The organism is Caballeronia sp. ATUFL_F1_KS4A, from assembly GCF_023630905.1.
GTDB lineage: Bacteria > Pseudomonadota > Gammaproteobacteria > Burkholderiales > Burkholderiaceae > Caballeronia > Caballeronia zhejiangensis.
The window spans coordinates 1-112333 of the sequence record NZ_JALQEB010000035.1 but is presented as its reverse complement, the minus strand read 5'-3'; the positions used below and the strand labels follow the sequence as shown (position 1 = coordinate 112333).

At 62.7% G+C, this 112333-nt stretch carries 109 protein-coding genes and 3 pseudogenes (1 of these 112 cut by a window edge); 64 read left to right on the top strand and 48 right to left on the bottom strand.

The genetic code is table 11. The annotated features are described in order from the left end of the window. The 4 genes in view from NCS03_RS23135 to napE are tightly spaced (at most 25 nt apart) and all read right to left on the bottom strand, a layout consistent with a single transcriptional unit that may run on beyond the window. On the bottom strand, positions 1 to 200 hold the beginning of the coding sequence (locus NCS03_RS23135) for a nitrate reductase cytochrome c-type subunit (RefSeq protein WP_008349053.1). Its footprint begins 283 nt before the window's first position; 200 of the gene's 483 nt are visible here — the first part of the coding sequence; the start codon lies at positions 198 to 200; the stop codon falls past the left edge of the window. A gap of 18 nt (positions 201 to 218) precedes the next feature. After that, positions 219 to 2702: a periplasmic nitrate reductase subunit alpha gene (napA, locus tag NCS03_RS23130; protein WP_008349051.1), complete on the bottom strand. Its 2484-nt coding sequence runs from the start codon at positions 2700 to 2702 to the stop codon at positions 219 to 221. Beyond that, positions 2674 to 3021 carry a chaperone NapD gene (locus NCS03_RS23125; RefSeq protein WP_008349049.1) on the bottom strand — a complete coding sequence of 116 codons (348 nt, stop codon included), beginning with the start codon at positions 3019 to 3021 and terminating at the stop codon, positions 2674 to 2676. Before NCS03_RS23125 ends, napA begins: the two co-directional genes overlap by 29 nt. A gap of 25 nt (positions 3022 to 3046) precedes the next feature. Next, positions 3047 to 3205 carry a periplasmic nitrate reductase, NapE protein gene (gene napE / locus NCS03_RS23120; protein WP_008349047.1) on the bottom strand — a complete coding sequence of 53 codons (159 nt, stop codon included), beginning with the start codon at positions 3203 to 3205 and terminating at the stop codon, positions 3047 to 3049. Between the two features lie 270 nt (positions 3206 to 3475). Here napE and NCS03_RS23115 point away from each other — a divergent pair, with 270 nt between their 5' ends. Further along, on the top strand, positions 3476 to 3961 hold the full coding sequence (locus NCS03_RS23115; protein WP_250529877.1) for a hypothetical protein: 486 nt from the start codon (positions 3476 to 3478) through the stop codon (positions 3959 to 3961). On the opposite strand, the gene NCS03_RS23110 is transcribed toward NCS03_RS23115, so the two are convergent. Next, complete coding sequence (locus NCS03_RS23110) at positions 3952 to 4272, bottom strand: hypothetical protein (protein WP_008349044.1); 321 nt, start codon at positions 4270 to 4272, stop codon at positions 3952 to 3954. The two genes, NCS03_RS23115 and NCS03_RS23110, sit on opposite strands and share 10 nt — an antisense overlap. Before the next feature lie 317 nt (positions 4273 to 4589). Between NCS03_RS23110 and NCS03_RS23105 the strand changes: the two genes are divergently transcribed. Continuing rightward, positions 4590 to 5648 (top strand): NAD(P)-dependent alcohol dehydrogenase, encoded by a 1059-nt coding sequence (locus NCS03_RS23105; protein ID WP_008349042.1) that lies wholly within the window; start codon positions 4590 to 4592, stop codon positions 5646 to 5648. 9 nt (positions 5649 to 5657) lie between these two features. On the opposite strand, the gene NCS03_RS23100 is transcribed toward NCS03_RS23105, so the two are convergent. Next, positions 5658 to 6554, bottom strand: coding sequence for a LysR family transcriptional regulator (locus NCS03_RS23100; protein WP_250529876.1), 897 nt, complete (start codon positions 6552 to 6554; stop codon positions 5658 to 5660). 100 nt (positions 6555 to 6654) lie between these two features. Between NCS03_RS23100 and NCS03_RS23095 the strand changes: the two genes are divergently transcribed. From NCS03_RS23095 to NCS03_RS23085, 3 genes are read left to right on the top strand one after another with little or no spacing between them, the layout of a single operon-like run. Beyond that, the gene (locus NCS03_RS23095) at positions 6655 to 7959 is read left to right on the top strand and encodes a CitMHS family transporter (protein WP_250529875.1); all 1305 of its coding nucleotides are present in this window, start codon (positions 6655 to 6657) and stop codon (positions 7957 to 7959) included. A 12-nt stretch (positions 7960 to 7971) separates the two neighbouring features. Beyond that, entirely contained in the window at positions 7972 to 9330 is a 1359-nt protein-coding gene (locus NCS03_RS23090) for an acyclic terpene utilization AtuA family protein (protein WP_250529874.1), read from the top strand. Continuing rightward, positions 9317 to 9643, top strand: a complete 327-nt coding sequence (locus NCS03_RS23085) for an AtuA-related protein (RefSeq protein WP_250436884.1) — start codon at positions 9317 to 9319, stop codon at positions 9641 to 9643. Before NCS03_RS23090 ends, NCS03_RS23085 begins: the two co-directional genes overlap by 14 nt. Here the strand turns inward: NCS03_RS23085 and NCS03_RS23080 are convergent. Next, a complete protein-coding gene (locus NCS03_RS23080; RefSeq protein ID WP_008349031.1) occupies positions 9636 to 9908 on the bottom strand; it encodes a hypothetical protein in 273 nt (90 codons plus the stop codon). The genes NCS03_RS23085 and NCS03_RS23080 overlap by 8 nt on opposite strands. A 156-nt stretch (positions 9909 to 10064) precedes the next feature. Here NCS03_RS23080 and NCS03_RS23075 point away from each other — a divergent pair, with 156 nt between their 5' ends. The 7 genes from NCS03_RS23075 to NCS03_RS23045 all read left to right on the top strand — a co-directional run bounded on the left by NCS03_RS23075 (position 10065) and on the right by NCS03_RS23045 (position 16699). Next, the gene (locus tag NCS03_RS23075; protein WP_250529873.1) at positions 10065 to 10697 is read left to right on the top strand and encodes a TetR/AcrR family transcriptional regulator; all 633 of its coding nucleotides are present in this window, start codon (positions 10065 to 10067) and stop codon (positions 10695 to 10697) included. 112 nt (positions 10698 to 10809) lie between these two features. Next, on the top strand, positions 10810 to 12147 hold the full coding sequence (locus tag NCS03_RS23070) for a glycosyltransferase family protein (protein ID WP_175982635.1): 1338 nt from the start codon (positions 10810 to 10812) through the stop codon (positions 12145 to 12147). 108 nt (positions 12148 to 12255) lie between these two features. Continuing rightward, positions 12256 to 13341, top strand: coding sequence for an alpha/beta fold hydrolase (locus tag NCS03_RS23065; protein WP_033536494.1), 1086 nt, complete (start codon positions 12256 to 12258; stop codon positions 13339 to 13341). Positions 13342 to 13563: 222 nt separating this feature from the next. Further along, positions 13564 to 14550 (top strand): hypothetical protein, encoded by a 987-nt coding sequence (locus NCS03_RS23060; RefSeq protein WP_250457603.1) that lies wholly within the window; start codon positions 13564 to 13566, stop codon positions 14548 to 14550. A gap of 229 nt (positions 14551 to 14779) precedes the next feature. Beyond that, the gene (locus tag NCS03_RS23055; protein WP_250441250.1) at positions 14780 to 15538 is read left to right on the top strand and encodes a flagellar brake protein; all 759 of its coding nucleotides are present in this window, start codon (positions 14780 to 14782) and stop codon (positions 15536 to 15538) included. A 64-nt stretch (positions 15539 to 15602) separates the two neighbouring features. Continuing rightward, positions 15603 to 15944: a hypothetical protein gene (locus tag NCS03_RS23050; protein WP_008349022.1), complete on the top strand. Its 342-nt coding sequence runs from the start codon at positions 15603 to 15605 to the stop codon at positions 15942 to 15944. An 89-nt stretch (positions 15945 to 16033) separates the two neighbouring features. Beyond that, entirely contained in the window at positions 16034 to 16699 is a 666-nt protein-coding gene (locus NCS03_RS23045) for a MarC family protein (RefSeq protein ID WP_250529872.1), read from the top strand. Positions 16700 to 16910: 211 nt separating this feature from the next. Here NCS03_RS23045 and NCS03_RS23040 read toward each other — a convergent pair whose 3' ends face one another. Next, positions 16911 to 17498, bottom strand: coding sequence for a histidine phosphatase family protein (locus NCS03_RS23040; RefSeq protein WP_033536518.1), 588 nt, complete (start codon positions 17496 to 17498; stop codon positions 16911 to 16913). Between the two features lie 100 nt (positions 17499 to 17598). Next, on the bottom strand, positions 17599 to 18516 hold the full coding sequence (gene nudC, locus NCS03_RS23035) for an NAD(+) diphosphatase (protein WP_175982631.1): 918 nt from the start codon (positions 18514 to 18516) through the stop codon (positions 17599 to 17601). 120 nt (positions 18517 to 18636) lie between these two features. On the opposite strand from nudC, the gene NCS03_RS23030 reads away from it, so the two are divergent. Genes NCS03_RS23030 through NCS03_RS23020 form a run of 3 tightly spaced genes read left to right on the top strand, consistent with a single transcriptional unit; the run spans position 18637 to position 20489 of the window. Continuing rightward, positions 18637 to 19341, top strand: coding sequence for a glutathione S-transferase family protein (locus tag NCS03_RS23030; RefSeq protein ID WP_175982630.1), 705 nt, complete (start codon positions 18637 to 18639; stop codon positions 19339 to 19341). A 34-nt stretch (positions 19342 to 19375) separates the two neighbouring features. Continuing rightward, positions 19376 to 19738, top strand: a complete 363-nt coding sequence (locus NCS03_RS23025) for a cupin domain-containing protein (RefSeq protein ID WP_250529871.1) — start codon at positions 19376 to 19378, stop codon at positions 19736 to 19738. Positions 19739 to 19742: 4 nt separating this feature from the next. Then, on the top strand, positions 19743 to 20489 hold the full coding sequence (locus NCS03_RS23020) for an SDR family NAD(P)-dependent oxidoreductase (protein WP_250436877.1): 747 nt from the start codon (positions 19743 to 19745) through the stop codon (positions 20487 to 20489). Here NCS03_RS23020 and NCS03_RS23015 read toward each other — a convergent pair. From NCS03_RS23015 to tauA, 5 genes are all read right to left on the bottom strand, one after another. Further along, the gene (locus NCS03_RS23015) at positions 20476 to 21462 is read right to left on the bottom strand and encodes a transglutaminase family protein (RefSeq protein ID WP_008349015.1); all 987 of its coding nucleotides are present in this window, start codon (positions 21460 to 21462) and stop codon (positions 20476 to 20478) included. The genes NCS03_RS23020 and NCS03_RS23015 overlap by 14 nt on opposite strands. Positions 21463 to 21535: 73 nt before the next feature. Further along, positions 21536 to 23224, bottom strand: coding sequence for an ATPase (locus NCS03_RS23010; protein WP_250529870.1), 1689 nt, complete (start codon positions 23222 to 23224; stop codon positions 21536 to 21538). 266 nt (positions 23225 to 23490) lie between these two features. Beyond that, a complete protein-coding gene (locus tag NCS03_RS23005; RefSeq protein ID WP_250436875.1) occupies positions 23491 to 24366 on the bottom strand; it encodes an ABC transporter permease subunit in 876 nt (291 codons plus the stop codon). Further along, the gene (locus NCS03_RS23000) at positions 24363 to 25142 is read right to left on the bottom strand and encodes a taurine ABC transporter ATP-binding protein (protein ID WP_250529869.1); all 780 of its coding nucleotides are present in this window, start codon (positions 25140 to 25142) and stop codon (positions 24363 to 24365) included. The genes NCS03_RS23005 and NCS03_RS23000 overlap by 4 nt, the downstream gene beginning before the upstream one ends. Beyond that, positions 25139 to 26104: a taurine ABC transporter substrate-binding protein gene (tauA, locus tag NCS03_RS22995; protein WP_502801541.1), complete on the bottom strand. Its 966-nt coding sequence runs from the start codon at positions 26102 to 26104 to the stop codon at positions 25139 to 25141. Before tauA ends, NCS03_RS23000 begins: the two co-directional genes overlap by 4 nt. 340 nt (positions 26105 to 26444) lie before the next feature. Between tauA and NCS03_RS22990 the strand changes: the two genes are divergently transcribed. Then, positions 26445 to 27500 (top strand): LLM class flavin-dependent oxidoreductase, encoded by a 1056-nt coding sequence (locus tag NCS03_RS22990; RefSeq protein WP_250529867.1) that lies wholly within the window; start codon positions 26445 to 26447, stop codon positions 27498 to 27500. A gap of 47 nt (positions 27501 to 27547) precedes the next feature. Here NCS03_RS22990 and NCS03_RS22985 read toward each other — a convergent pair whose 3' ends face one another. From NCS03_RS22985 to NCS03_RS22970, 4 genes are read right to left on the bottom strand one after another with little or no spacing between them, the layout of a single operon-like run. Next, positions 27548 to 28789: an acyl-CoA dehydrogenase family protein gene (locus tag NCS03_RS22985; protein WP_250529866.1), complete on the bottom strand. Its 1242-nt coding sequence runs from the start codon at positions 28787 to 28789 to the stop codon at positions 27548 to 27550. Positions 28790 to 28805: 16 nt separating this feature from the next. Further along, a complete protein-coding gene (locus NCS03_RS22980) occupies positions 28806 to 29810 on the bottom strand; it encodes an NrtA/SsuA/CpmA family ABC transporter substrate-binding protein (protein ID WP_033536495.1) in 1005 nt (334 codons plus the stop codon). Between the two features lie 30 nt (positions 29811 to 29840). Then, positions 29841 to 30557 carry an ABC transporter ATP-binding protein gene (locus tag NCS03_RS22975; RefSeq protein WP_008349001.1) on the bottom strand — a complete coding sequence of 239 codons (717 nt, stop codon included), beginning with the start codon at positions 30555 to 30557 and terminating at the stop codon, positions 29841 to 29843. Next, entirely contained in the window at positions 30554 to 31393 is an 840-nt protein-coding gene (locus NCS03_RS22970; protein WP_175982622.1) for an ABC transporter permease subunit, read from the bottom strand. The genes NCS03_RS22975 and NCS03_RS22970 overlap by 4 nt, the downstream gene beginning before the upstream one ends. 133 nt (positions 31394 to 31526) lie before the next feature. Between NCS03_RS22970 and NCS03_RS22965 the strand changes: the two genes are divergently transcribed. Both NCS03_RS22965 and NCS03_RS22960 read left to right on the top strand, forming a co-directional pair. Next, on the top strand, positions 31527 to 31805 hold the full coding sequence (locus NCS03_RS22965; protein WP_250529865.1) for a hypothetical protein: 279 nt from the start codon (positions 31527 to 31529) through the stop codon (positions 31803 to 31805). 77 nt (positions 31806 to 31882) lie between these two features. Next, positions 31883 to 32242: a hypothetical protein gene (locus tag NCS03_RS22960; protein ID WP_250529864.1), complete on the top strand. Its 360-nt coding sequence runs from the start codon at positions 31883 to 31885 to the stop codon at positions 32240 to 32242. Here NCS03_RS22960 and NCS03_RS22955 read toward each other — a convergent pair. Further along, positions 32217 to 32720, bottom strand: coding sequence for a response regulator (locus NCS03_RS22955; protein ID WP_250436869.1), 504 nt, complete (start codon positions 32718 to 32720; stop codon positions 32217 to 32219). The genes NCS03_RS22960 and NCS03_RS22955 overlap by 26 nt on opposite strands. A gap of 226 nt (positions 32721 to 32946) precedes the next feature. Here NCS03_RS22955 and NCS03_RS22950 point away from each other — a divergent pair, with 226 nt between their 5' ends. From NCS03_RS22950 to NCS03_RS22940, 3 genes are all read left to right on the top strand, one after another. Then, entirely contained in the window at positions 32947 to 33606 is a 660-nt protein-coding gene (locus NCS03_RS22950) for a glutathione S-transferase family protein (protein WP_008348990.1), read from the top strand. Between the two features lie 27 nt (positions 33607 to 33633). Further along, on the top strand, positions 33634 to 34350 hold the full coding sequence (locus NCS03_RS22945) for a DUF899 family protein (RefSeq protein ID WP_250529863.1): 717 nt from the start codon (positions 33634 to 33636) through the stop codon (positions 34348 to 34350). 92 nt (positions 34351 to 34442) lie between these two features. Next, positions 34443 to 35504: a phytoene/squalene synthase family protein gene (locus NCS03_RS22940; RefSeq protein ID WP_250529862.1), complete on the top strand. Its 1062-nt coding sequence runs from the start codon at positions 34443 to 34445 to the stop codon at positions 35502 to 35504. Here the strand turns inward: NCS03_RS22940 and NCS03_RS22935 are convergent. Then, complete coding sequence (locus tag NCS03_RS22935) at positions 35482 to 36330, bottom strand: LysR substrate-binding domain-containing protein (RefSeq protein WP_008348983.1); 849 nt, start codon at positions 36328 to 36330, stop codon at positions 35482 to 35484. The two genes, NCS03_RS22940 and NCS03_RS22935, sit on opposite strands and share 23 nt — an antisense overlap. A 104-nt stretch (positions 36331 to 36434) precedes the next feature. Between NCS03_RS22935 and NCS03_RS22930 the strand changes: the two genes are divergently transcribed. Beyond that, the gene (locus NCS03_RS22930; protein ID WP_008348981.1) at positions 36435 to 37304 is read left to right on the top strand and encodes an alpha/beta fold hydrolase; all 870 of its coding nucleotides are present in this window, start codon (positions 36435 to 36437) and stop codon (positions 37302 to 37304) included. A 12-nt stretch (positions 37305 to 37316) separates the two neighbouring features. Here NCS03_RS22930 and dacB read toward each other — a convergent pair whose 3' ends face one another. Further along, positions 37317 to 38969 carry a D-alanyl-D-alanine carboxypeptidase/D-alanyl-D-alanine endopeptidase gene (gene dacB / locus NCS03_RS22925; protein ID WP_250529861.1) on the bottom strand — a complete coding sequence of 551 codons (1653 nt, stop codon included), beginning with the start codon at positions 38967 to 38969 and terminating at the stop codon, positions 37317 to 37319. Positions 38970 to 39274: 305 nt separating this feature from the next. Here dacB and NCS03_RS22920 point away from each other — a divergent pair, with 305 nt between their 5' ends. Beyond that, complete coding sequence (locus tag NCS03_RS22920; RefSeq protein WP_250436863.1) at positions 39275 to 39673, top strand: hypothetical protein; 399 nt, start codon at positions 39275 to 39277, stop codon at positions 39671 to 39673. Positions 39674 to 39847: 174 nt separating this feature from the next. After that, positions 39848 to 40744: a fructose bisphosphate aldolase gene (locus NCS03_RS22915; RefSeq protein ID WP_250529860.1), complete on the top strand. Its 897-nt coding sequence runs from the start codon at positions 39848 to 39850 to the stop codon at positions 40742 to 40744. Positions 40745 to 40751: 7 nt separating this feature from the next. On the opposite strand, the gene NCS03_RS22910 is transcribed toward NCS03_RS22915, so the two are convergent. Then, positions 40752 to 41987 (bottom strand): NAD(P)/FAD-dependent oxidoreductase, encoded by a 1236-nt coding sequence (locus tag NCS03_RS22910; protein WP_250522054.1) that lies wholly within the window; start codon positions 41985 to 41987, stop codon positions 40752 to 40754. Between the two features lie 257 nt (positions 41988 to 42244). Between NCS03_RS22910 and NCS03_RS22905 the strand changes: the two genes are divergently transcribed. Next, on the top strand, positions 42245 to 42547 hold the full coding sequence (locus NCS03_RS22905; RefSeq protein WP_033536520.1) for a DUF4148 domain-containing protein: 303 nt from the start codon (positions 42245 to 42247) through the stop codon (positions 42545 to 42547). Between the two features lie 68 nt (positions 42548 to 42615). On the opposite strand, the gene NCS03_RS22900 is transcribed toward NCS03_RS22905, so the two are convergent. Continuing rightward, positions 42616 to 43557, bottom strand: coding sequence for a LysR family transcriptional regulator (locus NCS03_RS22900; protein WP_175982612.1), 942 nt, complete (start codon positions 43555 to 43557; stop codon positions 42616 to 42618). A gap of 112 nt (positions 43558 to 43669) precedes the next feature. Between NCS03_RS22900 and NCS03_RS22895 the strand changes: the two genes are divergently transcribed. From NCS03_RS22895 to NCS03_RS22885, 3 genes are all read left to right on the top strand, one after another. Then, a complete protein-coding gene (locus NCS03_RS22895; protein ID WP_008348966.1) occupies positions 43670 to 45181 on the top strand; it encodes a CoA-acylating methylmalonate-semialdehyde dehydrogenase in 1512 nt (503 codons plus the stop codon). Between the two features lie 166 nt (positions 45182 to 45347). Continuing rightward, complete coding sequence (locus tag NCS03_RS22890) at positions 45348 to 46262, top strand: LysR family transcriptional regulator (RefSeq protein ID WP_250529859.1); 915 nt, start codon at positions 45348 to 45350, stop codon at positions 46260 to 46262. Between the two features lie 25 nt (positions 46263 to 46287). Further along, positions 46288 to 47379 carry an NAD(P)H-dependent flavin oxidoreductase gene (locus NCS03_RS22885; RefSeq protein WP_250529858.1) on the top strand — a complete coding sequence of 364 codons (1092 nt, stop codon included), beginning with the start codon at positions 46288 to 46290 and terminating at the stop codon, positions 47377 to 47379. Positions 47380 to 47384: 5 nt separating this feature from the next. Here NCS03_RS22885 and NCS03_RS22880 read toward each other — a convergent pair whose 3' ends face one another. The 3 genes and pseudogenes from NCS03_RS22880 to NCS03_RS22870 form a co-directional block, all read right to left on the bottom strand. Beyond that, positions 47385 to 47864 (bottom strand): hypothetical protein, encoded by a 480-nt coding sequence (locus NCS03_RS22880; protein ID WP_250529857.1) that lies wholly within the window; start codon positions 47862 to 47864, stop codon positions 47385 to 47387. A 305-nt stretch (positions 47865 to 48169) separates the two neighbouring features. Then, a complete protein-coding gene (locus NCS03_RS22875) occupies positions 48170 to 49465 on the bottom strand; it encodes a TolC family outer membrane protein (RefSeq protein WP_081851866.1) in 1296 nt (431 codons plus the stop codon). Between the two features lie 38 nt (positions 49466 to 49503). After that, positions 49504 to 51024: pseudogene (locus NCS03_RS22870) on the bottom strand (peptidase domain-containing ABC transporter); the annotation flags it as partial. Here NCS03_RS22870 and NCS03_RS31365 point away from each other — a divergent pair. Further along, positions 50905 to 51348 (top strand): annotated as a pseudogene (locus NCS03_RS31365) (cysteine peptidase family C39 domain-containing protein); the annotation flags it as partial. The pseudogenes NCS03_RS22870 and NCS03_RS31365 sit on opposite strands and share 120 nt — an antisense overlap. A 279-nt stretch (positions 51349 to 51627) precedes the next feature. Here the strand turns inward: NCS03_RS31365 and NCS03_RS31285 are convergent. Then, positions 51628 to 52074 (bottom strand): fimbrial protein, encoded by a 447-nt coding sequence (locus tag NCS03_RS31285; RefSeq protein ID WP_502801540.1) that lies wholly within the window; start codon positions 52072 to 52074, stop codon positions 51628 to 51630. On the opposite strand from NCS03_RS31285, the pseudogene NCS03_RS22860 reads away from it, so the two are divergent. The 18 genes and pseudogenes from NCS03_RS22860 to NCS03_RS22775 form a co-directional block, all read left to right on the top strand. Then, positions 52068 to 52862, top strand: a pseudogene (locus tag NCS03_RS22860) (aldehyde dehydrogenase family protein); the annotation flags it as partial. The gene NCS03_RS31285 and the pseudogene NCS03_RS22860 overlap by 7 nt on opposite strands. Positions 52863 to 52936: 74 nt before the next feature. Further along, complete coding sequence (locus NCS03_RS22855; protein WP_284504423.1) at positions 52937 to 53872, top strand: ketopantoate reductase family protein; 936 nt, start codon at positions 52937 to 52939, stop codon at positions 53870 to 53872. A gap of 188 nt (positions 53873 to 54060) precedes the next feature. Then, positions 54061 to 55437, top strand: a complete 1377-nt coding sequence (locus NCS03_RS22850) for an MFS transporter (RefSeq protein WP_250457533.1) — start codon at positions 54061 to 54063, stop codon at positions 55435 to 55437. A gap of 157 nt (positions 55438 to 55594) precedes the next feature. Further along, complete coding sequence (locus NCS03_RS22845; RefSeq protein ID WP_250529855.1) at positions 55595 to 56740, top strand: alpha-hydroxy-acid oxidizing protein; 1146 nt, start codon at positions 55595 to 55597, stop codon at positions 56738 to 56740. Positions 56741 to 56994: 254 nt separating this feature from the next. Then, the gene (locus tag NCS03_RS22840; protein ID WP_175982598.1) at positions 56995 to 58014 is read left to right on the top strand and encodes a LacI family DNA-binding transcriptional regulator; all 1020 of its coding nucleotides are present in this window, start codon (positions 56995 to 56997) and stop codon (positions 58012 to 58014) included. Positions 58015 to 58128: 114 nt separating this feature from the next. Continuing rightward, positions 58129 to 59460, top strand: coding sequence for an ABC transporter substrate-binding protein (locus NCS03_RS22835; protein ID WP_250529854.1), 1332 nt, complete (start codon positions 58129 to 58131; stop codon positions 59458 to 59460). A gap of 72 nt (positions 59461 to 59532) precedes the next feature. Next, entirely contained in the window at positions 59533 to 60489 is a 957-nt protein-coding gene (locus NCS03_RS22830; protein WP_008348939.1) for a carbohydrate ABC transporter permease, read from the top strand. Next, positions 60486 to 61439, top strand: a complete 954-nt coding sequence (locus NCS03_RS22825; protein ID WP_008348938.1) for a carbohydrate ABC transporter permease — start codon at positions 60486 to 60488, stop codon at positions 61437 to 61439. The genes NCS03_RS22830 and NCS03_RS22825 overlap by 4 nt, the downstream gene beginning before the upstream one ends. After that, a complete protein-coding gene (locus NCS03_RS22820; protein ID WP_250529853.1) occupies positions 61436 to 61630 on the top strand; it encodes a hypothetical protein in 195 nt (64 codons plus the stop codon). Before NCS03_RS22825 ends, NCS03_RS22820 begins: the two co-directional genes overlap by 4 nt. Positions 61631 to 61633: 3 nt before the next feature. After that, complete coding sequence (locus NCS03_RS22815) at positions 61634 to 62749, top strand: ABC transporter ATP-binding protein (RefSeq protein WP_034472427.1); 1116 nt, start codon at positions 61634 to 61636, stop codon at positions 62747 to 62749. Continuing rightward, positions 62742 to 63761, top strand: coding sequence for an ABC transporter ATP-binding protein (locus NCS03_RS22810; protein ID WP_250436849.1), 1020 nt, complete (start codon positions 62742 to 62744; stop codon positions 63759 to 63761). Before NCS03_RS22815 ends, NCS03_RS22810 begins: the two co-directional genes overlap by 8 nt. Beyond that, positions 63758 to 64393, top strand: coding sequence for a dihydroxyacetone kinase subunit DhaL (gene dhaL / locus NCS03_RS22805; protein ID WP_250529852.1), 636 nt, complete (start codon positions 63758 to 63760; stop codon positions 64391 to 64393). Before NCS03_RS22810 ends, dhaL begins: the two co-directional genes overlap by 4 nt. Before the next feature lie 14 nt (positions 64394 to 64407). Continuing rightward, positions 64408 to 65397, top strand: a complete 990-nt coding sequence (dhaK, locus tag NCS03_RS22800) for a dihydroxyacetone kinase subunit DhaK (protein WP_175982594.1) — start codon at positions 64408 to 64410, stop codon at positions 65395 to 65397. A gap of 278 nt (positions 65398 to 65675) precedes the next feature. Then, complete coding sequence (locus NCS03_RS22795) at positions 65676 to 66977, top strand: gallate dioxygenase (RefSeq protein ID WP_008348615.1); 1302 nt, start codon at positions 65676 to 65678, stop codon at positions 66975 to 66977. 74 nt (positions 66978 to 67051) lie between these two features. Next, entirely contained in the window at positions 67052 to 68401 is a 1350-nt protein-coding gene (locus NCS03_RS22790; protein WP_250436846.1) for an MFS transporter, read from the top strand. Positions 68402 to 68416: 15 nt separating this feature from the next. Then, a complete protein-coding gene (locus NCS03_RS22785) occupies positions 68417 to 69442 on the top strand; it encodes an amidohydrolase family protein (RefSeq protein WP_250529851.1) in 1026 nt (341 codons plus the stop codon). Between the two features lies 1 nt (position 69443). Continuing rightward, positions 69444 to 70127: a 4-carboxy-4-hydroxy-2-oxoadipate aldolase/oxaloacetate decarboxylase gene (gene ligK, locus NCS03_RS22780; RefSeq protein ID WP_175982593.1), complete on the top strand. Its 684-nt coding sequence runs from the start codon at positions 69444 to 69446 to the stop codon at positions 70125 to 70127. A 5-nt stretch (positions 70128 to 70132) separates the two neighbouring features. After that, positions 70133 to 70819 carry a substrate-binding domain-containing protein gene (locus tag NCS03_RS22775; RefSeq protein ID WP_250529850.1) on the top strand — a complete coding sequence of 229 codons (687 nt, stop codon included), beginning with the start codon at positions 70133 to 70135 and terminating at the stop codon, positions 70817 to 70819. Positions 70820 to 70861: 42 nt separating this feature from the next. On the opposite strand, the gene NCS03_RS22770 is transcribed toward NCS03_RS22775, so the two are convergent. Next, complete coding sequence (locus tag NCS03_RS22770) at positions 70862 to 71962, bottom strand: NADH:flavin oxidoreductase/NADH oxidase (protein ID WP_250457528.1); 1101 nt, start codon at positions 71960 to 71962, stop codon at positions 70862 to 70864. Between the two features lie 94 nt (positions 71963 to 72056). Between NCS03_RS22770 and NCS03_RS22765 the strand changes: the two genes are divergently transcribed. After that, positions 72057 to 72968 (top strand): LysR family transcriptional regulator, encoded by a 912-nt coding sequence (locus NCS03_RS22765; protein ID WP_250457623.1) that lies wholly within the window; start codon positions 72057 to 72059, stop codon positions 72966 to 72968. Here NCS03_RS22765 and NCS03_RS22760 read toward each other — a convergent pair whose 3' ends face one another. From NCS03_RS22760 to NCS03_RS22740, 5 genes are read right to left on the bottom strand one after another with little or no spacing between them, the layout of a single operon-like run. After that, positions 72969 to 73889, bottom strand: a complete 921-nt coding sequence (locus tag NCS03_RS22760; protein WP_250529849.1) for a dihydrodipicolinate synthase family protein — start codon at positions 73887 to 73889, stop codon at positions 72969 to 72971. Between the two features lie 24 nt (positions 73890 to 73913). Then, on the bottom strand, positions 73914 to 74870 hold the full coding sequence (locus NCS03_RS22755) for an amidohydrolase family protein (RefSeq protein WP_250529848.1): 957 nt from the start codon (positions 74868 to 74870) through the stop codon (positions 73914 to 73916). 4 nt (positions 74871 to 74874) lie between these two features. Next, positions 74875 to 75876, bottom strand: a complete 1002-nt coding sequence (locus NCS03_RS22750) for a 4-hydroxythreonine-4-phosphate dehydrogenase PdxA (RefSeq protein ID WP_175981252.1) — start codon at positions 75874 to 75876, stop codon at positions 74875 to 74877. Between the two features lie 24 nt (positions 75877 to 75900). Beyond that, positions 75901 to 77199, bottom strand: coding sequence for an MFS transporter (locus NCS03_RS22745; RefSeq protein ID WP_175981250.1), 1299 nt, complete (start codon positions 77197 to 77199; stop codon positions 75901 to 75903). A 46-nt stretch (positions 77200 to 77245) separates the two neighbouring features. After that, positions 77246 to 78421 carry an L-rhamnonate dehydratase gene (locus tag NCS03_RS22740; RefSeq protein ID WP_250441107.1) on the bottom strand — a complete coding sequence of 392 codons (1176 nt, stop codon included), beginning with the start codon at positions 78419 to 78421 and terminating at the stop codon, positions 77246 to 77248. 153 nt (positions 78422 to 78574) lie between these two features. On the opposite strand from NCS03_RS22740, the gene NCS03_RS22735 reads away from it, so the two are divergent. Continuing rightward, on the top strand, positions 78575 to 79498 hold the full coding sequence (locus NCS03_RS22735; protein WP_008348596.1) for a LysR family transcriptional regulator: 924 nt from the start codon (positions 78575 to 78577) through the stop codon (positions 79496 to 79498). Positions 79499 to 79552: 54 nt separating this feature from the next. Here the strand turns inward: NCS03_RS22735 and NCS03_RS22730 are convergent, their stop codons facing one another. The 5 genes from NCS03_RS22730 to NCS03_RS22710 all read right to left on the bottom strand — a co-directional run bounded on the left by NCS03_RS22730 (position 79553) and on the right by NCS03_RS22710 (position 84837). Beyond that, complete coding sequence (locus tag NCS03_RS22730; protein WP_175981245.1) at positions 79553 to 80122, bottom strand: PAAR domain-containing protein; 570 nt, start codon at positions 80120 to 80122, stop codon at positions 79553 to 79555. Between the two features lie 3 nt (positions 80123 to 80125). Then, a complete protein-coding gene (locus NCS03_RS22725; protein ID WP_175981243.1) occupies positions 80126 to 80506 on the bottom strand; it encodes a DUF7079 family protein in 381 nt (126 codons plus the stop codon). Further along, on the bottom strand, positions 80491 to 81297 hold the full coding sequence (locus NCS03_RS22720; RefSeq protein ID WP_250529847.1) for a hypothetical protein: 807 nt from the start codon (positions 81295 to 81297) through the stop codon (positions 80491 to 80493). The genes NCS03_RS22725 and NCS03_RS22720 overlap by 16 nt, the downstream gene beginning before the upstream one ends. 455 nt (positions 81298 to 81752) lie before the next feature. Then, positions 81753 to 83048: an MFS transporter gene (locus NCS03_RS22715; protein ID WP_250503357.1), complete on the bottom strand. Its 1296-nt coding sequence runs from the start codon at positions 83046 to 83048 to the stop codon at positions 81753 to 81755. A 232-nt stretch (positions 83049 to 83280) separates the two neighbouring features. After that, entirely contained in the window at positions 83281 to 84837 is a 1557-nt protein-coding gene (locus NCS03_RS22710; protein ID WP_284504422.1) for a methyl-accepting chemotaxis protein, read from the bottom strand. A gap of 287 nt (positions 84838 to 85124) precedes the next feature. On the opposite strand from NCS03_RS22710, the gene NCS03_RS22705 reads away from it, so the two are divergent. Continuing rightward, on the top strand, positions 85125 to 86123 hold the full coding sequence (locus NCS03_RS22705; protein WP_250529846.1) for an FUSC family protein: 999 nt from the start codon (positions 85125 to 85127) through the stop codon (positions 86121 to 86123). Here the strand turns inward: NCS03_RS22705 and NCS03_RS22700 are convergent. Next, positions 86065 to 86376 (bottom strand): hypothetical protein, encoded by a 312-nt coding sequence (locus NCS03_RS22700; protein ID WP_250529845.1) that lies wholly within the window; start codon positions 86374 to 86376, stop codon positions 86065 to 86067. The genes NCS03_RS22705 and NCS03_RS22700 overlap by 59 nt on opposite strands. Positions 86377 to 86466: 90 nt before the next feature. Between NCS03_RS22700 and NCS03_RS22695 the strand changes: the two genes are divergently transcribed. The 5 genes from NCS03_RS22695 to NCS03_RS22675 all read left to right on the top strand — a co-directional run bounded on the left by NCS03_RS22695 (position 86467) and on the right by NCS03_RS22675 (position 93712). After that, positions 86467 to 87687, top strand: coding sequence for a helix-turn-helix domain-containing protein (locus NCS03_RS22695; RefSeq protein WP_250529844.1), 1221 nt, complete (start codon positions 86467 to 86469; stop codon positions 87685 to 87687). A gap of 36 nt (positions 87688 to 87723) precedes the next feature. Continuing rightward, positions 87724 to 88362: a Vgb family protein gene (locus NCS03_RS22690; RefSeq protein ID WP_250529843.1), complete on the top strand. Its 639-nt coding sequence runs from the start codon at positions 87724 to 87726 to the stop codon at positions 88360 to 88362. A 97-nt stretch (positions 88363 to 88459) separates the two neighbouring features. Further along, positions 88460 to 90580 carry an ATP-binding protein gene (locus NCS03_RS22685; RefSeq protein WP_250529842.1) on the top strand — a complete coding sequence of 707 codons (2121 nt, stop codon included), beginning with the start codon at positions 88460 to 88462 and terminating at the stop codon, positions 90578 to 90580. 76 nt (positions 90581 to 90656) lie between these two features. Next, positions 90657 to 92936, top strand: coding sequence for a putative bifunctional diguanylate cyclase/phosphodiesterase (locus NCS03_RS22680; RefSeq protein WP_250529841.1), 2280 nt, complete (start codon positions 90657 to 90659; stop codon positions 92934 to 92936). Between the two features lie 152 nt (positions 92937 to 93088). Continuing rightward, positions 93089 to 93712, top strand: a complete 624-nt coding sequence (locus tag NCS03_RS22675; RefSeq protein WP_250529840.1) for a hypothetical protein — start codon at positions 93089 to 93091, stop codon at positions 93710 to 93712. Positions 93713 to 93717: 5 nt separating this feature from the next. Here NCS03_RS22675 and NCS03_RS22670 read toward each other — a convergent pair whose 3' ends face one another. Both NCS03_RS22670 and NCS03_RS22665 read right to left on the bottom strand, forming a co-directional pair. Next, positions 93718 to 93975, bottom strand: coding sequence for a hypothetical protein (locus tag NCS03_RS22670; RefSeq protein ID WP_250529839.1), 258 nt, complete (start codon positions 93973 to 93975; stop codon positions 93718 to 93720). Between the two features lie 50 nt (positions 93976 to 94025). Beyond that, complete coding sequence (locus tag NCS03_RS22665) at positions 94026 to 94985, bottom strand: LysR family transcriptional regulator (protein ID WP_250529838.1); 960 nt, start codon at positions 94983 to 94985, stop codon at positions 94026 to 94028. A 135-nt stretch (positions 94986 to 95120) separates the two neighbouring features. On the opposite strand from NCS03_RS22665, the gene NCS03_RS22660 reads away from it, so the two are divergent. From NCS03_RS22660 to NCS03_RS22650, 3 genes are read left to right on the top strand one after another with little or no spacing between them, the layout of a single operon-like run. After that, positions 95121 to 96446, top strand: coding sequence for an MFS transporter (locus tag NCS03_RS22660; protein ID WP_008348574.1), 1326 nt, complete (start codon positions 95121 to 95123; stop codon positions 96444 to 96446). A 31-nt stretch (positions 96447 to 96477) separates the two neighbouring features. After that, entirely contained in the window at positions 96478 to 97983 is a 1506-nt protein-coding gene (locus NCS03_RS22655; RefSeq protein WP_250529837.1) for a M81 family metallopeptidase, read from the top strand. Between the two features lie 39 nt (positions 97984 to 98022). Further along, the gene (locus NCS03_RS22650; protein ID WP_034472629.1) at positions 98023 to 99051 is read left to right on the top strand and encodes an alpha/beta fold hydrolase; all 1029 of its coding nucleotides are present in this window, start codon (positions 98023 to 98025) and stop codon (positions 99049 to 99051) included. Positions 99052 to 99071: 20 nt separating this feature from the next. Here NCS03_RS22650 and cadR read toward each other — a convergent pair whose 3' ends face one another. After that, positions 99072 to 99503 carry a Cd(II)/Pb(II)-responsive transcriptional regulator gene (gene cadR, locus NCS03_RS22645; protein ID WP_008348568.1) on the bottom strand — a complete coding sequence of 144 codons (432 nt, stop codon included), beginning with the start codon at positions 99501 to 99503 and terminating at the stop codon, positions 99072 to 99074. Positions 99504 to 99705: 202 nt separating this feature from the next. Between cadR and NCS03_RS22640 the strand changes: the two genes are divergently transcribed. From NCS03_RS22640 to NCS03_RS22625, 4 genes are all read left to right on the top strand, one after another. After that, positions 99706 to 101769, top strand: coding sequence for a heavy metal translocating P-type ATPase (locus tag NCS03_RS22640; RefSeq protein ID WP_250529836.1), 2064 nt, complete (start codon positions 99706 to 99708; stop codon positions 101767 to 101769). 27 nt (positions 101770 to 101796) lie between these two features. After that, positions 101797 to 102147, top strand: a complete 351-nt coding sequence (locus NCS03_RS22635) for a double zinc ribbon domain-containing protein (RefSeq protein ID WP_250529835.1) — start codon at positions 101797 to 101799, stop codon at positions 102145 to 102147. Then, positions 102075 to 102692, top strand: coding sequence for a hypothetical protein (locus NCS03_RS22630; RefSeq protein WP_250529834.1), 618 nt, complete (start codon positions 102075 to 102077; stop codon positions 102690 to 102692). The genes NCS03_RS22635 and NCS03_RS22630 overlap by 73 nt, the downstream gene beginning before the upstream one ends. Positions 102693 to 102780: 88 nt before the next feature. Continuing rightward, positions 102781 to 104760, top strand: a complete 1980-nt coding sequence (locus NCS03_RS22625; RefSeq protein ID WP_250529833.1) for a PhoX family protein — start codon at positions 102781 to 102783, stop codon at positions 104758 to 104760. Positions 104761 to 104837: 77 nt separating this feature from the next. On the opposite strand, the gene NCS03_RS22620 is transcribed toward NCS03_RS22625, so the two are convergent. The 6 genes from NCS03_RS22620 to NCS03_RS22595 all read right to left on the bottom strand — a co-directional run bounded on the left by NCS03_RS22620 (position 104838) and on the right by NCS03_RS22595 (position 110933). Then, complete coding sequence (locus tag NCS03_RS22620) at positions 104838 to 105020, bottom strand: hypothetical protein (protein WP_008348560.1); 183 nt, start codon at positions 105018 to 105020, stop codon at positions 104838 to 104840. A gap of 201 nt (positions 105021 to 105221) precedes the next feature. Continuing rightward, on the bottom strand, positions 105222 to 105782 hold the full coding sequence (locus NCS03_RS22615) for a PAS and helix-turn-helix domain-containing protein (RefSeq protein WP_008348559.1): 561 nt from the start codon (positions 105780 to 105782) through the stop codon (positions 105222 to 105224). A gap of 75 nt (positions 105783 to 105857) precedes the next feature. Beyond that, on the bottom strand, positions 105858 to 106829 hold the full coding sequence (locus tag NCS03_RS22610) for a dipeptidase (protein WP_250529832.1): 972 nt from the start codon (positions 106827 to 106829) through the stop codon (positions 105858 to 105860). 13 nt (positions 106830 to 106842) lie between these two features. Continuing rightward, entirely contained in the window at positions 106843 to 108204 is a 1362-nt protein-coding gene (locus tag NCS03_RS22605) for an MFS transporter (protein WP_008348555.1), read from the bottom strand. A gap of 154 nt (positions 108205 to 108358) precedes the next feature. Then, entirely contained in the window at positions 108359 to 109234 is an 876-nt protein-coding gene (locus tag NCS03_RS22600) for a glycine betaine ABC transporter substrate-binding protein (protein WP_175981212.1), read from the bottom strand. Between the two features lie 214 nt (positions 109235 to 109448). Beyond that, on the bottom strand, positions 109449 to 110933 hold the full coding sequence (locus NCS03_RS22595; protein WP_175981210.1) for an MmgE/PrpD family protein: 1485 nt from the start codon (positions 110931 to 110933) through the stop codon (positions 109449 to 109451). Between the two features lie 164 nt (positions 110934 to 111097). Between NCS03_RS22595 and NCS03_RS22590 the strand changes: the two genes are divergently transcribed. Together NCS03_RS22590 and NCS03_RS22585 are read left to right on the top strand one after the other, a co-directional pair. Next, positions 111098 to 111544: an SRPBCC family protein gene (locus NCS03_RS22590; RefSeq protein WP_250529831.1), complete on the top strand. Its 447-nt coding sequence runs from the start codon at positions 111098 to 111100 to the stop codon at positions 111542 to 111544. Positions 111545 to 111625: 81 nt separating this feature from the next. Next, a complete protein-coding gene (locus tag NCS03_RS22585; RefSeq protein ID WP_250529830.1) occupies positions 111626 to 111958 on the top strand; it encodes a DUF2322 family protein in 333 nt (110 codons plus the stop codon). Positions 111959 to 112333: the final 375 nt, after the last annotated feature.

The window sequence follows — 112333 nt, the reverse complement described above, 5'->3', positions numbered from 1 at the left end:
GGCTGCTGTGCGTAGTTGAGTCCGCGTATCACGTCCTTGTTTTCGGTCGGCGCGATGAGCGGGGCTTTCGGTTCCTCATCGAGCGGTGCCGTGCCGCGCAGCGAATCGTGGAACGGCAGACTGGGCACCGTGGGCTGCGCGATCGCGAGCACGGCCAGCGCAAGAAGCGATGCAATGACGATGGCTGTCAACGTACGCATGGCGTCGGCTCCCGGACCCTAGACCCGCACGATCTTGACCGCGCACTTCTTGTAGTCGGTCTGAAACGAGATCGGATCGGTGGCGTCGAGCGTCACCTTGTTGATGAGCTGGCTCGAATCGAACCACGGCACGAAGACGAGCCCGCGCGGCGGCTTGTCGCGGCCGCGCGTCTCGACGCGCGTACGCATCTCGCCGCGCCGCGATATCACGCGCACCTCGACGCCGCGTCGCAGGCCAAGCGCTTTCGCGTCGTCGGGATGCATGAAGCACACCGCGTTCGGAAACGCGCGATACAGCTCGGGCACGCGGCGCGTCATCGATCCCGAATGCCAGTGCTCCAACACGCGGCCCGTCGCGAGCCAGAACGGATAGTCCTTGTCCGGCGATTCGGCGGGCGGCTCGTAAGGCAGCGCGTAGATCACCGCGCGGCCGTCCGGATTGCCGTAGAACTGCCAGTCGGCGCCGGCCTTCACATACGGATCGGAGCCCTCCTTGTAACGCCAGCGCGTTTCCTTGCCATCGACGACCGGCCAGCGGATGCCGCGCGCCTGGTGATACATGTCGAACGGCGCGAGATCGTGGCCGTGGCCGCGTCCGAAGCTCGCGTATTCCTCGAACAATCCTTTCTGGATATAGAAGCCGAACGCCGCAGCCTCGTTGTTGCGATATTTCGGATCGACTTGCGAAGCGGGAAACTTGTCGACCTGGCCGTTGCGATACAGGATGTCGTAGAGCGTCTTGCCCTTGTATTCGGGCTTTTTCGCGAGCAGTTCGGCGGGCCAGACTTCCTCGACCTTGAAGCGCTTGGAGAATTCCACGATCTGCCAGAGATCCGAATGCGCGCCGCCTGGCGCCTGTACGAGCTGATGCCAGAACTGCGTGCGCCGTTCCGCGTTGCCGTAGGCGCCTTCCTTCTCGACCCACATCGCGGATGGCAGGATCAGATCGGCGGCGACGGCCGTGACCGTCGGATACACATCCGACACGACGACGAAATTCGAATCCTTGCGATACCCCGGCAGCGCTTCGTTGTTGATATTCGCGGCAGCCTGCATGTTGTTGTTGACCATCACCCAATAAGCGTTGATCTTGCCGTCCTTGAGCATGCGGTTTTGCAGCACGGCATGAAAGCCCGGCTTGTCGGGGATGGTGCCCGCGGGCAGCTTCCAGATATGCTCCGCTTCCTCGCGATGCTTCGGGTTGGTCACGACCATATCGGCGGGCAGCCGATGCGAAAACGTGCCGACTTCGCGCGCCGTGCCGCACGCGGACGGCTGGCCCGTCAGCGAGAACGGGCTGTTGCCCGGCGTCGATATCTTTCCCGTCAGCAGATGCAGGTTGTAGACCATGTTGTTGGCCCAGGTTCCGCGCGTGTGCTGATTGAAGCCCATCGTCCAGAAGGACACGACTTTCGTCTTCGGGTCCGCGTACAACTGCGCGAGCTGGTCGAGCTTGTTCTTCGGCACGCCGGAAATTTTCGTCACGTAGGCAGCGTCGTAGCGCGAGACGAACTGCGCGAATTCGTCGAAGGTGATCGGCTGCGAGCCGTTCGGATCGCCCGCGTTCTTCGCCGCCTTTTGCAGCGGATGGTCGGGCCGCAGCCCGTAACCGATGTCCGCGTTGCCCTTCTTGAAGTTCGTGTGCTTGTCGACGAAATCGCGGTTCACCTTGCCGTTCTTGATGATGTAGTTCGCGATGTAATTCATGATCGCGAGATCGGATTGCGGCGTGAAGACGATGGTTTGATCGGCGAGATCGAACGAACGATGCTCGAACGTCGACAGCGTGACGACGCGCACGTCCTGATTCGAAAGCCGCCGCGCCGTCACGCGCGACCACAGCACCGGATGCATCTCGGCCATATTGGAGCCCCACAGCACGAAGGCGTCGGTGGCTTCGATGTCGTCGTAGCAGCCCATCGGCTCGTCCATGCCGAAGGTCCGCATGAAGCCCGTCACGGCCGATGCCATGCAATGCCGCGCGTTCGGATCGATATTGTTGCTGCGAAATCCCGCCTTCATCAGCTTGACGCCTGCGTAGCCTTCCCAGACGGTCCATTGCCCCGAACCGAACATGCCGACGGCCGTCGGCCCTTTCTCCTTCAGCACGCGCTTGAACTGCTCGGCCATCACGTTGAACGCGACATCCCACGACACAGGCAGGAATTCGCCGTTCTTGTCGTATTTGCCGTCTTTCATCCGCATGAGCGGCGTCGTCAGACGGTCCTGGCCGTACATGATCTTCGAGAGGAAGTAGCCCTTCACGCAGTTGAGTCCGCGGTTGACTTCCGCCTGCGGGTCGGCCTGTGTCGCGACGACCTGATTGCCCTTCACGCCGACGAGCACGCCGCATCCCGTTCCGCAGAAGCGGCAGGGCGCTTTCGACCAGGCGATGTCGTCGCTCTGCGCGACGGCGTGCATGTCGGGCAGCGTGATGCCCGCGGATGCGGCCGCCGTGGTGGCGGCCGTCTGCTTAATGAACGCGCGACGAGTCAGTTTCATCGTCGATGTCCTCGGTGAGCGGATCGGCGGCTTCGTGATGCTGATAGACGAGCGCGGTGCTGATGACATCGGGAATGGATTGCACCGCCTGCAATTGTTCGGCGACGCAAGCCGAGCGATCGCTTTCGAGCGTGAGAACGATCTTGCCGTCGGCGCTCGATCCGTGAACTTGCGCGCCAGGCAAAGCCGCGAGCGCGCGCGTAATTCGTTGCAGCGCTTCTATACGGCCGAATACAACGACGCCGGCTATGTGAAACTCGCAAGACTCGTCGGTCTTGTCGGCGTAACGATCGTTGATATCGACGGGTTTGAGCTCCATTTAATTCAAATAGTCGCGACGCTCGTTAATGATGTGGCGGTCCGCCGATCAGCATCTGATAGAACCAGACCGCGAATCCGTAAGTGGCGATGATCATGACCGTGAGCACGGGAACCATGACGACGGTCAGAAACAGAAAGCTGCGCAACTCTTCGGATTTGCGTATTTCGTCTTTCTCATCCATGGGGCGCGTCAGATCTCGGTTGGCGAAGTGGAGTGGCCAGCGCGAAAGATGGATCCATTGTTGGTTTAAGAAATGCATCTTTTCAAGTTGAAAATCGCACGGCGTCGAGGGCGGGTTTTGCAACTGTCGATAAATTTCCATCGCGCCAAATGTGGCGCAATTCGAATTAATCGCCGTGCATCGTTTCGCGCGCTCGAACGAATCGCAATGACGTTAATGCTCCTTTTCACGCGCGCGATATGGCTTTCATCTTGTTCTGAATGTCGCTTCATGCGCGGCTTTCTAGAATCCGGTCACTTCTTCGATTACGGACATCCACGCATCATGCCGATCAAGCTCGAATTCGCCACGCCCGAAGGCCGCATCTCGCTTTCAATCGACGATGCCCAGTTCATGGCTTACGACGCCGGTGAACTCGCAATGCATTCGACGCGCGATTTCGTCGAACGCATGGAATCGATGGGGCTCGGCGAACTCGCGCAAACCTATGCGCGTCTTCAGGCACAGACCGAAGTCTCGGTGATGGAACTGCGCGAAGCGCGCGAAGACGCCGAAGCGTGGCTCGGGAAGAAAGAAGAAAGCAGCGTGATCGCGGAACAGATCATGCCGCGGGTCGAAGCGCTGCGTGAAACGATTGCGCGCACGCAGGCCGACTTTCGCGAGAACATCGAGCGGCTGGCGGCGCTCTCCGCAGCGTGCGATTGCGCGCTGCATCAGGTTCCGGGCTATCAGCCGCCCGCGCGCAGTCAGAGATGATCCGCTAAAGATTCGGATCGCGAATCGAATACGCGTTGCGCGCTGGAAGTCTCGCCCCGATACGCCTTCATGCCGAAGCGCTGCAGGATAAAGCTCTCGACGACGAGACGCATATCCGCTTCCAGCGGCCGCGTGCCCCAGCGGCTGTTTCCCGCCACCGACGCCACCGTGAACCACGATTGCGGCGGAAACAATTCGACGCGCAGCATGCCGCGCTCGAAGATCCTGAGTCGCCCCGTATCGATATGAAACTCGGCGCTGACCGCGCCGCCCGGCATGCCGATGCTGGCCGTAATGGCTTTCGCTTTCATCGTTCTGGTCTCTCGAAATGCTTCCGCCGCTAGGTCGATCCTCACGGCGCCGATTGTCAAATTCTCCGGCGACGCGCCTGGCGCGCGGTCGTTTCGGCAGATAATCCCCGATAGGCATACAGTACTGACGTTGCGCGTCTCCGCCTAACTACCGGCGCGATCGGCAAGTCGCTCGCAACGCGTGGCGGAGCATGATGGCGAACGTTCGCTGCCGCACACAAAGACCATCCAGCACGTCTGATTCAATAGCCGCGCTTCTCCGGCAGGAGCAAGCGCCGGTCCTGTTCACAGATGCAAATCAAAGAGGGAAGCAAACCATGCTGAAAGCGTATTCCTATGCAGCATCCGCAGCCGACAAGCCGCTCGGTCCGCTCGAAATTCAACGCCGCGATGTCGGTCCGAACGATGTCCGCATCGACATTCTGTTCTGCGGCGTCTGTCATTCCGACCTGCATATGGCGCGCAACGAATGGGGCGGCACGAACTATCCGGTCGTGCCGGGCCATGAGATCGTCGGTCGCGTCGCGGCAGTCGGTTCCGACGTGTCGAAGTTCAAGGTCGGGCAACTGGCGGGCGTCGGCTGCATGGTCGATTCATGCCGCGTCTGCAATGCGTGCAAGGAAGGACTCGAACAATATTGCGAGAGCCCGGAAAGCTTTACGCAAACCTACAACTCGCCGGATAAGAAGTCGGGCGGCGTGACCTTCGGCGGCTATTCGACGAACATCGTCGTCGACGAGGCGTTCGTGCTGAGCATCCCCGAGAACCTCGAACTCGCGGCCGTTGCACCGTTGCTGTGCGCGGGCATCACCACGTACTCGCCGCTGCGCCACTGGAACGTGCAGAAGGGGCACAAGGTGGGCATCGTCGGTCTCGGCGGTCTCGGTCACATGGGCGTGAAGATCGCCGCCGCAATGGGCGCGCATGTCGTGCTCTTCACCACGTCGCCGGGCAAGATCGAGGATGCGAAGCGTCTGGGCGCGCATGAAGTCGTCGTGTCGAAAGATCCGGATCAGATGGCCGCGCACGCGAACAGCTTCGATTTCATCTTGAACACGGTCGCCGCGTCGCACGATCTCGATCAGTTCATGTCGCTGCTCAAGCGTGACGGCACCATGACGCTCGTCGGCGCGCCGGAGCATCCGCATCCGTCGCCTTCGGTGATGAACATGATCTTCAAGCGCCGCTCGCTCGCGGGCTCGCTGATCGGCGGCATCGCGGAAACGCAGGAAATGCTCGATTTCTGCGGCAAGCACGGCATCACGTCCGACATCGAGATGATTCGCATGGACGAAGTCAACAAGGCTTACGAGCGCATGTTGAAGAGCGACGTGAAGTATCGCTTCGTGATCGACATGGCGACGATGGAAAAGTAAGCCTGTGTATCAGCGGGGCGATGTCATCGCCTCGCGCATGCTTTCGACGAAGCGTTCCGTCACTGCCGGCAGCGTCCTGCCGCGCTTCTTCACGATGGCGATCGGCCGCACGAACGCCGGATGGTCGATCGGTTTCGCGACGAGCCCCGGTTCCGCGCGCACCTCGCGCGCGGTTTCCGGCAAAATCGTCACGCCGAGGCCGCCGCGCACCATCGCGACGGCGGTCATCATGTAAGTCGGCTCGCACGCTATCTCGAGCGTTTCGCGCGTCTCGCTGAGCGCGGCGTCGACGACCGCGCGCACGCTCGTGCCTGGCGCGGTGAGCACGAGCGGCGAACGCGCGAGATCGTCGAGCGAGATGCGGCGTTTCTTCGCGAGCGCATGCGCCTTCGGACACACCGCGACGAGCCGGTCCACGCCCGCATGCAGCACTTCAAGCAACGGATCGGCCACATCGCCGCCGGTCAGCCCGATATCGGCTTCCTCGCTGCGCACGAGCGCATTCACGGTGCTCGCCACGACGTCGCGAATCTGAAATGCGACGCCCGGCACCTCGCGCTTCATGCCGATGATCAACTCAGGCAACACGCTCGCCGCGAACGTCGGCAGGCACGCGATGCGGATCGTGCCGCTTTCGCCGATGCCCATCGCGCGGGCATCGCGCAGCACGTTCTCCATGTCGCGCAACGACTTGCGCAGGAGCGGCAGCAGTTCCCGTCCGGTCGGCGTCAGCGCGACGTTGCGGCTGTTGCGGTCGAAAAGCCGCGCGCCGACGGCTTCCTCCAGGCGGCGTATCTGCACGGTCAGCGCGGGTTGCGACAAATGCAGGCGTTCGGCGGCGCGCGTGAAACTGCCCGCCTCGGCCACGGCGACGAGCGCGCGGATATCGCGAAGATTCAGATCCATTTTGGTCCGTGATAGCTGCGATCAAATCATTTCAATTGTGTAATCGCCGCTCCGAACTTACTCTGGACCGCACCAAAAGACAATATTCGGAGACACGTTCATGCTGCCGATGCTCGGCCTCGCCACCATCGTCGTCCTGCTCGGGGCGATCCTTTCCAAACGGATGTCGCCGCTCGTCGCGCTCATCATCGTGCCGATTGTGGCGTCGCTGATCGGCGGCTTCGGGCTTTCGACGAGCAAGTTCGTCATCGACGGATTGAAGAGCCTCGCGCCGGTCGTCGGTATGTTCGTGTTCGCGATCCTTTACTTCGGCACGATCACGGACGCGGGCACGCTCGATCCGATCATCGATCGCATCCTGCGCGCGGTCGGCACGAAACCGACGCGCATCGTGATGGGCACGACGCTGCTCGCGCTGCTGATTCATCTGGACGGCTCGGGCGCCGTCTGCTTTCTCGTCACGATTCCCGCGATGCTGCCGCTCTACGATCGCCTGAACATGGACAAGCGCGTGCTCGCCGCGGCCGTTTCGATGGCGGCGGGCATCAACTTTCTGCCGTGGACCGGGCCGATGATCCGCGCATCGGCGTCGCTGCATCTGCCGATTTCATCGCTGTTCAATCCGCTGATTCCGGTGCAGGCCGTCGGGCTCGTGTTCGTGTTCGGCATGGCGTGGTGGCTCGGCCGCCGCGAGGAAAAGCGTCTCGGCTATTCGAGCGCGAACGGCGCGATTCCGCTTCCGAAGCGCGAACTGACGCCCGAAGAACAGTCGCTGCGCCGCCCGAAGAATTTCTGGTTCAACATCGTGCTGACGGTCGTCGTGCTCGGCACGATGGTCGCGATGGGCGAAAAGATTCCGCCCGCCATCATGTTCATGGTCGGGCTGTGCATTGCGCTGATGGTGAATTATCCGAACGTCGACATGCAGCGAAAGCGCATCGACGCGCACGCTCGCGCCGCGTTGATGATGGCCGGCATTCTGCTCGCGGCCGGCGTGTTCACCGGCATCATGCAGGGCAGCGGCATGTTGAAGGCGATGGCGCAGGCGGCGGTCGGTTTCGTGCCGCCCGCTTTTGCCGGCCACATTCCGGTCGTGCTCGGCCTGCTGTCGATGCCGCTCTCGATGCTCTTCGATCCCGATTCGTTCTATTTCGGCGTGTTGCCGGTGATCGCCGAAGTGGCGTCGCAACTCGGCGTGCCGGCGGTGCATGTCGGCCAGGCGGCGCTCCTCGGTCAGATGACGACCGGCTTTCCCGTGAGCCCGCTCACGCCCGCGACGTTTCTCGTCGTCGGCTTGTGCGGCATCGATCTCGCGGATCATCAGAAGTTCACGTTCCCGCTACTGTTCGGCGCGTCGGTCGTCATGACGATCGCGTGCGTCGTGCTGGGCGTGTTCCCGCTGTAAAGGAAAAGCACCATGAAAGACACCATCAGAATCGGCGCGGGCGCGGGTTATTCGGGCGATCGCATCGAGCCTGCCGTCGAACTCGCGGAGCACGGCGCGCTCGACTATCTCGTGTTCGAATGCCTTGCCGAACGCACGATCGCGATCGCGCAGCAGTCGCGCCGCAACGATCCCGAACTCGGTTACGACCCGTTGCTCGAAACGCGCATGCGCGCCGTGCTGCCCGTCGCGGCGAAAAATGGCGTGCGGATCATCTCGAACATGGGCGCGGCGAATCCGCGTGCGGCGGCGAAGAAGACCGCGAGGATCGCGCGCGAACTCGGCCTTGACGGATTGAAAATCGCAGCCGTCACCGGCGACGACGTGCTCGATGTCGTTTTGCGTTCGCGTCTGCGCTTCGAGGAATCCGGCGACGATGTGAGCGCGTACGCGGACCGCATCGTGTCGGCGAATGCGTATCTCGGTGCGGCGCCGATCGTCGCTGCGCTCGCGGCGGGCGCGGACATCGTGCTGACCGGCCGCGTTGCGGATCCGTCGCTATTCACCGCGCCGCTCATCCACGAATTCGGCTGGAAGATGGACGACTGGACGACGCTCGGACAGGCGACCGTCGTCGGTCATTTGCTCGAATGCGCGGGTCAGGTGACGGGCGGTTATTTCGCCGACCCCGGTTACAAGGACGTGAACGATCTCGCGCGTCTCGGCTTCCCGATCGGCGAAGTGAGCGCGGATGGTTCTGTCATCGTGACGAAGGTGCCGCACGCAGGCGGCTGCGTGACCGAAGCGACGTGCAAGGAACAACTGCTCTACGAGATTCACGATCCGGCGCGTTATTTTCAGCCGGACGTCGTCGCGGATTTCACGCAAGTTCGCGTCGCGCAGGAAGCGCGCGACCGCGTGCGCGTGACCGGCGGACGCGGCCACGCGCGCACGGATACGCTGAAGACATCGGTCGCTTATGTCGATGGCTATATCGGCGAAGGTCAGATTTCCTACGGCGGTCCGGGCGCGGTCGCACGCGCGCGGCTCGCGCTCGATATCGCGCGCGAACGGCTGTCGATCATGTGCATCGATACGAGCGAACTGCGCTTCGACCTCATCGGCGTCAATTCGCTTTACGGCGACGCGCTTGCAGCGAACGCCGAAGAGCCGTATGAAGTGCGCGTGCGCGTTGCGGGACGCACGTCGAGCGCGAAGGAGGCGGCGCGCATCGGCAACGAGATCGAAACGCTCTATACCAACGGCCCGGCGGGCGGCGGCGGCGTGACGAAGGCGACGCGGGAAGTCATCGCGGTGCAGTCCGTGCTGCTCGCGCGCGAACACGTGAAGCCCGTTTTCGAATTCGTGGAGGCAAGCGATGAAACTGCGTGAACTGGCGCACGGCCGCACCGGCGACAAAGGCAACACGTCGAACGTGTCGGTGATCTGCTTCGACGCGAAGCACTACGCGCATCTGCGCGCGCAACTGACGCCCGAGCGCGTGAAAGCGCATCTCGCCGATGTCGTGAAGGGCGATGTCGTGCGTTACGAACTGCCGCTCTTGCACGCGTTCAATTTCGTTTTGCGCGATGCGCTCGGCGGCGGCGTCACGCGTTCGCTCGCGCTCGACGCGCACGGCAAGTCGATGAGCTCGGCTTTGCTCGATATCGAAATCGATGCGGTTTCCAGCCCAACGCCTATCTGACCGATACCGTGTCGATCTTGCGCGCGGAATCCGCGGGCAACACCGACGTCAACACGTTCGCCGGCACATGCTGCGCCTCTTCCTGCGAGACCGCGCCGACGAACTTCCAGCCCGACGGCATTTTCACGAACGTGAAGCCGGTGGGTTGATCGACGAACACCGAATACGGCGCAGGCGATGCAGCCGTTTCCGTGGCTTGCGCAAACGACACCAGCGGGCTTGCCAGCAGCAAAGCGGCTGCGAGGGCGGACAAAGTCGATTTCATGGCGACACTCCTGAGATGGTTCCGATGTTTATGTGACGATCGATACAGATATTTAAGCATCGGCGTGCGACAGCGTCCAGTTATTTTGTTACGATCGACACATAATTCAGAATTTCGATGGACGCACTAATCGCCGGCATCGAAAAGGAGTGAGACATGTCGTCGGAAATGCACGAGACGCAGCACAGGGCGCGCGGCCGGCCGCGCGCATTCGACCGCGAAGCGGCGTTGCGAAACGCGATGGAAGTGTTCTGGGCGAAAGGCTACGACACCTGTTCGATGGCCGATCTCGTCGAAGCAATGGGCATCAATTCGCCGAGCCTCTATGCCGCTTTCGGCAGCAAGGAAGATCTGTATCGGGAGGCGGTCGAGCTGTACACGGAAGCCGAAGGCGGCGCGGCGCTCAGGCAATTGCAGGCGCACGAATCCGTGCGCGACGGCCTGCGCGCGATGTTCCGCGCGAGCGTCGAATTGTTCACCGGCAGGAAGACTCCGCGTGGCTGCATGATCTTTCTGGGCGCGATGTCCGTCGGCGGCGAGCACACGCAATTGCGCGCCGAGATGCAGAAGCGCCGGCGCAAGGTCGCGTCGATCGTCGCGGCGCGGCTCGCGCAGGGCGTCGAAAATGGCGAGCTCGACGCGCGCACCGATGTTCAGGCGCTCGCCGCGCTGTGCATGACATTGTTCGCGGGTCTGTCGATTCAGGCGCAGGACGGCGTGCGGCGTGCGGCGCTTTTCGCGGCGGTCGATCAGTTCATCGCGACGCTGCCGCTGCGCGCGAAGCGCTGAGCGAAACGTTCGCAGCCGTCACATTCGACGACGAAACAAAGTGTCCTTGCGCTTGCCCGCGCGCCGATGACGGGACCAAAATCCTCGACACCCGGCATTTTGGAGCATCGCCATGACGACTCACGTCATCAGTTTTTTTGCCGACGACACCGCGCGCGCGTCGTTCGAAAATCATCGCCGCTATTGCGCGCGTCTTGCTTATCCGCACGAGTATGTCGATACGGCCGCGATCGGCTGGGCACATCTGCGAATGCTGTTGAAGTATCAGGTGTTGTTGCGCAAGCTGCGCGCGTGTGCCGAGGGCGATCTCGTGTTGCTGATCACGCAGGATTGCCTGCTGTTACGCGACATTCCGTGCGAGACCCTCATGCGCGGGGAAAACCGCGATTGGATCGTCTCGTATCGTGACGATGACCCCGGCGACGTCATGGCGGCGTTTCAGCTTTGGCGCAACACGGCGGCCGCGCGCGAGCAGGTTCAACGCATCTGCGAGGGCGCCAGGTTCGGCAGGGCGCTCGCGAGCGAAGCGCAGTTGCTGAGTGCGCTGGGACCTCGGCCGTTCACTGAGGCGATCGAAGGCCATCATCCCGTTGTGCTCGCGGCGCTGAACGTGTCGCCGATATGGGCGGAATGGCCCGCGTTCTCTCTTGCGCTCGCCGATATGCCCGATGCGCCGAAGAATCAGCCGGTCTTCGCCGACTTGCGCGATCTGTTCGCGGAGCACATCAACGAGTGTCAGGCGCGCGGCCTGCCGTATCTCGCCTTGCCGCAGCCGGAAGCCGATGAAACACGCTACGAAGCGTCGAACCGAAGCGCGTCCATCGCGCTCGCGATGCTTCATACGCCGAATATCCGCGAATACGGCGCGATCGCCGAGCGCAACGTGCGCCGCTATTGCGAGCGTCACGGCTACGCGCTGCATCTCTATCGCGACGTGCCGGCCGAAGCGGGCGCGGGCGCGAGCGGCAACTGGATCAAGCCCTGGGTGTTGCTGCGCCATTTGCCGGAACACGAATGGGTCTTCTGGATCGATGCCGACGTGCTCGTCGCCGATCAGAGCCGGCGGCTCGAACCGCTATGCGAGAAGCGGGATCGCGTGCTCGCGACGGACGTAAGCTGGCAGTTCAACTCGGGCATCATGGGTTTTCGCAACACGCCGCAAAATCTCGACGTGCTGACGGAAATCGAGCAGAGCATCGGCGCGATCGCGGATAAATCGTCGACCTATGCGAGCGGCGGCGACCAGGACGTGTTCATCAAGGTGCTCGCACGGCATGGCCTTGCCGACTCGCGCCATCTGCTCGATTGCGCGACCATCAACACGCCGTATCAGCTTCAGTCGCGCGACAGCTTCATGGTGCATTACATGCATATGTGGCCGTCGCTGCGCGCGCTCATCATGCATCACGGCGACCTGACGAGCCAGATGCGCGGCGCGCGCCGTCCCTGACTGTCTATTCCTTGACTTTCCAAAGCTTTACGCGCAAGCATGAGCGATCGCGCGAGCCGCCGCGCGTGCATCGATTTTTTAGGTAGTCCCTACTTACACATCGTTCCGATGATGCCGCGCCCGTCCACGCCTCGGCAGCATATCCGCCTTTGCACGGCGAGCGACGGCGTGCGCATCGCGTACGCGACGTGCGGCTCCGGCCCGCCGCTCATCAAGGCGGCGAACTGGCTCAGTCATCTGGAGCTCGATTTCACGAGCCCGGTCTGGAACCATCTGATGCTCGAACTGTGCGGCCGTCACACGCTGATTCGCTACGATCAGCGCGGCTGCGGTCTCTCCGATCGCGACGTCGGCGAAATTTCCTTCGACGCCTGGCTGCGCGATCTCGAAACCGTCGCCGATGCGAGCGGCCTCGAACGCTTTCCGCTGCTGGGAATTTCGCAGGGCGCGTCGATTGCCATCGCGTATGCGGTCGCGCATCCGGAGCGGGTCACGCATCTCGTGCTGCATGGCGGCTACGCGCGCGGCCGTTTGAAACGCTCGTGCGATCCGGCGTTGCACGAGGAAGCCGAAATGCTCGTGAAGCTCGCCGAACTCGGTTGGGGCAAGCAGAATCCGGCGTTTCGCCAGTTCTTCACGACGCAGTTCATTCCCGGCGGCACGCCGGAGCAGCATCACTGGTTCAACGAACTCGAACGTCTGACGACCACGCCGCGCAACGCCGCGCGCATCATGCGCGTGTTCAACGAGATCGACGTGGTGGCGCTGCTGCCGCGCGTGCAATGTCCGACGCTCGTGCTGCACGCGAGCGGCGATGCGCGCGTGCCGTTCGACGAAAGCCGCCTGCTCGCCGGGCAAATTGCCGGCGCGCGATTCGTGCCGCTCGATAGCGAAAATCACATCACGCTCGAATCCGAGCCTGCGTGGCAACGCTGGCGCGAGGAAGTGCGGGGGTTTCTGCCGTCATCGAACGTGAGCGATCCGGCGTTCTCCGCGCTGACGCCGCGTGAGCGCGATATCGTCGAATTGCTCGCGGGCGGGCGCGACAACGCGCAGATCGCCGCGCGACTCGCGTTGAGCGAGAAGACCGTGCGCAATCACATCACCAGCATTTTCGCGAAGCTCGAAGTCGAAAACCGCGCGCAGGCCATCGTGCTCGCGCGCCGCGCGGGCTTCGACGCGCCCGCCGCCTGAGCGCTTCGGGACCTGCGTCCCCCTTCATTGCCGCCAAATGCCCGTGTCCCGGTGCGCAGCCGGGACATGCGCCTCATGTGCGAGAGCGGGCCGTTGCAGAGAATGATTCGCAGAACGGTGACGCGGCGCACGACCCTACGCAGACCTGTTCGACGCAGCGCGCGGATTGCAGGGCGCGCATTCATCAGAGTCATCGACGCAGAGTCGTTCCGGAGTTCGCACATGGAAGCCGTTCAGCACGAGTCTCAATCCAGGAAAATCACCCCGCAGCAACGTTATGCGAAGTGCATCGAAGTGTCCCGCCGCATCCGCTGGGACATCGATCGCGACGTATTGCGCGGCCGTCATTTCGATCCCGCGCACAAGTTCATGCCCGACGGACTATCCGAAGTGCATCGTCTGCCGTTCCTCGACGCGCGCGAGCGCCGTCTGATGTCGCAGGTTCAGGGCCGCACGTACGCCAACATGTTCGGCATGATCGAGCGTTTCGTCGGCGCGAAGATGCTCGAGGTCGGCCGCGATCATGCGCTCGGCGATCAGACCGCGCTCGAAGCGATCGTGCGGTTCACCGACGAAGAGCTGAAGCATCAGGAATTGTTTCGCCGCGTGGAAGCGCTCGCCGCGCAAACGCTGCCGCCGGGCTATCGCTTCATCGCGCAGGCCGACGAGGTTGCCGCGTTCGTGCTCGGCAAATCGACGTGGTCGATTCTCGCGCTGACGTGTTGCGTCGAAATCGTCACGCAGGTGCATTACCGGCAGAGCATGGAAAGCGACGCGAGCTTGTCGCCGCTATTCAAGGACATCTTCCTGTTCCACTGGAAGGAGGAGTCGCAGCACGCGATCATCGACGAACTCGAGTGGATGCGCGAAGACGCGCGGCTCGACGACGACGCGCGCGATGCCGCGATCGGCGATCTGATCGAGCTAGTCGCGGCCATCGACGGGATGATGCAGGCGCAAGCCGCCGCCGACGCGCATTACTTCGTATCGCAACTCGACCGCGCGCTTTCCGCCGACGAAGAGGCGCGCGTGCATGCGGGACTGGTCGATGCGTATCGGTGGCAGTACATCATCTCGGGCGTGGACGAACCGCGCTTCGGCGAAATCCTGATGAGCCTCATCAGCGAGGCGCAGGGCGAACGCATGGGCGCTGCGCTCGCGCCTATCCGACGCCGCGCGCTCCCAAGCGAACTCGATACGCTCGCGTGACGCGTGTCGCGTGTCGCATGAAGCGCGAGAAGGCCGGGTGTTCGCGCCCGGCCTTCTCATTTTTAGAACGTTATCCGTAAGACAAATGGTTTGCTGCTCTGCAAAACGCTGAATTGCCGTGAAAATCTAGTCGTTACCGATGTACTGAAGCCGTTTTTTTTCGGGCAACATAAGGCAAAGCAGGTAGTCGTCGCTCGCTGTCCCAAACTGATAACTAGATTGGACCATCATGCTCGCCGAACCGTTGCCGCAAACGACAGACATCGAAAAATTCGCGGAAGATCATGAGCGCTTCGCGCGACACACGCCATCCGAAATATCGATCGTTCTGCGAACGCTCGTGCAGCGGGGCGACATGCTCACCGTGACGAGCGGGCGCGGACAGATCGTTACGCAACTGCTGAAAACCGACGCGCGCGAAGCGTGCATCGTGTTCGACTGGGGCGGCGTCGAGGCGGACAATCGTGTGCTGCTTGAAGCGCGGCAGTTGTATTTCAAGGGTGCGCCGGACGGCGTGCGCGTCGAATTCACGACGCTCGCCGCGCGCGCCGTGACCCACGAAGGACGTCAGGCGTTCGAAGTGCCGTTCCCCGAGAAGCTCTATCAGTTCCAGCGTCGCGAATACTTCCGCGTGCCGACGCCGGTTCTCGAACCCTTCTACGCGAAAGGTGCATTCGCCGACGGCGAAGCGTTCCGCCACGAAGTGCACGACCTGTCGCTCGGTGGCATCGCGCTGCGCATGGACACGCCGCGTCTCGCGGAAACGGAGCGCGGCACCGTGTTCCGCGATGTCGTGCTTCATCTCGGTCCGGGCGCGGCCTTGCCCGTCGATCTCGAACTCGTGTCGCCGCGCTCCGTGACGACGCCGCGCGGCGATGTGCGTTACGTCGTCGGCTTTCGCTTCGTGCGGCTTTCGGCCGCCGCGGAGAACGTGCTGCAGCGGCTCATCACGCGCATGGAAGCGAAACGCCGCAGCCTGTCGGCCTGAAGGCGCGGAAAGGGCGCGCAACGCGTGGAGTAAAATGCGTGCCTCTTTCCACTCACGACGACGCATGTTGCGCAAGGCCTGGCGCGGAGAAGAACGCTTCTGGAAAGTCTGGTGGCTGTTGGGCGTGCCGATCCACCTCGCGTGGTGGTTCGTCTATCTCGACCTCTGGACGAGCGGCGTCACTCCCGAAACATTTCTGCTGATCACCGTCTGGTTCTGGCCCGGAATGCTCGGCGTATTCGCCGTGTGCTCGGCGCTGTATCTGCTGTGGTGCACGCTCGCGTGGCGCTGCGCGGGCAATGTCGATCGGCGCGTATGGACGATCGTCGCGCGCGTGCTGATCGGCGTCGGGATCGGCTCGTTTCTCACCGAATGCACGCTGATTCTCACCGCACCGTTCGTCTGATCGGACCGTCATTGCGCGCACGCGCGCCGGCTTAGCGTGCACAATGTCCGGGCTTGCAGCACGCCAACGAACGACGGACAACGACGCGCATGCTCAACGAATTCGCCAAGACGGTCCTTGTGATCGTCGCCGGATTGTTCCCGATCATCAATCCTCCCGCGACGGCGCTCGTCGTGCTGAGCATGCTGCCGCATATCGGCGACGCCGATCGCGCCGAGCTCGCGCGGCGCATCTGCATCAACAGTTTCGTGATCTTGCTGGCGTCGCTTTTGATCGGCGCTTATGTGCTGACGTTTTTCGGGATCTCGATTCCGGTGTTGCGCGTGGCGGGCGGTTTCGTCGTCGCGATGGCGGGCTGGAGCCTGCTTCAGACGCCCGATGACGACGACGGCGCCGAACCCGCGCCCACGCCGCGCGGCGGCGCGTCGCTGCGTGCGAAGGCGTTCTATCCGCTGACGCTGCCGATCACCGTCGGGCCGGGTGCGATCGCGGTCGCCATCGCGCTCGGCACGGGCTTGCCGCGTCATGGGCTGCAGCCGGTGCATCTCGCCGGCGTGGGCGTCGGGCTTGTCGTTCTGTGCGCGAGCATCTATGTGTGCGTGCGATTCGCGGGGCATTTGGAGCGCCTGCTTGGCGCCGTCGGAACGCAGATTGCCATGCGCCTTTTCGCGTTCATCATCTTTTGTATCGGCGTGCAAATTCTCTGGCTCGGTTTGTCGGAACTGATCGCATCGGTTCAGCTCAACGTCAAGTAGAGCGGGAGACGGGGTTTTGATGGCGGATCGCAGGAACTTCGCAGGCACCGTTGGTATTGGCTTTTTGCTGATGATGGTTTTTATGGTTCTTCGCCGGATCCCGTGTTGGTGTCGGTCTATTGGCGTTGCCCCTGTCCTAATGCACCGACACGAAAACGGGATCCGGCGAAAAAAAAGGCCGACACGATCACGGGACCTATCGCAAAAAACATCAAAAAGGCAAGAGATTCCACTTAACAATAGCGCGGACGTCGCGCTCAAACCCGAGCACACTCATCGCGGCGGTATCCATCGCGAGATGCGCCCCAAGAGCCGGCGATCCCGTCGCCCACTGCGCCCCGAACACGCGCGAAAAATGCGCGTGCGAAAAAAGTGCGATGTTCATCGCATTCGTCGCGAGCAGCTTGTCGATGAGCGCCTGCGCGCGCCTGCCGACATCCGCGAGATTTTCGCCCTCCGGAATCGGCGATGACCACACCGACCAGTCCGGCGCCTCTTCACGGATTTCCGGCGTGGTGCGGCCTTCGTAGATGCCGTAATTCCACTCGTGAAGCTCGGACTCCACCGTCGCGCGATCGCCCAGACCCGCGAGCCGGCAGGTTTCGATCGCGCGGCCCATCGGGCTCGTCAAAACTAAGTCGAAAGACTGCGACGCGAGCACCGGCGCGAGCGCCCGCGCCTGTCTGCGTCCCTCGTCGGTGAGCGGAATGTCGGTCGTGCCGGTGTGCTGGCCCGACTTGCTCCACTCGGTCTCACCATGCCGGATCAGCCAGATATGCATGCCGCCTTTCATGTTCATGTCGTTCACCCGATGTCTGATGAATGCTCTCGCCGCGCCCCGCGCAACACAGGTTCGGATTCTGCACCGATCGCCGGAGCCGCGCCGCGAAGCTGCCCACTCAGTCCACCTCGCGCGTCGCGAACGCCTTCAGCAGATGATGCGCGATCGCGAAGGGCTTCGGCGCGGAAAGTCCCTGTTCGTGCGTGCCGTCGAGCATCGCGCGGATCTCCTCGCGCGTGAACCAGCGCGCATCTTCGAGCTCGTTCCTGTCGATGGTGATATCGGTCGTGACGGCGCGCGCGAAGCATCCGATCATCAACGATGAAGGAAACGGCCACGGCTGCGACGCGAAATAGCGCACGTCCGTGCAGCGGATGCCCGCTTCCTCCAGCACTTCGCGATACACCGCGTGCTCGAAAGTCTCGCCCGGCTCGACGAAGCCCGCAAGCGACGAATACATCCCCGGCAGAAATTGCGGCTGACGCCCGAGCAGGCAGCGTTCGCCATCCGTGACGAGCATGATGACCACGGGGTCGACACGCGGAAAATGCTGCGCCTTGCAGTTCGGACAGATGCGCCGCCAGCCCGCGCCCGCCGAATCGGTCGGATGGCCGCAGTTCGCGCAGAAGCGATGCCGGCGATGCCAGTCGAGCATCGATCGCGCTTCGCCGAGCGCGCTGACGAGCGGCGGCGACACGAGACCCTGCATCGCGATGGGGCGCAGTTCGACCGCTTCGACATCGGCGAGGCTCGGCGTTTCTGCATCGAAGGAATGGGCGAACAGCGCGCGGCGGTCGGCGTCGCGGCCGAGAAGAACCGTCTGCGCGGGCGCGCCGAGCGCCGCGATTTCCTGCGCGACGAAAAGCGGATCGTGACCGTTCGCGCGCTTGAACAGCGGCACGTTGTTCACGAACAGCAGAAAGCGCGTGGCGGGATCGTCGCGCAGGCCGGCGACGTAGGTTTCATCGTCGCGCTTCTCCGATACGCGATCGAGCGGATCGAGTGTAAAACCGATGGCATGAGGCGGCGTGGGCATAGTATTTTTCGTGTGTGGCGGCGCGCGGAAGCGGCGCGACGCGTGACGGGAAGATGCAAGGCCAACCGGGAATCGTAACGAACTTGGCGCGTCCTTGCTGGAGGACGCACGGAGACGTCGATGATCACGCTCTATTCGTATCCTCAGTTGTTCGGCCTCGAAGACAACAATCCGTTCGGATTGAAGGTGTTCGCGTTCCTGAAGCTCGCGGCCCTGCCATTCGAGCATCGTCACGTGCTGGACACGAGCGCCGCGCCGCGCGGGCAGTTGCCGTATCTCGTCGACGGCGATGAAACCATCGGCGACAGCGATGCGATCATCGCGCATCTGAAGAGCAAGCACGCGATCGAACTGGACGACGCGCTGGGCGCCGCGCAGCGCGATCTCGATCTGCTGGTCCGCCGCACGCTCGACGATCTTTACTGGGTGATGTCGTACTCGCGCTGGCGCGACGACCGCTACTGGCCGCAGTTTCGCGATGCGCTCCTGACGCAGCATCCGGACATCGGCGCCGACGCGCTCGAAGGCGCGCGCAAATACAACTTCGAACGCTATCGATATCAGGGCATCGGCAGATACGAGCCGGACGCCGTGTATGCGCGCGGCATCGCGAGTCTCCAGGCAATAGCGAATCTGCTCGGCGACGGTCCGTTCATGTTCGGCGACGCGCCCGCGAGCATCGATGCCGCGCTGTACGGGTTCGTCGCGAACATCTGGTTCTACGACATCGATACGCCGCTCAAACGATTCGTCGCCACGCGCGGCAAGCTCGTCGAACATTGCGGCGCGGTGCGCGAACGCATGGGCCAGGGAGCGGTGGCGTGACATTTTCGAAGCGGATCGTCGACAAGGAGACGTCATGGACTGCGCTGAGATCTACACCGACGCCGACGGGCACTCGGCATTCAGGACCATTCGCGTGTTCGAAACCGTCGCCGTGCCGTTCAACGGCATTTCGGTGACGCTATCGCCGCCGCAGCCGTGCGAGAGCGTGCTGGTGCATGAGTTCGACGAAGGCTATTTTCTCGATCGTCATAATCCGCCGTCGCGGCAGTATGTCGTCGTCCTCGAAGGCGAGCTTGAAATCGCGGTGCAGGACGGGGACATCGCACGGCGCTTCGCGGAACGCTCGGTGTTCGTCGCAGGCGATCTGAAAGGCTCGGGGCATTCGACGCGCGCGCTTCGCTCGGGTCGCGCCCTCGTCATCAACCTGCAAGGATGAAACGATGCTGCTCGATAAAAAACTGGCGGTCGTGACCGGCGCAAGCTCGGGCATCGGGTTCGCCACCGCGCAACGGTTCGTGTCGGAGGGCGCCCGCGTCGTGATCAGCGGACGCAACCAAGAGAAGCTGCGTCAGGCCGCGCAAACGCTCGGCGAGAATGCGCTGTGCGTCGTGGCCGACGCCGCCAGTCCGGCCGACATGCAGCGTCTCTACAAAACCGCAGTCGAGCATTTTCAGCGCGAGATCGACGTTCTGGTCGCCAACGCCGGCATTTCCCGGCAGACGCCCGTGCGCGAAACCTCGCTGGAACAATTCACCGATGTCTTGCACATCAACGTCGGCGGCGTGTATGCGACGGTGCGCGAAGCGCTGCCTTCGCTCGCGCGGCCGGCATCGATCGTTCTCGTGGCATCGCTCGCGGCCAATCAGGGCACGAAAAATTTCTCCGCATATTGCGCGTCGAAGGCGGCTGTCGTTTCTCTGGCCAAAAGCTTCGCCGCCGAATTCGTCGAGCTCGGCATACGCGTCAACAGTATTTCGCCGGGCGTCGCGAACACGCCGATCTTCGACAGCTTGGGCATGTCGGAGACGCAATTGCTGGAGTGGGCGAAAGTCATCCCGATGAAGCGCCCGGCCGACCCCGCCGAGATCGCATCGGCGATCCTTTTCCTTGCGACGGATGCATCGCAATACATGACCGGCGCCGATCTAGCCGTCGATGGCGGCATGTCGGGGATCAGTCCGTTTTGATCGCCGCCGACGCCAACGGCTCGCTCGGCGGCTCGATGCGCCGCACGCTGACGCTGACGTCCATCCCGGCGAAGTCCTCCGCGGCGCCGAACCACGATCCGGACACCGGCGCCGCCTGTTCGGGCTTGCGCGTGTACGCGACGCGGATCAGATCGGTGCCGCCGACGAGCGAGTTCGTCGGATCGTAGGGCACCCAGCCCGCGCCCGGCAAAAAGACGTGCAGCCACGCGTGCGTCGCGCCCGCGCCGACGACGAGCGGCTCGTCGCGGCTCTCGATCTGTCGCGCGCCCTGCTGCAGCCCCGTGTTGCGGACGGCCGGCGCAGCGGGCGTGTCGAGCGCCTGATCGTACAAATACCCGGACACGAAGCGCGCGGCCAGTCCGAGTCCGCGCACGACTTCCATCATCAGCAGCGCGAAATCGCGACAGGTGCCGCTGCGCCGGTTCAGTGTCTCCGACGGACGCTGCGTGCCCATCGCGTCGCGCGACTGATACTGAAAGTCGCTGCGAATGGCGGCGTTGATGTTCCCCAGAATGTCGCGCGTGTGCGTGACGCCGCGCCGGGGCAGAAACTGCGCGACCCAGTCGCGCAGCATCGGCTGATCGTCGGGATACTGCGGCGGCAGGAAAGACGCCAGATCGAGCCGGTCCTCGTCGGCGTACTGAAACGGATAATTCTCGGCTTCGGGCGCGACCGGCAACTCCAGATTCCTGATGCCGAAATGCTCGATGACGAAACGCGCGCGCAGTTCGAGCGTGTCGGCGGGCACGCGCGGCTCGACGACCGCGACCGAATTGGAAAACACGTCGTGCATCCAGTACTGCGTGCTGTGCGGAGCGGCCGCGAGCGTCGCCGACAGCACGCGGATATCGTGCGCGGCGCGCGGCCGGAACATCACGCGATGCGGCGAGAATTCCACCGGCGTGTTGTAGCGATAGGTCGTGACGTGCTCGACTTCGAGAAAGACGGACATGTGCCACCTCCGGGCCAGCGCTGCACGATCGGGTCGACCCGACAATCATGCCACTGGCGCGCCGCCTTGAACATCAACGCGTCACGAGCACGAACGGAGCGACGCCGCCATACGCCGAACCGCTGCTGAACGATCGCAGGCCGAGATCGACGTCTCTGTATTTTCCGTCCGCGCGCTGCCTCAACTGATTGACGGACCAGACGCCGTCTTGCTCCAGAAGAATGGATTTCGTTTTCGGCTCGTACTGGAGATACGCCATCGACTTCGACGAACTCAGCGCGGTCGTCTTGCTTCTGCTCGTCACGTCGTAGAGGATGACCGAACTCGGGCTGTTGGCATTGTCATCGGCGAAGAGAATTTGCTGATTGTTGATCGCCGCGATGAACTTCGGATTCTTCTCCGGCAGATCGGTCAGCACGCGCGTGAAGCCGCTCTCCAGGTCCATCTCCGTGAGATTGCCCTGTGCGTTCGGCGACGCGAATCCGACGAAATACGCTTTCTTCGCATCCGGCGTGACGGTGAACTCATCGCGCGGCGCCGCCGGCGCCGAACCGGCCGGATAGCCGCCCCTGATGAAGCCGCTCGCCGTTTCGATGCGCAGCACCTCCAGCCTCGTTCCCCGCTCGTTCGCGAGCGCGAAGATGTGCTCGCTGTCATTGGCGGCCGTCGCGATCTTGATGACGCTGAATTCTTTCGGCAGCACGAGCTTTCTGACGAGCGTTCCCGAATCCGTATCGACGACGTCGATGATATTTTTGTTCCACAGATAGACCTGATTTCCGGTCAACGCGGGCTGAAAACCATAGCCGGTGAACGTCGTCAACATCGGACCGATGGGCGTGACGCGCACGACCTTGTTGCTCGCGGTGTCGATGGTGGCGAGATCGACGGACGTCGAATTTCGCTCCATCAGCACGTGCAGCCGCTTGCCGTCGGCGCTTGCGAACATCTGATCGACGCGCTGATAGTCGCCGCCCAGCGAAAGATCGATCGACGCCTTCACAGCGCGCGAAGGAAACTCGTAGGCGGTAATCCGCGCCGGCGCCTGCGCACGCGTCAGCGTGTACACCGTCTGAGTGGAAGGCGGCGGCCCATAGTATTTCTGCACCATGTCGATGTCGGTGGCGCTCAGCTTGCCGTCACCGTTCCATTCGGGATTGCAGTAATTCATGATCGAAGCGACATCCCACGCGCCGATCGTCGTGTCGCCGTTCGTGCCCTGCGCGGGCTCGTTGCAGGTCGAAGGCGTGTCGGGCCGGTTCTGCTCGTGCGCGAAGCCCAGCGCGTGACCGAATTCGTGCGCGGCGATGCGGCGTATGCAGTATTCTTCGCGTCCCTGGCAACTTTGACTCCAGTTCCTGAACGTGAAGTTGAGCGCCATTCCGCCGACCGCGTTGTTCAGCATCGCGCCGAGGCCGAAAGTATGCGGCCCGCTCTGCGCGCTGTCATCGACGCTGATTCGGATCCCGAAGTAATTGGGATCATTCGTGCATTGCTGCCAGCCTGTGAAACGCACGCCCGAATGCTGTTCCCAGGTCTCCTGAACTGCGAGGCGGCTCCAGTTTCGTGCCGACGCGAAGCGCGCGAAATCCGCGTTGTTCATGTCCCAGCACACGCCGATGGGAACGCGACTCCAGATGACGGTCGACAACGCGTAGCCCTTGGTCGTCGATTCGGTCTGTGAAGCCGGCTGTCCTGCGATGCTTTTCGTGCTCTGGCCTGAGACATCGGAGCCGGCGTCGCCGCCGCATGCACTGATCAATACTCCTGATGAAATAGCCAGGACCATCCCTCGTATCCTTCTCATTTTGTTCTCCATGTATAGAGACCACGTCAACGCATGGCGGAAGGAAATCTGTTCTCAGCGTGTCGCGCCGCTGAAATAGTTATAAGGATTGTTTCCGAGAGATTCTGCCTTTCAGCAGCAGTACGTCAATAATTAATTTTCCTTATTGCCGGATAGGGAACCCTTACTGGATCAGGAGTCCAGCCGATTCCAAGTTCGCCGCGACGCCAGGCCCTTGCGGCTCAGCGTCCTTTCCACGGCACGAGCCGCTGCTCCAGCGCGCGCATGCCGAAGTCGAAAATCCACGCGATCGCGCCGATCAGCACGATGCCCATCACCACCACGTCGGTGCGCAGAAAGCTCGACGCGTTGAGCACCATCTGACCCAGGCCGGCGGTCGCGGCGACCATTTCGGCGGCGACGAGCGTGGTCCAGCCGAAGCCCACGGCGATGCGCAGGCCCGTCAGTATTTCGGGCAGCGCGGCGGGCAGCACGACGAACCGCACGACTTGCCCGAAGTTCGCGCCGAGCGACCACGCGGCGTTCACCTGCTCGGCAGTCGCGCTCCTGACGCCGGCGCGCGCGGCCATCGCGATCGGCGCGAAGCAGGCGAGCCAGATGACGACGATCTTCGCGGTTTCATCGATACCAAAGTAGATGACGACGAGCGGTAGATACGCGAGCGGCGGCAGCGGCCGATAGAACTCGAGCGGCGGATCGAGCACGCCGCGCGCGATGCGGCTCACGCCCATCAGAATTCCGACCGGCACCGCCGTGACAACCGCGAGCGCGAACGCGCCGAACACGCGGATCACGCTCCACAAGAGATGCTCCGAGAGCGGCAATCCGCCCTGAAGCCGTCCGTGCAACGCGTCGATGAACGCCTGCCAGACCGCCTCGGGCGAAGGCAGAAAGAGCGGCGGCAGCCAGTGGAAATGCGTGGCCGCCCACCACAATGCCGCGAGCGTCGCGACGCACAGCGCGCTGGGCAGCGCGGTCGGCCCCGCGCCCGGCATCCCGCGATAGCGCGCGCGATGCTTCGTGCGGGTGACGCGTCGCGTGGCTGGCGATGCGCTTGGGGCGTTCGGCAGCGGGACATCGTGAGCGGGCCGGTTCACGCCGCCTCCGTCTCGGTGCGATGCAGGCGGCGCGTCAGCCGCTCCCGCCATTCGATGAACGCGGGCGACGATTTGACGGCGCGCGCATCGCGGCTGCGAACGTAGTCCCGCGAGAAGGGCAGTTCGTGCACCTCTTCGATGCGGCCCGGACCTGGCGTCATCAGCACGAGGCGCGTCGCCAGAAAGAGTGCCTCTTCCACGCTGTGCGTGATGAAGAACACCGTCTTTCCGGTGCGCGCCCAAACGTCGAGCACGAGTTCCTGCACGGTTTCGCGCGTGAGGGCGTCGAGCGCGCCCATCGGTTCGTCCATCAGCAATACTTCGGGATCGCTCGCGAGCGCGCGCGCAATTCCGACGCGCTGCTGCATCCCGCCCGACAGCGCGTAGACCTTCGCGTGTTCATGTTGCGCGAGGCCGACGAGCGCGAGCGTGCGACGCGCGATCTCGCGGCGCTCGTCGCGCTTCACGCCGCGAAAACGCAAGCCAAGCGCGACGTTGTCGATGACGTTCAGCCACGGCATCAGCGCATGCTTCTGGAACACGACGCCACGCTCGGCGCCGGGCCCGTCGATCGGTTCGCCATTCAGCGACGCTTCGCCTTCGATCGGCTCCAGGAAACCCGCGAGACAATTCAGCAGCGTGGTCTTGCCGCATCCCGATGCACCCAGCGCCACGACGAACTCGCCGCTGCCGATCTGCAAGTCGACGCCTTGCAACGCGGGCGTGCTCGCGCCTTCATACGTGACGCCGAGGTTGCGGATGGAAAGCGATGTCATTTCGCGGCCTGCTGCACGAAGCGCGGATCGACGCCCGTGGAGTAATCCGCGAGCACGTTCTGAATCGTGCCCTGCTGTTTGAGGAACTGAGCGGTTGCCGCGAGCGACTTTGCCGCCCCGGATTGCGCTCCGCCGCCGAGCCAGGTCGGCGACGCCTGCTCGCCCGCGCTCGGGAAGGCGTAGAGCGCGAGACTCGCGGGCACGTCGGCGGGATTCGCGCCGGATTCCTGCGCGACGGCCTGCACCTGTTTCGACGCGGCGGTCCAGTCGGCTTTGTGATCGCGGTATTGCGCGTCGGTATCGGCGAGCACTTTGACGAAACCGTTCAGGAACGCCGAATTGTCCTGCGCGAACTTGCGCGACGCGACGAAGCCGTCGAAGGTCGCCTTGCCCGATTCCTTCGCCACTTCGCCCGACGTGATCAGCACTTTGCCGTTCTGCTTGGCTTTGGCGAGCACCGGGTCCCAGATATACGTCGCGTCGATATTGCCGCGTTCCCACGCCGCCGCGACCTCCGGCGGACGCAGATTGACGATCTTCACCGTCGACGGATCGACGCCTGCCTGCTGCAAGGCGACGAGCGCATGAAAATGCGACGTCGACACATACGGCACGCCGAGCGTCTTGCCTTTCAGATCCGCGAGCTTGCTTACGCCCGAGCCGTTGCGCGCGACGAGCGCCTCGGCGTCGTTGATGTTGTCGAGAATCCAGAACAGCGAAAGGTCGACGCCTTGCGACAAGCCCGCCGCGATCGGGCTGGAGCCGGCTTCGCCCAACTGAATGGAGCCCGATGCGAGCGCGCGAATGACATCCGCGCCGCTGCCGAGCTTGCGATACGTGACCTTGTATCCGGTGGCTTTCTCGACGGCGCCGCTCGCCTGCGCATAACGCCAGGGCACGACCATGTCCTGATAGCCGATGACCACTTCGCGCGTTTCGGCGTTTGCGTGAAGGGGCGCCATAGCAGCGAGAACGATGGATGCGATGCCGGCGATCAGCGCGCGGCGATGGATCGAAGGTTTCATGGAACGGACGAAATGATGTGGTGAAGCCTTCGACTATAGGCACTTTGCGTGCCGCGGCTACGAAGCAATCGTGCGTAGCAAATGACGCGGCGCATGCTTCGCATATTCGCCGTGCGCCGTCATAGGGTTATCGGAAGAACTGCGCTCAGGAAGACAGTTTCCCGAGTCTTCAAATGCCAAATGGATAATTCCTTATCGATAGAAATTGGATCGCCGCGGGCGGGCCCGGCGTTAGCATGAGCATCCTCTCCAACCTGTCCTTCGGTTCATTCAAGCGATGTCCAATCTTCCCCGCTTCGGCGTCTGGGCGCTCGTGCATGGCAGTCGCGCGGCGTTGCAGGATCCCGCCGAGCCCTACGATGCCTCGTGGGCGCGCAACAAGGCGCTCGTGCTAGAGGCCGAGCGCCTCGGTTACGACTCCGTGCTCGTCGCCCAGCACACGATCAATCCGCACGATCCTTCGCTCGATCAGCTCGAAGCGTGGACGGCATCGGCGGCATTGGCTGCGCTTACGTCGCGCATCGAGATCATCGCTGCGATCAAGCCTTATCTCTATCATCCGGTCGTGCTCGCGAAGATGGCGCAGCAGATCGAGCACATCAGCGGCGGACGCTTCGCGATCAACCTCGTCAATGCGTGGAATCGTCCGGAGCTGGAGCGCGCGGGCATCGGCTTCGCGGAGCATGACGAGCGCTATGCGTACGGACGCGAGTGGATCTCGGTCGTCGATGCGTTGCTGCGCGGAGAAGCCGTGAAGCATCGCGGCGACAACTTCCGGATCGACGACTATCAGTTACGGCCCGCCGATCCGTTTCGCGCGCGTCCGCGCATCTATGTCGGCGGCGAGTCGGAGCCGGCGCGCTCGCTCGTCGCGGCGCATGGCGATGTGTGGTTCATCAACGGCCAGCCGCACGACGACGTTGCGGCCCTGATCGCCGATGTCTCCGCCCGCGCGCGCCCGGCGGGGCACGAGCCTTTGCGCTTCGGCCTGTCGGCGCTCGTGATCGCGCGCGAGACGCAGGACGAAGCGCAGGCTCATCTCGAACATCTGTTCGCGCTGGCGGAACTCGACAAGCCGCTGCGCGAACGGCAAAAGGCCAATACCGATCCGAACGCGGTGATGCACCAAACCTTCGCGCGATCGGCGCGCGTCGGGTCGAACGGCGGCACGGCCGCGGACCTCGTCGGCGATTACGACACGGTCGCGCGGCGCATCGTCGACTTTCATCGCGCGGGCATCGAACTCTTCATGCTGCAATTCCAGCCCTTCGAGGCCGACATGGCCCGCTTCGCGCACGAAGTCGTGCCGCGCGTGCGACGTCTGCTCGACTAAGAAAGCGCGCCGTCCCGTCCGCCTTCGACAAGGGACGGCGCGCGCGATCAGAAGAACGCGCCCATGGGCGGCAATTGCCCGGTCAGCAGGTTCTGTCCGAGAAAGCGTTCCTTGTAGACGCGCGGATTGTGCGACGCGATCACCTTGATGTTGCGCCAGTGCCGGTCCAGCGCGCCGACGCGCGACACGACGGAGCCCGAGCCGAGATCGATCAGCCAACTTGCGATCTGCGGGGCGAGATCGTCGATCACGACCTTGGCTTCCGATGCCGCGAGCGTGGCCGCGAGCGTCGCCTCGTATTCGTCGCGTGTGCCGTGTCGGTCCCATGCGCGCTGCAACGCGCCGGCCGCGCGATCCGCGATCGCTTCGACGCTCGCCGCATACGCGCGGATACGGCCGAGCAGCGATTGCAGCACGGGTTCATCGACGGGATGCGCGGCTTCACCGTGATAGAAGTTGCGTCCCCGCGCGCGCAGCACGTCGACGGCGTCCAGCGCCACGCGCCGCACGATGCCCGCGATGCAGTTGGTGAGATAAACCTGATGAAACGTGAAGCCCCAGGGCGCGGCTTCATCGGACTTCGGCGGATCGGGCGGATAAAGCTGCGCGGCTGGAACCGTCACATCGCGAAACCGCGCCGTTCCCGAACCTGTGAGGCGCTGGCCGAAGCCTTGCCAGTCATCGTCGTCGTCGACGCCCGCGCCGCGTTCCAGCACGTACTGCACGGTGCGGCCCGCGCGGCTTTCCACGGCGAGGCCGGTGAACGCGTCGTTATACAGATTGCCCGTCGCGTAGATCTTGTCGCCGGAGCCGACGTACACGTCGCGCGACGCATCCCATTCGAGCCGACTGAGGACTTTGGTCGGGCGCGCGCCGGCGGCGACCACATCGCTGTCGACGAAGCTCAGGCCGATGGTCTTCTTCTGCGCGGTCAGCTCCAGCACGCGCGTATGGAACGGTTGCTCGCGTCTCCGGAGCGCGGCTTCCACTTGCCACAGATGATTGCGAAACGCGTGGGCGATGTTCGAATCCGCCGCGGCGAGATCGCGTGCGACGATGAAAAGCCCGTTCAGCGAAACGCCGCTTCCGCCTGCATCGACGGGAAGACGCAGCGCGCCGAAGCCGAGCGCCTTGAGCTTTGCAATCTCTTCGTGCGGCAGCCGGTGCCCGCGTTCGCGCTCGGCGGCAGTCGCGGCGATGTCACCGATGATCTCCGAAAAGCCGAGCGCGGCGGACAGCGGGGAGACGAGCGTCGGTCCGGCGCTCGTCGGATAGTTGACGTCAGACATTCGTGCGCTCCTCGATTCACACCTTGATGCTGTAATCCGCGACCTTGATGCGCGAGTTGATGATCTTGCGCTCGGCCAGCCAGTCGGCGGCGCGCTGAAATTGCGCGATGAAAGCGGCATCGTCGGGCTCGTGAAACTGATTGACGCGCTTGAGGCTTGCGAGATAGTCGCGCACCTGATCCGGATATTTGCCCTCGCGCTGCACGAGCAATTCGGCTTCGGCGGAATGCGCCGACTGCCACGCGCCTTCGACGTAATACGCATCGATCACCGCGCGGATCAGCTCGGAATTCTCCTCGGTGAACTTGCGGCGCGTGACGAGCGAGCTGTAATCAATCAGAAAATCCAGATCGCGGCCTTCGTTGAAGATGTCTTTCGCGTCGTTCGAGAAGCGCGAGATGTCGACGCCGGGCGACCACATCGACCAAGCGTCGACTTTGCCTTGCGCGAAGGCGGGCGCCGCGTCGGGCGGATTCAGATAGACGAACTGGACCTTGTCGCGATCGACGCGATGCTTCTCCAGCGCGGCGATCAACAGGAATTCGCCAAGCCCCGACCGGTTGACGGCGACCTTGCGGCCCGCGAGATCGGCGACGGATTCGATGCCGCTCGACTTCTTCGCGATGATGGCCGTCGAGCGCGGCGAATAGATGTCGAACGCGGTGAAGACGATCGGCGAGCCGGCGAGCATCGCGGCGAGTGCGGGAGTCGTCGATCCCCAGAATCCGAAGTCGGCGCTGCCGCCGACCACGGCCTGTATCGAAGGCGCATGGTTCGGGAAAGGGCCGACCCATTCGACCTTGATGCCTTTCGCGGCGAGCGTCTTCTCGAACACGCCGCGCTGCTTCGCGATGTCGGGCAGGCTGCCGTAACCCCAGCCGATGCGGACCGTATCGGTGTTGCGCGTCAGCTTGCGCGGCTCGGCCGCGCGTGCCGGGAACAATCCGCCGGTCGCGGCGCCGGCCAGGAGGCCTCCCGCCGCGCGCAGCAACCGGCGGCGGCTCAGCGATGAGTCGTTCATGCTCGTCCTTCTTGTCTTATGGAAAAGTGATCAGTGAGACCGGACGCCGAGTTCCGCGAGCAGGGCGGGGCGCAGTGCCTGCGGCGCGTGTTCGCCGGGTTCGAATGACGCGGCGATGCGTCCGGCGCGCATGACGAGAATCCTGTCGGCGAGCGTGAGCGCTTCGTCGACGTCATGCGTGACGATCAGCACGCCTGGCCGATGCAGCGCGACGAGTTCCTTGACGAGACCGTGCATGCGGATGCGCGTGAGCGCATCGAGCGCGGCGAACGGCTCGTCGAGCAGCAGCAGCGCGGGATCGTGGATGAGCGCCCGCGCCAGCGCCACGCGCTGCGCCTGACCGCCCGACAGATTGCGCGGCCAGTCGTCCTCGCGGCCGGCGAGTCCGACTTCGGCCAGCGCGCGCGCCGCGCCCGTCCGGCCGATCGTATTCTCGTAGCCGAGCGCGACGTTCTGCCATAACGTCGACCAGGGCAGCAGGCGATGCTCCTGAAACACGACGGACGGACGTTCCGGCGCGCGGATCGACCCGGCGTCGGGGGAATCGAGCCCCGCGAGCGCGCGTAGCAGCGTTGTCTTGCCGCATCCGCTTTCGCCGAGCAGCGCGACGAATTCGCCTTTGCGAATATCGAGGTCCAGTGCATCGATGACGACGCGGCTGCCATAGCGTCTTTGCAGTCCGCGCACGGACACCGCCAGCGCCGGCGAACCGACGCGCGCGTCGCGGCGCGTAACGATGGCCGTCATGTGCGCGCCCCTTTCGCGTAGTTCGCGTGCCACGAGAGATAGCGGGCTTCGAGCAGGCGCACGAGCGCATCCGCGACGACGCCGATGATCGCGTAGATGATGATGGTGAGCAGAATGACGTTGGTGTTCAGGAATTCGCGGGCGTCCATCGCGAGGAACCCGATGCCTTTCGTCGTGGCCAGCGTCTCGGCGATGACGAGCGCGAGCCACGCGTGGGCGAGCGCGTAACGCACGCCGGTGAGGATCGACGGCATCGCGCCGGGAAGGATGATTCGTCGCACGATCGCCGTTCGGTTCAGGCCGATCACGCGGGCGAGTTCCATCAGTTTCGAATCGATCTGGCGAATGCCGAGCATCGTGTTGATGTAGATCGGGAAGAGCACCGCGAGCGCGACCAGAAAGATCTTGGCGACTTCGCCGACGCCGAACCAGACGATGACGAGCGGCAGCATCGCCAGGAAAGGAATGGCGCGCACCATCTGGATCGAGCGGTCGAGGAGCGCTTGCGCGAGCGGCGAGAATCCGACGGCGATGCCGAGCGCGAGCCCGATCGTTCCGCCGATGACGAAGCCTCCCGCGGCGCGCAGCAGCGACACGCCCAGGTGCACGAAGAGTTCGCCGTTTTGCGCCATGTGGACGGCCGTTTCGAAGACGCTGCTCGGTGCCGGGAGGACCTGCGGCGCGATCAGTCCGAGGCGCGCCGCGATTTCCCATAGCAGCACCACGATTGCGGGGATGGTCCAGGAGAGCCATCGGTAGAGCACGTCTTTGGAAATCAGCGCGCGAGACGCGTGTCCCGAGCGATAGGTGTCGCGCGTGGATGTCAGGTCAGCCATCTTGTCGGCTCGTCGTGAATTCGAGCCTGTAATTAGAAAGCTTCGGAATGCACGCAACAAACGTTTTATTGTGCTTTGCTTTTCACGCTTCACCGCGTTAGGGCATACGCATTGCTTCCTACGAGAGACGCGCTTGCAAACCTCTTTCGCTTATGCCCGCCGCATGAATCAATATGACCTCGTCAGCGCCATTCAATGTCTCCAACAAGAGCTCGACACGTCGCTTTTGAGCGATAAACAGTGCGCGGTTCGGATTTACACGCTGATTAAACAGATCGAAGCCGCCTCGATAATGGACGATCGCCTGAAACACGATCTGATGATGGTCGAATCTCTTCTGATATTGAAACGGCGGCAGCAAGCACTCGATCGGCTCAAGAGCGCGGTGGTAGCCACGTATCTGCGCGCATGATCGGAATTGTCTAGTGGTCCGTGGCGGGGGGAGGCGTCTACAGTGTGGCTTCCCACAACGTCCGATGGAGAGTGACCATGGAATCCAGAATGAACGTCTCGGTCAATGACCACGGTCATGCAGTCATCACGTATTCGATGCCGCTGAGCGACTACTGCGCTCAACGAGCAAGAACGCTGCGCGCAATGGTGCAAGTCGTCAGCCATGCAAAAGAAACCGAGGACAGCGCCGCGCTCGTCAAGCCGCTCATGGAACTGATCCGCATGCACGTCGACGAAATCGAGCCGCTATTCAAGTCGCTCGATCAGCGCGCATACGAAAAGGGATTCGAAGACGGGCGAGACGTCGGATTCCCGAAGAGCAAGAATCCGCGCGAAATCGCCAAAGTACCGGCGGATAACGTCGCCGCAGTCAGACCCGCACGGTCAACTGCGTGACGCTCATGCTTTCGCCGCAATAGTCGGGCGCGGCATCGGAAGAAACGGCGGCGTCGCGATAAGCGGCGATGCGCGCCGAGACGATCCCTGTCGCGCCGGAAAGCACGCGCTCGCATACGCGTTCGAACTCGCCCGCGCCCTCGCGCATGCTCACGAGGCCCGCCGCGCCTGCGCGCTGCGTCTCGGCGAGCGCGTGGGCGTTGGTTCCGTCGGTGAAAACGACGACCGGCGTATCCGGACACGCCGCGCGCATCTCCCGCAAAAACGCGAAGTCGTCAGCCGGCGAGCCTTCCATGCCGCAACTCAGCACGATTACGTCGTAGCTCGTCGTCTTCAGCCTCGCGAGCAATTTATCGGCGTTCCTGACGCACGCCGACACCCGAAACCGGTCACTCGACTCGAACCAGCTTTGCAGCCCATATAAAACGACGGGGCGATCGTCGGCAAAGACGATCTCGATTTTGCTTTTGCGCTTCATTCTTTTAGACCGGCCTCGACGGACAATGCACACGATGTCCGGGTTGGAATTTCTTCGAGCGCGCACGTTAGCAAATCGGCAGCGTTCACGCTGCGGCGCACAACAAAATTTCTCGATTCATGGTCGATCCGTAGCGCTGCCGTTCGTCGTGGAAGTAGCCGGCGCTGCAAATGTCGCGATCGCTGCGCCGCGTCCGCAATCCGCTCGACTATCTGGAGACAGCCCGATGAGCCTGCAACTCTATGCACATCCGTTTTCGTCTTACTGTCAGAAAGTTCTGGTGGCGCTGTACGAGAACGGCACGCCGTTCGAATGGCGCGCGCTGACACCGGAAACGCCGCATTCGATGGCCGAACTCGCCGAAATCTGGCCGATGAAGCGCTTTCCCGTGCTCGTCGACGACGGCAGCCCGGTGATCGAATCGACGGTCATCATCGAATATCTCGGGCTGTATCACGCCGGCCCGGTGCGCCTCGTTCCCGACGATCCGCGCGCCGCGCTCGAAACGCGCTGGATGGATCGCTTCTTCGACAACTACGTGTCCACGCCGCAGCAGAAGATCGTTTTCGACGCGATGCGCGATCCGCACGAGCGCGACGCGCGCGGCGTCGCCGATGCCCGCGCCATGCTCGACACGTCGTACGCGTTTCTCGATCGCAAGATGTCCGCGCGCGAATGGGCGGCGGGCGACGCGTTCAGCCTCGCGGATTGCGGCGCCGCGCCGTTCCTGTTCTATGCGGACTGGTGTCATCGCATCGCGGAGCGGTATTCGAACGTGATCGCGTATCGCAAGCGGCTGCTCGCGCGGCCGTCGTTCGCGCGCGCCGTCGACGAAGCGCGGCCTTACCGGTCGCTGTTTCCGCTCGGCGCGCCGGACCGCGACTGAATCGCCCATTCTGAAAGGAGATCGGATATGAGCACGACCACGAACTACATTCCCGCCGATGAACTCGCGCAGCGCGCGACGATGAGATTTCCCAACGAAAGCGCCGAATATCGCCGGGCGCGCACCGCGTTGCTGGCCGAGGAAATCGACTTGCGCCGGCATATCGAGCGCGTCGCGCAGATGCGTCGCGCGTTGCCGCCCGGCGGCGAAGTGACGGGCGATTATCGATTCGACGGCGAGCGTGGCGCGGTTGATTTCGCCGGGCTCTTCGGCGACAAGGACACGCTCGTCACGTATAGCTACATGTTCGGGCCGCAGCGCAAGCGGCCGTGTCCGATGTGCACGTCGCTCTTGTCGGCGTGGGACGGCGAGGCGCGCGATATCGAGCAGCGCGTGGCGCTCGCGGTGATCGCGCGTTCGCCGCTCGCGAAACTCGTCGCGTTCAAGAAGGAGCGCGGCTGGCGCGACCTGCGGCTTTTCTCCGATACGAACGGCAATTTCAGCCGCGACTATCACGCGATATCGAAGGAAGGCGGCGACGATCCCGCGCTCAACGTCTTCACGCGGCGTGACGGCGTGATCCGTCATTTCTGGAGCGGCGAGATGGATTTTTCGACCGCCGATCCGAACGAGGATCCGCGCGGCGCGCCCGATCTGATGCCGCTCTGGACCGTGCTCGACATGACGCCCGAGGGACGCGGGACGAACTGGTATCCGAAGCTGGATTACGGGCCGCGTGACTGAGCCGGTCGCTGCCGGAGGAAATCGACGAGGACGGATACAATGCCGCGGCGCGCTTTCCAACGCGCTTCCGGCCGAGTCATCCGATCCAAGTCATGAACAATTCGCCCCGGGCCTTCCTGCTGGGCCCGCTTCTCAAGAGCGTGTCGCGGTCGTTTTATCTCACGCTGCGCATTTTGCCGGCGGGCATGCGCGACCCCATCGGGCTCGCGTATCTGCTTGCGCGCGCCGCCGATACGATCGCGGATACATCGCTGATTTCGCCGCAGCGTCGGCTGGAATTGCTGCTCTCGCTGCGCGCGCAAATCAACGGTGCGCCCGACGACGGCGCGCTCGAGCGCATCGCGGGTGAGGTCGCGGGGCAGCAGGCGCAGCCGGACGAACGCGCGCTGCTCGAATCGCTCGATGCGGCGCTCGCGATCCTGCCGCAATTGAACGCCGACGACCGGGCCGCCGTGCGCGACATCGTCACGACGCTTTCCACCGGCATGGAGTTCGATCTGCGCACGTTTCCCGACGAAACATCGGGCGAGATCGTCGCGTTGCGGGAGTTCGGCGAACTGGATCGCTATACGTATCTCGTCGCGGGTTGCGTCGGCGAATTCTGGACGAAGATGACGTACGCGCATATGCCCGGCACGCTGAAAGCCGCGCCCGACACGATGCTCGCGCTCGGCGTGCGCTTCGGCAAGGCGCTGCAGATGACCAACGTGCTGCGCGACTGCGCGAAGGATTTGCGCATCGGCCGATGCTATCTGCCCGAATCGATGCTCGCGCGGCATGGCCTCACGCCGCAAGATGTGTTGCGGCCCGAAACGTCGGCGCGCGCGCGGCCCGTGCTTTTCGAATTGCTGCGCACGTCGCTCGCGCTGTTTGAAGACGCCGTCGATTACACGCTCGCGATTCCGGCGAGCGCGATCCGTCTGCGTCTCGCGTGTCTCTGGCCGATCATGATCGGCCTCGATACGCTCGTCCTGCTCGCGCGCAACGAAGCGTGGCTCGATCCGCAGAAGGTCTCGAAAGTGCGCCGCAACGACGTGTACCGGATCATGGCGGCATCGTTGCCGATGGTCGTATCGAACGGCATGTTGCGCGCGTGGACCGCGCGCCGCGTTCAGGCGATAGAAGCCGAAATCAGCGCCGCAACTCGGCCATGATGCGTTCGGCGAGAAAGTCGCACGGCGGCCGTTTCGACGCCGCGCTGCGCGCCAGAACCACTTCGAGCGTGCCAATATCGGGCAGGCCTTGCGCCGGCCCGAGCAGCGTGAAATGCGCCGGCACCGCGCATTTCGCGAGCGGCGTCACGGCGAGACCGGCTTCGGCCATCGTCAGCAGACCGAGCAGGCTCGGACTTTCATACGACGTGCGATAGCCGATGCGCGCGCGCTCCAGGCTGCGGATCGCGTTTTCGCGCGCGACGCTGCCCGGCAAAAACACGGCGATGGGCAAGGGCCGCTCCTTCCAGATCTCGGTGCCGGGCGCGGCGGCCCAGACCATCGGCTCGTGGCGGAGAAATTCGCCCGACAAACCCTTCACGCGCGTCGCGCAGACAAGATCGACCGAGCCGTCTTTCACCATCGGCGCGAGCGCGACGCTCGGCAGGCCGACCACCTGAATCTCGACTTTCGGATACGTCGCCGAGAATTTCTTGAGGATCGGCGGAAAAAGCGACGACGCGTAATCGTCCGGCACGCCGATCACCACGCGTCCCGTCACGTCCGGCCGCACGACCGCCGCCCATGCCTCGTCGCGCAGCGCGATCATGCGCCGCGCGTAGGTGAGGAGCACTTCGCCGTCCTGCGTCGGCACCACGCTGCGCGGCTTGCGCACGAACAGCGCCTTGCCCAGCGCGGTTTCCAGCGTCTTGATCTGCATGCTGACCGCCGACTGCGAGCGATGCACGAGCTCCGCCGCGCGGCTGATGTTGCCGGTATCCGCGACGGCGATGATCATCGAAAGGACGTCCAGATCGAGCGCTTTCATGGTGAGCGACCGGTTGCTATCAGAAATTCTGAACGATTCTATCAAAATTATGCGTTTTTCTTTTGCTTCGCCGCGGCGCATAGTCGCATCCAAGGAGCTAACTCATGAACGCGCGAACCGATCTCTCCGTCCTCACTGCCGTGCAAGGTCTGCCTGAACCGTCGTTTGCCACGACGAAATCGGGCATTTCCGTGCCGTATATCGAGTGCGGCGAGGGCGAGCCGCTCGTTCTCGTGCATGGCTCGCTGTGCGATTACCGCTACTGGGACGCGCAGATTCTGCCGCTCGCGAAGCATTTTCGCGTGATCGCGCCGAGCCTGTCGCATTACTGGCCCGCCGTCGATGCTTTCGTGCAAGGCGAATTCGGCTGGGAAGCGCATGTCGCGGAAATGGCGGAGTTCATCGAGGCGCTCGATCTCGCGCCCGTGCATCTCGTCGGGCATTCGCGCGGCGGCTGCGTCGCGTTTCATCTGGCGCGCGAGTATCCACGGCTCGTGAAGACGCTCACGCTCGCCGATCCGGGCGGTCCGCTGCAAACCTCGCCGCAGGCCACGCCCGCCACGCTGCCGCCCGCGACCAACGCGCTGCGCACGCGCGTGGCCGAGCTGATCGAACAGGGCGAATTCGACCGCGGCCTCGAAATGTTCGTGGATTCGGTCAGCATGCCGGGCTTTTGGAAGAAGAGCACGGAGAGCTTCCGTCGCATGGCGCTGGATAACGCGCTCACGCTGCCGAAGCAATTCCGCGATCCGCTGCCCGCATACACGCGCGAAGCGGCGCGCGACATCAAGTGCCGCACGCTGCTGATCGACGGCGAGAAAAGCCCGCGCATGTTCCGCAACAACGTCGAGAAGCTCGAAGAGTGGATCGAGTTCGCGGAGCGTCAGACGATCGCGCGCGCATCGCACGGCATGAACGTCGCGAGTCCCGGCGCGTTCAATCGCGCGGTGCTGGCGTTCGCCGGCGCATGGTGAGCCGAAAGCGGCTCACTGCAGCTTCCAGATGTTCGCCGCGATCGTGCCTTCGTCGTTGAACACGTTGATGATGTCGGGCACGTCGCTGATCGGCACCTTGTTCACGATCAGCGCGAACGCGAGCCTTCGTCCGCTTTTCGCGTCGATATAACCCGCGAGCGCCTGACCTTTGAGCGTGGTCGTCGCGGTGCCGTCGGGGTTTTCGGTGCCGGTCACGTACGTTCCCGTCTTCGCGTAGACCTTGCCTTTCGCGCCCGCGAGCGTCGGATCGGCTTCGAAGTCGGTCGTGCTCGCGAGCGAGCCGTCGACGCCGAGAAAAGGCATCGAATCCAGATACGCCGGGAACGCCGGACGGCCGTTCATCGCGCGCAACATCGCGATGACCGCGACCGGCGTCGCCGTCGTTTCGCCGCCGCCGCTGCCGTCGATGAAATGCGTCTGGCTCATCGGCACGTTGAACGGCGCGGCGGATAGCTTCGCGTTCTCCGCCGCGAGCGCCGACTGAAGCGTGGTCGAACCGTTGTTCGCGACGCCGAAGAGCATGAGGCTCGTGTCCGCGCCGATGTTGTAGCTGACCTTCAGAATCCACTTCGAATATTCGCTGTACGGCTGCGATGTGAGCTGCGCGACGCGCGTATCGGCGGAATATGAATTCTTCGCGGGCAGAAGTTGCGTCGGGTTGTTTTCGACAGCCGGCGCCGTGACCCTCACGCCGGCGCGCGCGAGCGCCTCGATGAGCACCGTGCGCGCATAGTTCTGCGGCGCGGTGATGCGGAACGTGCGGATGACCGGGAAATTCGGCACGATCGGCGGCACGTAATTCGCCGGAATCGAACCGCCGATCGTGCCGGTGCAGGCAAGCGAGCCGAAGCAGGTCGGGTCCGTCGGCGTGACGGTGATTTTCGCCTCGGTGCCCGCCGCCGCTGTCATCAACGTGGATTGCACCGTGAACGCCGATGATTTCGGCCGATAGTCCACCGGCGTCGCCGAGCCGGCGCTGCCCTGCGAGATGATCGTATCGACGACATCGTCATTCACGAAGATCGACCGCAATTGAAATTCGCCGCGAAAGTCGAAGGGTTCGAAAAGCCGATCGTCGATGACGACTTCGCCGTTGACCTTCTTGATGCCCGCTGCCGCCACCTGCGCCGCGAGCGCGTCGTAGCCCGCGAGCGGATCGGGCGCGGTGATCTGCGCGTTGCCGAGATTGTTCGCTTCGTTGTGGTCGAAGTTGGTCCAGGCGAGCGTGCCGTCGGCGTTCGTGCGGCCGCCCATCGAGAGATCGCCGCTCGCGACGAGCACGAGATTGCCGTTGAGCGTGCCGGCCGCATCGACGGTTCCCGTGCGATACACCGGCGTCTGAAACTGATGCTGCGCGCCGTATTGATCGAGCGCCGCGCCGAGCGAAAACACCTTGCGCACCGACGCCACATACACCTGCGCGTTCGAATTCATGTCGTAGACGAGATCGCCCGAGTTCAGATCGACGACGCGCAATGCCCACGTCGCGCCCTGATACATGGGCTTTTTCATGATCTGCGTGATGGCGTCGGGGACGGACGTATCGGTGGAATCGGAGCCGCCGCAACCGGTTACGGACGTGACGAGCGCGCAGCCGAGAGCGAGAGCGGCCACGCGTGCCGGACTTCCTGAAAGCGGGTTCATGACGCGGCTCCGATAAAGGCACATCGCGCTCCGCACCGGAGCGAACATCCATACGTCGGGACTGCTTCACAGCGCAGACAGGACATGTCGGCGGCCGCCCATCATTTCGCAGCGAGGCGGGTGAGTGAATTAAATACCTTACACGAGCCTTGTCAAGCGAGGACTATCGCGAATCCAGTGCTTCAGGCAAGCGGTTTTTGTTTGAAATCGTGAATGCTTTTCGTCTGCTTGTTGTGACGCGACAACGGAAAAAAGTTTGGCGCGGGCTAACATCTTCGGCACCTCATCGCGAAGAAGAGGACACCTTGAGCACGGCCCACGACGATCTCGATGCATGGAAACGCCGGCGCACGCTCGAATTGGCGTACGAGCTGGCCGATAGCGGCCGCTACGAAGATTTCACCGATATCGCCTATGCGCTGCAATTCGAGCGCGGCATGGCGACCGCGCAAGCGCTGATCGACGACCCCGACATGCGCCGCGTGCTGAACCAGCGTTGCGGCGACGCGCGCGAAAAGCTCGCGCCTGTTCCGGAGCCCGTTCCCGAACCGGAGGCGATCGAAGCTGCATCGGAAGCATCGAACGATCATGCGCAACTGCCGCAAGCCGGCGACTTCACGCGCGCGCCATCGCTCTTCAAGCGCGCCCTCGGCATCGTCTGGCGATCCGGCAACGCGGGCGGCCTCAATTCCGCTCCTTCCTGAAGTTTTCTTGTCGCGGGCCGTGCGCCAGCGCACGACATCACCCCATTTGCGCGCAAATGGCGGATTTGCACGACTTGAGCGCCCGTCAAAACCTTTACACTTGCAGAAGCTGAACCATAAGCCCGGACTGTGCGCGCACAAGTCCGGTGTTTGAACTTCGAGGAGGAAATGTTCGTGGCTAACGAAAAGATGCTCGCGCAAATGGCTGAGAAGGATGGTTTCATCGCTGCTCTGGATCAGAGCGGCGGATCGACGCCCGGCGCGCTGCGGCAATACGGAATTCCGGACGACGCCTACAACGGCGACGCCGAAATGTTCAAGCTGATGCATGAAATGCGCGTGCGTATCATGACGGCGCCTTCGTTCACGGGCAAGAAGGTGATCGGCGCGATTCTGTTCGAGCGCACGATGGACGGCGAAGCGGAAGGCAAGCCCGTTCCCACGTTCCTGTGGGAAGACCGCGGCGTCGTGCCGTTCCTGAAGGTCGACAAGGGTCTCGAAGCCGAAGCCGACGGCGTGCAGATCATGAAGCCGATCCCCGGTCTCGACGATCTTCTGGCGCGCGCCGTGAAGCTCGGCATCTTCGGCACGAAGATGCGCTCGGTGATCCATCAAGCCGACGAAAAGGGCATCGCCGCCGTGGCGAAGCAGCAGTTCGAAGTGGGCGCGCAGATCATCAAGCACGGTCTCGTGCCGATTCTCGAACCCGAAGTCTCGATCAAGAGCCCGGACAAGAAAGGCGCGGAAAAGATTCTGCGCGACGAATTGCTGAAGGGCCTCGACGCGCTGCCGGAATCGAGCAACGTGATGATCAAGCTGACCATCCCCGACGAGGCGGATTTCTATCGTCCGCTGATCGAGCATCCGCGTGTCGTGCGTGTCGTCGCGCTGTCGGGCGGCTATACGCGCAGCGACGCGTGCAAGAAGCTCGCGCAGAACCACGGCATGATCGCGAGCTTCTCGCGCGCGCTCATCAACGAGCTGAAGAAGGACATGAGCGACAGCGAGTTCGACAAGACGCTCGAGCAGTCGATCGACGAGATCTACGAAGCGTCCGTGAAGAAGGTCTGACGCTTCGTTACTTGTTGGCGCGTTCGGTAGGCGGCGGCGTTTGCACGACGGGCGCCGCCGCCCGAAAAATGTCCTCGCGCGTGCCGCTTTTCGGCGGATAGATGCGCTCGCCGTTGATCGTGCGCTTCGTCGCCTTCGCCGTCTCTCCTTCCGAGACGAGCTTTCTGTCCCATCCTTCCGTATACACCGCGCCCCACGGCCCGAGATCGCAGATGGTCGTGTACCAGTCGATCGACAGCGGCAGCATCTCCAGCCCGAATAGATCGCAGACGGCGTTGTTGCCCGCGTAACGTCCCATCGGCCGGCCATGCTGGCACGACATCACCGATGGCCGCGTGCCGTCGATCAATATGCGCGCGCAATCGCCCGCCGCGAACACGCCCGGCACGCCTTCCGCGCGCAGAAACGTATCGACGGGCACGCGTCCGAGCGGGTCCAGCGTGACCGGCAATTGCGCCGCGAGCGCGTTCGCGTGCATGCCGCCGCACCAGACGACCGTCGCCGCTTCGATGCGCTCGCTCGCCGCGCCATCGTGGAGCGTGAGACCTTGGCCATCGACCGATTCGAGCGTCACGCCTGGCCGCATCTCGACTTCGAGCGTCTGCAACGCGCCTTCGATGACATGCTGCGCGCCGCCCATCGATTGCGCGATCCGCGCCGAACGATCCGCGAGCACGACGCGCACCTTGCCGCGATCCTTTTCCGCGACGATCTCGCGCAGGCGCGCGGGCAATTCCGCCGCCAACTCGATGCCCGTCAGTCCCGCGCCGACCACGACCGCCGTATAGCGGCCGGGCGTGTCGGGCAGCGCGGGCAAGGTCAGCAGATGCGCCTGCAGCTTGCACGCGCCCGCGTAGGTGTCGACATCGAATGAATAGCGATCGAGGCCCGGAATCGGCGGACGCACGAGCACGCTGCCTGCCGCGAGGATCATCCGGTCGTAGTCGAGCGTCTCCGATGCTCCGTCGCGTTCGATCGTCACACGGCGATTCGCGCTGTCGAGGCTCGTCGCCTTCGCCTGAATCAGGTGCACGCCCGCGGGCCCGAGCACGGTATCGAGTTGCACGAGCGTCGGGTCGAGCGGCTGTTCGTAGTTGCGCACCCGCACGCTATGAAAAGGCACCGGATTGACGATGGCGACTTCCGCTTCGTCGGCGTGCCCGAGTTCGTCCAGCTTGCGCGCCGCCGACAGCGCGCTCCACAGACCGGCGAAACCCGCGCCAATCACAAGGATTCGTTTCAAGGCCATTCCCCTGATTAAACGATCGTTCGTGCTATGCGTCGCGTAGAGCGGCGCTCCGTTCTTGGTTATAGGCGATTCGCAAGGCGTTGGTTCTCATCGCGCGTGCCCGTATTAGTCGGGTTTTCGCCAAAAGTGATTTCGCCGTTTAGGTATTTACCCTAGGGCGTGCGATACCTAAACTCTGTTCAACGGTCGCGCACGAAGCAAACAAGGCAGCGTGAGCGGCAACTCAAAACTTATGGATGGAGGAAAGCATCATGAACAAGTTCATCGGTATCGCAGCGGTCGCTCTTGCTTTTGCCGCGCCGGTCGCATCGTTCGCGCAGTCGAATCAGCCTTTGACGCGCGCCGAAGTCCGCGAGCAAATCGTGCAATTGGAAAAGGCCGGTTATAACCCGAACGTCATCAGCGATTCGAAGTATCCCGCCGACGTTCAAGCTGCCGAAGCGCGCGTCGCCGCGCAAAACGGATATGGCGGTGTGGCGGATGGTTCAGCGCAATCGGGCGCTCGCGTGAACGCGGTTCAAGCCGACGTTTTCCCGACGTTCGCGCATCACTGAGCAGCAAGCAGCAAGCTGCAAGCCGCATCACGAAACGCGCTGGTCTCGGACCGGCGCGTTTTTTCGTTCTAGAGCGGAAAGCCGCCTGCGAACGTCTCGCGCAAATATCCGATGAAAAGCGCGACCGCGCGTGGCACATGCGGCGCATAAGGCCGCACCACGAATAGCTGATCCGCGAACGCGCCGACCGGACGCCACTCCGGCAACAGCACGACGAGCTTTCCCGCTTGCACGGCGGCCTGCGCGGTGAAATCCGGCAAGAGCGCGATGCCGAGATCGTCGAGCGCTGCATCGCGCAGCACTTCGCTGTTGTTCGCCGCGAAAGGACCGCTCACCGCGAGCGTATGAGGCCCGGTCGAAGTCTTGCGCCCGCCTTTCCTTTCGAACGACCAGATGCTCGATGCCTGCGGCCGCGGATAGACGAGGCAATCGTGCGTGACGAGATCGTTGGGCGTCGCCGGCGTGCCGCGCCGCTTCAGATAGGCGCGTGTCGCGACGATCACCGAACGGGTATCGCACAGCTTCCACGCGACGTGCGTATCCGGCACCTGCGCGCTGTGCCGCAGCGCGAGATCGAAGCCTTCGGTCGCGATCGAACTCAACCGGTCCGATGCCTCCAGTTGCACCCGCACATCGGGGTGCGCGTGCAGAAATCCGGCCATGCGCGGCACGAGCTGCTGCCGCGAAAAGGCCATCGGCGCGGTTACGCGGATGAGCCCGCGCGCGACGCCCGCCATCTCCTTGACGCTCATGAAGCTCGATGCGATGCGCTCGTACTGCTCGCGCGTATCGTCGACGAGCCTGCGGCCCGCTTCGGTGAAACGCACGCTGCGCGTCGTGCGCGTGACGAGCGGCACGCCCGCCGCGCGCTCCAGTTCGGCGATGCGCTGGCTCATCGCCGCTTTCGATACGTTCAGCCGCGCGGCGGCGGCCGTGTAGCTGCCTTGTTCCGCAAGCACGGTGAGCCAGTGCAAATGCGTCCACAGACCTTCGATCTTTTGCTCGTCCATCAACCGATTGTTTGCCAATATAAACAATGAGTTCAATCATAGCGTCTTTGCAAGGGGCGCATCGCTTCCTACACTGTGTCAATTGCCAAACCAGTCCGTGAGAGGAGACAGCATGCAAGCGTTCAACGACACCGCCGACGTCGTTCATTACATTCACGGCGAGCGCACGCATGGCTCGGCCACGCGCACGCAGCCGGTGTTCAATCCCGCGACGGGCGAGCGTCCGCGCAAGCTCGTGCTCGGTGAAGCCGCCGATGTCGATGCAGCCGTCGCGAGCGCGAAAGCCGCGTTCCCGGCCTGGCGCGACACGCCGCCGATCCGCCGCGCGCGCGTCATGCTGAAGTTCCTCGAACTGATGAACAAGCATCGCGACGAACTCGCCGCGATCATCACCGCCGAGCACGGCAAGGTGTTCTCGGATGCGCAGGGTGAAGTGTCGCGCGGCATCGACGTGATCGAATTCGCATGCGGCATTCCGCAACTGCTGAAGGGCGACTACACCGAACAGGTCTCGACGGGCATGGACAACTGGACGACGCGCCAGCCGCTCGGCATCGTCGCGGGCATCACGCCGTTCAACTTTCCGTGCATGGTGCCGTGCTGGATGTTCCCGGTCGCGATCGCGGCGGGCAACGCGTTCATTCTGAAGCCGAGCGAGCGCGATCCGTCGGCGTCGCTGTTCATGGCCGATCTGCTCAAGGAAGCCGGTTTGCCCGATGGCATCTTCAACGTCGTGCAGGGCGACAAGGTCGTCGTCGATGCGCTGCTCGCGCATCCGCAAGTGAAGGCGATCAGCTTCGTCGGCTCCACGCCGATCGCGAACTACATCTACGAGACCGGCGCGAAGCACGGCAAGCGCGTGCAGGCGCTCGGCGGCGCGAAGAATCACATGGTCGTGATGCCCGATGCGAACATCGATCAGGCCGTGGATGCGTTGATCGGCGCGGGCTACGGCTCGGCCGGCGAGCGCTGCATGGCGATCTCGGTCGCGGTGCTCGTGGGCGATGTCGCCGACAAGATCGTGCCGCGTCTCGCAGAGCGCGCGCAGCAACTCAAGATCAAGAACGGCATGGAAGACGATGCGGAAATGGGCCCGATCGTCACGCGCCAGGCACTCGAACGCATCGAAGGTTATATCGCGCTGGGCGTGGAAGAAGGCGCGAAACTCGTCGTCGATGGCCGCGGCTTCAAGGTGCCGGGCCACGAAGACGGCTTCTTCACGGGCGGCACGCTGTTCGATCATGTCACGCCGGACATGCGCATCTACAAGGAAGAGATCTTCGGTCCGGTACTCGCGTGCGTGCGCGTGAAAGACTTCAGCGAAGCGGTCGATCTCGTCAACGAGCACGAATTCGGCAACGGCGTCGCGTGCTATACGAGCGATGGTCATATCGCGCGCGAATTCGGCCGTCGCATCGAAGTGGGCATGGTCGGCATCAACGTGCCGATTCCGGTGCCGATGGCGTGGCACGGATTCGGCGGCTGGAAGCGCAGCCTTTTCGGCGACATGCACGCGTATGGCGAAGAAGGCGTGCGCTTCTACACGAAGCAGAAGTCGATCATGCAGCGCTGGCCCGAGAGCACGGAGAAGGGCGCGGAATTCGTGATGCCGACCGCGAAGTAATCGATCGTTACGCGTGCAACTAATCGCCCGTTTTTTCCGTGTGGAAGAAGCGGGCGTTCGTTTTTGTGCCCCGGCGCGCCGATCCGTATGAAACGCCGTCGGTTGACCGTTCATGTGCAAGCGGCGAAGATGCAGCAAAAACGACAGCGACGCGAAGCCAATCGACATGCAGCGGCAATTCGACGACCTTCTTCTCGGCAGCATCGAACTCTTCTGCCTTGCAGCCGAACTCGGCAGCTTCACGCTCGCGGCGACCGCTGCGAGCGTCACGCCGGCGGCCGTGAGCCGCTCGGTCGCGCGACTCGAAAAGCGCCTCGCCGTGCGGCTTTTCGTGCGTACGACGCGCCAGATTCGACTGACCGATGCAGGCCGTCGCTACTTCGAGCAATGTCGCGATGCGCTCAATCGTCTCGCGGAAGCGGAGCGCGAAGCCACCGGCCAGCAGACGACGCCGAAGGGCGTGTTGCGCATCAGCATGCCGACGCCTTACGGGCATTACCGCATGCTGCCGTTGCTTGCGGAGTTCAGAAAGCGTTATCCCGATGTCACGGTCGAAGCGCATCTGAGCAACCGCAACATCGACTTCGCCGATGAAGGTTTCGACCTCGCGATACGCGGACGCGCACCCCGCGATTCCGGTCTGATCGCGCGCAAGCTCGAAGATGCGGAGTTGGTCACGGTGGCGTCGCCGGCTTATCTGAAGCGCGCGGGCGTGCCGAAAACAATCGAAGATCTGCTCGCGCACGAATGCATCCAGTTCGAGATGCCAAGTACCGGACGGCCCGTGCCGTGGCTCTTCATGCAGAACGGCGAACTCGTGGAAATCACGACGCAAGGCGGCTACGGCACGTCCGGCGATGCGCTCGCGGGCATTCCGCTCGCGCGTCACGGCGCGGGTCTGTTCCAGATTTATCGCTTCACCGTCGAGGAAGAATTGCGCGCGGGCACGCTTGTCGAGGTGCTGCGCGATTACGGCGGATGCAGCAGGCCGTTCATCCTGCTGTATCCGCACGGCAGACATTTGTCGTCGCGCGTGCGGGCTTTTGTCGACTTCGTCGTCGAGAAGCTCGGCACGCGTTGAATCAACGTTCAGAGGATGCACATTCATGAGCAAGAACGCATTGACATCGCTACTCGGCATCGACGTGCCGATCATTCAGGCGCCGATGGCCGGCGTCAGCACGCCCGCGCTCGCGGCGGCCGTATCGAATGCGGGCGGGCTCGGCTCGCTCGGCGTCGGCGCGATGAACGCGGAAGGCGCGCGCAAGGTGATTCGCGAGACGCGCGAGCTGACGAGCAAGCCGTTCAACATCAACGTGTTCTGTCATGAGCCGGCCCGCGCCGACGCCGCTATCGAGCAGGCATGGACGAACTGGCTCGCGCCGGTGTTCGCGCAATACGGCGCGACGCCGCCCGCGAAGCTGAGCGAGATTTATACGAGCTTCGTCGTCGATGATGCCATGCTCCGGGTCTTCGTCGAAGAGAAGCCCGCGATCGTGAGTTTTCACTTCGGCTTGCCGTCGAAGGAATACATCGATGCGTTGCGCAACGCGGGCATCAAACTGATTGCGTCCGCAACTAATTTGCGTGAGGCGGAGCAGGTCGTCGCGGCGGGCATGGATGCGATCGTCGCGCAGGGCATCGAAGCGGGCGGACATCGCGGCATCTTCGATCCGCAAGCCGACGACGACAACCTCGGCACGTTCGCGCTGACGCGTCTTCTCGCCAGCAAGTTCGATGTGCCCGTGATCGCGGCGGGCGGCATCATGGACGGCGCGGGCATTGCGGCGGCGCTTGCGCTGGGCGCACAGGCCGCGCAATTGGGCACGGCGTTCGTGCCTTGCACGGAGACGTCGATCGATGCGGGCTACCGTCGCGCGATCTTGACCGATGCGGCCGAACGCACGACGTTCACATCGGCGATTTCGGGGCGCAAGGCGCGCGGCCTCGTCAACAAGTTCACCGAACTCGGGCGCGCCGAAGGAGCGCCTGCCATTCCCGCGTATCCGATTACCTACGATGCAGGCAAGGCATTGCACGCAGCGGCGAAAGCAAAGAGCGAATTCGGCTTCGGCGCGCAATGGGCAGGGCAAGCCGCCGCGCTCGCGCGCGAGTTGCCCGCCGCCGAATTGATGGCGCGGCTGCAAGACGAACTGCGGGAAAGCATCGCGGGATTGCAGCGATATGCATCGCGTTGAATGCGCTAGTTGTATTCGGTGACGACGGTCACGAGCGTCGTCGATTCGGCGCGCGCGTTTTCGGATCGCCGTATCAGAAGCGCGCCGCCTGCCGGGCCTACGTGATATGAGCGGCCCAGGGACGGCCCGACGCGCTGTCCCGCGCCGTCGATGAAATGCGAACTCACCGCAGCGGCACGATCGCCCACTACGACCAGCGAAACCTCCGCGCTCGGCGCATTGTGCGGTGGCGCGTAATAGGTGACAACGGCGGAGGAACGTACGCCTTTCACATCAGCGGAATCGTTCTGGAATCCACTGGTTCCGAGCATGGAAGCAGATCCGGAAACGATGTCAAACGGCGGCGCAACCAATGCACCTCTGAACGTGATCGTGCCGCCCGGAACGAGTGTCGCGAAAGCCGGCACGCAAAGCCCGGCAAGGGAACTCACGACGGCGCAGCGCAGCGCGTGCCGGGCAATAGTCAACCACTTCGCTTTTCTCATCTCGGCCCCTGTAATGAAACTTCTTGTGCTCGGGATTCCTTATCTGCGCGCTGCGGGAACATAATCAGCTTAAGAACATAATAAGACGTATCCTATTTTTGGAGCAAATCTTTTTTGAGATTTGATAGATGCCTGCGAGACGGCATGCAAATAACTCATGTCGATCCTTTTAGGCAACAAAAAACGCGCAATGGGAAATTCCCGATGCGCGTTTCAAGCGTATTAGAGCGAACTGCTCTGGCAAAGCCAGAAGGGTTATGCAAACGAACTCAAGGTATTCGGCACGTCAATGCACTCTTGCACAGTCAGCGTAAGGATGGTCCGTTGTCCGATGTTTTCGCGCAGCACAACAGCGTGTTTGCGTAGGAAATATCGTCGATGGTCAGGGACGCAACGTTCGCCTTCAATTGCAACGAGGAAACGATAACCTCGTATCGAGAACGCATGAGATCGCGGCGAACCGTAAAGTACGAGTCGAGCGCACGCAGAACGTCGACCTGCGTCCGGCTGCCGACTTTGAAGCCCGTTTCGGTTGCGGCCAATGCTTCCTTTGATGTCTGCAATAGCTGTTCGAGTGAGATACTCCGAACGCGCGCCTTTAGATATGCAGCGTAGTTTTCACGCGCATCCTTCTCGGCCGTGAAGGACGCGGATTCGATCGCGTCCTGCGCTTTGTCCTGCTGCGCCAGGCTTTGCTTCAATCGCGCCTGTATCTCTCCGCCGGAGAAGAGCGGCATCATCACTTGGAGCATGGCTGTGGTCGTGGTGGTCGGGCGCGCATAGCCCGACGCTGCGCCAGCCGGCGTGTAGGTGCCGGTAAGCGAGACGACCGGATAGTGCGCCGCACGCGCCTTTTTCGAATCCATCTTCGCGATTTCGAGGTCGAGCTGTTTCGATTGCACATCGTAGCCGCTCGAACTCGCCTGACCGGCCCAGACATCCGGATCTTCCGGCTCGATACGCGGCAGCTTCGTGCCCGCTGCAAGACCCGCAAGCGGCGAGAATGGCTTGCCGCTCATCTGCTGTAGAACGCGACGCTTCACCTCCATGTCCTGACGCGCGTCGGCGTTTTGAATCCGCGCCTGGGCGAGAGCGACATCGATATCGCGCTCGTCTATGACAGTCGCTTCGCCGGCGGCGCGCTTACGGCGCGTTTGCCTGTGCTGTTCATCGATGGCGGCGAGATATTCGCTCGTACGTTCGAGTTCGTCCTCCGCCGCGAGCGCATCGAAATAGGCGCGAACCGCCTTGAGCATCGCCGCTTGCTGCGCGGCCGCGAATTGCACCGCGCCTTGAGCGACGACCAGATCGGCCTGCTGATAGGTCGTCCATTTGGCCCAGTCGAAGAGGGGCTGCGCGGCCTGAAAAGTCCATCCGTTTTGCCAATAGCTCTGACGCGGAAAACCGTCCGTTTTGATTTCGTTATACGCACGGCCCCATCCTCCGCTTATCTGCGGCAGCAAGGCAGCTCGCGCAATGGGAATGGCCTGCTTCGACGCCTCATAGGCGGCGCGTGCCTGCGCGAGATCGGCATCCTGTGAGAGCGACGCATTCACCATATCGAGCAGATCGCTCGCGCATGTCTGATTAGCCAGCGTCATGCAGACCGCAACCAAGACTGCTGAGAATCCCGGCTTCTTCATGCGTCCACCAGCACCGGATCAGATGCTTGCACGACGTGTTCAGGCACGAGCCCGCCATTGGCGAATGCATAGCGCATGTCGAATGCCGATGCCAAAGCCATATCGTGGGTGATGACCACCACCGTTTGCTTCAGACTGCGAAGCAGTTGCGCAATGTGCTTCACAGATGCGGGATCAAGATTCGAAGTAGGCTCATCGAGCATCAGTATCTCGCGTTGTTGATAGAGCGCGCGCGCCAGCAAAAGACGTTGACGCTGCCCCGCAGAGATGTTGGCAATCGTGTCGCTGATGACGGTTCGCGTGCGCATCGGCAGACGCATGACATCGTCGAGAAGGCCCACGTCGGAAAGCAGCCTGTGTATGCGGTCGTCGTCGGGATTCGCCGCAAACAAGGTGATATTGTCGGCAATCGAGCCGTGAAGGATGATGTCGCCCTGGCGCATATGAGCCATGTGGCGCCGAATTTCATCGACGGCAAGATTCGGCCACGCGATTCCGTTGAGTTCGATATGCCCTTCCCGCAGCGGCTCGGCCGCCGATAAGAGCTTGAATACCGTGGACTTGCCGCTCCCCGAAGGACCGGTGATGACGATCTTGTCGCCTTTGCGAATCGAAAGATTGAGATCGGCCAGCACGGGTTTATCGGATACGCCGTAGCTGAACGTCACGTTGCGCATTTCGATACTCGAGAAATCGCGTATCTCCGTCGCCCGTTCGCTCGCGCTCAATGGCGTGTAAGTTTCGGTCTGTGCTTCGACGATGTCGTCGACCCGCGCGACCGGCACGCTCAACATGAAGTACTGAAACATCGCGTTGATGGCGTTGGCAAAACGCTCCGACATCAACGACTTGTAGATCAGGAACGAATAGAACACGCCGACCGAAACGACGCCGCCGAGCATGAGCCGTGCCGCCATGTATGTGATAACCACCGTGTCCGCGTAGTTGACGAGTTTGAGCAGGCTGTCGCGCGTGCAGTTCAATCGGCTCTTCGCGAGCGCTGCCACGGCATACGCCTTGAAGATCGTCATGTAGATCGACGTGCGTCGAGTCTCGCCCTGTGCAAGCTTGAGCAGCGACGCCGCGCGGATGGTCTCGATAAGCGCGTCATCGCAACGGGCCGACGTTTCCGTGACCAGCGCGTGATTGTCGCGCATCGCGGGATACATGCTCAACGCCAGCGCCACGTACGCGGCGAATACCACGAGTGCAATGAGCGTCAGTTGCCGGCTTTGGATCAGCATGAGTATGAGCGCGAGCGTTCCTACCGCCACGTCGATGCACAACGAGACGATGGAGCGCGTCGCGTAGCCGGTGATCTCGTCCTGCGCCTTCACGCGCGCGAATACATCGCCGACGTGCCGCTTCTCGAACCATGGCATCGGATTGCGCAGAAGATGCCCGATGAGTCCTTCCGTCGAGTTGATTTGGACCAGATTGAAGATCAATTCGGTGAGGTACTTCTGCACGTATTCGCTCAACGCGCCAAAAACGAAAATGCTTGCGAAGGTAAGGTGCGGGTCATTTACCAAAACGAAGTCGCGGAATGCGGCTATGCATGTCTCGCCATGGTGCTGTCGAATTTGGGACGCGCAACCGAAGTGCGCGAGCTGTCGGCACATAAGCCCATCTCGGCGAACGGCCTCACTCTGATGGATCTTTACGACGTTGCGGTCGAATTCGGCCTTTCCGTCGAGGCGTACCGTTTCGACCCTTCCGAACTTTCAGCGGTCAAGAAAGGTTCGATTCTGCATTTCGGCGGCGCGCATTTCGTCGTGTTCGAAAAGGCCGGACGCGGGTATGTGAATGTTATCGATCCGGCAACAGGCCGCCGGCGGGTATCGATGGATACCTTCCGCTCCGCCGTTTCAGGCTTTCTGCTGCAATTCTCGCCAACGCCGGAGATGCCGCGAATTCGCGCGAAGTCGCGTGTGCCGGCGGCAATGCGGCGCGTGAGGGCCGTGAATCCGCAGTTGCGTGCGCAGATCGGCAAGGTGCTGTTCGTCGCGCTCGGGAGCCAGTTCACGATTCTCGCCATGCCCTACTTCGGCAATCTCGTCCTGGATTATGTGGTCGCAGCGGATAACCGCAATCTGCTGAACGTGCTGGTCGTTATCGACTTATTGATAATCGATGCTGTACACGACAGACGAATTGGCCGCGCCGGCAGTCGTGGCGCCCGTTGCGTAGTATTCAGCCTGGTAGTACAGCGTCGCTGCGCCGCTCGAGATATCGGCCGCTTTGGAGTTCTGCAGATCGGTCGAAAAGCCGGCCTTGATCTGGGAACCGTCGCTGTTGTTGATTTGCAGCTTGACGTTTTGAGCGCCGCCTGGCGCGACGATAAGACGTCCATCGACCGGGTCGACGGTGGCGCCCGCCTCATAGAAGACCGAAGCCTTGCTGGTCGACGTTACCGGCGTGCATTTGGACAACGCGATATGGTAGGAAGTGGCGCCTGCCGTATCGCCCGATTTCGTCAAGGCATTCGTGGACAGCGTCGGAAGATTGACCGTAAAGTCTTTGGACGACGTGTCATTACCATTGATTTCACATGTCGAAGCCGTCAATCCGACGTGTCAATTTCACGGGCTCGACAAAGGTCGGGAAAATCATCGCGGAAAGCTGCGCACGGCATCTCAAACCGTCTGTTCTCGAACTGGGCGGAAAGGCCCCGCTGATCGTGCTCGACGACGCCGACATAGCGGCAGCGGTCGATGCTGCCGCTTTCGGCGCCTTCGCGAATTCAGGACAAATCTGCATGTCCACCGAGCGCATCATCGTCGATCGCGCGATCGCCGACGAGTTTGTTCTTCAGCTCGGTGAAAAGGTTAAGACGCTGCCGCTCGGCGACCCTCGAAAGGGGCCGGTCGTGTTGGGGTCAGTTGTCGATATGGCGACGGTACAACGATGCAACGCCTTGATCGATGACGCCTTGCACAAAGGCGCGACGATGGTCTGCGGGGGAAAAGCAGAGAACACGCTTATGCCTGCAACGCTCGTCGATAACGTTGGACCGAACATGCGGATCTACAACGAAGAGACGTTTGGCCCTGTCAAGGCAATCGTGCGCGTCGACGGCGAAGAAGAAGCGATCCGATGCGCTAACGATAACGAATACGGTCTCGCTGCGGCCGTGTTCAGTCGCGATGTCGCGCGCGCGATGCGGGTGGCGAGCCGCATCCAATCCGGGATTTGCCACGTCAACGGGCCAACCGTCCACGACGAAGCGCAGATGCCCTTTGGAGGCGTCAAAGGTAGTGGCTTTGGCCACTTCGGCGGACAGGCAGGCATTGCCGCTTTTACCGACTTGCGCTGGGTCACTGTGCAAACGTCGCCGCGACACTATCCGTTCTGAGTTACGTCCCTGTCACCCTCGTCAACTCGTTCGACAACTCAGGTAAGACCGCAGCCGCGGTCGACATGTCAACTATGGAAATCGCCGTACTCGGTGCAGGAGCGATGGGGTCGTTGTTCGGCGGCCGCCTGGCGGAAGCCGGTCACTCAGTCACGCTGATCGACATCAATCAACCGCATCTGGACGCTATCGGTGCGAAGGGCCTCCGCTTGGAGATGGATGACGATACTCGCGCAATCACGAACATCAACGCGATACGACCCGAAGCTACGGATAAACGGCCTGACTTGCTGTTGCTCTTCACGAAGTCGATGCACACGCGCGCGGCCTTGTCCGGCATCGAGCATCTGCTCGGCGAGACAACCGCCGTGCTCACGCTGCAAAACGGACTCGGGAACGTCGAAGCGATTCGAGACTTCGTGCCGCTCTCCAACGTGCTTGTTGGCGTTACCACGTGGCCAGCGGACCTTGTCGGTCCTGGCTCGGTGAGCAGTCACGGCGAAGGGAGAATTCGCATGATGAGCGCCGACGGTGAACGCACTTCCCAAGTCAATGCCGTCGCCGAGGCTCTGAATTCCGCCGGATTGAATTGTCAGATCGACGACAACGTCTGGGCAGCTATCTGGGAAAAGGTGGCGTTCAACGCTGCGCTCAACAGCATCTGTGCGGTCACTGGAACGACGGTGGACCAGCTTGGACTGCTGGAGGACAGCAAGAGCCTGGCACTGACCGTGGCCGCCGAGGTCATCGCAGTGGCGAACGCCAGCGGCGTTTCCGCGGATCTGAGCGTGTGCTCGACAAACATCGTTCATGCGATCGAACAGCACAAGGGGCACAAGCCGTCGATGCTGCAAGACGTTCTGGCCCGGCGAAAGACAGAGATCGAAGGCATCAACGGCGCAGTCGTTGAAGTGGCCCGCAGCATCAACGTGTCCGTTCCGCACACGGAGACATTGGCAAAGCTCGTCAGGCTTATCGACGCGCGAAACGCATCAGCCGTTGCGAAGTAGGCAGCCGCGGGCACGTCAACCGAGAACAACAAACGTCCGCGATCATGCATCAAAAGACGCGCCGATCAACCCGGCGCAGCGTACCCAGGAGACATCGCCATGAAGATATGTTTTGCCATGCTCCCGCGCGACGTCGCGGACCTTGTTGCAATCGACAGACCATCGAATGTGCGCGCGGAGGTCGAGCAATGAATCCGCAGACCTTCAGCGCTTCGAAGACTGCTGACATTGGCAGTCTTCTCGACGACGGCCCCTTTACGCTCATTCAGAAGTTCGTCGTTTGCCTGGCCGCACTGTCCATCATCATGGACGGCTTCGATGGCCAGCTCATCGGTTACGCCATTCCCACCATCATCAAAGAATGGGGCATAACGCGCAATGCGTTCGCGCCGGCCGTGGCGGCGGGTCTGGTTGGCATGGGCGTCGGGAGCGCGTGCGCTGGCTTGTTCGCCGACAGGTTTGGCCGGCGCTGGGCGCTCATCGGTAGCGTCGTGGTGTTCGGCGCGGCAACCTGCGCCATCGGGCTTGCGCAAGACATACCGATGATCGCCGCGCTTCGCTTTATCGCGGGCCTGGGCATCGGCGGAGCGCTTCCCAGTGCCACGACGATGACCGCAGAGTTCACCCCGGCACGTCGCCGCACGCTCGCCGTCACGTCTACCATCGTTTGCGTGCCGCTCGGGGGCATGCTTGCCGGGTTCTTCGCCGGTGCCGTCTTGCCGACCTTCGGTTGGCGTGGCTTGTTCTTCATCGGTGGCACGATCCCCTTGGCCCTTGGCATTCTGCTGTTTTTCGTGTTCCCGGAGTCTCCCCGCTTTCTCGCTCGCAAGGAACAGCGCTGGACCGAGTTGCGTGCGCTCCTTGCGAGAATGTCGCGGCCGATTAGTGCGCAGACGACTTTCGTCGACGCCGCCGAGCAAAGGCTCGAACAACGCGACGGCTTCGGGTCGCTCTTCGAGCCGGCTCAGCGACGTAACACGATTGCTATCTGGAGTGCGTTTTTCATGTGCCTGCTCGCGGTCTACGCCGCCTTTAGCTGGCTGCCGACCATGCTCGCATCCGAAGGTCTTCCCGTGGCACTTGCCGGTTCGGGCCTGACCGCATATAACCTCGGCGGCGTCTTCGGGGCACTCATCTGCGCCTTGGCCATCACGCGCTTTGGTTCGCGTTGGCCGCTCCTGGTGTGCTGCGCCGGAGGATGTGCGAGCGCCTTTTTTCTGCGAGGCGTTGATGTGGCGAGTCACACGAGCCTCTTGGTTATCGGTCTGGGCGTCCACGGTCTCTTCGTCAATGCAGTTCAGTCGACGATGTACGCCTTGTGTGCGTATGTCTATCCGACTCGCGTGAGAGCAACCGGCCTCGCTTCGGCGCTCGCGTTTGGACGACTCGGTGCGATCCTCAGCGCATTCGCTGGCGCCGTCGTCATCACCGTGGGCGGAGCGTCCCTCTATCTCGCGATGCTCGGGGTCGCCATGCTGTTGGTACTGATCTCGCTGTCGCAGGTCAGAAACCATATCCCGGCGCTTCGTCAGAAGCGGCTGGTCACGCAAGTCGTCACTGAGTAGCGCGAGGTCGGCGACTGGCATGAGCGGCGCTTTCTCGCTCCGTCTGCCAGTCGCAACTGCGGTTGGTCTTCCTCTGTCGTCGCTCGACGGCCCGTGACACACGCCAAGAAATTGCTTTCTTCCCCACGTTTCCAGTTCGGTCAAGCAAGACACAATCATGGCAAGAGCGTTTCCCCATATCTTCTCCGTCGGTGACTATCGTTCCGCGGCTCGGCGTCGGTTGCCGAGGATGGTATTCGACTATCTCGAAGGCGGGGCCGACGACGAGTCCGGCCTGACGCACAATCGTGCCGCCTTTGACAAGTGGGAATTGCGTCCCCGGCGTCTTGTCGATGTGAGCGAGCGTGTGCAGTCTACCGAGCTTCTGGGGAGACAAATGTCGTCGCCGCTCGTGATCGCGCCGACAGGTCTGAATAGTGCGTTCTGGCCCGACGGAGATCTTGCGCTTGCACGCGCTGCAAGCAAGGCTGGAATCCCGTTCGCACTCTCTACCGCGTCGAACATGTCGATCGAGGAGGTAGCAAGGGGAGCGGACGGAGACTTGTGGTTCCAGTTATACGTAGTACACCGGAATGTGGCGAAGAGCTTGGTCACGAGAGCGCGAGAGGCTCGTTATTCGACGTTGATCCTGACCACGGACGTCGCGGTAAATGGATTCCGGCAGCGCGATCTGCGAAACGGGTTTGCTATGCCATTCAAAGTCACTCCACGAGGCGCTCTCGATGGCATTTCGCATCCCCGTTGGCTGTGGTCCTACCTGACGAATGGTATGCCGCAGTTGAAGAACTTCGCGACCGATGACGCCTCTGATACCGCCTCCCAGGCTGCGGTGCTGCGGCGGGAAATGGACGCGAGCTTTAGCTGGGACGACCTCCGTCGCTTGCGCGACGACTGGCCCGGAAAGCTGCTCGTCAAGGGCGTCGTGACGGCTGAAGATGCCGCGCGATGCGTGGAAATCGGCGCCGACGGTGTCATAGTCTCGAATCATGGCGGACGACAGCTCGCGGATCTTCCTGCGCCGATCGACGCATTGCCGGGCATCTCCGATGCGACGCCGACCACCGATCTCATTCTGGACAGTGGCATCCGAAGAGGGGCCGATGTGGTGAAGGCGGTCGCATTGGGCGCGACGGCCGTGATGCTTGGGCGCGCCACTTTGTACGGGCTCTCCGCGAAAGGCGAGGCCGGTGTGTCCGATGTCATCGCGATGATCAAAGAGGAAATCGACCGGACCCTCGCCCTCATCGGGTCCAGTTCGATAATGGAAGTCAATCGGAGTTGTGTCGCTCGGCGGCCATTGTAGCGGAGGGGGGCAGCCATCGGTTCACCCTTTTCTTGACGTTATAAGGATGACTAATGACAGATCCGTTCTGATCGGCACACAGATGCGAATCCAACGCCGAGACAAGCGCCGACATTAAGCACATAGAGAAAAAATCCAACGGTGCATGCTGGCAAAAATGATGCATTTAACGCGTGAAAAAAGCTTGCATTCTCCGCGCAGAAAACTATCTTGAGTTCATAAAACGATTCTTCGCCTGGCACCGGAGGAGACCCATGCCAGCTACACGTATGATGATTGCGCGCCGCGCCGGGGTGAGCGTGGCAACGGTCGATCGTGTGCTGCGCGAAGACCAGGGGGTGCGCCCCGAAACGGCCGAACGTGTACATCTCGCGCTGGCCACGCTGCGCGACGAACGCGCAAGCCGCGGCAGGCCTGCGAAAACCACATCGTTCCGGGTCGCCTTCGTCTTACCGCAAATCAATTCCCGCTTTCTCGATCAAGTCGAACGCGATATCGCGCTGTCCGCCAGCTTCTTTCGCGAGCATCGTCTTGTCTCGTCGTTTTACCGTTGCGACCTGTCCAGCCAGCGCGACGCGATCTCACTCGCACAGCAATTGATCGACTACGACGCGCTCGTGCTCGTGCCGCTCGATTACCCATGGGTCGAGCGGATGATTCAGGACATGATGGATGCCAACGTGCCCGTCGTTACGGTCTTTTCAGATTTGCCGTCGAGTGCGCGCGCCACGTACGTGGGTGTCGATAACCGCATGGCCGGACGAACGGCGGGTCTGCTGATGGGCCGCTTCGTCGGTTCGCGCATCGGCACGGTCGCCGTGCTGTCGGCGTCGTCGCGTCTGCACGATCAGCTCGAGCGCCGGACGGGTTTTTCCCAGGTGCTCGAAGAGGACTTTCGCAACCTGCGCTGGCTCACGGAGCCCGATTTCGCCGAAGACGACGACAGCGCCGGACTCGCCGTGCAAGGACTGACGGCGGGACATCCGGATCTGGTCGGCGTGTATGTGACGTGCGGCGGCATTTCCGGCATCGCGTCGACGCTGCAGGAATCGGGCGACAAGGCGCGCGTCGTACTGATCGGCCACGAGTGCACGGCCGATACGCGGGCGCTGCTGTCGGAGCGGGCGATCGACGTGATCCTCGATCAGGACGTGCGCGGCATTGTCCATTGGGCCGGTCTCGCCGCTCTCAACTTCCTGAACGACGTGCGCGGCGTGCCTTCCATCCCGACGCCCGAAACCCGTATCTATCTTCGTGAGAATGCGCATGCCTGAAGCTCGCGACGCGCGGACAGTTCGCTTCGGTCCGCCAGAGCTCATATGCAGCGTCCGGCGCATGGGCGCTGTCTGTCATCAGTTTGAGACCCGACAGAGACAAGGAGAAGACACATGTTACGTCTTACGTCATCAAGGGTATTAGCGGCGCTCGTCGCGTCGCTGGGACTGAGCTTCGGATCGGCGGCGCATGCGCAGGGCAAGCAGTTGACGCTATGTTGGGCCGCATGGGACCCCGCCAATGCGCTCGTCGAATTATCGAAAGACTTCACGGCGAAAACCGGCATTGCAATGAAGTTCGAGTTCGTGCCGTGGACGAGTTATGCGGACCGCTTCCTCAACGAACTGAATTCGCATGGAAAGCTGTGCGATCTCATCATCGGAGATAGTCAGTGGATTGGCGGTGCCGCGGTCAATGGGCACTACGTCAAGCTCAATGATTTCTTCGACAAGAACAAAATCTCGATGGACGACTTCGTGCCGGCGACCGTCGTCGGCTACGCAGAGTGGCCGAAGAACACGCCGAATTACTGGGCGCTGCCCGCGATGGCGGACGCCGTGGGCTGGACCTACCGCAAAGACTGGTTTGCGAGGCCCGAACTGCGCGCGGAGTTCAAGCAAAAGTACAAGCGCGAACTCGAGCCGCCCACGACAATGGACGAACTCAAGCAGACAGCCGAGTTCTTTCAGGGACGAAAGATCGACGGCAAAACCGTGTATGGCGTGTATATCTTCACGGAGCGCGGCTCGGAAGGGATCACAATGGGCGTGACCAACATGCTCTATAACTTCGGCTTCGAATACCAGGACCCGAAGAAGCCGTATCACCTGGAGGGCTTCGTGAATTCGCCAGGCGCGATAAAGGGACTCGAATTCTATAAGGCGCTTTACAAGTGCTGCACGGCGCCCGGCATGACGAACGCCTACATGCAGGAAGGGCTCGATGCGTTCAAGTCGGGGCAGGTCGCGATGCAGATGAACTGGTTCGCCTTCTTCCCCGGCCTGTACAAGGATCCGAATGTCGGCGGCGACAAGATCGGCTTCTTCGTCAATCCGAAGGAAACGAAACAGTTCACGCAGCTTGGCGGTCAAGGCATATCCGTCGTGTCGTACTCGGATCGCAAGGCCGACGCGCTCGAATACATCAAGTGGTTCGCACAAGCCGATGTGCAGAAGAAGTGGTGGCAACTCGGCGGCTACTCCGCGGCGAAGTCGGTGGTGGACGCGCCGGACTTTCCGAAGAGCGCGCCATTTGCGCCTGCATTCCTGAAGTCGATGTCGATAGTGAAAGACTTCTGGGCCGAGCCTACTTATGCCGAGTTGTTGCTCGACATGCAAAAGCGCGTGCACGACTATGTGGTTGCGGATAAGGGCACGGCGAAAGAAGCGCTCGATCTGCTCGTCAAGGACTGGAACAAAGTATTCAAGGCGGAAGGGAAGAACTAGCGTTACCGCACATGAACGCGCGGGCCGGCGAGCCGATCGATCTCGCCGGTCCGCGACAACAAGGAGTCAGGCATGTTGGCAAACAAGCCTTTTCCTCCGGAAGGGTTGCAGACCAAAGCGCAGACGCGCGCGGCCGCGCGCTTGCGCGGACTGTCTGACCGAACCATCGCGTGGCTGTTCATTCTTCCGACTATCGTGCTGCTGCTCGCCATCAACATCTTTCCGTTGATCTGGGCATTGCGGCTCTCATTCACGAACTTCAAGTCGAATATGCCGAGCGTGCCCGCGCGCAATGTCGGCATCGACAATTACACGGACATACTCACCGACGAAGACATCTGGTACGCGATGCAGGTGACGGCGCGCTTCGTTTTCTGGTCGGTCGGACTCGAAGTGCTGCTCGGCTTCGGGCTCGCACTGCTGATCAACCGGCAGTTTCGCGGCCATAGTTTCTGGACCACGCTGATTCTGCTGCCGATGATGCTTTCGCCCGCTGTCGTCGGCAACTTCTGGACCTTTTTGCTGCAACCGCAAACGGGTCTTTTCAACGACATCGTCGGCTTTTTCACGGGCATTCCGCCGAACTCGTTCCAGATGATCGGCGATGTGCCGCTCGCACCTTGGACGATCGTCATGGTCGATGCATGGATGTGGACGCCCTACGTGATGCTGATCTGCCTGGCGGGATTGCGTTCGATTCCGGACTACATCTATGAAGCGGCCGAAGTCGATCGCGCTTCGCCATGGCGTCAGTTCTGGTCGATCACACTGCCGATGACGCTGCCGTTCCTGATGCTCGCGATCCTTTTTCGCGGGATCGAGAACTTCAAGATGTTCGACATGGTGAATCTGCTGACATCGGGCGGGCCGGGCTCCGTGACGGAAACCGTGTCGATCACGCTCAAGCGCGCAGCCTTCGAGAAGTGGAGGACGGGTTATTCGTCCGCGCTCGCGATCATTCTGTTCGTTGTCGTGTTCGGTGCGGCGAACATCTATGTGAAGGCGCTCAACCGGGTGAAACAGCGATGACAGACCTCGCCCTTCAACAGTCGGTGGTGGCTGCATCGCCGCGCAGCAAGACGTTTGCCGCAGTCGTCGTGATCGCGTATGCGCTCATCGCGACGCTGCCGATCGTCTGGATCATCATGACGAGCTTCAAGACGCAGGAGGATGCGATCGCGTATCCGCCCGTCGTCGTGTTTCATCCGTCGATGGAAGGTTACGTGAATCTTTTCACGATCCGCTCGCGGCAGACGCCGGAGTTCATCGCGAGTTTGCCGCCCGCAGAGACCTGGTACGACCGCGATGTCCGAAAGCGCAACATGGTGATTGCAGGGCCGTCGAAGGTCCTGCCGCGCTTCGTCAATTCGCTCGTGATCGGGTTCGGCTCGACCTTTCTTGCGGTGTTTCTCGGCACGTTGGCCGCCTATGCGTTTTCGCGCTTCAAGGTGCCGCTCGCCGACGATCTGCTGTTCTTCATACTGTCCACGCGAATGATGCCGCCCATCGCGGTGGCGATTCCCATCTATCTCATGTATCGCACGCTCGGCCTCGCCGACAGCTACCTCGGCATGATCGTGCTCTATACGGCCGTGAACGTGTCGCTGGCGGTGTGGCTGCTCAAAGGATTCATCGACGAAATCCCTCGCGAATATGAGGAAGCGGCGCTTGTCGACGGATACACGCGGTTGCAGGCCTTCGTGAAGGTCGTGCTGCCGCAGGCGATCACCGGCATTGCTGCGACGGCGATCTTCTGTCTGATCTTTGCGTGGAACGAGTACGCGTTCGCATTGCTGCTGACGAGCGGCGACGCGCAGACGATGCCGCCGTTCATTCCGTTCATCATCGGCGAGGGCGGGCAGGACTGGCCAGCGGTCGCGGCCGCGACGACGCTGTTCGTGCTGCCCATCCTGATCTTCACCGTAGTGCTGCGCAAGCATCTGTTGCGCGGGATCACCTTCGGAGCGGTACGCAAATGAAAGCCCAGCCCGCCATGCCGCGCCGCCGTCTGTTCCGCAGGCGCTACGGCGAGGGCGCATCGACCGTGCTGATCGGCCTCGGCATTGCGATGCTCGTCCAGCCGTTCACGGTCGATCTCTATACCTGGTCGTTCCCTGTGATTCTGGCGGGTGCGCTGGCATTCGTCGTGACGAGTCACTTCCCGGAGTGAGCCATGTCGACGATCGTTCTATCCAACCTTCATAAGCGCTTCGGTGACTTCACCGCCGTACACGATACGAATCTCACCGTGAGCAACGGCCGCTTCGTGGTGCTGCTCGGACCCTCCGGTTGCGGCAAGACGACGACGTTGCGCATGATCGCCGGGCTCGAACTGCCGACTTCGGGCCAGATTCTGATCGACGGCGAAGATGTCACGGGGCTGCGTGCGCGTCAGCGCGATATTGCATTCGTGTTCCAGATGTTCGCGCTGTATCCGCATATGACGGTACGTAACAACATCGCTTTTCCGCTGAAGAACGAGGGTATTGCGCGCCGCGAGATTGCCGCGCGCGTCGATGCGGCCGCGCATATGCTTCGCATCGAAAGTCTGCTCGACCGAAAGACGGGCGGGCTGTCGGGCGGCGATCGGCAACGCGTCGCCCTGGGCCGCGCGATCGTCCGGCACCCGAAGGCTTTTCTGATGGACGAGCCGCTCGGCACGCTCGATGCGGATTTCCGCGAACTGATGTGCCTCGAGTTGCGCAAGCTGCATAACGCGCTCAACGCGACGACGGTCTACGTGACGCACGATCAACGCGAAGCGATGGCGATGGCCGACGACATCGTCGTGATGAGCGGCGGCGAGGTGCTGCAATCGGCGTCGCCGCATGAGGTCTATCACTTTCCAGCGACCGTGTTCGTCGGCAGCTTCATCGGCAGCCCGCCGATGAATTTCCTGGCCGTGGATGGCGGCGTCGAGGCAGGCGCGGAATCGGTCTCGCTCTCCGGCGTCGCCGTGTCCGTGCCGCGCACGGCTACGTCCGCGGCGAAAGCGCTGCTCGGCGTGCGGCCAGAGCATGTCGTGATCGACGAGCGCGGTGCGTTGCGTGGACGCGTGATCGCGGATGAATATCTCGGCTCGCATCAGATTCTCGTCGTCGAAACGGCACTCGGCGTGATGCGCGTGCGGGTCGGCAAGGACGAAGGACTGGTGGCGGGGTCGCAGGTCGGGATGTCGTTCGCCAAGGAGCGCACGCTCCTCTACGACGCATCGAGCGGCAAGCTGCTGCCCGGCGCCGCGCGGCAGATGGCCGTCAACGGAAGCGGCAACGGAGGCGCTTATGTCTGAAATTCGCTTGCATGGCGTGACGAAGCGATTCGGCGATATCGTCGCGGTAGATGATGTGTCGCTCGACGTGAAGGAGGGCGAGTTCGTCGTGTTGCTCGGTCCGAGCGGCGCGGGCAAGACTACTACGTTGCGGCTCATCGCAGGTCTCGAGCGGCCCGACGATGGCGAGATATTCATCGACGGCGCCGCCGCGACGGACATGCATCCGGCGGATCGCGACGTCGCCTTCATCTTTCAGCAGTATTCGCTGTATCCGCATCTGACGGTGTTCGGCAACCTGGCGTTTCCGCTGCGCTCCCCGCGGCGGCGCGTGAGCGAGGCGGAAGTCACCGCGCGCGTGCAGTCGGTCGCGCAGATGTTGCATATCGAGTCGAAGCTCGGCAATCTGGCGACGCGTCTGTCGGGCGGCGAGATGCAGCGCGTGGCCATCGGACGCGCGCTCGTGCGTCAGCCCAAGGTGTTTCTGATGGACGAGCCGCTGTCTTCGCTCGACGCGAAGTTGCGCGAGGAACTGCGGATAGAACTGAAGCGGCTGCATCGCACGATCGGCGCCACGATCATCTACGTGACGCACGATCAGGTCGAAGCGACCACGCTCGCGGACCGCATCGGCATTCTCGAACACGGGCGCATCGTGCAGGTAGGCGCGCCGCGCGACGTATATGGCAACCCGGCTTCGCTAGGCGCCGCGCAACGTCTCGGCTCACCGCCCATCAACTTGCTGCCGCCCGTGTTGTTCGATCCTGCCACGATGCCCGCAGGCACCTCGACGGTCGCGATCCGTCCTGAAGACATCGTGCTGCACGCGCACGATACGCGCGACGTGCTCAATCTTCGCGTGCTCGAATATTCTCCGCTGCGGCATCTGCTGATCATGGAGCGCGACGGCACCGCCATCGTCGCGACAACCATGACCGAGCGCAATTTCACGCCGGGGCAGACAGTCGGCGTGTCGCTACCTCTGCGCAGTCTTCTCTATTTCCGCTCCGACGGCAGGAGGATTCCGGCATGAACGGGAAAACGGTCATGGCGTGCATTGAAGCCGCGCACGCGACGCTCAAGGAACATACGGACGAGATCGCCGCGCTCGATCAGCAGATTGGCGACGGCGATCATATCTTCAACCTGTTGCGGGGCCTGGATGCGCTGTTTGCGATGCGCGCCGCTATCGAGGCCGAGGCGTTTGCGCCCGCGCTGGACCAGGCCGCCTCCAAATTGCTGTCGACGGTGGGCGGTTCGTCGGGGCCGCTGTTCTTTTCGTTGCTGCATGGCATGGCGAAGGCGGCGCAGAACGCGGACACCCTGAGTGTGGCGGACGCGGCGCGGATCTTCGCCGCGGGCGTCGATGCCGTTGCCCAGCGCGGCAAGGCCGGCACCGGCAGCAAGACGATGATGGACGTGCTTATCCCTGTCGCGTCGCGCTTCATGGAACTGGCCGAGCGCAGTGCGCCGCGCGAAGCCGTGCTCGATGCGCTGCCGCGGACGGCTGAAGAAGGCATGCTCGCGACGCGCGACATGCTCGCGACCAAGGGGCGCGCGTCGTTTCTCGGCGAGCGCGCGCGCGGGCACATCGATCCCGGCGCACGGTCGAGCCAGTTGATGATCGGTGCGGTATGCGCGCGGCTCGCGCAATACAGAGAGTGAAAGGAGCGCAGGCCATGAAAAAGTTCATCAACCATGTCGACGACTTTCTGACTGAGAGCCTTGCCGGATTCGCCGCCGCGCATGACGATCTCGTCGTGCTCAATCACGAACCTGTGTTCGTGCGGCGCAAGACGTTGAAGCCGGGCAAGGTCGCGCTGGTCTCGGGCGGCGGCTCGGGACACGAGCCCTTGCATAGCGGCTTCGTCGGGTACGGAATGCTGGACGCCGCGTGCCCTGGCCAGGTGTTTACTTCGCCGACGCCCGATCAGATGATGGCAGCCGCCAAGGCCGTCGATACGGGCGCGGGCACGCTCTTCATCGTGAAGAATTATTCCGGCGATCTGATGAACTTCGAAATGGCATCCGAAATGTCGGAGTTGGCGAATGCGATGGTGCTGATCAACGACGATGTCGCGGTCGAAAACTCCAGTTATACGACGGGCCGGCGGGGCGTGGCGGGTGCGGTGATCGTCGAGAAGCTGGTGGGCAGTCTCGCCGAGAGCGGCGCTGATCTCGAACAATGCAAGGCGTTCGGCGACCGGATCAACAAGCATACGGCGTCGATGGGCGTCGCGTTTTCGAGTTGCACCGTGCCCGCAGCGGGCACGCTGACGTTCAAGATCGGCGACGATGAAATGGAGGTCGGCGTCGGCATTCATGGCGAGCCAGGGCGGCGGCGAACGCGCTTTGCCGCCGCCGACGCGATCGCGGCAGAGCTGCTGACGGCGATCGTCGCCGATCTGAAACCGGGGAACGGCTCGGAGCTGCTGGTCTTGATCAATGGGCTGGGCGGCACGCCGCTCGGCGAACTGTATCTGCTGTTCAATTCCACGCGCTCGTGGCTGCACCAGCGCGGTCTCGCGGTCACGCGCGTGCAGGTCGGATCGCTCACGACGTCGCTGGAAATGGCCGGTGCGTCGATCACCTTGTGCGTGCTGGACGATGAAATGAAGCGGCATTGGGACAGCCCCGTGCATACGCCATCGCTCAGGTGGGGAATGTAGATTCGCCGGAACGTTTTCAATCGTCCGGTCGCTCGGCCGGAATTGCGTCCTCTTTCACGAGCCATCAGTTTTGTTTATCGGCATATCGGCGACGCGGCCCTTGCGCGCTTCGCCGCGCGCCGCGTCCCAGCGGCCTTCCGCGCCTCTAAAACCCCATGCGTAAAGGCAAAGTTCTGGTTTACGCGTAGTACCCTGCCTGCCTCCTTCCTCGCTACCCTTCGGCTTCAGTTTCCCTAAAGCAAGCCCGCTCGGCCACGCATTCTGAAGGAGTAGCGCACATGGCACGGATCATCGGAGGCATCGCCGCCTCGCACACGCCGACCATCGGTTTCGCGTTCGACAAGAACAAGCGCGACGATCCCGTCTGGGCGCCGATCTTCGAGAACTTCGCGCCGCTCGCGAACTGGCTCGCGGAAAAGCAGCCCGACGTCATCGTCACGATCTACAACGACCACGTCACGTCGTTCTTTTTCGATCACTATTCGGCCTTCGCGCTGGGCGTCGGTCCCGAATGGCGCGTCGCGGACGAAGGCGGCGGCGCGCGCGATCTGCCGCCGATCAAAGGTCATCCCGCACTCGCCGCGCACATCGGCACTTCGCTGATGACCGATGAATTCGACATGTCGTTCTTCCAGAACAAGGCGCTCGATCACGGCTGCTTCTCGCCGCTTTCGATGCTGTGTCCGCACAAGCCCGAATGGCCGGTCAAGCTCGTGCCGCTGCAGATGGGCGTGCTGCAATTGCCCGTGCCGAGCGCGCGCCGCTTCTACAAGCTCGGGCAGGCGCTGCGCCGCGCGATCGAAAGTTATCCGGAAGACATCAAGGTCGCGATTCTCGCGACGGGCGGTCTTTCGCATCAGGTTCACGGCGAGCGCTCGGGCTTCAACAACACGGAATGGGACGCGCGCTTCCTCGATCTCTTCGAGCGCGATCCCGAGCAGCTCGCGAACATGACCATCGCGGAATATGCGGCGCTCGGCGGCTACGAAGGCGCCGAAGTCATCATGTGGCTGACGATGCGCGGTGCGCTTTCGTCGAACGTCGTGTGCAAGCATCGCAGCTATTACCTTCCGTCGATGGCAGGCATCGCCACCGCGATCTACGAAGGCGAGGACAGCGAGACCAAGCCCGCGATCGTCGAGCGTCATCGTCAGAAGATGGCCGTTCAGCTCACCGATGTCGAGAAGCTCGAAGGCACGTATCCGTTCTCGATTGAAACGGCGGTGCGCGCGTATCGCATCAACGATTATCTGCATCGCATGGTCGAGCCCGCGCATCGCGAGGCATTCAAGGCCGATGAAGAAGCGAGCTTCGAAGCAGCGGGCCTTTCCGAGCAGGAACGCGATCTCATTCGCCGGCGCGATTGGCGCGGCCTGCTTCATTACGGCGTGATCTTCTTCATGCTCGAAAAGCTCGGCGCGGTGACGGGCATATCGAATCTGCATATCTACGCCGCGATGCGCGGCGAAACGCTCGAAGCGTTTCAAAAGACGCGCAACGCACCGGGCGCGTTGTATTCGGTCGCGGGCAAAGGCTCGGAGAAGCTCGACTGGGACAAAGCGGAAAAGGCCAGAAGCTAAACACGAACGCGTTGCATGGGACCGGAGTAAGCGCAGAAGCACCGACTCCGGCCAACAGGGGACAGGAGACAAACATGACTAGCGGTAAAACCATCGACATCAAGGGCTTCATCGACGAACGCCCGATTTCCGCCTACCAGTGGCTGCTGGTGGCGCTGTGCTTTCTCATCGTGACGGCCGACGGCATGGACGTGGCGATCATGGGCTTCGTCGCGCCATCGATCATCGCGGACTGGCATATCTCGCGGCCCGCGTTCGGCCTCGTGATGAGCGCGGCGCCCATCGGTCTCGTGATCGGCGCACTGGCGGCGGGACCGGCATCGGATCGCATCGGGCGCAAGTGGGTTCTGATTACCTCGGTATTCCTCTTCGGCGTCTTCACGATCGCGACCGCGTTCACGAATTCGCCTTCCAGCATGGCGCTTTTGCGCGTACTGACCGGCATCGGTCTCGGCGCGGCGATGCCCAACACGACGACGCTGCTCTCCGAATACGCGCCGCAACGCAAGCGCGCGCTGCTCATCACGATCATGTTCACGGGCTTCAATCTCGGCTCCGCGCTGATCGGCTTCGTCGCGGGCTGGCTGATTCCGGTGCACGGCTGGCGCTCGGTGCTGATCTTCGGCGGCGCGCTGCCGCTCTTGCTGATCCCGCTGCAAATCTGGCTGCTGCCTGAATCCGCGCGTCTGCTCGCGGTGCGCGGCGCGACCTCGCAACGCATCGGCAAGGTGCTCGGCCGCGTGTGCGGCGCGCGTTTCGATGGTAGCGAAACGTTCGTATCGAACGAGCCTCCGCTGCCGACGAAGAAGCCGATCGGCGTGTTGTTCTCGCACGGCTACGGTTTGATGACGGCAGCGCTGTGGGTCACGTATTTCATGGGCCTGCTCGTGATCTACCTGCTGACCGGCTGGCTGCCGACGCTCATGAAGGACGCGGGCCTCACCGTCTCCTCAGCGGCGAACGTCACGGCGATGTTCCAGATCGGCGGCACGATCGGCGCGATCATCGTCGGATGGATCATGGACAAGGCGCGTCCGGCGCCCGTCATCAGCGCGGCGTATCTCGGCGGCGCGGTGTGCGTGCTCGGACTGGCGTGGATCGGCGCGCTGTCGTCGTCGCTCGCGGTGCTCGTGTTCGCAGCGGGCTTTTGCATGAGCGGCGCGCAAACCGGTCTCAACGCCTTCGCGCCGGGACGTTATCCGACCGTCGCGCGTGCAACCGGCGTGAGCTGGATGCTCGGCATGGGCCGCTTCGGCAGCATCTTCGGTTCCGCATTCGGAGGCGCGTTGCTCGGCCTCGGCTGGGAGTTCGGCGCGATCCTCGCGATGCTCGCCGTGCCCGCGACGCTCGCGGCAATATCGATTCTCGTCGCACAACGCACGCGTGCCGACGAAGCACACGCACAAACGACTGCAGCACACTAGTACCTGGAGTAAGGGATGATCATCGACATTCACGGCCACTACACGACCGCGCCAAAAGCGCTCGAAGCGTGGCGCAACCGGCAGATCGCCGGCATCAGTAATCCATCGGAGATGCCGGCTGCTTCGGAGTTGCATATCAGCGACGACGAACTGCGCGAATCGATCGAAAGCAATCAATTGCGCCTGATGCGCGAACGCGGCCTCGATCTCACCGTGTTCAGTCCGCGCGCGAGTTTCATGGCGCATCACATCGGCGACTTCGAAGTGTCGAGCACGTGGGCCGCGATCTGCAACGAGCTGTGCTATCGCGTGAGCGAACTGTTTCCCGATAGCTTTATTCCGGCGGCGATGTTGCCGCAGAGCCCGGGCGTCGACGTATCGACGTGCATTCCCGAGCTCGTGAAGTGCGTCGAGCAATACGGCAATGTCGCGATCAACCTGAATCCGGATCCGTCGGGCGGGCACTGGACGAGCCCGCCGCTTTCGGATCGCTCGTGGTATCCGATCTACGAGAAGATGGTCGAGTACGACATCCCTGCGATGATTCATGTGAGCACGAGCTGCAACGCGTGCTTTCACACGACGGGCGCGCATTACCTGAACGCCGATACGACCGCGTTCATGCAGTGCCTCACGTCCGATCTGTTCCGCGATTTTCCGACGCTCAAGTTCGTGATTCCGCATGGCGGCGGCGCGGTGCCGTATCACTGGGGGCGTTTCCGCGGACTCGCGCAGGAGCTGAAAAAGCCTTTGTTGAAGGATCATTTGCTCAACAACGTGTTCTTCGATACCTGCGTCTATCATCAGCCGGGCATCGATCTGCTGACGCGCGTGATTCCCGTCGACAACATTTTGTTTGCAAGCGAAATGATCGGCGCGGTGCGCGGCATCGATCCTGAAACGGGACGCTATTTCGACGATACGAGGCGCTACGTCGAAGCCGCGCAGATCGAGCCGGAAGCGCGCTACAAGATTTACGAAGGCAACGCGCGCCGCGTGTATCCGCGCCTCGATGCGGCGCTCAAAGCAAAGGGACGTTGATATGTACGAACTGGGTGTGGTGTATCGCAACATCAATCGCGCGAATGCGGATGCGGCCGCCAGGCTCGGCGCACTCGGCTCGGCGACCGTGCACGAAGCGATGGGCCGTGTCGGCCTGATGAAGACCTACATGCGGCCGATCTATGCGGGCGCGCAAGTGAGCGGCACGGCCGTGACCGTGTTGCTGCAACCGGGCGACAACTGGATGATGCACGTCGCGGCCGAGCAGATTCAGCCTGGCGATATCGTCGTGGCCGCATGCACGACGGACAATACCGACGGCTTCTTCGGCGATCTGCTCGCGACGAGCTTCAAGGCGCGCGGCGCGCGTGCGCTCATCATCGACGGCGGCGTGCGCGATGTGCGCGTGCTGACGGAGATGAACTTCCCCGTATGGAGCCGCGCGATTTCCTCGAAGGGCACGGTGAAGGCGACGCTCGGCTCGGTGAACATTCCGGTCGTGTGCGCGGGCGCATGGGTCACGCCGGGCGATGTGATCGTCGCGGATGACGATGGCGTCGTGGTCGTGCCGTCCGCATCGGCGCAACAGGTGCTCGATAAAGCCACTGCGCGCGAGGCGCTCGAGGAAGAAAAACGCGCGAAGCTCGCAAGCGGCGTGCTCGGTCTCGACATGTACAAGATGCGCGAACCGCTGGAAAAAGCGGGCCTGCGCTATATCGACTGACGCGCATGAGCATCACCGGTATCTCTTCGATGGCCACGCGCCAAGTGCTGAACGATCTCGCTTGCGCGTATGAAGCGCAGTCGGGCCAGCGCGTTGCGATCGTATCGGTGGGCGGCGTCGCGGCGGTCAGGCGTATCGAAGCGGGCGAAGCGTTCGATATTGTCGTGCTCGCTTCGGATGCGATCGATCGGCTCGCGGCATCAGGACACGTCGATGCAGCGAGTCGCGTGCGGATCGCGCGTTCGGGCGTTGCGATCGCGGTGAAAGCGGGCGCGCGGCGTCCTGCCATCGACGATGAAGCCGCCGTGCGCGAAGCCGTGCTCGCGGCGCGCACCATCGGTTATTCGACGGGGCCGAGCGGTGTCTATCTGACGCGTCTGTTCGAGCATTGGGGCATCGCTCAACGCATCGCATCGCGCATCGTGCAGGCGCCGCCGGGTGTCGCTGTCGGCGCGCTCATCGCGCGTGGCGAAGTCGAACTCGGCTTCCAGCAGTTGAGCGAGATGATCGGCGTCGAAGGCATCGACGTGCTCGGTATGTTGCCGCCGGCGATTCAAACGCAGACGGTATTCGAAGGCGCGATCGGTGCGAACGCAAGCGCATCGAAAGATGCTCGCGCGTTCCTGGCGTTTCTCGGTTCGAGCGATACCGACGCGACCAAAATCAAACACGGCATGGAGCCGGTCTACTAAAAAAAGCGCGCAACCATTGCGCGCCTTTTTCATTTCACGACGTCATTCAGCGACGGCGTAACGTTCGAGCCAATGCGCATAAGGCGCGGGCAATGCCCACGACGGCTTCTCGACCTTCAACTGCTTGGCTGCCTGATACGGCCAATGCGGATTCGACAGATGCGCGCGGCCGATCATCACGAGATCGAGTTGACCGGATTCGACCGCGTGTTCCGCGTTCGGCGGCGAATCGAAGCCCCACGCCGACGCAACCGGTATCTCCGCTTCTCGGCGCACGCGTTCCGCGATCGGGCCGAGGAACGCCGGTCCCCATGGAATGCGCGCCTCGGGCGTCGAGAAGCCGACGCTCACGCTCATCAGATCGAGTCCTTTGCGACGCAGCGTCTTCGTCAGTTCGATGGATTCGTTCAGCGTGGCTTCATCGCGGCCGTCGTATTCGATGACGCCGAAACGCGCCGTCAGCGGCAGGTTCTCGGGCCACACTTCGCGCACCGCGTCGAAGGTCTCGACGATGAAGCGGCTGCGTCCCGCGAGATCGCCGCCGTATTGATCGTCGCGCTGGTTGGCATCGACGGAGAAGAAGCTTTGGGCGAGATAGCCGTGCGCGAAGTGCAGTTCCAGCCATTCGAAACCCGCTTCGCGTGCGCGACGCGCGGCCGCCGCGAAGTCGGCCTTCACGCGCGCGATGTCGTCGAGCGTCATCGCCTTGGGCACTTTCGGCAGCCCGCCGCCGAATGCGACCGCCGATGGCGCGAGCGTGTCCCAGCCGCGTGCATCGTCGGACGGGATGTGATCGTCGCCTTCCCACGGACGATTCGCGCTCGCCTTGCGGCCCGCATGCGCGATCTGGATGCCGGGCACCGCGCCCGCCGCCTTGATCGCCGCCGCGATGTTCTTCATGCCTTCAATGTGCGCGTCGTCCCAAAGACCCGTGCATCCCGGCGTGATGCGGCCTTCCGGCGATACACCCGTCGCCTCGACGATCACGAGGCCCGCGCCGCCGCGCGCAAGGCTCGCGTAATGGCTCAGGTGCCAGTCGTTGACGAAGCCGTCGATGGCGCTGTACTGGCACATTGGCGGAATGGCGATGCGGTTGCGCAGCGTGACGTCCTTCAGTTTGAAAGGAGTGAAGAGTGCTGACATCTGTGGTTCTCTGTATCAATGAAGGCGTTCAGATTAACCGTTCAGTGTCATAATGAAAACTATCTGCAGATTATCGGTTCGATAAAATTTCGTGATGCTCAATCCGCAATGGCTGCGCACCTTTCTCGCGCTCGTCGACCTCGGCAACTTCACGCGCGCCGCCGAGCGGCTCGATCTGACGCAGGCCGCCGTGAGCCAGCATCTTCGTCATCTGGAAGACGAACTGGGCCTGCTCGTGGTTCGCCGTCCGCGCGGCATCGAACTCACGCCGGCGGGCAGGGCGTTGATCGACTATTGCAACGAGATGGAACTGGCGGGCAAGCGTCTCGCGTCCCGGCTGTCGGATAGCGAAGACGAAGCTGGCGAAATCGGCCTCATCACGCCGGGCAGCATCGGGCTCGTGCTGTTTCCGCTGCTGCTCGATTTGCAGCAGCAGCGTCCGGAATGGAAGATGCGTCATCGCTTCGCGCCCGATTCGGAAGTGCTCGAAGCCGTGCTGGAGAGCCGCTACGACCTCGGCATCGTCGCGTTGAAGCCCGACGATCCGCGTCTCGCGGCGAGCAAGTTCATCGAGGAGCCGCTCGAACTCGTCGTGCCCGCGAACGAAGACGTACACGAATGGAGCGATCTCGAACGGCTCGGCTTCATCGACTATCCGGAAGCGCACATGACCGCGAGCCGTCTGCTGAGCCGCCGCTTCCCGGGCAATCCAGGCGTCGCGAGCTTGCGCCGGCAAGGCTTCAGCAATCAGATCAGCCTCATACTGGAGTTCGTCGCGCGCGGACTCGGCTTCACGGTGATACCGCGTTATGCGCGCATCGCGTTCGGCCAGCCGGAAGCGATCGGCGTGGTCGAATGCGGCGCGCCGGTGATCGATACGCTGTGGCTCATCCGCCGCGCGGAATGGCCGCTGCCCGCGCGTTGCGCGCGGACCGTGGAGTATTTGCGGGAACGTGTGGGCGTTCCCACAATCAAGGCCGATTCGAAGAAGAAGCGTCGGCGCTAGTCAATGTCCCCAGCGCAGCACGAGCGGATCGAGCTTGCGCGCGACTTTCAGCAAGCCTTCGCGCACGGCAGGATGCATCGGCGCGAGCGGGTGACGCACTGCATCCGAGCGAATCACGCCGCCTTCCTTCATCAGCGTCTTGCACGCCGCGAGACCGCACTGACGGTTCTCGTAGTTGATGAGCGGAAGCCATTGCTGATACAGCTCGGCGGCCTTGTCGGAATCGCCCGCGAAGTAGGTATCGACGATCTTGCGGATGCCGTCGGGGTAGCCGCCGCCGGTCATGGCGCCGGTCGCGCCCGCGTCGAAGTCGGGCATCAGCGTGATCGCCTCTTCGCCGTCCCACGGACCGACGATCGCATCGCCGCCGAGTTCGATCAGCTCGCGCAGCTTCGAAGCAGCCTGCGCCGTTTCGATCTTGAAGTACGACACATGCTCGACGTCGCGCGCGAGCTTCGCGAGAAACGACGCGGAGAGCGGCGTGCCAGCGACAGGCGCGTCCTGAATCATGATCGGAATGTCGATCGCGTTCGATACTTCGCGATAGAACTCGTGGATGCCGCGCTCGCCCACGCGAATTGTCGCGCCGTGATAAGGCGGCATGATCATGACCATTGCGGCGCCCGCGTCCTGCGCGGCGCGGCTGCGCTCCGCACAGATGCGCGAGCTGAAATGCGTCGTCGTGACGATCACCGGCACGCGGCCCGCCACATGTTCGAGCACGGTGCGCTGAACGGTGTCGCGTTCCGCATCGGATAGCGCGAACTGCTCGGAAAAGTTCGCGAGTATGCATACGCCGTGCGAGCCGGCATCGATCATGAAATCGATCGCGCGCTTCTGGCCCTCGAGATCGAGGCGGCCCTGATCGTCGAAGATGGTCGGAGCGACGGGAAAGACGCCGCGATAAACAGGTGCAGCCATTGAAGTAAGTCTCCTTTGGTTGGTCTAGATCCGGTACAGCGCGCACGCGTTGTCGAAGAATAGCGCGAGACGTTCTTCGCGCGAGCGCGCTGCGACGATCGTCTTGAAGCCGGTAAAAAGATCATCGAGCGTGACGACGAGGCTATCGACCGGAAAGTTACTCGCGAAGAGGCATCGCGCGACGCCGAAGCTTTCGATCGCATTGCGCACGATGCGTCCGTTGCGCCCGACACGCCAGCTTACGCCAGGTTCGCCGATCCCCGATATCTTGAGCCATACGTTCGGCGATCGCGCGAGCGCATCGAGCGCGGCGCGCCAAGCCGTTAGCGCTTCCTCGCTACGATCGGCGGGCAGGCCGGCATGGTTCACGATGATTTTCATCTGCGGAAAGTCGCGCGCGAGTTCTGCGGCTTCCTCGAAGTGCCACCACGGCGCCTGCAGTTCGAACATCAGGCCACTTTGCGCGAGCAACGCATAACCGCGCCGCCAGCGTTCGCAACGCATCGAGCCGGGCGCGGCGAAATCCGCGCGATGTTCCGCGCGGGGCACGGTCTTCGGTTTATGACGCACGCTGCGCACGAGCGGCATCTCGCGATAGGCGTCGATGACATCGGCGACATCGTCGCGATCGAGCCAGATCTGCGCGGCCATCGCGTTCGGCAAGCCGGTGCGTTCGTGCAGCGCCGTCGCCCAGCGCGCTTCGCCGAGCACGTCGCGCGGATCCCATTCGCCTTCCATCATCACCGTCTTCACGATGCGATGATTGCCCGCCTGCGCGAAGTAGTCGTCGGGCAGAAAGTCCTTGCAGATCGACGCGTAATCGCCGTAACGAAACGCGATGCGCGGCAGATCGCGCAGCCACGGATGATAGTTGCGCGACACGTCCCAGAAGTGATGATGCGCGTCGACGATGGGCAGATCGGCGTCGTCGCCGCTTTGCAGAAAGCGTTCGCGCAATGCTTCGATGCGTTCTTGCATCATGGCGTCAGCTCACGCGGTCTTGCGCCATGCGCACGGCGATGTCGAAGGCCTTTTGCGTGGCGCCGGCATCGGCGCGGCCCTGGCCGTGGATATCGAACGCGGTGCCGTGCGCGGGCGTCGTGATCGGAACGGGCAGGCCGCCGTGCACCGTGACACCGCGCCAGAAGCCCATGAGTTTCATCGCGATCTGGCCTTGATCGTGATACATCGTGACCACGCCATCGAAGACCTTCTGATCGCGCGCGCGCACGAAGATGGTGTCGGCGGGGAAGGGGCCTTGCGCGTCATAGCCTCGCGCACGCGCTTCTTCGACGGCCGGCGCGATCACGTCGATTTCCTCGCGGCCGAACGCGCCGTTGTCGCCGTTATGCGGATTGAAGCCGCACACCGCGATGCGCGGCTTGTCCACGCCCGCGCGCTTCAGACCATCGTGAATCAGTTGCACCGCGTCGACGATGCGCTCGGGCGTGAGCTTCGCGCTCACGTCCTTCAGCGCGATATGCGAGGTCACGCGCGAGGTCCACAATTCGTCGAGCACGTTGAACTCGCAGAACGCGCCGCTATAGTCGAGCTGACGCGCGAACCATTCCATCTCGTCGTTCGTTTCCATGCCGGCCATGTGCAGCGAAGTCTTGTTGACGGGCGCGAACAGCATCGCTTGCGTGCGGTTTGCGCGCGTCATCGCAAGCGCTTGTTTGAAGGCTTCGAGGCTATAACGGCCGCCGCGTTCCGTCGATACGGCGCGCTCGTAAGGCGCATCGTCGGGCAGGCGGAAATCGATGAGCGAGGGCACGCCGGTATCGCGCGCGGCGGCCGCTTCGTTGTCGATGACTCCATACTCGAAGCGTTGCTGCGCGATCTCCATGCCTTGATCGAGTTCACGCTTGTCGCCGATGATGAGCAGATCGGCGCGCGCGCGATTCTCGGGCTTCGCGATGAGACGCGCGATCAGTTCGGGACCGATGCCGGCGGGATCGCCGAGAAGCACTGCGATGCGAGGTTTCATGTCTGTATGGTCCGTTGTCGGTTATTAACGCGTGCGGCGCAGATCGATTGCGATCGAACCGAAGATATACACCAGCGCGCACGCGCCGTAAAAGTGCAGCACCGCATCGAAAGAGCCGGTGCGCTGAAGAATGAAGCCGGTGATGAGCGGAATCGAAATGCCGCCGACGCTGCCCGCGCAGTTCATGCATGCACCGAGCAGACCCACGCGTCCCGGGCTTGCGAGCAGCGAAGGCAGGCTCCAGTAGAGACTGCCCCACATCAGCAGGAACGATGCGCCGCACAGCACGGCGACCGCGACGACGGGCGAAGTGATCGTCGGGAGCGCGGCGAATACGGCGAGCGTTGCGATGCCCGAGACCGCGATCATCGTCTTCACGACTTTACCGCGCGACAGATTCATCCCGCACAAGGCATCGCACAGGAAGCCACCGGAAAGCGAACCGAGCGCGCCCGCGAGGAAGATGAAGAAGGTCGCCGCGCCGATCTGCGAAAGGCTCAGACCGCGCGCCTGCGTCAGATAGCTCGGGCCCCACGTGAGCAAGCCGAAGAAGATCATCGCCCAGCTCATGCGGCCGACGCACATCGCGATGGTCGAGCGCAGCGGCAGCGGCGCATCGTCCTGGCTTGCGTGCATCGCCTTCGATGCGGGCGGCGCGCCGTCGTGGATATGCGCCAGTTCCGCGCCATTGACGCCGGGATGTTTCGCGGGATCGTCGCGCAGATAGCGCCATGCGAGCCATCCGCATGCGATGGTCGCAAGCCCCGCGACGACGAACGCGGTGCGCCACGAGCCGAACATGAGGATCAGGTTCGAGATCGCGAGACCGCCAATCGCGGCGCCGAGCGGCGATCCGGCATCCATCAGCACCGCGCCGCGCGCGCGTTCCTTGCGCGACAGCCACAGCGCGTTGAGCTTGCTGCCGGCGGGAAAGAGCGGTGCTTCGGCGCCGCCGAGACCCACGCGCAATAGCAACATCGACATGCCGCCGGTGGCTGCGCCCATCAGCGTCTGGAAGAGACCCCACAAGACAGTTGCGCCTGCAACTACTTTGCGCGGGCCGAGTTTGTCGATGAGCCAGCCGCCCGGAATCTGCAACAGCGCGTATGACCAGAAGAAGCTCGACAGCACGAGCCCTTGCATCGCGGGCGAGAGCGCGAACTCCTTGGCGATGGTGGGCATCGCGATGGAAAGCGAGATGCGGTCGACGAGATTGATCAGCGTGATGAGGAACACCACGCCGAAGATGCGCCAGCGCACGCTCGTCGCGTGTGTGGACGAGGCGGCGTCGTGCGCCGTGTGTGCTTCGATTCTGCTTTCCATGTTCGTCTCCTGTCGCCTCGGGCTGCATGGTCCCGTGGTCGCATCGTCATTCGATGATGTTGAAGTCGCTCAGATGCTTGTCGGACAGCGTGATGCCGAGGCCCGGCGTTTCATCGGAGAGTTGCAGATAGCCGTTCTCCGGCTGCGGTTCGCCGTCGAAGATGTAATAGAAAAGCTCGTTGCCGACTTCGACATCGAACACCGGGAAGAACTCGGACATCGGGCTCGCGGTGCTCGACATCGTCAGGTGATAGTTGTGCATCTGGCCCGCGTGCGGAATGACCGGCACGGACCACGCTTCGGCCATGGCGTTGATCTTGCGCGCCGCCGTGATGCCGCCGACGCGATTCGTGTCGTATTGAATGACATCGACGGCCCGGCGTTCGAGCAGATCCTTGAAGCCATAACTCGTGAACTCGTGCTCGCCGCCGGAGATCGGCACGATGTTCATCTTCTTGAGTTCCTGATAGCCTTCGACGTCGTCGCCGATCACCGGTTCTTCGAGCCAGCGCGGATTGAATTCGGCAAGGCGCGGCAACATGCGGCGCGCGTACTCCAGCGTCCAGCCCATATAGCATTCGAGCATGATGTCGACGTCATCGCCGGCAAGCTCGCGCAACAGTCGCACTTGTTCGAGATTCTTCGCCATGCCTTTCGGACCGTCTTTCGGGCCGTAGCCGAAGCGCATTTTCATCGCGGTGAAACCTTGATCGAGATAACCTTGCGCTTCGGCGAGAAACGCGTCGCGATCGTCGTTGTTATAGAGCTTCGATGCATAACACCAGATCTTCTCTTTCGTTCGGCCGCCGAGCAGCTTGAAGACGGGCTTCTTCACGGCCTTGCCCATGATGTCCCATAGTGCGATATCCATCGCCGAGATCGCCGCCATGCCGATGCCCTTGCGGCCCCAGGCGAGCGTGCGCCGATACATCTTCTGCCAGATGTATTCGTGATCGAACGGATCTTCGCCGATGGCGATGGGCGCGAGATATTCATCGACGATCTGCTTCGCGACGCGCGGCGCGAGCGCGCAATTGCCGATGCCGATGGTGCCGTCGTCGCATTCGACCTCGACGACGAGCCAGCCGTGAAAGCGGAACGAGCCCATTGCATCGCCGCGCTCGTAGAGGATATCGACGGCGTTCGTGCAGAAATGCGATTGCGGCGGAACGACCTTGCCTTTCCATTCGAAAACGCGCGCGCGGACATGCTTGATCTTCATCTTCAGTGTCTCCGTGTGGTTCGATTGATGCCGCGCGCACTGCATGATGCGAGGGTTTGCGCGGCTGTTTCGGGTAGCGCTAGTGTGCGAAACTCCGCGATAACTGACCATTGAATAATTTGAATCAGGCTATTTCCTGGAGTTATCACTCGCATGATCGCGCCCGCTTCGACCATCCGCAAACGTCTGCGCCTGCGTCATCTGCAATTGATGATGGCGCTTTCGGAAACCGAATCGCTCAGAAGCGCCGCCGACGAACTCGCGATGACGCAGCCTGCCGCGACGAAGGCGTTGAAGGAACTGGAAGACACGATCGGCGCGTCGCTGTTCGTGCGTCATGCGCGAGGCATGGAGCCGACGATCTACGGCGAAGCGGTGATGCGCTATGCGCGCGTCGTGTTCGAGGACCTCGATGAATTGCGCGATGAGCTCGCGGCGATCGAGGCGGGCGATATCGGCAAGGTGCGGATCGGCGCGGTGATGGCGCCTGCGCCTGACTTGCTGACGAAGGTGATCGTGGAGTTGAAGGAAGCGCATCCGCGCTTGCAGATCAGCGTGCAGATCGATACGAGCGATGTGCTCGTGCAGGCCTTGCAGCAGGATCAGTTGGATATAGTCGTCGGGCGCATTCCTTATGGCTTCTCAGCGCTGGACCTGACGTTCGAGACCTTGTCGGAAGAGGCGCTCGCGATCGTTGCGCGGCCGGATCATCCTTCTGTTGGTATTGCGGGCAAGCCGAAGCTCGCCGATCTCGCGAAGTATCCGTGGATCGTGCAGCCGCATCCGAGTCCGATGCGGCAGATCATCGACCAGACGTTTCGTGAGTCGCGTGTGGCGCCGCCGGTGAGTACCGTGGAGACTTCTTCGATTCTGACCACGTTGTCGCTGTTGCGGGATTCGGACATGCTGGCTGTGTTGCCTAGCTCGGTCGCGGATTATTATGCTGCGCTCGATACCATCGCTTCTTTGCCCACCCCGTTGCGGGGGCGTCTCGCGCCTTATGGGTTGATTCTCAGGAAGAACAGGCGGATTAGTCCTGCCACGCAGTTGGTGATTGAGGCTATTCGGAAGGCTTGAGGGTTTGGTGAGTATGCGGGAGGGGAGGGCCCGTAAGGGACGGGCCACGCGGCCTTAACCGCATATCAAAGATAGTAACGATTCTGTTACGGAGCGGTCGCTTGTGTCGCTTTCGCGGGTGACGATCTCGAATTGGAGGCATGCGCTCGAATTCGATCGATTGAATCGAATGACATTTTTCATGTCGACCGTTCCGTGTTCTGTGGAGCCGTCCGCAAAGTGCGCCACGCATGACAAGCCGTTGTAGTTGCTCTCGCCTAGCGTGAAGCTAATCCAATGATCGCGCAAAGTAGACGACGCCAGGTTTTGCTGCGCAGGATCCGACGATTTCGAGCTGCATTGCGCTGCGCCGAAGTAGTACCCTGCGTCAGAGCCTGCTAGTACCCGGTTCACCCTACACGGACATCCGACCAAATCCCCGTCGAGAACGATTTTCGTGCCGCTGTCGAATAGGTCGCTCCCTGTACCGAATATCAGATGCCTTCCCTCGCACTTGCCGCAGGTTGCCAGGCTGCGATCCAAGGCGACTCGCTTACCGTTGTCGAAGATCGTGCCCGTACTTCTTGCTAGAACGCGCCCGCCCGTGCTCGTGTAGTCGTCGTCCCGAACTGCTGCTTTTCGCATTGGTCAACTCTCTTCGTTTGCTTGCCGCTGGCGCCGAATGGCGCTCTCGACCTCTTTCCATACGCCGCCAGCAATGCAACGATAGTAGAGCCTGCGGATTGCTAAGCTAGGGCGAGACTTTTTTTTGTATGTCATCCCCTGTCTGATCTTCTCAATTATCCATTCGCGATCGAAACCCTCTTCGAGAGCTGGCGTGGTTATTGTTAGGTTGAACGAGCACGCTGGCGCAATTTCATCGAAAAAGAGTTCTTCAACCTCGCCAAGCGGATACCGTGCGGCGATCTGCAACCCCTTTGTTAGTAGCTCCACCGGAAAGGACGTGAAGAATTCAGAGAGATATTCCCAAAGAATCTCTCTGTCTTCATCTTTTATCGGAGACCCCATGATTCGAACTCTCTAATTTCGTCAATGTAGGCGTCGAAAGCCAGCTCGGTGAGCGCGGTGCCCGCGCCCATGCCGACAAGCGCGAAACCCAAAGCACATATTGGTTCGGCCGGGCCACAGACGAAGGATGTCCCGAGTCCGGCGAGAAAGGCCCCGAGCATACCACCCATGATGACGGTGCCCTGTTTCGATGTTTCGGTAATCTTGTCTTCCGATGATGCTATGGCAACTACCGCGAGCGTCGCTGTAACCAATATAGCGACGCGACCCGCCAGTGCCAGCTTCCCGGTTGCCGCAGTCACGCGGACATCGTTTCTTCCGGCCGACTGAATAACAGAGTACGCAACATTGCTTTTCTCGACGTCGGTGAGTGCCAAATAGGACTTCTGATAGAGCCGCCGTGAGTATCGGTCTAGCGTTTCTTGCAGAGTCGGGCCGACCGGTTTCATCTTTGTTGCGTAAGCCCGGCCGACAGTCGAAGACACTTTTCGAGTCTCAATGAGTATCTGATTGCGCAAGCGGTTGCAGTAGGTTGCGCCATCGATTGCCGACATTCGTCCCGCCTCGACCTCCTGTTGAATCATGTGACTGACCCGCTGGATTCCTGCTGCATAGCGTTGCCTAACGCGAGCGTCGGAGATCGCTTCGTTTGCGAAGGTTGCCGCAGTGCTTGCCAACGCCTCCTCAGCTTTCCTCAAGTATTCGCTTGCGTCTATCGCATGCTCGTTCTGGGTTGCAAAGGGTCCCGAAAAGGCGATTGGCGGTTCTGCGGATTGCGTTTGAATGCTCATTAGACAACATGTATTGGTGAGTCGGTGCAGTAACTCGATCTAGCGCCTACGCAGGTCGAACGGGCAAGCTTTTGGGCTTGAACTCGACGGGCGAAAACTTAAAGAAGAAGTATTTCGGGATGTACTAGGGATAACCCTTGAGCCCGAAGGACGCGAAACGGAAACGAGACAAAAATCAGAATTCTGTGCGGAAAAAGGCGGGGACGTGATGCAGGAGTAGAGTACCGGCGCGTCGAAAAAGAACGGTCGACGTGATGCTCGTTCACGAAGGCCATCTGCCTCGTTTGCATTGGTCGCGAGCGCCGGGGACGTCAAGGGGACAATCTAGCGAAATATGCGAAGCTTTCCTGATTGAGGTCGATATGACGCCGAGTGGGAGTTCACACGAAAAATGACCGTCGTTCTATCGCAGGCACGACGGTATCAAAGTGTCAACCGATTCGCCCTCAAACCCGCTACTCCGCAAACCCCAACTCCCTCCCAGAAGCCGCCGCACCAGCGCTATCCAACGCAATATCCGGCCGCATAAAAAACGTCATCACGATGCCAACCGCGAGCAACCCCAACGATCCAGCGAACGGCAAAGTCCAACTCCCGGTCCGATCGACGACAAACCCGAACACGATCGGCGAGAAAATCCCCGCGATAGCGGACCCTGCATTCACCAGCCCGCTGGCAATCCCGACATGTTTCGGCGTGATGTCCATCGGCACGGCCCAGATCGGGCCAATCGTCATCTCGAGAAAGAAGAACGACAGGCTCATCGAAGCAGCCATGACCGGCAGCGACTTCACGAACATCACCGGAGCGAGAAACACGAGCGCCCCGAGAAACGCGACGATGATCATGTTGCGCCGCGCCGAAACCACGCTGCCCGTGCGCTTCAGAATGCGATCGGAGATCACGCCGCCCGCCGTATTCCCGACGACGCCCGACAAGAACACGCCCGCCGAAAACAACGCCGAACTCTTCAGATCGAGCCCGCGTCCATGCATGAAGAACGTCGGCAGCCACGTGAAGAAGAGCCAGCCGGTCCAGCCATAGCAGAAGTAGACGAGCATCGTCGGCGAGATGCGCTTGAGCAGGCGTCCCCACGGCGTCGGTTCGCGCGTCTTGTCGACGGCGACCTTGTTCTCCGGCGGCAACTCCGCTTCTTCCTCCGCCGTCATATGCCGATGCTTGCGCGGATTGTCCGCGAAGTACCACGCATAAACGATCACCCACACGGCCGTCAGCGCGCCGACGAGCACGAAGGACGCACGCCACGAAGCGAACGCGACCAGCAACGCGATCAACGGCGGCGTAAGCGCGTTGCCAAGACGCGAGAACGAATGCGTGAGCCCCTGCACGAAGCCGCGCTTGCTCGCCGGATACCAGTTGACGAGCGCGCGCGCCTGCGCCGGCAGCGCCGCGCCTTCGCCGACGCCGAGCAACATGCGCGCGCAGAACAGCGACGCGACGCCGCCCGCGAAGCCCGTCGCGATCGTCGCGACGATCCAGATCGACGCGCACAGCACGAGCGTCGTCTTCGCGCCGAATCGATCGCTGAACCATCCGCCGATCACCTGGCAGATCGCATACGTATAGGCGAACGCGCCGAACACGAGGCCGACGTCGGTATTGGTGAGATGAAGATCGTCGCGTATGAGGCCCGCCGCAGCGGACAGGTTCACGCGATCGAGGTACATGATGAACGACATCGCGCACATCAGCGCGAGCACGGAGCGGGTGACTCTGGGTCGATGCAGCATCTTCTATGTCTCCTCCGAGGCTTGTTGCGCGCTGGCTGATTCGTTGCGCGCGCTCTTTTATCGAGGACGGACCGCATGTCGATCCGACGCTCCGCAGTCTCGCGAAAACAGCGATAGCCGTCTATTGAATTCGCCTCATGAGGTGATTACCGGCGGTTATGGCTCGGCAAAAGACAAACGGCTCGCGTCCCGAAGAATCGCGAGCCGTGCATCATCGAGACGCGAAAGGGCGTCAGGCCGTCGCGCGCATGCCTTCATCGTGAAGACGGAAGGTCTCCACCGCCGTGCGCAATGCGCCCGCCTGATCTTCCAGCGATTGCGCAGCCGCCGCCGCTTCCTCGACGAGCGCCGCGTTCTGTTGCGTCACTTCATCCATCTGCGTGACGGCGCGCGCCACTTGCTCGATGCCGCTGCTTTGCTCTTCCGACGCCGCCGCGATCTCGCCCATGATGTCGGTCACACGCTGCACCGCCGTGCTGATCTCCGTCATCGTGCGGCCGGCTTCATCGACGAGCGCGGCGCCCGATTGCACGCGCTCGACGGAGTTGTCGATCAGCTCCTTGATCTCTTTCGCCGCCGCCGACGAACGCTGTGCGAGCGAGCGCACTTCCCCAGCGACGACCGCGAAGCCGCGGCCTTCTTCACCGGCGCGCGCCGCTTCGACGGCTGCGTTCAACGCGAGAATGTTCGTCTGGAACGCAATGCCTTCGATGATCGTGATGATGTCCGCGATCTTCGACGAGCTATGGTTGATCTCGCCCATCGTCGTCACGACCTGCGACACGACATGGCTGCCCTTGCCCGCGATCTCCGACGCATTCGCAGCAAGCACGCTCGCCTGGCGCGCGTTGTCGGCGTTCTGCTTGACCGTGCCGGTCAGCTGATCCATGCTCGACGCGGTTTCCTGAAGCGCCGACGCCTGTTCTTCGGTGCGCGACGAAAGATCCACATTGCCCGCCGCGATCTGCTTGGTTGCGGACGCAATCGACTCACTGCCGCCGCGCACCGTGCGCACCGTATCGATGAGGCTCGATTGCATCGTCGCGAGACCGCGCAACAACTGGCCCATTTCGTCGTTCGACGTCACTTTCACGTTGCTGCGCAAATCGCCGCTCGCGATCGCATCGAACTGCGCAAGCGCCACATCGAGCGGACGCGAAATGCGACGGCGCAGCGACACCCACGAATAGAACGAAGCGGCGATGCCCACGAGGATCGCGATGATCGACGCCATGCGGAACATGCCGAAGACTTGCTGGCCGTTGTCATAGGCGGCTTTCGCCTGATCGAATTGCAGCTTGCGCAGCGAGATGCCCGTCTTCGCCAGCTCGTTGAACGAGACCTGCATCGCGTTCGCATCGGCGACGATCTTCGCCTGATCCTGCGCGCGTATATCGGCATAGCCTTCGTCGAGCAGCTTCTGCACTGCGAGACGCTGCGCGCCGAACTTCTCGGCGAGCACTTTCTCTTCCGGGCCCTGCGGCAATCCGGAGTACTTCGTCCAGGCTTCGTCGGAAGACTTGCGCATCAACGCGCCGCGTCCGATGGCTTCTTCCGCCGCGGGCGTGCCCACGTTCAGCGCCGCCCGATCGAAGGAGAGACGCTCGCGCGCCACGAACATTTCCGCATTGCCGACCGATACCGCGCTCGGCATTTCATTCGTGAAGAGGTCGTGCGTGACCGTGTTGGACTGAGTCATGCCGATCAGTCCGACCATGCCGACCGCGATCAGAAGTGCGCTCAGAAGCATCATGGCCAAGGCCAGTCGGCCTTTGATTGTGGAAAACATAGCTCTCTCAAGGTGGCTGCATCGCAAGGGCGCGTGCGCGAGCGGTGACGGCGATGCTTCGTCTGCCGCGCCGCCGATGAGTGCATCGGCTGATCTGTATAACGACCGCAGCGCAAAGTCCTTTAGAAAACGTTTAAATGATGTTTTAGCACGGTCATGCGAAGAAGCCTTGTTTCAAGGGTTTTGCCGGAGCGAACCGGGAATCGACGGCGCATTGCAAGCGATTGTTCACATCGGCCGGGATCGACGACTAAACTTCATGCGAACTCACGAAGAGGCCACAGCGCATGTCCGCCGATGCACCGCATCTTCGTATCGCCAGCGAGATCAAGTTCTGGCCGCTCGCGCACGCAACGATCGCGCTGCTGCCTTTCGTCGCGCTTGCGCTCGCCACCGGCGACGCGCTATGGATGAAGGCGTCGCTGCTCGCGATCGCCACGACCATCGCGCAAGACCAGCTCGCGTTGAGACCGCCTGGCGTCGTCGCGCACGGACTCGCGGTCATCGCCGGGACGTATCTGCTGCTGCTTGCCGAACTCGTGCCGGCGTTCTTCGTCGTTGCGTGCATGACGCTCGCGGCGTGCGTGATTCTGCTGGCATCGCGCGGGTCGAAACTTCGCACGGTCGGCAACTGGACTTTCATCCCTGTGCTCATTCTCGCGAACGAACTGCACGGCGGACGCACCGTCGATGCGTTGTTGCACGCCGCGCCCGCCTGGTTGCCTTATCTCCTTGCCGCGCTCGTGCCCGCGATGTTGTCGGCGCATATGCGCTCGCGTGGCAAGCCCGCGTCACGCTGGTCCAATCTCGATGATTTCGGCGAACGCGCGCCCTTCGGCGAAGACCTCGCGGCGATGCTCGCAAGCGTCGGCATTGCCGCGATGATGGTCGTGTACGCGCACATGGATCACGCGAACTGGGTGATCTGGGGCGCGGCGAGCATCGTCACCGGTTCGGTCGATACGGCGCGCACGAAGCTGCGGAACCGCGCGTGGGGCGTGATCGCGGGCGTGCCGATCGGCATCGTGCTCGGGCGCTTCGTCGTGCCGCATTCGGGCATGGCCGTCACGCTCGCGACGCTCGCCGCGTTCCTCACGCTCGTCGCATTTCAGCGCTATATCGTCGGATACTTCTTTCGCTGCATGTTCGTTGCGCTTGCAATCATGCTGGCGAATCAGTCCGCCGCCGATGCGTTCGAGCGGCTCACGCATGTGCTCGCGGGCGGAGTCATCGGCATCGTTTGCGTGCTGGGCGCGCATGTGCTGGCGCGTCGCATGTCGCGTTGAATGTCCGCGGATCGAAGACGAAGAGCGTCGCCTTCACGATCGCGAGCCACATGCCGATGAACGCCGCCATCGCGCGCAACCATGCGCGGCCGCACATCGGCGTGAAGGCGGGCGATGACATCCAGCCGCCGGGCATCGGCCACTCGCTCATCGGTGACATCGGCATGTGCATCGCATGAATCGCGATCACGCTCGCCACGACGACGAGCGCGATGATCGCGACGAAGCGGCTGCTCTCTCGTTCGATGTTCATGATGTCCTTCCTGCCAAGGCACGTCGAGTACGGTGTTAGATTAGTCGCGGGCGTGCACGGCAAAGGAGTGACAAGTGTGTCGGGATTCGCATGGATTCGCTGATCACGGCGGCGGCGCGCGCGCTCGCGGCGGGTGATCCGCTCGGCGCGCTGAATCGCATCGCGTTGCGCGAGGATGCGAATGCGCTCGCGTTGCGCGGCATCGCGATGGCGCAGCTCGGCGACTTCGTTCGGGCGCGCGCGCTCGTCAAAAGCGCGGCGCGCGCGTTCGGCGCGAAAGAGGCGCTGGCGCGTTCGCGCTGCATCGTTGCGGAAGCGGAAATCGCGCTCGCATCGCGCGATCTCGCGTGGCCCGCGAAGGCGCTCGATCATGCGCGCGCGATTCTCGAAGCGCACGGCGATCACGTCAACGCCGCGCACGCGCGCTATCTCGAAGTGCGGCGCGCGCTTCTCATCGGACGGATCGACGATGCGCAACGCATGCTCGTCGAACTGGATCATGCGGCGCTGCCCGCTGCATCGCGGGCCGCGCATGAACTCATCGACGCGGGCATCGCGATGCGCCGTCTGCAGACCCACGCGGCGCGCGCGGCGCTGGAACGCGCGACGCTTGCCGCGCGTGAGGCTGCGATTCCCGCGCTCGCCGCCGAAGTCGACAGCGCGTGGCGCATCCTCAACGCGCCCGCCGCGCGTCTCATCGCGCAGGGCGAAGAGCGGCTGCTCCGGCTCCATGAAGTCGAAGCGCTGTTCGCATCGAATGCCTTCGTCGTCGATGCGTGCCGTCTTTGCGTGCGCGAAAACGGCACGTCGATGTCGCTCGCGACGCGCCCCGTGCTCTTCACGCTCGCGCGCATGCTTGCGCAAGCGTGGCCCGGCGATGTGCCTCGCGACGCGCTGATCCTGCGCGCGTTTCGCATTCGTGAAGCGGACGAAACGCATCGCGCGCGCTTGCGCGTCGAGATGGGCCGGCTGCGCACGATGCTGCGCGCACACGCGAACATCGATGCGACGCCGCGCGGCTTCGTGCTGAAGCCGCTTCACGCGCGCGACGTTGCGGTGCTCGCGTTGCCCGTCGAAGACGGACATGCGCCGCTGCTCGCGTTTCTCGCCGATGGCGAATCGTGGTCCAGCTCCGCGCTCGCCATTGCGCTTGGCGCGAGTCAGCGCACGGTGCAGCGATCGCTCGATGCGCTCGCCGCGAGCGGCAAGGTGCAATCATTCGGTCGCGGCCGTGCGCGCCGCTGGACCACGCCGCCGATGCCCGGATTCGCGACGGCCTTGTTACTCCCCGTCGATCTCGCGAGTGATTAGCATGAAGCCATCGAATCAATCATCAGGAGGACGGCGATGAAACGCGCGAAGGCGGAAATCATCCGCGAATATGGGCCTTTTCCGGATATCGACGGCGTGCATGGCGTCACGTATGACGGCGAGCATGTGTGGTTCGCCGCCGGCGATACGCTCAACGCCTTCGATCCCGAAAGCGGCGAGAAGGCGCGAACGCTCGAAGTCGCGGCGCATGCGGGCACCGCGTTCGACGGCGAGCATCTGTTTCAGATCGCCGAGGACCGCATCCAGAAGATCGATCCGCGAACCGGTCGCGTCGTGTCGACGATTCCCGCGCCGGGCGGTGGCGCGGACTCGGGGCTCGCGTGGGCCGAGGGCACGCTCTGGGTCGGGCAGTACAACGAACGCAAGATTCATCAGATCGATCCGGACGATGGCGCGGTCCTGCGCACGATCGAGTCGAATCGCTTCGTGACGGGCGTGACGTGGATCGACGGCGAACTGTGGCACGCGACGTGGGAAGGCGACGAAAGCGAGTTGCGGCACATCGATGCGCAATCGGGCGAAGTCATCGAGCGGCTCGACATGCCCGAAGGCGTGGGCGTGTCGGGACTCGAATCGGATGGACGCGACCGCTTTTTCTGCGGCGGCGGGCGCACGGGCAAGGTGCGCGCGGTGCGCAAACCGAAGCGCGGATAAGAGGCATGGCGGGTAGCGCTTCAGGTCTGAACGAATAGCCTTTATGCTGTCGAATTCGCGAACGACCACGCGATTCTTCAGACAGTTAAGGCCGGTTTTGACTTCGAATATCTCCGATCACCGTCAGCTCGATTCCTGGGTCGGCGAAACAGCGCGCGCCATTCGCGACTACGACTGGCGCGCGACGCCGCTCGGTCCCATCGACGCATGGCCGCAAGTGTTGCGCTCCGTCGTGCAGATGATGCTGCGCAACGCGTTGCCGATGGCCGTGCTATGGGGCGACGAAGGCACGCTGCTCTATAACGACGCATACGCGCATTTTTCGGGCGGGCGTCATCCGCGCATTCTCGGCATGCCGATCGAAGCGGCGTGGCCCGAGGCGGCCGAGTTCAATCGCAATGTGCTCGATACGGGACTGCGCGGAGAATCGCTTTCGTATCGCGACATGAGCTTTACGTTGCCGCGCGACGGTCGCGATGCGCAAGTGTGGCTCGATCTGCATTACAGCCCGGTCGCGTCGAACGAAGGCGTGCCCGTCGGCGTGCTCGCGATCGTCGTCGAAACGACCGGGCGCGTGCTGCTCGAACGCACGCGCGCCGAAGCCGAACGCGCGTTTCGCGAAGCCGATGAGCGCTTGCAGCTCGCGCTCAATTCCGGCGCGGTGCTCGGCACGTTCGTGTGGGACATTCCCGACAATCGCGTGAAAGGCGATGAGCGCTTCGCGCGCACCTTTTCGTTTTCGCTCGACGAAGTGGCGCGCGGCATGCCGATCGAGGCGGCGTTCGCGAAGATCCATCCCGAGGATCTGGAACGCGTCAGGGGGCTTATCGTGCGCACGCTGCAGCACGGCGAGCCGTTTCGCGCCGAATACCGCATCCTTTCCGGCGATGCGCGATGGACCTGGATTCTCGCCACCGGCCGCTGCGACCACGACGAAACCGGCAGACCAATGCGCTTTCCCGGCGTCATCATCGACATTCACGATCGCAGGATCGCCGAAGAGACCTTGCGGGAACTGACGCGCGGTCTCGAAGACAAGATCTCCGAAGCCGTGGCCGCGCGCATCGCGGTGGAGGCGCAATTGCGTCAGAGCCTGAAAATGGAAGCGCTCGGCGCGATGACGGGCGGCGTCGCGCACGACTTCAACAACACGCTGCAGGCGATCAGCGGCAACCTGCAATTGCTGCAGTATTTGCCGCCGACGGACAGCCGCGTGCCCGAGCGCGTACACGCCGCGATGGAAGCCGTGCAGCGCGGCGCGAAGCTCGCTTCGCAATTGCTGTCGTTCGCGCGGCGGCAACCGCAGTCGCCGGTCGTGATCAATCCGCAGCGCCTGTTCAAAGAGATGCGCGAGCTCTTGCAGCATGCAGTGGGACCGTCGGTATCCATCAACACGTTGCTCGCGGAGCACGCATGGAACTTCTGCGTCGACCGCAATCAACTGGAAAACGCGCTGCTGAATCTCGCGATCAACGCGCGCGATGCCATGCGCGGCGACGGCAAGCTCACGCTCGTCTGCTCGAACGAAGCGCTCGATGCCGCGGCGTGCGAGGGCAAGGGTCTGCATCCGGGCGAATACGTGAAGCTGTCCACATCGGACACCGGCGCGGGCATGGCGCCCGACGTGCTCGAACGCGCATTCGAGCCGTTCTTCACGACGAAGCCGGAAGGGCACGGCACGGGTCTCGGCCTCTCGATGGTGTTCGGCTTCGTCAAGCAGTCGGGCGGGCATATCGCGGTGTCGAGTTCGGTCGATGTGGGCACGACGGTCGAGATGTTCTTTCCGCGCAGCTTCGACGATGAAACCGCGCAACTGCGCGTCGATGCGATGACGGCGCACACGGGCGGCGCGACGGTGCTCGTCGTCGATGACGATCCCGCCGTGCTGATGTCGACGGTCGCGATACTCGAAGCGATGCATTACACGGTGCTGCGCGCCGCTAACGGCGATGCCGCGATGAGCGTGCTCGAAAGCGGCGTGAACGTCGACCTGATTCTCACCGACGTCGTGATGCCCGGCAAAGTGAAGTGCGCCGATCTCGCGGAATGGGCGTTTTCGCAGGAGCGGCCCGTGCCGGTGATCTACGTCTCCGGCTATACGCGCGACATCATCTCGCGCGATGGCGTGCTGCGGCCGAACGTGACCTTGCTCGGCAAGCCGTATCGCGCGGAGGCGCTGGCGAAGGAAATCGCGGGGGCGTTGCAGGCCGCGGCGTAGCGGTTCCTTTCTCAAGACTTTCTTCTCCGCGCCGATAAACACCGATCAAACCCATCAATAGAACAGGGCCAGAACGGTGCAGAGAGGCGCCAACGATTTCCTCGGGACCATCGGCGACACCATCGCCAGGAACCGGCCTTACATCGAACGCGCACGCCGTTTCGGTGCGCTCGGTCCCGCGCCGCTCGGCGTGCTCGCCGCCGCGTGCGGAACCTTCTTCGTGCCGCTGCCGTGGAACGTGTTGCTCGGCGTGCTCGTCTTCGGCGCGGCGTTCGTCGTGCATCGCATGCACGAAGCGAATCGCAAGATCTTCGTCGCACGTCAGGTCGCGCATGGGCTGCTCGCCATCGCCGAGGACTGTCTCAAGCTGCTGTCGCTCGAAGGCCGCATCATGTGCATTTCGGAGGTCGGCGGGCGGCTCATCGAAGCGGATCACGCAGACGATCTCATCGGCGTCGACTGGCTCGCGCTCTGGGACGGCCCCGACGCGCGGCGTGCCTTCGAACGCGCGAAAGCGGGTGAATCGACGTCGTTCTCCGGAGCCTGCCGCACGATGAACGGCACGCTGAAATGGTGGACGTCGACCTTCGCGCCCGTCTACGGCGAGCACGGACGGGTGAGCGCGGTGCTGTGCAAGTCGCGCGACATCACGGCGGAGCGCAATCTCATCGACGAATTGCGCGGCAACGCGCGCGTGCAAAAGGACATGGAAGATCACGTCGATGCCGTCTTCTGGACCGCGACGCGCGATTTCCGCGAGCTTCTGCATGTGAGCTCCGCGTTCGAACGCATGTGGGAAATGCCGATGTCCGCGCTCGAAGCCGATCAGACCGCCTGGTCGCAAAGCGTGCATCCCGAAGACCTGCCCGCGCTGCGCGACGAAATGCGTACCGCCGTGAACACGGGCGCGGCCACGCAGAGCTATTTTCGTCTCTGCCTGCCGCACGATCGCACGCGCTGGGTGCGCGCAGATATTTATCCGGTCATCGAGGACGGCGCGGTGTCGCGCGTCGTGAGCGTGTGCGTCGATGCCACCGACGAGCGCCAGCGCCTTCAGGAACTGCATCGGCTCGCGAACACCGACAGCCTCACCGGACTCGCCAATCGCAACGCGATGATGGACGCGCTCGTGAAGCGCTGTGAAGCGCTCGCGCCGTTCGCGTATCTCTTCATCGACATCGATCGCTTCAAGTCGATCAACGACACTGCCGGTCATATCGCCGGCGATGCGGTGCTGCGCACCATCGCGCGACGCATCGCGGAAACGCTGCCCGATGGCGCCGTGGGCGCGCGGCCGGGCGGCGACGAGTTCACCGTGATCCTGCCCGGCAGCTTCGATCAGGAAAGCATCGAGCGCGCGTGCCGCAAGCTCTCGCTCGCGTGCCATCGTCCGATCGAGATCGACTGCAAGAGCGTGACGATGACGTGCTCGATCGGCGTCGCGCTCTATCCCGAACACGGACGCACGCCCGAAGCGCTTTTCATCAGCGCCGACATGGCGATGTACGCCGCGAAGCGCGCGGGCCGCAACACGTTTCGCGTGTTCGGCGATCGCGAGAAGGACGATCTCGCGCGCGCGCATCTCGAAGCGCAACTGCACGGCGCGATCCGCGAGAACGAGTTCGTGCTGCATTATCAGCCGCAATATCGCGTCGATTCGGGTGCCCTTGTCGGTGTCGAGGCGCTGTTGCGCTGGAATCATCCGCAGCTCGGGCTGCTCGGTCCGGGCGCGTTCGTGCCGGTGCTCGAAGAGAGCGCGCTGATCGTCGAGGCGGGGCACTGGGTCATTCGCGAGGCCGTGCAGGCCGGGTCGCAACTCGCGCTCGCGCTGCCGCAGGCTTGCTCGGTCGCGCTCAACGTGTCGCCGAAACAGTTCCGCGATCCGCGCCTCGTGTCGGTTCTGCGGCACGCGATCAGGCGCGCCGGCATCGATTCGAACCGCATCACGCTCGAGATCACCGAATCCGCGCTGATCGACAACGTCGATGATGCGCAGGTCGTGCTGTCGAACGTTCGCGCGATGGGCGTACGCATCGCCATCGACGATTTCGGCACCGGCTATTCGAGTCTCAGCTATCTCGCGCGCTTCCGGCCGGACGTGCTGAAGCTCGACAAATCCTTCGTCGACAACATCGCCACCGACGCGATGGTGCGCACGGTCGTCGAAGGCGTGATCGATCTCGCGCACAAGCTCGGCGTGACGGTGGTCGCGGAAGGCGTCGAGACGCAGGAGCAGCTCGACACGCTGCGCGACGTGCGCTGCGACAAGGTGCAGGGTTTTCTGTTGAGCCGCCCCGTCCTGCTCGCGAGCCTGATGATGCGGACAGACGCAGAAGACGCCGCGACCGTGCGCTAAACGCGTGCCCGCGCGGGCCGCCCGGCGTTATCATCGCGGCATTCGCGGATGCGGGCCGGAAACGGAGGATGGACGCAATGAGCCACCTGATCTTCGCGTTGGGCGTGTTGCTGCGGCGGTTGACGACGATCGTTCTCCGACGGAGAGCACCGATGAAGACCTTTTGCCTGGGCGTTGCGCTGGCCACGATCGGCTCGCTTGCATGCGCCCAGTCCGCGCCGCAGTGCCCGCCCGCGGCCGGCCAACTGATACAGGTACGCGACTTTACGGCCGTCAGCCGTGAAAGCGGCGCGTCGCATGTGCTCGGCTCGCGATTGCGATCGGCGCGCAATGCGGTGAAAGTGGATCAGAACGCATCGGCGCTGGCGGATGGCATCGTCAAGGCGCTGAACGGGAAAGGTCTCGCCGCTTGCCATGTGACGGCGGATTCGCCGCCGCCGGCATCGGGCTGGCTCGTCAGCGGGGAGTTCGACGAAACGCTGTCGAGCGGATTCGGCTCCGCGTTGCCGTCGATGGGTTCATCCGACAAGACGCCCAACACGCATGTCACCGTGCAGCTCGCCAATCTCGCGGCGAGCCCGGACGCCGCGCCGGCGCAGATCGACACGAGCGGCGAACTGAAAGGGCAGAAATCGGCGGCCGCGCCGAAGCCCTACGGCGCCGCGGCGCGCTTCGTCATCAACGAGGTTCAGTCGATTTCCTCGCTCGATGCGCTCGCCGCGAAGATCGCCGATCAGATCGCGGCGGAGAAGGCGAGGCTCGACGGCGGGCAATAGGCGTTTCACGCCTCCGAGTCGCGCTTGCCTTTCGGATGGTCGGCGCTTGCGTCCGGCGAGGTGTCGGGATCCTTCAGATCGTGCTCGGGCGTGTACGGCCCTTGCTCGGGATGATCCTTGCCCTTCGGAACGAGCGTCGGATCGATATTGCCGTGCTCGCGCTGCTCGATCGTGCCATCGCTTTTTTCCTTGACGTCGCCCTCGCCGAGCGCCTCGCGGCGGTCGTCGGCGCGCTGCACGGGATCTGACGGTTCGCGGTTCATCGCATTCTCCTGAGGATGTTTTCCGTAGCGCAGCAAGCGCCGTTCCGCGATCACTTGCGACGTGCCCGAGCGCGCGTTCGTCTGACGGGCGCGGCGCGCGCATGCGCGAACATCGGCATGCGGGTCAGAATCCAGTCGAGCAGTTCCTGCGGCCCGGCCGCGAGCGGACGTCCGGCTTTCGCGAGCAGCTTCGCCTGCGCGCTCTCGAAAAGCGGATGCGCGACCGGTATCGTCGTCAGCTCGCCGCTCGCTAGCTCGCGATACGCGGCGAATTCGCCGATCAGCGTCATGAAATTTTCCGCGGCCACGAAGCGCTTCAGCGCGCCGAGCGAGTTCGTCGTGAGCGTCGGGCGGATCGCGAGATCGTCGGTGGTTTCGAGCATCTTCACGACATGGCCGATGCCGAACGTGGGCGGCATCAGCGCGAGCGGATACTCGAGCAGATCGCGAATCCGCGCGACGCCGCCGCGCACGGCCAGCGGATGATCGCGCCGCGCGAGCAGCACGACCGGCTGCGGCGAGCTTGCCCGAATCTCGATGCGCTCGTGCGGCGGCGGGTTGTACGCGAGCCCGATATGCGCGCGGCTCTGCGCGACTTCTTCGAGCAGATCGTCGACCGCGAGCATCTGCACGTCGATTTCGAGGCGCGGATAGCGCGCGCAGAACGGCGCGAGCACATCGTCGACGAGCGTATCGACATAGCCTTCGCTCACCGCGAGACGAATCTGCCCTTGCTGCAGGCCTTTGAGCGCATGCAGCTGATCCTCGAACTTCTCCTGCTGCGAACGATAGCCGCGCCAGAATTCGAGCAGATGGAACGCCGCTTCGGTCGGCCGCACGCCGCGCGGCTCGCGCTCGAAGAGCGTCGTGTCGAGTTCGTTTTCCAGCAATTTGATCTGCCGCGCGATCACCGACGGCGACGTGTTCAGATGATCCGCCGCGCCGCGAATCGTGCCGTGCGTGAGCACTTCGTGGAAATAGCGCAGACGTTGCTGATTGATTTCGCGCATGGTCGTCGTCCGTATGGGAAGGAATGCGTTGCTCGCAGAGCAACGATACGTGAACTTTGTTGCTCTTGCTCGCACGGTCGCACGCGCTCAACATCGCCTTACCCGAGAAAGGGAAGACGAGACAAGGAGACGCGGATGTCGACGATCCAGACCCTGCGCAGCGGCGATGCCGTTTCGGCGCTCTACAGCAGAATCAACTGGCGGCTGCTGCCGCTCCTCATCGCGTGCTACATGTTCGCGTATCTGGACCGCGTGAACGTGGGCTTCGCGAAACTTCAGATGCAAAGCGATCTCGGCTTCTCCGATGCAGCGTACGGCGTCGGCGCGGGGATTTTCTTCATCGGCTATGTGCTGTTCGAGATTCCGAGCAACCTGATGTTGCCGAAGATCGGCGCGCGTCTCACGTTCAGCCGCATTCTCGTGCTGTGGGGCATCACGTCGGCGTGCATGCTCTTCGTGCGCAACGTGCCCGCGTTCTACGCGATGCGCTTCCTGCTCGGCGTCTTCGAAGCGGGTTTCGCGCCAGGCATGATCTATTACCTCTCGAACTGGTACGGCCCGAAGCGCATGGCGCGCGCGATTGCGCTCGTGTTCGTCGCGGGGCCGCTCGGCGGTGTCGTCGGCGGGCCGCTGTCGGCGTGGCTGATTGCGTCGCTCGGCGGCGTCGGCGGACTCGCGGGCTGGCAGTGGATGTTCCTCGTCGAAGGCCTGCCGTGCATCGCGCTCGGCGCGCTCGTGTGGCGCGTGCTCGCCAATCGTCCCGCCGATGCGCGCTGGCTCACGCAGGACGAACAGCGGCTCGTCGAGGCGGAAGTCGGTCATCACGGCGGCGCGTCGCATCGCATCGAATCGTTCGCGGAGATCGCGAAGAACCCGCGCATCTATCTGCTGGCGATCGCGTACTTCTGCATCATCTTTCCAATCTACGCGATCAGCTTCTGGCTGCCGACGCTCATCAAGGAGCAGGGTCTCAGCGGCTCCATGCACGACACGATCCGCCTCGGCTGGTACGTCGCGATTCCGTACGTCGCCGCGGCCGTCGCGATGTACGCAGCGGGCCGCCGTTCCGACAAGGTCGGCGAGCGCCGCTATCACAGCGCAGTGCCCGCGCTCGCCGCCGCCGCGCTGCTCGTGATGACGCCGTATGCGAACGGCAACGTCGTCGCGACGCTCGCGCTGCTCACGCTCGCCACCGCCTGCATGTGGATGGCCTACACGGTGTTCTGGGCGATTCCTTCCGAAACGATTTCCGGCCCGGCGGCGGCGGGCGGCATCGCGCTCATCAACACGATCGGCTTGTCGGGCGGATTCTGGGGCCCCGCGATGATCGGCTGGGTCAAGTCCGCGACCGGCAGCACGAACGGCGGCCTCGTCGTGATGGCGTGCATGGCGGCGCTGTCCTGCGTGCTGATTCTCGCGAACAGGCGCACGGCTGCCGCGGCCACGGCACGCGCGGCCTGAACATCAATCGATACTCGAAAGGACAAAGGTCATGAAGATTCTGATCGCAGGATTCCAGCACGAAACGAACACCTTCGCGCCGACGAAGGCGAGCTACCAGAGCTTCATCCAGGGCGAAGGCTTTCCGCCGATGGCGCACGGCGACGATGTCCTCGAGCTGCGCGACGTGAACGTGCCGATCGGCGGTTTCATTCAATGGGCCGAGGCGCAAGGGCACGAGCCGATTCCGGTGATCTGGGCGGGCGCGAGCGCATCGGCGCATGTGACGCAGGACGCATACGAGCGCATCGCGGGCGCGATCGTCGATCGCGTGCAGGCAGGCGGCTTCGACGCGATCTATCTCGATCTGCACGGCGCGATGGTCGCCGAACATCTCGACGATGGCGAAGGCGAACTGCTGGCGCGCGTGCGCAACATCGTCGGCGATGCGATGCCGCTCGTCGTTTCGCTCGACCTGCATGCGAACGTCACGGCGCGCATGGTCGAACTCGCGGATGCACTCGTCGCGTATCGCACGTATCCGCACGTCGATATGGCCGAAACGGGCTTGCGCGCGGCGCATCTGCTGGCAAAGCGCATCGAACACGGGAAGCCGTTCGCGCGCGCGATGCGGCGCATTCCGTTTCTGATTCCGGTGAACGGCATGTGCACGCTCGTCGAACCGGCGCGCGGCATGTACGCCATGCTCGAGACATTGGAGAAGGATGTCGTGTCGCTGTCGTTCGCGCCGGGCTTTCCGGCATCGGATTTCGACGAATGCGGTCCGGTGTTCTGGGGCTACGCGCTCGACGGCGAGGCGGCGGACTTCGCGGTCGACAGGCTATACACGCAACTCGTGGACGAAGAAGCGCGCTGGAACGTGCCGTTCCTCTCTCCCGATGAAGCCGCGCGTGAAGCGATCGACGCGAGCCGCGATGCGGGCAAGCCCGTCATCATCGCGGATACGCAGGACAATCCGGGCGTCGGCGGCGATTCGAACACGATGGGCATGGTCCGCGCACTGCTGCGCCACGACGCGCGCGACGCTGCGGTAGGCGTTATCTGGGACGAGAAGGCGGCGCATGCGGCGCATCGCGCGGGCGTCGGCGCCCGCATCAGGATAGCGCTGGGCGGCGGCTCGAACGTGCCCGGCGACGCGCCGCTTGAAGGCGAGTTCGAAGTCGAGTATTTGTCGGATGGCCGCTTTCGCTTCGACGGCCCGATGCTCAATGGCATGTCGGGCGAACTGGGACCGACCGCTTGCCTGCGTATCGGCGGCGTGCGTATCGCGGTGAGCAGCATCAAGATGCAGGTCTTCGACCGCAATCTCTTTCGCGTTGCGGGCATCGAGCCCGAGCGCATGAAGATTCTGGTGAACAAGAGCTCGGTGCATTTCCGCGCCGATTTCGAGCCGATCGCCGAGCGCGTGCTCGTCGCGAAAGCGCCCGGCCCGATGGCCGCCGATCCGGCCGATCTGCCCTGGCGCAATCTCGATTCGCGCATGCGTGTGCGACCGCTCGGGCCGACGCTCGCCGAACTGCGCGCATCGGCTGCGTGAACGTTTTTCATCGACTACATGGACAAGGAGAATCAAAAGATGCCGGACGATCAGATCAACGCGCGGCGCCGACGCTTGCTCGGCACGGCGGTCGCGAGTGTAGGCGCGATGCAGCTCGGTTTCAGCGACCTCGTGCGCGCGCAGACCGCGCCGCGCGCATCGTCGAGTGCGGGCTTCGCCGGCATTCGCCAGATCGACGCGGGCGCGCTCAACATCGGCTATGCGGAAGCGGGTCCGGCGAACGGTCCCGTGGTGATCCTGCTGCACGGCTGGCCCTACGACATCCACGCATTCGCGGAAGTCACGCCGATGCTCGCGGCGCAGGGTTATCGCGTGATCGTGCCGTATCTGCGCGGGTACGGCTCCACGCGCTTTCTTTCCGCCGACACGCCGCGCAACGGACAGCAGGCGGTGGTCGCGGTGGACATCATCGCGTTGATGGATGCGCTCAAGATTCAGCAGGCCACGCTCGGCGCGTTCGACTGGGGCGCGCGCACGGCGAACATCATCGCGGCGCTGTGGCCGGAACGCGTGAAGGCGATGGTCTCGGTGAGCGGCTATCTGATCGGCAGCCAGCAGGCGAATCGCGCGCCGCTGCCGCCGAAAGCCGAGCTCGCATGGTGGTATCAGTTCTACTTCGCGACCGAGCGCGGCCAGGCGGGCTACGAGGCGAACCGTCATGCTTTCAACAAGCTGATCTGGCAACTCGCATCGCCGAAATGGAACTTCGACGACGCGACGTATGACCGTTCCGCGAAATCGTTCGATAACCCCGATCACGTCGCCGTGGTGATTCACAACTATCGATGGCGTCTCGGGCTCGTGCAGGGCGAAGCGCAATACGACGCGCTCGAACAGCGGCTCGCGAGCGCGCCGACGATCGGCGTGCCCACGATCACGATGGAAGGCGATGCCAACGGCGCGCCGCATCCCGATCCGTCGGCGTATGCCAAGAAGTTCACGGGCAAGTATGAGCATCGGAACGTCGCGGGCGGCATCGGCCACAATCTGCCGCAAGAGGCGCCGAAAGCATTCGCCGATGCGGTCATCGACGCAAGCCGCATGTAACGCGCATGCAGGACGAAGCGCTAGCCGACGTGTGACTTCTTCGTTCTGCGTCCCGGCGTCTTCTGCGATGTCAGTTCGTGCACGATCCCGCACGAATCGACGGCGTGCTCGCCGCGGCATGTCTCGCGCAATGCGGTGAGCCGGTCGCGCAGCCTCATCAATTCGTCGATGCGCGCGCTTACGTGGCCGATATGCTCATCGACGAGCGCATCGATTTCGCGGCAATCCGGCGAGCGCGCCTGCAATGCGTAGAGCAGGGCGCGCACTTCGTCGTGCGTCATGTCGAGCTCGCGGCAATTGCGGATAAGGCGCAGGCGTTCGACATGCGTCTTGTCGTAAGTCCGGTAATTCGCGTCCGTCCTTGCAGGCGGCGGAATCAGCCCTTCCTTTTCGTAGAAGCGGATCGTATCGGGCGTGCAATTCGCTATGCGCGCCAGTTCCCCTATCTTCATTTCGGCATCCTTTTTTCTTGACCCTGGAGTGGCTCCAAGGTGTTCAATTCGGGAAAAGTCAAGAAAAGGAGCCAGTATGTTACGTCCCGAGAGCATCGGCAAGCCCCGGCCTGAGCCGGCTGATCGTCGTGTCCGAAATGATTTAAAGGAATACGAAATAAAGACGAAAGCTTCGGTTCGGACGGAGATCGTCATCGACGAGATGGATTGTCCGACCGAAGAGACGCTGATCCGCAAGAAGCTCGCGGGCATGCCGGGAGTCGGATCGGTCGAGTTCAATCTGCTGCGTCGCGTGCTGACCGTCGAACACGATGCCAACGCGCTCGCATCCGTTCTCGATGCGTTGCGCGCACTGGGCTTCACGCCGCGCACCGAACCCCGCAACGACGCGCCCGCAGGCAAGCGCGCGGTGTGGATGCTCGCCTTCGCGTGCGTTGCGGCGGCGGCGTCGGAGGCTGCGAGCGGGTTCGGCGGACCGTCCTGGCTCGTCGTCGCGCTCGCGCTCGCCGCGATCGCTTCGTGCGGCTTCTCGACGTATCGCAAGGGCTTCATCGCCATCAGCAACGGCAACCTCAACATCAACGCGCTGATGAGCATCGCCGTGACCGGCGCGATGGTCATCGGACAGTGGCCGGAAGCCGCGATGGTCATGGCGCTTTTCACGATCGCCGAACTCATCGAGGCGAAGTCGCTGCAAAGGGCGCGCAACGCGATCGCGGGACTCATGAAGCTCGCGCCCGACACGGCGACCGTTCTGCAAGCCGACGGCCTGTGGCGCGCGATGGAAGCGAGCGCCGTCACGCGCGGCGCCGTCGTGCGCGTGCGGCCGGGCGAGCGCATCGCGCTGGATGGCGTCGTCACGTCCGGGCGCTCCGCCGTCAACCACGCGCCGATCACCGGCGAAAGCCTGCCCGTCGAAAAGTCGCCGGGCGACGATGTGTTCGCGGGCACCGTCAACGAAACCGGCTCGTTCGAGTTTCGCGTATCGGCGGCGGCGAAGGACACGACGCTTGCGCGCATCATCCGCGCGATCGAAAGCGCGCAAGGTGCGAAGGCGCCGACGCAACGTTTCGTCGATCGTTTCGCGCGCATCTATACGCCGCTCGTGCTTCTCGTGGCGATAGCGGTCGCGGTCGTGCCGCCGCTCGCGTTCGACGAGTTGTGGTACGCGTGGATCTATCGCGCGCTCGTGCTGCTCGTCATCGCGTGTCCGTGCGCGCTCGTCATCTCGACGCCGGTGACGATCGTCAGCGGACTCGCCGCGGCGGCGCGGCACGGCATCCTCGTGAAGGGCGGAACCTTTCTCGAACGCGGACGGCGCCTGCGCTGGCTCGCGTTCGACAAGACCGGCACGATCACGCACGGCAAGCCGGTGCAGACGCATTTCGCGCTGCTCGACCGGAGCATGGACGAAGGCCGCGTGCGCGCGATCGCGGCGAGTCTCGCGGGCCGTTCCGATCATCCGGTTTCGCTCGCGATCGCGCAGGCCGCGAGCCAGGACGGCGGGCCGCGCATCGCGGTGGAGGCGTTCGAAGCGGTGCCGGGGCGCGGCGTTCGCGGTGTCGTCGAAGGCCGTGCTTACTGGCTCGGCAATCAGCGAATGATGGAAGACATCGGACGCGGCGCGAGCCATGCGAAGCGCCGGGCTGAAGCGCTGGAGCGTGAAGGCAGGACCGTCGTGATGCTCGCCGATGCGGACAACGTCCTCGGGCTTTTCGCCGTGGCGGACACCGTGAAGGAATCGAGCCGCGACGCGATCGCCCGGCTTCACGCGCTCGGCGTGCAGACGGCGATGCTCTCGGGCGATAACCCGCACACGGCGCGCGCCATCGCCAGCGCGGTCGGCATCGATCGCGTCGAGGCGGGCCAGTTGCCCGAGGACAAGCTGCGCACCATCGAAAGTCTCGGCGCGGACGGCAGCGCGGTCGGCATGGCCGGCGACGGCATCAACGACGCGCCTGCGCTGGCGCGCGCGGACATCGGTTTCGCGATGGGCGCGATGGGCACCGATACGGCCATCGAAACCGCCGACGTCGCGCTGATGGACGACGACCTGCGCAAGATCGCCGCGTTCATCCGTCTTTCGTCGGCGACGCACGCGATTCTCGTGCAGAACATCGCGTTCGCGCTCGTCGTGAAGGGCGTGTTTCTCGCGCTCGCCGTGGCCGGACTCGGTTCGATGTGGATGGCCGTGTTCGCGGATGTCGGCGCAAGCCTGCTCGTCGTCGGCAACGGGCTGCGCATTCTGCACAAGCGCTTCAACTGAGCACCTCACCAGCAAAAGGAGCAAATCATGAGTTTCTTGCGGAAGCTGTTCGAGAACGGTCACTTCGGCGGACATGGCGGGCACGGCGGGCACGGCGGGCACGGCGGGCACGGCAGCCATCGGAGAGAGCATGACCGGCGTCATCGGGACGGCTATCAGGAATACGACGGCGATGAATCGTGGGGCCGTCATCCCGGCTCGATTCCGCCGCTGCCGCCCGATGTGATCTGCCCGCAATGCCGCAAGTCGAATCCGCCGGACACGGCCGTCTGCAAGCAGTGCGACACGCCGCTCGATCCCAGCCGATGCCCGACGTGCGGCACGTCGATCCAGGCGGGCGCGCGGTACTGCGTCAGTTGCGGGAAGCGCGTGGTTTGATTGTCGGAGCGTGTGGGGAACGCGCCGCCTTCGCAAGACTGGAAGCCAAAAAAAAGGCCACTGATGAGTGGCCTTTCTTCGCGATGCGATCAGAACGGTCGCGCGGCGATCAGTTGCACGCCAGCACGACGGCGCCGGTGACGTCTCCCGTGTTGGGCAGCTTCGCGGCGGACACGATCGCGATGGGAGGATGCGTCGCATCGTTGCCCATCAGTCGCGACATGACGTTCATGCCGCCGCCCATGACCTGTCCGCCCGCGAAGACGGTGTCCTTCGTGACGCTTGCGTTGCTGTCGGATCCGATCGGGCGACGTGGCCATCAGATTGGTGCAGGCGAGGGTGCCCGTGCGTTTGGCGAGCGTCAGCCGATTGCCGACGACGTAATGCGCGCCCTGGTTGGCGTTGAAATTGCCGCCGCCGGAATCGGAACCGTCGGTCCAGCGGCCGATAGCAAAGCCTCAGCGGAGAATTTCTACGTTCCGGTCGAGGAATCAAGAGATTACAGCGTCCTGTCAAACAAATTTCACATTTCTTTCCTAAAGTAGCGCGTCAACCGGCACATCGGGCTGCAACGGCCCGAAGCAGGGACATTCATCGCCGGTACAAACCCACGATCAAGGACTCGAACCACACATGGCGCTGCCACTCGACCTCTCCCGCCGCAAAGCTCTCAAGATTCTCGCCGGCGCACCGATGCTGCCGCTCGGCGGCGCGACCGCCGCTTCGCTGCTCGCCACCGCATGCGGCGGCAGCGACAGCAACGCGGCGACGAACGCGTCCGCGCCCGCGTCGACGGCTGCGTTCACCACGGCGACGTTCAGCAGCATGGCCGCGCCGACGCTCGCCGATCCCGCGGCGATGGCGAAGACCACCGTCGGCTCGACCATGACCGTGAACTTCAGCGACGGCAGCAATCGCGCGTACAAGCTCGCGTATCAGCCGTTCTTCGTGACGGGCGATGTCGTGCCGAACACGGCCGGCGGCACCATCGTCGCGGGCGGCTATTTCGATATCGACAATCAGCCGATCATCGACAAGTCGGTGGCGGGCAAGGAGCGCCAGTTCTTCTCGGACTGCCCGGACGGCACGTCGCTCATCAAGCTCGACAAGACGACCGTCAAGGGCGTGAAGGGCAACGCCGTGTTCGCCGTCGTGCAGTTCGAATACACGACGCGCGACCAGAATGCCGCGAGCATGTACGGCCGCCTGCCGTCGCCGATCGCCGTGCTGACGCTCGATCAGGATCCGGCCACCGGCAAGCTGACGCTCGTGAGCTACGCGAACGTCGATACCTCGAAGGCGAACGGTCTGTGGATCACGTGCGGCGCGAGCCTCTCGCCGTGGAACACGCATTTGTCGAGCGAAGAGTACGAGCCGGATGCGGCGCTCGGCTCGAAGGACGCGCAGTTCCTCGCGTATAGCCAGAACCTTTACGGCGATCAAACGAAGGCCCGTCCGTATCACTACGGCCATGTGCCCGAAGTCACCGTCAACCCGGACGGCACCGGCACGATCAAGAAGCACTATTGCCTCGGCCGCATCTCGCACGAGCTGATTCAAGTGATGCCCGACAAGCGCACCGTCATGATGGGCGACGACGCGACCAACGGCGGCGTCTTCATGTTCGTCGCGGACAAGGAAGCGGATCTTTCGGCCGGCACGCTTTACGTCGCGAAATGCGCGATGACGTCATCGGCGGGCGCGGGCTCGGCCAATCTGACGTGGATGAACCTCGGCCACGCGACGAGCGATGAAATCGAGAACCTCGCCAACACGCTGACGCTCGCCGACATCATGGATGTCGTCAGCGATGCGACCGTCGGCGCGACGCTCGATGCGAGCTATACGCGCATCAACTACAACGGCGCGTTCAACTGGATTCGCATCAAGCCGGGCATGGAGAAGGCGGCCGCGTTTCTGGAGACGCATCGCTACGCGGCATTGCGCGGCGCGAGCATGTGCTTCACGAAGCTCGAAGGCACGACGGTCAACGCGAAGGACAAGATCGTGTACTCGGCGATGTCGCAGATCGTCAAGTCTATGGTCAAGGGCGACGCGCACGCGGCCGAATTCGCCGTCGACAAGACCATCAACTCCGGCGCGGTGTACGCGTTCAATCTGAAGGGCGGACAGAAGGATCTGACCGGCGCGGCGATCAACAGCGAATGGGTTCCGGTCGACATGGCCGCGCCCGCCGCGCTCGTCGGCGAAGACATTTCCGCCGATGCGCTCGGCAACATCGGCAACCCGGAGCGCATCGCGAATCCGGATAACCTCAAGTTCTCCGAGAAGCTGCGCACGCTGTTCATCGGCGAAGACAGCGGCCGGCACGTCAACAACTTCCTGTGGGCATACAACGTCGATACGAAGTCGCTGTCGCGCATTCTGTCGGCGCCGTCGGGCGCTGAATCGACGGGCCTGCACGCGGTCGACGAGATCAACGGCTGGACCTACATCATGAGCAACTTCCAGCATGCGGGCGACTGGGAAACGCCGCTGCATTCGAAGGTGCAGGCGACGCTCGATCCGCTGATCCGCGCGAACTACAAGGATCGCTACGGCGCGGCGGTGGGCTATCTGACCGCCGATGCAACCTCGGTCAAGCTGAGTTGACGAGCCAGGGGAAGCGCAACGCTTCCCTCAATGCGTAGCTTCGAGGTGCGTCGCGGACGCGGCGCGCCTCGCGGAGTTCAGCAGCTTTGCTCGTAATCGATATATTCGAAGCCGGCCGCAATCGCATAGCGGATCGCTTCTTCCACGTTCGGAAACTCGCCGGCCAAGCGCACCGAACGCTCCATCCCGTTCAAATCCTGGATTCGCGCCGTCGCGGCAAACGCGTCGCCGTGCCGGACCGCCGCCGGCGTGACCATCATGTCCCTGTAACTGAAGACCATTTCTTCTTTCTCTTCCGGATGTCGTCGGCCCGCGCCGTATGGCTGCGGAACACGCGTTATGAATGTCGAAAAGGCGCGAACGATCTGGCGTCCGGCTCCTTCTGCTTCAGGTTATCGGCATCGGAAAATGTTTCTTTACGCGAGCGCTTTCGTCTGAATATTGCGGCAGTTCGCGCCGATTCAGGCCAGGAGCCGCGCGATCAGGTCTTGTGTGGCTCGCGCGCCGTATTTGCGAAGCAGGCTTGCACGATGGATGTCGACCGTGCGAGGGCTGATGTTCAACTCCTTGCCGATCTCCTTGCTCGTCATGCCATGCACGAGCAGCGCGGCGACGTCGCGCTCGCGCTCGGTCAGCAGGCTTGCGTTGTCTGATTGCTTCGTGCCTTGCGACAGATCCGTGAACGTCCAGACCGCAAGCTCGAAAGGCCGCTTCGGGTTATAGCCGAAGCCGCCGACCGTCACCCAGAAGTAGCTTCCGTCGACGCGCCGCATGATGCGGTCATCGCTGAATACGGCATGCTTTGCAAGCAGCGGCGCCAGACGATGACCGGTGGTGGTGAAATCCTTCTGCTCGGGATAGAGCTTCGAGAACGATTGCTCGATGATATCGCTGCGTTTTGCCCTGAAGAGTTCCAGCGCGCGTGCATTGCAGTCGACCATGATCCGCTCTCTCGCGACGATGACGGCCACGGGCAAATGCCTGAACAAGTCCTCGTAGTCGAGCTTGGGCGAATCGGTCATGTCGGGAAGATTGTCGCGTCTGGCGAAAAGTTACTGTAACACCGAGGTTCGGCACTTTTCGCACGGACTTTCGCTTCAACCGTTCCAGACTTCACCGAATACGCGCAGCCAGTTTTCGCCCATCACTTTCCTGATGCGAGATTCGCTCCAGCCGGCCTTTTGCATCGCGGCGGTGATGTTCGGAAACTCGCCGATCGTGCGAATGGCTTCCGGATTCACGACCTTGCCGAAGTTCGTCAGACGGCGATAACGGCCCTTGTCGTGCGTGATCCAGTCGAAGAACTCGGTGCTATAGCCTTGCGTGAAGTCCGTTCCGATACCGACCTTGTCTTCACCGATAAGATCGATGACGTATTCGATAGCTTCGAGATAATCGTCGACGGTCGCATCGGCGCCTCGTCTCAGGAAGGGCATGAACATGGTCACGCCGACGAAACCGTTCGCTTCGGCAATCTCCTTCAATTGCTCATCCGTCTTGTTGCGCGGATGCTCTTTCAACGTATAAGGGCAGCAGTGCGAGTAGGTGACGGGTTTCTTCGAGCAGGCGATCGCATCGGAAGAAGTCTTCGCGCCCACATGCGAAAGATCGACCATGATGCCGACGCGATTCATCTCCTGAATCACTTCGCGGCCATATCCCGACAAGCCGCCATCCGGTTCATAAGAACCCGTGCCGACGAGATTCTGCGTGTTATAGCAAAGCTGGACCACATTCACGCCCAGCTCCTTGAACACCTCGATATAGCCTAAGTTATCCTCGAACGCATACGCGTTCTGAAAGCCCAAGATGATGCCGGTCTTGTTCGCTTTCTTCGCGCGCAGGATGTCGCCGGTCGTGCGTACGAGTGTCAGAATCTCGCTGTATTCGCGGATCTGCTGCTTCATTTCCGCGATGTTATCGATGGTCTTCTGGAAGTCTTCCCACACCGACACGGTGCAGTTCACGGCGGTGACGCCGCCCTTTCGCATGTCTTCGAATACGGAGCGCTCGAACTTCGAGATGTTCAGTCCGTCGATGATGATGCTCGAATCGTGAAGGCTATTCATCGCGTGTATCCGTTCAGATGGTTCTCTTGATGCCGCGCTCGACGGCCGGGCCACTGCTTGCGCTCTTGTTCGACGAACCTGCTTCTTCGAGCGCGGTCTTCGACGTCTCGCGCAGCGAGAGGCCGCCGATCATCGCGAAGATGGATACGGCGATCAGGTAATACGCCGGCGACAGATTCGTTCCCGTTTCCGCGATCAGCCACGTCGCGACGAGCGGCGCCGTGCCGCCGAAGATCGTGTACGCGAGGTTGTACGTGATCGCGGATGCGGTGTATCGCGTCTTCGTCGCGAACACTTCCGAAAGAAGCGGAGCAGTGACCACGCCCGAAAGCACCGCGCCCACCGCGAGCAGCGCAACGCCGAGCAGCGAAGGCGACAGATTTCCCGATCCGCCGAGCGCGAAGGCGGGATAGACAGAGACGATGATGAAGATGCACGTCGTCGCGATCGTCGCGCGGCGGCCCACGAGGTCGGAGAACAGACCGGCGAGCGGGCACAGCGCCGCGGCGAAGAAGAGCGCGAGCACGGTCACGAGAAGCGATGTTCCGCGCGTCAGATGTCCGGCGACCTGCATGTAGGTCGCGAAATACGTCGTGAACGTGTAGAACGAAAGCGCCGTCACCGAAACGAATGCGCCGAGCTTCAGAATGTTTCCGGACTGCGAATGCAGGGTTTCCATCAGCGGCGCATGCGCGACTTCATGCTTGCCTTCGAGCGCCTGGAATGCCGGCGTCTCGTGCAGATTCACGCGCAGATACACGCCGATGAGACCGACCGGCGCCGCGATCAGGAACGGCACGCGCCAGCCCCAGTCGACCATCGCCGCGGGCGAGAGCGACGATTCGAGCGCATAGGCGACAACGGCCGCGCATGCGAACGAAGAGAACGTCGAGACCGGAACGAAGCTGCCGAAGAACGCGCGGCGTCGGCGCGGCGCGTGCTCCATCACATAGGCGCACGCGCCCGCGTATTCCCCGCCTGCGGAAAAGCCCTGCACGCAGCGGATGATCGTGAGAAGCAGCGGCGCCCAATAGCCGATGCTCGCATAAGTCGGCAGCAGCCCGATCAGCGTCGTGGCGCCGGCCATCAACAGGATGGTGAAAGCGAGCGTGCGCTTGCGGCCGATGCGGTCGCCGACCACGCCGAAGAAGAGGCCGCCGAGCGGACGGAATGCGAAGGCGACCGCGAAGACCGCGAACGTCTTCAGGAGACCGACCGTGGGATCGCCACTGGGAAAGAACTCGCGCGTCAGGATGGTCGCGAGAAAGCCGTACGCCGCGAAATCAAACCATTCGACAAAGTTTCCGATCGACGCCGCCGCGATGACACGTCTCAGCGTTTTGGTATCGACCTCGTGAGTTGCTTGATGTGGCATGGCGCTTCACCCCTTTCGCGTGTCGGATTCGATCCGGATTGAAAGGAGCGTAAGTGCTCAAATTACTTAGGTCCATACGTGCCAATTACCTAGGTAATCGGCGGTCCGACGACGCCGCCGCGCCCGGCGTGCAAGGCCGGGCGCGGCTTCGCGCCTATTGCTGGAGCCACGCCTGGACCTTCTCGGGATGGCTGTCGACGAACTTCTTCGCCGCCGCGCTCCAGTCGTTCGATGCGTTGCCGTCGAGCTCGATCGATTCGACATCCGCCAGCGTCAGCTTGAAGTGCCGGATGAAGACATTCGCGCGCGGAAATTTCGTCGCGAACTGCTTGGAAGAGAAGCCGTGAATCTGCTCGTCGCCGCCGAGCACGCCCTTGGGATCTTTCAGATAGCGCATCTTGTACTTCTGCCAGAGCCAGTGCGGACTCCACACCGTCGCGACGATCCAGCTCTTCGATTGATACGCGCGCGCAACGGCGGTCAACATGCCGGCCTCGCTTGCGCGAATGAGGTTATATCCGGCGAGGTCGTATTCCTTCAGCGCCTTTTCCGAAGCGACCATCTCGCCCGCGCCCGGTTCGATGCCCTGAATCGTGCTGTTCAACTTGCTCTTGACTTCGGGCTTGTTCAGATCGCCGATGGACGCCACTTCGCTCTCGGGCACGTAATCCGGCACCGCCCAGCCGATCTTCGCGCCGGAATAGATGACGCCGAGATCTTCCATGTCGTTCTTGAAGCGCGCGTAGTAGGCCGCGTGCGTGACCGGAAGCCACGCGCCGAGCATCAGGTCCACATCGCCGCGCGCGATGCCCTGAAACTGAATGCCGAGGTCCGCCGTGGTCAGGGTAACGGGTTGTTGCAGCTTCGTTTCGAGAACGTACTTCGCGGTATAGACGACCGCTTGCGTATCGGCCCAATTGGCTAGCGTGATCTTGATCGGCTCGACGGCGCTCGCGCACATCGCGAACGTGACAGTGGAGACTGCAACGGCAGCTTTCATGGCGAAGCTCACGGACAAGGCATTCTTCATTGACGTTTCCTTGCATCGACAGGTTTTATGGAAGACGCGACGCGATCGATTCTCCTGATCTATAACGCATTCATTTGCGACGGATGATTAAGCAGTTGCAGGCGACGCCCTGCAGTCCGCAGTATTCGGGCGCATTAACGCGACGTCAATGTTCTTTGCTTATATCGTCGGATGGAACGTCGATACATCGAGCTGGCGCTCTTCGGATGAACGATCATCGCGGCAGCGCCGAAGTCGCGATTTCGCTCGCGCTGTCCAGTTGCTCGACGTGCCAGCATTTATCGATCAGCGCGCGCGTTTGCTCCGGCGTGAGGATGCCGTCCGCCAGATCGGAGAACTTGGTTTCGAGCTGCTTGTCGGTCATCGGCACTTGCGTGCTGCCGATCGCGTGTTCGATGTACTTGTGCAGCTTGCGGCCATCCTTCAGCGTGATCGTCATGTCGACCTGTTCCGGCTTGATGGACGGATCGACGATCGCGTTCACCTTGTCGCGCAGCTCGATTGTCTTCGGGTCGCGTACCTTGGCGTCGCTGAACTGTTTCTCGCCCGCCGCGCCGTCGATGATCGCGATCGCCACCGCGTGATAGATGCTGAACTTGCCTTCGAGCCCGATCTGCGGCGTCTTCTTGCCCGTCAGTTCGAGCACGAGTGGATGCACGCGAAGATCGATGCGCGCGATCCGATCCGCGCTCAAGTGTTCCTGATTGCGCAACTGGATCGCTGCATCGATCGACGGATGAATGACGATGCCGCACGCGAAAGGCTTATACGTATTCAACGTCGATTCCCAATGCGAACCGAGGCCCTCCGTGATCTCGCGATAATCCTGCTTCGTGCTGATCGTGTTGGCCCAGCCGCGTTTGGCTTCGATCATGCCGTCCGAGCTCGTGTAGTTCTGGCCCGCGAGCAGTGCCGCGAAGATGCCGTTCGCGGCGGCGCGGCCGGGATTGAAGCTCTTGTTCATCGAGCCGAACGACTCGCGCAAGCCGACCGGCTGCGAGGCGGCGAGACCGAGCGCCCAGACCATCTGCTCGACGCTCAGTCCCATCAGCTTGCCCGTCGCCGCCGCCGAGCCGAACACGCCGCACGTACCGGTGATGTGCCAGCCGACATCGTAATGATTCGGATACACCGCATTGCCAATTCGCAACTCGGTTTCGACGCCCAGCACGAGCGCGTTCAGAAAGTCCTTGCCCGTGACGGCGCGATATTGCGAGTATGCCAATATCGCCGACACGACCGGTCCGGCCGGATGAATGATCGTCTTCAGATGCGTGTCGTCGTAGTCGAAGATATGACTGCTCACGCCGTTGATGAACGCCGCGTTCATGATGTCGAAGCGCTCGGTCCGGCCGAGCAGGTTCGCTTGCGGCGGACCGGAGAACGGCGTGAGCGCGGCGACTGCGCGATTCACGGTCTCGTCGTGCGATCCGCCGACCGCGACGCCGACCCAGTTCATCAACGTCCTGACGCCTTCCTTGCGCACCGGCGCGGGCAGATCGCCATAGCCCGTTCTTACGATGAAGTCCGCAAGAATGCGCGTGACGCGCGGCGGCTTCCCATTCGCCCCACTGGCCGATGCGAAAGCGGATGCAGATGCGGCGTTGCTTGTCTGCGCGAACGCTGTCGTGCCTGCCGCCGATGCGAAAGCGCCTGCTGCGCTGGTCATGAGAAAGCTACGGCGATCGATGTTGGGCATGGAGTCGTTTCCTTGAAATGGCACAAGTGGGAACCCGCGCGCAAGTATCATTCCGCGGCAACGAGGCGAACCAAGGGTTTTCCCGATTCCCTTGCATGTCGATTCACGCTTCGATGCATCGTCGTAGAGATGTGTCCAATTTTTCCGCGAAAGGAGAGCACACCATGGCCACCGGAACCATCCGCCTTCACCGTGTCTTGCGTACGACGCCCGAGCGTCTTTATCGCGCGTTCCTCGAACCCGATGCGATCGCGAAGTGGCTTCCGCCTTACGGCTTCACATGTCAGGTCCATCACATGGATGCGCGCCAGGGCGGCACGCACAAGATGTCGTTCCGCAATTTCGGCACGGGCAATAGTCACTCATTCGGTGGTGAGTACGTCGAGCTGGTGCCGTTCGAGAGGATTCGCTACACGGACCGCTTCGACGATCCGAACCTGCCCGGCGAAATGCAGGTCACCGTTTCGTTGAAGCAGGTCGTGTGCGGGACCGAGTTGAGCATCGTTCAGGAGGGCGTGCCCGAAGTCATTCCGGTGGAGATGTGCTATCTCGGCTGGCAAGAGTCGCTGGAGCAACTCGCGCGGCTCGTCGAGCCTGTGATCCCCGAGTGACGATGCGCGCGATCGAGCCTCTCGTTGATCGGATAAGATACGGCGCCCCGCAACATCAATTCATAACGTGGAGTGCTTTTCGTGATCCAGCCGAGCAACGTATTCAAGGATAACCTCGCCCAATTGCCCGCCATCGACGGCATCGAGCGCATCGATCTGGTCGATGGCAAAGGTGACGTGGTCGCGAGCATCGAGAACAAGCCGGGCAAGCAGGGCTCGCTCGCGGTCTATCACTATCTGAAGCAGGCGTTCGGCGCGCTGGACGCGCAAGCCGCCGAGCATGGTCTCGCCGTGTTCGCCGAACATACCGCCGATGCGCGCGATCGCCCGGGCGCGCATCCGAATGTGGATCGGCTGATTGCGATCGTCGATGGCGGCGAGGCGTTGCGGGTCGACGTGGTTCGGGCGCGTTGAGGCGCCGCGAATAGCGCATTAAAGTGAAAGCCGGCTCCGGCATTGACGCTCTCATCACGCTAACTAAGCCGATTGCCGGCGGTTTCTTTTAGGTCGCGCTTCGAGGTGTCGGAATACTCAACATTTTGCACCCGGTGGGCACGGTCGGCTTTCTACGCACGCTGTCTGTGCTGCTCGTTAAGACGGCGAAAAGGACTAGAAGCGCACTTCTCGTCGTCCGAGCGCCTTCGCCCTCGGACGATTCCCAAATACGTTTTAGCTGACTCAAGGCAGCAGAACATTAGGTCAAAATCCTCGCCTAAATTGTCCCGATTCGGAATGCCAAGCGATTGCGCGATGCAATCCTCGGGTCGTTAAAACGTCTACCTAAGTTGT

Bases quoted from the DNA above. Each gene is read 5' to 3' on its own strand.
- NCS03_RS22850 (WP_250457533.1), top strand. From the start codon at position 54,061: ATGAATCCGCAGACCTTCAGCGCTTCGAAGACTGCTGACATTGGCAGT.
- NCS03_RS22730 (WP_175981245.1), bottom strand. From the start codon at position 80,122: ATGCGAAAAGCAGCAGTTCGGGACGACGACTACACGAGCACGGGCGGG.
- NCS03_RS22980 (WP_033536495.1), bottom strand. From the start codon at position 29,810: ATGAACGACTCATCGCTGAGCCGCCGCCGGTTGCTGCGCGCGGCGGGA.
- NCS03_RS22660 (WP_008348574.1), top strand. From the start codon at position 95,121: ATGTCGACGATCCAGACCCTGCGCAGCGGCGATGCCGTTTCGGCGCTC.
- NCS03_RS22725 (WP_175981243.1), bottom strand. From the start codon at position 80,506: ATGGGGTCTCCGATAAAAGATGAAGACAGAGAGATTCTTTGGGAATAT.
- NCS03_RS22770 (WP_250457528.1), bottom strand. From the start codon at position 71,962: ATGTCAGCACTCTTCACTCCTTTCAAACTGAAGGACGTCACGCTGCGC.
- NCS03_RS22905 (WP_033536520.1), top strand. From the start codon at position 42,245: ATGAACAAGTTCATCGGTATCGCAGCGGTCGCTCTTGCTTTTGCCGCG.
- NCS03_RS22615 (WP_008348559.1), bottom strand. From the start codon at position 105,782: ATGACCGATTCGCCCAAGCTCGACTACGAGGACTTGTTCAGGCATTTG.
- NCS03_RS23125 (WP_008349049.1), bottom strand. From the start codon at position 3,021: ATGGAGCTCAAACCCGTCGATATCAACGATCGTTACGCCGACAAGACC.
- NCS03_RS22890 (WP_250529859.1), top strand. From the start codon at position 45,348: ATGCAGCGGCAATTCGACGACCTTCTTCTCGGCAGCATCGAACTCTTC.
- NCS03_RS22845 (WP_250529855.1), top strand. From the start codon at position 55,595: ATGGCAAGAGCGTTTCCCCATATCTTCTCCGTCGGTGACTATCGTTCC.
- NCS03_RS23085 (WP_250436884.1), top strand. From the start codon at position 9,317: ATGAAACTGCGTGAACTGGCGCACGGCCGCACCGGCGACAAAGGCAAC.
- NCS03_RS22690 (WP_250529843.1), top strand. From the start codon at position 87,724: ATGAAACGCGCGAAGGCGGAAATCATCCGCGAATATGGGCCTTTTCCG.
- NCS03_RS22810 (WP_250436849.1), top strand. From the start codon at position 62,742: ATGTCTGAAATTCGCTTGCATGGCGTGACGAAGCGATTCGGCGATATC.
- ligK (WP_175982593.1), top strand. From the start codon at position 69,444: ATGTACGAACTGGGTGTGGTGTATCGCAACATCAATCGCGCGAATGCG.
- NCS03_RS22825 (WP_008348938.1), top strand. From the start codon at position 60,486: ATGACAGACCTCGCCCTTCAACAGTCGGTGGTGGCTGCATCGCCGCGC.
- NCS03_RS22955 (WP_250436869.1), bottom strand. From the start codon at position 32,720: ATGAAGCGCAAAAGCAAAATCGAGATCGTCTTTGCCGACGATCGCCCC.
- NCS03_RS22610 (WP_250529832.1), bottom strand. From the start codon at position 106,829: ATGAATAGCCTTCACGATTCGAGCATCATCATCGACGGACTGAACATC.
- NCS03_RS22590 (WP_250529831.1), top strand. From the start codon at position 111,098: ATGGCCACCGGAACCATCCGCCTTCACCGTGTCTTGCGTACGACGCCC.
- NCS03_RS22895 (WP_008348966.1), top strand. From the start codon at position 43,670: ATGCAAGCGTTCAACGACACCGCCGACGTCGTTCATTACATTCACGGC.
- NCS03_RS22975 (WP_008349001.1), bottom strand. From the start codon at position 30,557: ATGACGGCCATCGTTACGCGCCGCGACGCGCGCGTCGGTTCGCCGGCG.
- NCS03_RS22785 (WP_250529851.1), top strand. From the start codon at position 68,417: ATGATCATCGACATTCACGGCCACTACACGACCGCGCCAAAAGCGCTC.
- NCS03_RS22740 (WP_250441107.1), bottom strand. From the start codon at position 78,421: ATGAAGATCAAGCATGTCCGCGCGCGCGTTTTCGAATGGAAAGGCAAG.
- NCS03_RS23100 (WP_250529876.1), bottom strand. From the start codon at position 6,554: ATGGATCTGAATCTTCGCGATATCCGCGCGCTCGTCGCCGTGGCCGAG.
- NCS03_RS22745 (WP_175981250.1), bottom strand. From the start codon at position 77,199: ATGGAAAGCAGAATCGAAGCACACACGGCGCACGACGCCGCCTCGTCC.
- NCS03_RS22950 (WP_008348990.1), top strand. From the start codon at position 32,947: ATGAGCCTGCAACTCTATGCACATCCGTTTTCGTCTTACTGTCAGAAA.
- NCS03_RS23115 (WP_250529877.1), top strand. From the start codon at position 3,476: ATGCGCGGCTTTCTAGAATCCGGTCACTTCTTCGATTACGGACATCCA.
- NCS03_RS22835 (WP_250529854.1), top strand. From the start codon at position 58,129: ATGTTACGTCTTACGTCATCAAGGGTATTAGCGGCGCTCGTCGCGTCG.
- NCS03_RS23110 (WP_008349044.1), bottom strand. From the start codon at position 4,272: ATGAAAGCGAAAGCCATTACGGCCAGCATCGGCATGCCGGGCGGCGCG.
- NCS03_RS23000 (WP_250529869.1), bottom strand. From the start codon at position 25,142: ATGACATCGCTTTCCATCCGCAACCTCGGCGTCACGTATGAAGGCGCG.
- nudC (WP_175982631.1), bottom strand. From the start codon at position 18,516: ATGCCCACGCCGCCTCATGCCATCGGTTTTACACTCGATCCGCTCGAT.
- NCS03_RS22795 (WP_008348615.1), top strand. From the start codon at position 65,676: ATGGCACGGATCATCGGAGGCATCGCCGCCTCGCACACGCCGACCATC.
- NCS03_RS22840 (WP_175982598.1), top strand. From the start codon at position 56,995: ATGCCAGCTACACGTATGATGATTGCGCGCCGCGCCGGGGTGAGCGTG.
- NCS03_RS23075 (WP_250529873.1), top strand. From the start codon at position 10,065: ATGTCGTCGGAAATGCACGAGACGCAGCACAGGGCGCGCGGCCGGCCG.
- NCS03_RS22715 (WP_250503357.1), bottom strand. From the start codon at position 83,048: ATGCTGCATCGACCCAGAGTCACCCGCTCCGTGCTCGCGCTGATGTGC.
- NCS03_RS22775 (WP_250529850.1), top strand. From the start codon at position 70,133: ATGAGCATCACCGGTATCTCTTCGATGGCCACGCGCCAAGTGCTGAAC.
- NCS03_RS22820 (WP_250529853.1), top strand. From the start codon at position 61,436: ATGAAAGCCCAGCCCGCCATGCCGCGCCGCCGTCTGTTCCGCAGGCGC.
- NCS03_RS22990 (WP_250529867.1), top strand. From the start codon at position 26,445: ATGTCCAATCTTCCCCGCTTCGGCGTCTGGGCGCTCGTGCATGGCAGT.
- NCS03_RS23030 (WP_175982630.1), top strand. From the start codon at position 18,637: ATGATCACGCTCTATTCGTATCCTCAGTTGTTCGGCCTCGAAGACAAC.
- NCS03_RS23040 (WP_033536518.1), bottom strand. From the start codon at position 17,498: ATGAACATGAAAGGCGGCATGCATATCTGGCTGATCCGGCATGGTGAG.
- NCS03_RS22945 (WP_250529863.1), top strand. From the start codon at position 33,634: ATGAGCACGACCACGAACTACATTCCCGCCGATGAACTCGCGCAGCGC.
- NCS03_RS22600 (WP_175981212.1), bottom strand. From the start codon at position 109,234: ATGAAGAATGCCTTGTCCGTGAGCTTCGCCATGAAAGCTGCCGTTGCA.
- NCS03_RS22900 (WP_175982612.1), bottom strand. From the start codon at position 43,557: ATGGACGAGCAAAAGATCGAAGGTCTGTGGACGCATTTGCACTGGCTC.
- NCS03_RS22670 (WP_250529839.1), bottom strand. From the start codon at position 93,975: ATGAACCGCGAACCGTCAGATCCCGTGCAGCGCGCCGACGACCGCCGC.
- NCS03_RS22960 (WP_250529864.1), top strand. From the start codon at position 31,883: ATGGAATCCAGAATGAACGTCTCGGTCAATGACCACGGTCATGCAGTC.
- NCS03_RS23095 (WP_250529875.1), top strand. From the start codon at position 6,655: ATGCTGCCGATGCTCGGCCTCGCCACCATCGTCGTCCTGCTCGGGGCG.
- NCS03_RS22940 (WP_250529862.1), top strand. From the start codon at position 34,443: ATGAACAATTCGCCCCGGGCCTTCCTGCTGGGCCCGCTTCTCAAGAGC.
- NCS03_RS22880 (WP_250529857.1), bottom strand. From the start codon at position 47,864: ATGAGAAAAGCGAAGTGGTTGACTATTGCCCGGCACGCGCTGCGCTGC.
- NCS03_RS22855 (WP_284504423.1), top strand. From the start codon at position 52,937: ATGGAAATCGCCGTACTCGGTGCAGGAGCGATGGGGTCGTTGTTCGGC.
- NCS03_RS22705 (WP_250529846.1), top strand. From the start codon at position 85,125: ATGTCCGCCGATGCACCGCATCTTCGTATCGCCAGCGAGATCAAGTTC.
- NCS03_RS23045 (WP_250529872.1), top strand. From the start codon at position 16,034: ATGCTCAACGAATTCGCCAAGACGGTCCTTGTGATCGTCGCCGGATTG.
- NCS03_RS22695 (WP_250529844.1), top strand. From the start codon at position 86,467: ATGGATTCGCTGATCACGGCGGCGGCGCGCGCGCTCGCGGCGGGTGAT.
- dhaL (WP_250529852.1), top strand. From the start codon at position 63,758: ATGAACGGGAAAACGGTCATGGCGTGCATTGAAGCCGCGCACGCGACG.
- NCS03_RS22595 (WP_175981210.1), bottom strand. From the start codon at position 110,933: ATGCCCAACATCGATCGCCGTAGCTTTCTCATGACCAGCGCAGCAGGC.
- NCS03_RS22790 (WP_250436846.1), top strand. From the start codon at position 67,052: ATGACTAGCGGTAAAACCATCGACATCAAGGGCTTCATCGACGAACGC.
- NCS03_RS22620 (WP_008348560.1), bottom strand. From the start codon at position 105,020: ATGATGGTCACGCCGGCGGCGGTCCGGCACGGCGACGCGTTTGCCGCG.
- NCS03_RS22830 (WP_008348939.1), top strand. From the start codon at position 59,533: ATGTTGGCAAACAAGCCTTTTCCTCCGGAAGGGTTGCAGACCAAAGCG.
- NCS03_RS23090 (WP_250529874.1), top strand. From the start codon at position 7,972: ATGAAAGACACCATCAGAATCGGCGCGGGCGCGGGTTATTCGGGCGAT.
- NCS03_RS22760 (WP_250529849.1), bottom strand. From the start codon at position 73,889: ATGGCTGCACCTGTTTATCGCGGCGTCTTTCCCGTCGCTCCGACCATC.
- NCS03_RS22605 (WP_008348555.1), bottom strand. From the start codon at position 108,204: ATGCCACATCAAGCAACTCACGAGGTCGATACCAAAACGCTGAGACGT.
- NCS03_RS23050 (WP_008349022.1), top strand. From the start codon at position 15,603: ATGTTGCGCAAGGCCTGGCGCGGAGAAGAACGCTTCTGGAAAGTCTGG.
- dhaK (WP_175982594.1), top strand. From the start codon at position 64,408: ATGAAAAAGTTCATCAACCATGTCGACGACTTTCTGACTGAGAGCCTT.
- NCS03_RS23020 (WP_250436877.1), top strand. From the start codon at position 19,743: ATGCTGCTCGATAAAAAACTGGCGGTCGTGACCGGCGCAAGCTCGGGC.
- NCS03_RS23080 (WP_008349031.1), bottom strand. From the start codon at position 9,908: ATGAAATCGACTTTGTCCGCCCTCGCAGCCGCTTTGCTGCTGGCAAGC.
- NCS03_RS22755 (WP_250529848.1), bottom strand. From the start codon at position 74,870: ATGATGCAAGAACGCATCGAAGCATTGCGCGAACGCTTTCTGCAAAGC.
- NCS03_RS22750 (WP_175981252.1), bottom strand. From the start codon at position 75,876: ATGAAACCTCGCATCGCAGTGCTTCTCGGCGATCCCGCCGGCATCGGT.
- napE (WP_008349047.1), bottom strand. From the start codon at position 3,205: ATGGATGAGAAAGACGAAATACGCAAATCCGAAGAGTTGCGCAGCTTT.
- NCS03_RS22630 (WP_250529834.1), top strand. From the start codon at position 102,075: ATGCCCGACGTGCGGCACGTCGATCCAGGCGGGCGCGCGGTACTGCGT.
- NCS03_RS22640 (WP_250529836.1), top strand. From the start codon at position 99,706: ATGGATTGTCCGACCGAAGAGACGCTGATCCGCAAGAAGCTCGCGGGC.
- NCS03_RS22765 (WP_250457623.1), top strand. From the start codon at position 72,057: ATGCTCAATCCGCAATGGCTGCGCACCTTTCTCGCGCTCGTCGACCTC.
- NCS03_RS22985 (WP_250529866.1), bottom strand. From the start codon at position 28,789: ATGTCTGACGTCAACTATCCGACGAGCGCCGGACCGACGCTCGTCTCC.
- NCS03_RS22815 (WP_034472427.1), top strand. From the start codon at position 61,634: ATGTCGACGATCGTTCTATCCAACCTTCATAAGCGCTTCGGTGACTTC.
- NCS03_RS22710 (WP_284504422.1), bottom strand. From the start codon at position 84,837: ATGTTTTCCACAATCAAAGGCCGACTGGCCTTGGCCATGATGCTTCTG.
- tauA (WP_502801541.1), bottom strand. From the start codon at position 26,104: ATGGCGCCCCTTCACGCAAACGCCGAAACGCGCGAAGTGGTCATCGGC.
- NCS03_RS22635 (WP_250529835.1), top strand. From the start codon at position 101,797: ATGAGTTTCTTGCGGAAGCTGTTCGAGAACGGTCACTTCGGCGGACAT.
- NCS03_RS22720 (WP_250529847.1), bottom strand. From the start codon at position 81,297: ATGAGCATTCAAACGCAATCCGCAGAACCGCCAATCGCCTTTTCGGGA.
- NCS03_RS23060 (WP_250457603.1), top strand. From the start codon at position 13,564: ATGGAAGCCGTTCAGCACGAGTCTCAATCCAGGAAAATCACCCCGCAG.
- NCS03_RS23025 (WP_250529871.1), top strand. From the start codon at position 19,376: ATGGACTGCGCTGAGATCTACACCGACGCCGACGGGCACTCGGCATTC.
- napA (WP_008349051.1), bottom strand. From the start codon at position 2,702: ATGAAACTGACTCGTCGCGCGTTCATTAAGCAGACGGCCGCCACCACG.
- NCS03_RS22735 (WP_008348596.1), top strand. From the start codon at position 78,575: ATGATCGCGCCCGCTTCGACCATCCGCAAACGTCTGCGCCTGCGTCAT.
- NCS03_RS23065 (WP_033536494.1), top strand. From the start codon at position 12,256: ATGATGCCGCGCCCGTCCACGCCTCGGCAGCATATCCGCCTTTGCACG.
- NCS03_RS22665 (WP_250529838.1), bottom strand. From the start codon at position 94,985: ATGCGCGAAATCAATCAGCAACGTCTGCGCTATTTCCACGAAGTGCTC.
- NCS03_RS22885 (WP_250529858.1), top strand. From the start codon at position 46,288: ATGAGCAAGAACGCATTGACATCGCTACTCGGCATCGACGTGCCGATC.
- NCS03_RS22935 (WP_008348983.1), bottom strand. From the start codon at position 36,330: ATGAAAGCGCTCGATCTGGACGTCCTTTCGATGATCATCGCCGTCGCG.
- NCS03_RS22675 (WP_250529840.1), top strand. From the start codon at position 93,089: ATGAAGACCTTTTGCCTGGGCGTTGCGCTGGCCACGATCGGCTCGCTT.
- NCS03_RS22655 (WP_250529837.1), top strand. From the start codon at position 96,478: ATGAAGATTCTGATCGCAGGATTCCAGCACGAAACGAACACCTTCGCG.
- NCS03_RS23015 (WP_008349015.1), bottom strand. From the start codon at position 21,462: ATGTCCGTCTTTCTCGAAGTCGAGCACGTCACGACCTATCGCTACAAC.
- cadR (WP_008348568.1), bottom strand. From the start codon at position 99,503: ATGAAGATAGGGGAACTGGCGCGCATAGCGAATTGCACGCCCGATACG.
- NCS03_RS23105 (WP_008349042.1), top strand. From the start codon at position 4,590: ATGCTGAAAGCGTATTCCTATGCAGCATCCGCAGCCGACAAGCCGCTC.
- NCS03_RS22930 (WP_008348981.1), top strand. From the start codon at position 36,435: ATGAACGCGCGAACCGATCTCTCCGTCCTCACTGCCGTGCAAGGTCTG.
- NCS03_RS22625 (WP_250529833.1), top strand. From the start codon at position 102,781: ATGGCGCTGCCACTCGACCTCTCCCGCCGCAAAGCTCTCAAGATTCTC.
- NCS03_RS23055 (WP_250441250.1), top strand. From the start codon at position 14,780: ATGCTCGCCGAACCGTTGCCGCAAACGACAGACATCGAAAAATTCGCG.
- NCS03_RS22875 (WP_081851866.1), bottom strand. From the start codon at position 49,465: ATGACGCTGGCTAATCAGACATGCGCGAGCGATCTGCTCGATATGGTG.
- NCS03_RS23070 (WP_175982635.1), top strand. From the start codon at position 10,810: ATGACGACTCACGTCATCAGTTTTTTTGCCGACGACACCGCGCGCGCG.
- NCS03_RS22970 (WP_175982622.1), bottom strand. From the start codon at position 31,393: ATGGCTGACCTGACATCCACGCGCGACACCTATCGCTCGGGACACGCG.
- NCS03_RS22650 (WP_034472629.1), top strand. From the start codon at position 98,023: ATGCCGGACGATCAGATCAACGCGCGGCGCCGACGCTTGCTCGGCACG.
- NCS03_RS22700 (WP_250529845.1), bottom strand. From the start codon at position 86,376: ATGAACATCGAACGAGAGAGCAGCCGCTTCGTCGCGATCATCGCGCTC.
- dacB (WP_250529861.1), bottom strand. From the start codon at position 38,969: ATGAACCCGCTTTCAGGAAGTCCGGCACGCGTGGCCGCTCTCGCTCTC.